Source organism: Terrihabitans rhizophilus, assembly GCF_033898525.1.
In the GTDB taxonomy this organism is placed as follows: Bacteria; Pseudomonadota; Alphaproteobacteria; order Rhizobiales; family Methylopilaceae; genus Flaviflagellibacter; species Flaviflagellibacter rhizophilus.
On sequence record NZ_JAXAFJ010000002.1, the window covers coordinates 505,347 to 616,638 of the forward strand.

Sequence of the window (111,292 nt, forward strand, 5' to 3'; positions counted from 1 at the left end):
TGCGGGGTACGAGCACGCTGATCACCGGCCCGGCCGGCACCGGCAAGACCACCATCGCGCTGCAATACGTCCAGGCCGCATGCGACCGCGGCGAGCCCGCAATCATCTACCAGTTCGATGAACGCGTCGGCACGCTCCTCATCCGTGCCAAGGCCTTTGGCCTGGACCTCAAGAAGCATCTGGACAGCGGCCTGCTGGTGATCCAGCAGGTCGATCCTGCCGATACGTCCCCCGGACAGTTCGCCTCGTGGGTTCGGCATCAGGTGGAGGAGCGCGGCGTGCGCATGCTCGTCGTGGACAGCCTGAACGGCTACCTCGCCTCCATGCCACAGGAAAAACAGCTCATCCTGCAGATGCACGAACTGCTGTCCTACCTCAGCCAGAAGGGCGTGGTGACGCTGCTCATCAACCCCCAGCAGGGTCTGGTGGGCACCATGAACACCAATATCAACATCTCCTACGTCGCGGACGCAGTGGTGCTGCTCCGCTTCTTCGAGGCCGACGGTCGCATCCGCAAAGCCATTTCGGTGCTCAAGAACCGGGGCGGCCATCACGAGGATACGATCCGCGAGTTCCGGGTGGACAGCCACGGCGTGCGCGTCGGCGAGCCGCTGACGCGGTTCCGAGGTGTCCTGACCGGCACGCCGGAATATATGGGCGAACACACGCCCCTGATGGAAGTGCGCGATGGGGCATAGGACCGCTGCCGAAGGGTCGCGTGTCCTGCTTCTGGCGCCCTTCGGGCGTGACGCGGACAGTGTGCATGGCCTGCTGACCAAGCAGGGCTATGACGCGCATATCTGTCCTGACATCGCCTCGGTGGCGGAAACCTTGGGCGACAAGACAGGCGTCGTCATCATCGCGGAGGAAGCTCTCCGGTCCGACCTTGCGCCGTTGAGGACGGCTTTGGCGGAGCAGGATGAATGGTCCGACATCCCGTTCGTTGTCCTGGCAACCAACCGCCATGGCCGTTCCGGATCCGCCGAACTCGCGCGCAACCGGCTGCCGGACGTGGTCACCAACGCCATCGTTCTCGAACGCCCGCTCGGGCTTGCCTCCCTTGTCAGCGCCATCGCCTCGGCCATGCGGTCCCGTCAGAAGCAGTTCGAGCTTCGCGACAGGTTGGCGGAACTCGACGCCGGGCGGCAGGCGCTGGCCGCAAGCGAAGCGGAACTCCGCCTGATCGCGGACAGCCTTCCGGTGCTGATCGCCTTCGTCGACAGGGACATGCGCTACCGCTTCGCCAACCGCGCCTACCACGACTGGTTCGGCCGGATGCCGGAAGACGTAATCGGCCGCCACGTCTCCGAACTGGCAGGCGTGGAAGGCATGAAGGCGCGCGCCGATGCTTTCCGGCGGGTGCTCGAGGGCGAGACCGTGCATCTGGAGATGGCTTGGCCGAAGCTGGACGGCAGCCCTCGAGAGGCCGAGATCCGCTACCTGCCCCGGCGGGATGCACGGGGCGAGGTCGACGGCTTCCACGTCTTCGTGCTGGACATCACCGACCGCAAGCGCATGCAGCAGGATCTTGAGCGGCTGGTGGAGGAGCGCACCGCCGCACTGACGCGGGAAATGGAAAATCGCAGCCAGACCGAAGCTGCCCTGCGCCAGAGCCAAAAGATGGAGGCCGTGGGCCATCTCACCGGCGGCATCGCGCATGACTTCAACAACATGCTGACCGGCATCATCGGATCGCTGGACATCATGAAGCGCCGCATCGCGCAGAACAGGTTCGACGGCCTCGACCGCTTCATGGACGCGGCCGCGACCTCGGCGCAGCGCGCCGCAAGCCTCACCGCCCGCCTCCTCGCTTTCTCGCGCCGCCAGTCGCTCGATCCCAAGCCGCTCGACGTCAACGAGTTGGTGATCTCGCTGGAAGAACTGCTGCGGCGGACGATCCAGGAGAACATCTCCCTGAGGATCACGCCGAGCAGTTCCGGTGCGTTCACCGTGGCCGATGCCAACCAGCTCGAGAACGCCATCCTCAACCTGGCCATCAATGCCCGCGATGCCATGCCCGAGGGCGGCCAGCTCACCGTCGAAACCAGAACGATGGACGTCGACGAGGCCTATGTCGCGAACCGCCCGGGCATCGAGCCCGGCCAATACGTGGTGATCTCGGTGTCGGACACGGGCGTCGGCATCCCGCCCGAACTGCTGGACAAGGTCTTCGACCCGTTCTTCACCACCAAGCCACTTGGCCAGGGCACGGGCCTCGGCCTGTCCATGGTCTACGGCTTCGCCCGCCAGTCGGGCGGTCAGGTGCGCATCCACAGCCAGCCCGGACTGGGCACCACCGTATCGATCTTCCTCAAGGCCAGCCCCTCGCTGGAAACCCATGGTGAAGAGCAGGCAAGCGAGAGCACGCCCGAGGGCGACGGCCAGACCGTGCTTCTCGTGGAAGACGATCCTTCCGTGCGCCTGCTGGTGCGTGAAGTGCTGGAGGAGCTTGGCTACAAGCCGATAGAGGCGGAAGAGGCGAACGCCGCCATCGGCATCCTGCAGTCCGACCGCTCATTGCAGCTGATGATCTCGGATGTGGGGCTACCCGGCATGAACGGCCGCCAGTTGGCCGACATCGCGCGGCAGCACCGGCCTGACCTGCCGATCCTCTTCATCACCGGCTATGCCGAGAACGCCGCCATTCGCTCCGGCTTCCTCGGCACCAATATGCAGATGATCACGAAGCCGTTCGCGCTGGACACCCTGGCGGAGAAGGTCTCGACCATGCTGGCTGGCGTCAGGCAGCCCTGAGGGGCGGCCTGACTGGTCCGGTCAGCCCCGCGCGGCATCCATCAGGTCGGCGAACCGCTTGAACAGGTACTGGCTGTCCTGGGGACCGGGGCTCGCCTCCGGGTGATACTGCACCGAAAACGCCGGACGATCCGTCAGGCGGATGCCGCAGTTCGAGCCGTCGAACAGCGAGACATGCGTCTCCTCGGCATTGGCCGGAAGCGTGTCGCGGTCCACCGCGAAGCCATGGTTCATGCTGGTGATCTCGACCTTGCCGGTCGTGAAGTCCTTCACCGGATGATTCGCGCCATGATGGCCCTGATGCATCTTCTTGGTGGACGCGCCGATGGCGAGGCTCAGCAGTTGGTGGCCAAGGCAGATGCCGAAGGTCGGCACCTTGCGCTCCAGCACTTCGCGGATCACCGGCACGGCGTATTCGCCGGTCGCAGCCGGATCCCCGGGACCGTTCGAGAGGAACACGCCGTCGGGCTGCAGCGACATGATGGTCTCGGCGCTGGTGTTCGAAGGCACCACGATGACGTGGCAGTCCTGCTCGGCCAGCATGCGCAGGATGTTGCGCTTCAGGCCGTAGTCGATGGCGACGACGCGGCGCTTGCCGGTGCCCAGCTTGCGGTAGCCGCCCTCGAAGCTCCAGCCGGCCTCGTCCCATTCGAAGCGCTGAGCCGAGGTGACGCCGGGCACGAGGTCGACGCCCTCCATGTCCGGAATGGCCGCCGCATCGGCCTTCAGGCGCGCGACATCGAAATTGCCGGCGGGATCATGTGCGATCACCGCGTTGGGCATGCCCTTGTCGCGGATGAGCGCCGTCAGCGCACGGGTGTCCACGCCCGCAATGCCGATGAGCCCGCGCGCCGAAAGCCATGCGTCCAGTCCGCGGCTGGCGCGCCAGTTGGACGGATCGGTGATCGGTGCCGCCAGAACGGCGCCGCGCACTCCGGAGGACGCCGCGAGGTTGACCGTCTCGGTGTCGTCCTCGTTGGTGCCGACATTGCCGATATGCGGGAAGGTGAAGGTGACGATCTGCCCGGCATAGGACGGATCGGTCAGGATCTCCTGATAGCCTGTCATCGAGGTGTTGAAGCACACCTCGCCGGGCGATTGCCCGATGGCGCCGATCCCCTGCCCCTCGAGAACGGTTCCGTCCGCCAGCACCAGCAGGGCCGTGGCTTTGGGTTCGGTCCAGGCGTCCGCGCCTGGTGTCGGGGCTTGTTCGGTCGTCATGGCTGCCTTAGTGCTTCCCGGCCCTGGGTCCGGCGGGGGAACTTTCACGTTAGCTAGGCCGACCCCGCCTGCCGGTCAACACCGGCCATCCCAACGGAGCACACAGACATGCGCGACGCCATCAACACGGCCCTCAAGGAGGCCATGAAGGCTGGCGACAAGAGCCGCCTATCAACCCTGCGCCTCATGAACGCGGCCATCAAGGATCGGGACATCGCGGCGCGTGGCGACGGCAAGGAGCCGCTGAACGAAGAGGAACTGCTCCAGCTGTTCCAGAAGATGGTCAAGCAGCGGCAGGAATCGGCCAAGATCTACGACGACAACGCCCGCCCCGAAATGGCGGCGCAGGAGCGCGAGGAGATCGCCGTCATCCAGGGCTTCATGCCCACCCAGATGGACGAGGCCGAGATGACCTCTGCCGTGGACGCCGTCGTTACGGAGCTCGGCGCAGCCGGCATGAAGGACATGGGCCGCGTCATGGCTGCCCTGAAGGAGCGCTATGCCGGCACCATGGATTTCGGCAAAGCGAACGGAATCGTGAAATCCCGCCTCAGCTAGGATCATCGTCAACGCGATCTTAAGGAGATTGCGCTGAATTTAGGTTGATGAGATCTGGTTTTGCGTACTCATCCCTTCTCATCACCGCGCTGCTGCTCGCCGCCTGCGGTCGCTTCGGCGGCCCCGAGCGGGAGCCGTGGCGCGATGCCGCCGAAGCCCGCTGCCTGAAGGCGGGCGGGCTGCAGCCTTCCGCCTACGCCGAGCCGCTGAAGCCCATCCGCGACAAGCTCACCTGCGGTCTCGAACATCCCTTCCGAATCTCTGGCACCGCCGACGGATCGGTCGCGATGGTGCCGCCGGCCCGTATGGGATGCCCGGTGACGGCCGCGCTGAACTACTGGATGAAGGAGGTCGTGCAGCCCTCCGCGTTCGCAAATTTCGGCCAGCCCGTGGTCGCCATCAAGAACGCCGCCTCCTATGGCTGCCGCACACGCAACCACAAGGTGGGCGCGAAGCTCTCCGAGCACGGCTTCGGCAATGCGCTGGATATCTCGGCCTTTATTCTGGCCGACGGGCGCACCGTCACCATAAAGCGCGGCTGGCGCGGCGCACCGGATGAGCGGGCGTTCCTGCGGCAGGTGCAGGGCGGCGCCTGCGGTCCGTTCAAGACGGTGCTCGCCCCCGGCAGCGACCGCTACCATGAGGACCACCTGCACCTCGATCTTGCCCGCCATGACGCCGCCGGCAAGCGTGCCTATTGCCGGCCGCACCCGCAGGTCGTCGCGAGCGCACCCCAGTTCCAGCGTCCGGCTCCCGGCTATTCCGCACAGCCGGACGGCTATGGACAGCCGGGACCCTACGCCACTGCGCCCATGTCCTACGCCGCCGAGCCGGTTTGGCCTGTGGTGCTGGACGGCCCGGCAAGCGCCGGGTCACCGGACGCGGAAGAGGACGACTAGCCCGCCTTGGCGAGTTCCCGCAGCAGCGCCTCGTGGAACTTCTCGGGTGCCTCGACCTGCGGTGAATGTCCCAGCTCCGGGAAGTCGACCAAGGTCGCGCCGGGAATGGCCTCGGCGGCCTTGCGGCCAAGAGCCGGATAGTCGCCCAGCTGCTTCTGCAATTCCGCCGGCGCACGGTTGGCGCCCGGCGCGGTGCGGTCCTTGCCGCCGATCATCAGCACCGTCGGAACCTTGATCGCGGGGAACTCGTGCACCACCGGCTGGGTGAAGACCATTTCGGAGGTCTGTGCCTGGTTCCACGTCACCGCTTCGCGGCCCTGCCCGGCATACAGCCCGGCCTGCATGTCGATCCAGCGGTCGTATTCCGGCTTCCACTTGCCGTCGTAGTAGAACTTCAGCTGGTACGCCTTCATGCTCTCGGCGTTGGTCTTCAGCTCGCCCTTGTGCATGTCGTCCACGGTCGCATAGGGGACGCCCTTGGCCTGCCAGTCCTCAAGGCCGAGCGGGCTCACCAGAACCAGCTTTTCGACGGCGTCGGCGTATTGCAGCGCGTAGCGGGTGGCCAGCATCCCGCCCATGGAATGGCCGATGACGATGGGCTTCTCCACGCCCAGCGAACCCAACAGCGCATGGGTGTTCGCCGCAAGCTGCGCGAAACTGAACTGATAGCCGACCGGCTTCGAAGATGCGCAGAACCCGATCTGGTCCGGTGCGATCACACGATAGCCGGCTGCGGTCAGCGTCTTGATCGTGCCTTCCCAGGTCGCGCCGCAGAAATTCTTGCCGTGCAGCAGCAGCACCGTCTTGCCGTTTGCCTGGGCCGTGGGCTCGACGTCCATAAAGGACATGGACAGGTCCTGCCGCTGCGAAGTCAGTGCGAAGCGCTGGATCTGGTGGGGGTACTCGAAACCCTGCAGTTCCGGGCCGTAGCCCGTCGCTTGGGCCTGTGCGAGGCCGGTGAAGGCAAGCAGAGCGGGAACGGCAAAAGCGGCAGCGGTCTTCATCGGACTCCTCGGTCATGGATCAGGCGCTTCCATTGAAGGAAGCGCCTGTTGTTCGTCAGAAAAGGTGGCAGGCGATCAGGGCCGGGACACATCCACCGCACCACGGCTTCCGCCGGAGCCGGAGATAATCGAAGGCGTGCCGAGCGCGTCACCCGAGGCGCAGCCGGTGCTGGTGGCGCCGCTGGTGCTCGTTCCGCCGCCGCCGCACGCGGTGTTGGCCGAATTGCGGTTCGACTGCTCGATCTGTCCGCTGAGGCCGGAATCCTGCTGCGTGCCGTGGATCGGCACCTGCTGCCCGGCGGTGGACCCAGGCCCGGCCGGGGTATTGCTGCCGGCACCCGGCGTTGCCGACGTGCCGGAAACGGCCGAACCGCCGACGCCGCTGCTGCCGGAACTCAAGGCGCCCGGCGCGTTCTGCGAGGACGGGTTCACGTTCGACGGCTGCGAGGTCGTCGCCGCGCGCGGCACCACGGTGCCGCCGCCAGAGCCTGCCCCGCCTGTCCCGGCGCCGCCGCTCAGGCCACTCGCCCCGCCGCCACTGCCGCCGGAAGCTCCACCTCCCGATGAACCGCCGCCGCTGCTCTGTGCAACCCCGAGGCTTGTGCCCGCGAGCAGCAGAGCCGCCGCCATCAGGCCCGTCATTTTCCTGCTGGTGATCATCGCGTGATCCTCCTGTCAGGGGGTCAACGTCGGGTTTCCCGGGGTGTTCCCGCATTGCCCTGGCGGGTACGCTGTGCCACGCCTTCGTGAATGACCGACATCTTCCCCGCCGACAGCACCCTCGTGGCGCAAGTCGTCCCCTCGCCCAGCCACGACACGCGTGCCGACGAGGCCGAACCGGACATCCTTCTCCTGCACTACACGGGCATGGTCTCAGCCGACGAAGCCCTCGCCCGGCTGTGCGATCCCGCCAGCAAGGTGTCCTGCCACTATCTTGTCCACGAGGACGGGCGCGTGGTGCAGATGGTGCCGGAAACGCGCCGCGCCTGGCATGCGGGGCTTTCCTCCTGGGAGGGCGACCCGGACGTGAACTCCATGTCGATCGGCATCGAGATCGCCAATCCCGGCCATGAGCACGGCTACCGGCCGTTTCCCGATGCCCAGATCGAGGCGGTCATCGCGCTCGGCCTCGACATCTGCGCCCGCCGGTCCATCCCGCGACAGCGCGTTCTAGCCCATTCCGATGTGGCCCCGCGCCGCAAGGAGGATCCCGGCGAGCTGTTCCCGTGGGACCGCCTTCACGCCGCAGGCCTCGGGCACTGGCAGAAGCCCGCACCGCTGACCACCGAGGGCGACACGCTGGTGGAGGGGGACGACGGCGAGATCGTCGAGCAGGTCCAGTCGCTGTTCTCCATCTACGGCTATGGACTGGAGATCTCGGGCGTATTCGACGGCGGCACGAAAGCCGTGGCCACTGCGTTCCAGCGCCATTTCCGGCAGGAGAAGGTGGACGGCATCATCGACCCGTCCACCATCGCCACCCTGCGGCGCCTGCTGAAGGCGCTGCCCAAAACGTGACGAAAACGCGACCCTGCCTCACTATGGCCACAGCTTTCCAGCACCCCTGCCCGACGGGATTCGAGGGAACGCGATGAAGCGTCTGGTTCTTGGCTGCCTTGCAGGCGCCGGCATGTGGACGGCAGCAGCTGCGGCGGAAAAGCCGCAAGTGCCGCCCCAGCCCGTCACGGCAGAGCCCGTGGCTGCACAGCAGACGACGCCTCCGCCGAAGACGGTGAAAACCCGGAAGGCGGCGGAAGCCGCACTGGCCGCACCTCTCGTGCTTGTGCCCGCCAAGCCTGCCGCAGGCGCCGCCACGCCTTCCAGGAGCCCCGCCCGAAGCAAGGAAGCAAAAGCCGCACCGGACCCGAAGGCTGTCCTCTCCGCGCCCGTCGCGAAGACCGCCGCATCCCCCACGCCGCCGGCCCAACCTGTGGCAGCGGCGGCTTCCGCGCCAAAGCAGGTGGCAAACGCGGCAAAGCCAACCGTCAAGACGATGGCTGCGCCTTCGAAGGCCAGCTCCGGCGACCAACCCACGACCCCGGCTAACAGCGCCAAGCCCGCTGTGGCGCAGGCGGCGACCACCCCGGGCAGCGTACCGGCCACGGTCACGTCGCAGGCCGCCGCCAAGCCGGCCAAGCCCACCCTCAAGATCGGCGCTCCTTTGCAGGCATCCCTCGGCTCTTCGCCGTTCGGCCGCGTGCCTTCGCCGCCGTCTCCTGCCGAGGCCGTGATCGCTCCGCCGGCCGCCGCGACGCTTTCCGGCCCCGCTTCGGCACCGCCGGCAAAGCCCACGGCAACAGCTGCGAACCCGGCCACGGCCGCCGCCACACCCGCTGCCGTTCCGATGCCGGCTCCATTTCCGTTTACCCGCGCAGCAGCCGCGTCCGGCCCCACCCTCGCCTTCGCCGGTCCCGGCCAGCCGCTGTCCGGCACCCTGAAACCCGCCGCAAAGGCTGAGCCGGTCGTTACGGGCGCGCTGACGCCTCCTGCGGTCGCGCCTGAAACCATCCCTCCCTTCGCAGCTCCCTCGCTTCCGGCGGGCAAGGAAGAGATCGCCGGCCTCGTGGCCAAGCACGCAGCCGCGAACGGCGTGCCGTTTGAGTTGGCCCACGGCGTCGTCATGGTGGAAAGCCGCTACAATGCCCGGGCAACCGGCCCCGGCGGCCATGTCGGCCTGATGCAGATCAGCTATCCCACGGCGGTTTCGCTGGGCTATTCCGGTGGCCGCGCAGGACTTTACGAGCCGAACGTCAACCTGACCTACGGCATGAAATATCTCGGCGGAGCCTACAAGGCGAGCGGCGGCGACATGTGCGGCGCCCTTTCCAAATATCAGGGCGGCCATCGCACGGTTGGCGTCACGCGGGCCGGGGCTGCCTATTGCGGCAAGATCCGCAAGATCATGGCCGGAAAGGCCTCCGGACAGCGAGTAGCCCGCTCAGCCCGGGCCGAGACGAAGAAGACCGCCTCGGCCGACTGACGCATCTCAGCCGGCAGGCGGGTCCAGCAGCACCCAGAGCCGCGCGATCCGGCCGTCCACGAATTCCGCAGCATCGCTTCCGGTGACGGCCACCGTATGCTCGTCCGGCCCTGCCCTCCACCGCAGCACACCGAAACCGTGATGCCCGACGGCGGGTGCGTTCGGCGTGAAGCGGAATGTCGGGCCGAACTGCTCCAGCAGTGCGCCCGCGATCTCCGAGATCGCTTCGCGACCGTTCACCACCTTCGAGGGCTCGTACATCACCGGGTCGTCGACAAAGATCTCGTCTATTGCGGCCAATCGCCTGACGGCGTCCCGCTCGTTGAAGACGCGCTCCAGATTGGCGCGCAGAAGATGATCGTAGTCGGGCTCTCCGCTGCCCTGCGTCGGCATTCCAGCATCTGACATGGGACCGCATCTCCGGATCGGACCGCGAACATTCGCCGCCCCGGGAGCATAGCATCCTCCACGGTAATGATGGCGCGGCGGCAGTTAAGCCGCGCGCGGCTGGCGCGTAGCCAGCGCCACACCGGCCGCAGCCAGCACCATGCCGCCCATCTGCACGGCGTTGAACGTCTCTCCGAACAACAGCCACGCCATCACGGCCGTGACCGGCGGCACCAGGTAGAGCAGCGCCGCCGTCTTCACCACCGCGCCACGCCGGATCATCACCAGCAGCAGCATTACGCTGCCGATCGATCCCACCACGACGGACCAGAACAGGCCGATCAGCAGTTCGGGCGCGAAGTCGAACCGCCCCTCCTCCACGAACCAAGCCACGATGGCGGTCGGGATCAGGGCTGCGGTGAACTGCACGACATTGCCGGTGCGAAGGTCCATCTTCAGGCCCGTCCGCTTCTGCCAGATCGTACCGGCCGTAAAGGCGAGCACCGCCATGCCGCCCGAGATCAGGGCCAGCGGCGGAATGTCGCCGACGCCGCCTCCCATCTTCGGTCCGAGCACCAGCGCCGCACCCAGAAAACCGAGCAGCACGCCTACCCAGCGGCCTAGCCCCACGCGCTCGCCCAGCAAGGGGCCGGCCACGGCAGCCGTCAGCAGCGGCTGCAGCCCCGCCAGCAATCCCGCAATGCCCGCAGGCAGGCCGTGCTTCACGGCCCAGAACACACCGCCGAGATAGATGCCGTGCAGCAGCACGCCGGCGACGGCGAGCACGGCGATTTCCCGGCCATTGCGGGGCCAGGGCGCACCCTGCAGCACGGCGAATCCGGCGAGAAGAGCGATCGCACAGATGTAGCGGGCGCAGAGAAAGGTCAGCGGGTCGCTGTGCGGGGCGACCAGACGCGCAACGATGAACCCCGTCGACCAGAACAGGACGAAGAGAAGGGGCGCGGCGGCAAGGAACAGGCCCTCGCGCTCGGCATGTGGATGGGGCGCACGCATGTCCGCTCGCTAGACCCGCCGGCGCGCGGCGGCAAGCCATACCAACCGACAAAGCTTGCTTTCCGCCGCGCTGGTCCTCTATTGGACCTGCCAGTCGGCCGGATGGCTGCTCCGCGAAAGCGGGGAGGAAAGTCCGGGCTCCATGGAGGCACGGTGCCGGATAACGTCCGGCGAGGGTGACCTCAGGGAAAGTGCCACAGAAAGCAAACCGCCCGTGGTTCGCCACGGGTAAGGGTGAAAGGGTGCGGTAAGAGCGCACCGCGCGCCTGGCAACAGGGGCGGCACGGCAAACCCCACCGGGAGCAAAACCGAATAGGAGCGGCGCGGGCTCTGCCCAGGTCCCGCCTCCAGACCGCTGCTCGGGTTGGTTGCTCGAGGCGTCCCGGCAACGGGCGTCCCAGAGGAATGGCCGTCGCGTCGGACACGGGCAACCGCGTCCGGCCCTACAAAACCCGGCTTACAGGCCGGCTGGCACCTTTCATTTCCGGACTCCCGCCCCGTGGCGCGGGCGGCGGGCGGCGCGGACCCTATGGCCCCCTCGCCTTTTGCAGCCGGCCCGCGACGCGGCGCGACAGCAGGCGTGGCGCGAACTTGCCGAGCGTGCTGCCGATGCGGTTCAGCGCACCGGGAATCTCGATGGCGACGTTCGCGCGATAACCCTCATAGCCGGCCCGCGCCACGCTCTTCGCATCGGCGCCGCTCGAGAACAGCTTCGATCCTTGAAGGTCCGCGACCTTCGCGAACTCCGTCGCCACGGGGCCGGGACACAGGGCCGAAACCTTGACGCCAAAAGGCTTCGCCTCCTCGTGCAACGCCTCTGACAGCGAGAGAACATAGGCCTTGGTGGCGTAGTACACCGCCATGTAAGGCCCGGCCTGGAAGGCGGCCATGGATGCAAGGTTGAGGATTCCGCCGCGCCGCCGTTCGATCATTCCCGGCAGGAAGAGGCGCGACAGCTCGGTCAAGGCCACCATGTTCAGCTGCATCATCTCCGACTGCCGGTCCGCCGACAGCGCGTGGAACGGCCCGCGCAGCCCGAAGCCCGCATTGTTAACGAGCGTGTGCAGGACGATGCCCTTCGCGGCCATGGCGTCGTGGAGCGCGTGCGAAGCACCGGCCTCGGCCAGGTCCATCGGCAGCACCTCGACACGGATGCCGTGGGCCGTGGAAAGTTCATCGGCCAGCGCCTGCAGCCGGTCCGCCCGCCGTGCCACCAGAACAAGGCTGTAGCCATCCGCCGCGAACAGCCGCGCCAGTTCGACACCGATGCCTGCAGAGGCCCCGGTGATAAGCGCCCATTCGTTATCAGCCATGCTTTGCCTGTTCATTATGCACGCGGGACTTTCGCAAAGCCGCGACGGTGTGTAAACGACGCCTCTAGCCTATCATCGCCGCAACAGCCGCCACGGCCGCGCCTCCGCGCGGGCGCAACGTCACGGAACGCCCCAACGTGCCCAAACGCCAAGACATCAAGTCGATCCTCATCATCGGCGCCGGTCCCATCGTCATCGGGCAGGCAGCGGAATTCGATTATTCCGGCACGCAGGCCTGCAAGGTCCTGCGGGAAGAGGGCTACCGAATTGTCCTGGTGAACTCGAACCCGGCGACGATCATGACGGATCCGGAGCTGGCGGATGCCACCTATATCGAGCCGATCACGCCGGAGATCGTCGCCAAGATCATCGAGAAGGAGCGCCCCGATGCCCTCCTGCCGACGATGGGCGGACAGACCGCGCTGAACTGCGCGCTCTCGCTGCGCAAGATGGGCGTTCTCGAGAAGTTCGGCGTGGAGATGATCGGCGCGACCGCCGAGGCCATCGACAAGGCCGAGGACCGCGAGCTCTTCAAGCAGGCCATGACCAAGATCGGCCTCGACACGCCGAACTCGCGGCTGGCCCACAACATGACGGAAGCCCTGCAGGCGCTGGACGAGATCGGTCTGCCCGCCATCATCCGCCCCAGCTTCACCATGGGCGGCACGGGCGGCGGCATCGCCTACAACAAGGCCGAGTTCGTCGACATCATCGAGAGCGGCATCGACGCCTCCCCCACCGACGAGGTCCTGATCGAGGAAAGCGTCATCGGCTGGAAGGAGTTCGAGATGGAGGTGGTCCGCGACAAGGCGGACAATTGCATCATCATCTGCTCCATCGAGAACATCGATCCGATGGGCATCCACACCGGTGATTCCATCACCGTGGCCCCGGCCCTGACGCTGACCGACAAGGAATATCAGCGCATGCGCGATGCATCCCTGGCGGTGCTGCGCGAGATCGGCGTCGAGACCGGCGGCTCCAACGTCCAGTTCGCGATCAATCCGGCCGACGGCCGCATGATCGTCATCGAGATGAATCCGCGCGTCTCGCGCTCCTCCGCGCTGGCCTCGAAGGCCACCGGCTTCCCCATCGCCAAGGTCGCCGCCAAGCTGGCGGTCGGCTACACGCTGGACGAGATCGCCAACGACATCACCGGCGGCGCGACGCCCGCGAGCTTTGAGCCCACCATCGACTACATCGTGGTCAAGGTGCCGCGCTTCGCCTTCGAGAAGTTCCCGGGCGCGGAGGACAACCTCACCACCTCCATGAAGTCCGTCGGCGAAGCCATGGCCATCGGCCGCACCTTCAACGAGGCCATGCAGAAGGCGCTGCGCTCGCTCGAAACGGGCCTCAACGGCTTCGACGAGATGGAGATCCCCGGCATCGGCCAGGGCGACGACCGCAACGCCATCCGCGCCGCGCTCGCCGCTCCCAAGCCGAACCGCATCGTCACCTGCGCGCAAGCCATGCGCCACGGCTTCACCGTGGAAGAGGTCCACGACGCCTGCAAGATCGACCCCTGGTTCCTCAACCAGATTAAGGCAATCGTGGAAACGGAAGACAAGGTGGCCCGCCTCGGTCTGCCGAAGACGCCCGCCGCGCTGCGCGGGCTGAAGGGCATGGGCTTCTCGGACATCCGCCTCGCGCAACTGTCCGGCACGACCGCAAAGGAGGTGGCGACGCTGCGCCACGCGCTCGAAGTGCGCCCGGTGTTCAAGCGCATCGATACCTGCGCCGCCGAGTTCGCCTCTCCGACGCCCTACATGTACTCGACCTATGCGCCCCTTTTCGCCGGTCAACCGGCGGACGAGGCCGGTATCAGCGACCGCAAGAAGGTCGTCATCCTCGGCGGCGGTCCCAACCGCATCGGCCAGGGCATCGAGTTCGACTATTGCTGCTGCCATGCCTGCTTTGCGCTGCGCGACGCCGGCTTCGAGACCATCATGGTCAACTGCAACCCCGAAACCGTCTCCACGGACTACGACACGTCGGACCGGCTCTATTTCGAGCCGCTGACTGTCGAGGACGTGCTGGAGATCCTGCACAGCGAACAGCGCAAGGGAACGCTTCATGGCGTCATCGTTCAGTTCGGCGGCCAGACGCCGCTGAAGCTGGCGCAGGCCCTTGAGAATGCCGGCATCCCCATCCTTGGCACCTCGCCCGACGCGATCGACCTTGCGGAAGACCGCGACCGCTTCAGCCGGCTCCTGCAGAAGCTGGGGATCCGCCAGCCGGAGAACGGCATCGCCACGTCCACGGAAGAGGCACGCGACATCGTGGACCGCATCGGCTACCCGGTCGTCATCCGCCCGTCCTATGTGCTCGGTGGCCGCGCCATGGAGATCGTGCGCGACCACACCCAGCTCGACCGCTATATGCGCGAGGCGGTGGTGGTCTCCGGCGACACACCGGTGTTGATCGACCGCTACCTCTCGGACGCCATCGAAGTCGACGTCGACTGCCTGGCGGACGGCAAGGATGTCTTCATCGCGGGCATCATGGAGCACATCGAGGAAGCCGGCGTGCATTCCGGTGATTCGGCCTGCTCGCTGCCGCCCTATTCGCTGAAGCCGGAGATGATCGCCGAGATCGAGGAGCAGACGCGCCGCATGGCGCTGGCGCTTAATGTCGGCGGCCTCATGAACGTGCAATACGCCATCAAGGACGGCGACCTATACGTGCTGGAGGTCAATCCGCGCGCATCCCGCACCGTGCCGTTCGTCGCCAAGACCGTGGGCAAGCCCTTCGCGAAGATCGCGTCCCGCATCATGGCCGGCGAGAGCCTCGCCAGCTTCAACCTGCAGCCCACAGTGCTGGACCACATCGCGGTCAAGGAAGCCGTCTTCCCCTTCGCCCGTTTCCCCGGCGTCGACACCATTCTCGGCCCGGAGATGCGCTCGACCGGCGAAGTCATGGGTCTCGACCGCGACTTCGCCGTGGCCTTCGCCAAGAGCCAGCTCGGCGGCGGCACGCGCGTGCCGAAATCGGGCACCGTCTTCGTCTCGATGAAGGACGCCGACAAGTCGCGCATCGTGGCCACGGTGCAGCTGTTGTCGAATCTCGGCTTCAACATCATCGCCACGTCCGGCACGCAGCGGTTCCTGGAGGACCAGGGCATCGCAGCCGTTCGCGTGAACAAGGTGCTGGAAGGCCGTCCCCATATCGTGGACGCCATCACCAATGGCGAGATCCAGCTGGTGTTCAACACCACGGAAGGCGCGGGCGCGCTCAGCGACAGCCGGTCGCTCCGGCGGGCCGCCCTCTTGCACAAAGTGCCCTACTATACCACCCTAGCCGGAGCGATTGCGGCGGCGCAGGGCATCCGGGCATATATCGAAGGCGATCTGGAAGTGCGTCCGCTGCAGTCCTACTTCGCCGGGGCAGACCAAGCCCTGCACTGATGGGGATTGAAACCCGCAACCTGTGACTGGCACCGCGCTGGCCGAAACGGCCTCGTGTGCCGGTCATTTTTGCGCTTAAGAGAAGAGCATCATGGAAAAAGTTCCGATGACCGCTTCCGGCCACGAATCGCTGGAGGTTGATCTGAAAAGGCGCACCAACGAGGAGCGCCCGCGGATCATTGCGGCCATCGCAGAGGCTCGCAGCCATGGCGACCTGTCCGAGAACGCGGAATATCACGCCGCCAAGGAACAGCAGAGCCTCAACGAAGGCCGCATCGCCGAGATCGAGAGCATCCTCGCCCGCGCCGAGATCATCGACCCCACCAAGCTGAAGGGCGAATTGATCACATTCGGCGCCACGGTGAAGCTGGTGGACGAGGACACCGAAGAAGAGCGCACCTACCAGATCGTCGGCGAGTTCGAGGCCGATGTGAAAAAGGGCCGCATCTCCATCACCTCCCCCATCGCGCGCGCCCTCGTCGGCAAGCGCAAGGGTGATGTGGTCGAGGTGACCGCTCCCGGTGGCGCCAAGAGCTACGAGATCCTGGACATCCGTTTCGAGTAACGGGTTCAGTTTCCGGCAAGGACTGGAGCGGTAAGGTGCCAATGGCCCGGTGGGGGAGCGACTACCCGCAGGCGGTGCAACGCCTGACCAGCTCCGGTTCAAGTCCGGAGCCGGGCCTCCATATCCTTCGTGCGCCGTGAGCCGCGGACCTAGACCAGGAGAGGTCGGCACACGTGCCGACCTCCGCAACATCGACATCGTGGCGCCAAATCTGAACCGGCGCTTCTCCGGCGTCACCGCCACGGTGCAGGTGCTGCTTCCTCTCCAGGCGCGCTCGCTCGCGATTGCCTGTCTGGGCCACCATCTGCCGACGGGCGTGCCGAGCTTGCGCTGGCGCGACATCCTCATCCACGGCTGGAGCCGCCCGAAATCGGCACCCGTTCGCATATGGCACGCCCGCCGCAACATCGAGATGCTGGCCGGCGTCCTCCTCCGCGACCTCCTGCGCCAGCCATGGCGGCTGGTCTTCACCTCTGCGGCACAGCGCCGCCACAGCCGCTACACCCGTTGGCTGATCCGGCGCATGGACGCGGTAATCGCGACGTCTCCGCAGGCCGCCCGCTTCCTCGAAGTTCCGGCCACCATCATCATGCACGGCGTCGACCTGGAACGCTTTCGCCCAGCCGCGGACCGCACCTCGGAATGGGCTGCCACCGGCCTGCCCGGCCGCTACGGCATCGGCGCCTTCGGGCGCGTCCGGCACCAGAAAGGCACCGACCTTTTCGTGGAGGCCATGTGCCGCCTCCTGCCCCGTTATCCGGACTTCACGGCCGTCATCATCGGCTTGGTGACGCCGGACAATGCCGGCTTTGCCGAAGGTCTGCGCCAGCGCGTAGCACAGGCCGGGCTCGCTGACCGCGTGCTCTTCCTCGGCGAACTGCCGGCCGCCGAGATACCCGGCTGGTTCCGCCGCCTCCTCATCCACGTCGCCCCTCAAAGATGGGAAGGCTTCGGGCTCACACCTCTGGAAGCCATGGCCAGCGGAACGGCGGTCGTTGCCACCCGCGCCGGGGTATTCGAGAGCCTGGTCGAGGATGGAGCGACAGGCTTCATCACCGACATCGAGGATCTGGAAGGGCTGGTTGCGCGGCTGGAGACGCTGATGAAGGATCCGGAACGGGCTGCGGCCATGGGCCGAGAGGGGCGCCGGCATGCGGAGGTACGCTTTGCTCTCGCGGTTGAAGCAGAAAAAATCGCCGCCGTTTACCTGCGAGTATCGCAAGCATGAATGCGACATCCATGGTTGAGGCGAGTACCGGCTTGAGCGACGCGCCCATGATCTCTCCTGAGAACACTCTGTTGTGCATCTTTTCATACAATATGGGCCGATCGCTTCAGATCTGCCTTGGATCGATCGAGGAGATGTGCCCGAATTTCCCGGTCATCATCTGCGATGATAGCAGTGAAGATCCTGCCACACGCAACGTGCTCGCCACATGGATGGATGGTGGCGGCTCCGTTTGGACCAACAACGCGCCAAAGCTCGGGAAGAGGCATGGCAACCTCTACGAGAACATTGGCCACATGTTGAACACCGCCGAAGCGCGCGGGTTCACCTATATTCTGATGATCCAAGATGACATGCAGTTTGTGCGGCCCCTGACTTCGGAGATCTGCCGACAATATTCTGATTTGTTCGAGTCCTCTCGGAACGTCGTACAAGTGGACATCAGGTTCCTCCGGCGAGGATCATACAGGGTGCTACCGGACCTCCGCGCATACGACAACGGTCCGGGAACCGCCTACGCCGACGTCGGCCTTACACATATCGGGCGGCTGAAAGCGTCTGGCTGGAGGCTGGATGAGGGGGAGCGCGCGAACCGAGACGGTCTTGCGGCTCTCGGCTACCGGCGCCTCTTCCCATTTTCTGCAGTTGCAATGCACGTTCCTTTTCCGCGCACTTATCGAAAGGGGAAGCCCAAGCTGTCGCTGCTTCCATTCCGTCGTGGGCGATACTCGTTCCGCAGCATGACGGCGCAGGAGATTCTTGACATGGACGCGCGTCCGCTCGATCAGCCGCCACTCTTCCGTACCTTTCTACACCCGAAGGACATGACCCTTAGCCGTCTTGTCTACTGGTGTAGAAAGGACACCAAGATTTTCAATTGAGAACAAAGCCGACCTGCATGTTTCAACCGATCAGCGCATCAGGACGACCATGGAGGCGCCGCATCATCAAGCTGGCGCTTGCGGGCGCTGTTGGCTGGTCGCACTCGCACAATTGGCTCCCCAGTCTACGCCTGACGCGGAATGAAAACGGCGACTACGAAGATATTCTCTATCGTGGCAAAATGATCGCCCAGCTTCAGAAACCGGACCTTCTGCGTGGGATGTTCGCAGGAGGCGAACTGTACATCATTGGCAGCGGTCCCTCTGTCGCAACGGCGAAGCTCGACACGGTCAGGCCGCATTCGAGCATCCTTCTCAACGGCGCGTGTTCACTCATCGGCGAGTCGATCAAACAGCCCTTGGCCATAGCCATCGAGGATGAAAGGTTTGTCTGGCGTCATTTCGACCTGCTGGAGCGGAAGGTCGCGCCGGGGACGATCGTTCTTCTGTCGCCGGGCGTCATCCGGGCATTATGCGAGATCAGGCCTGGGTGGATTACCAAGATGCAGATCATTCTCGTCGATGACGTTCGCAAGCCCTATGGTCGCCGTCGGCGCTCCGCGGCAGAACTTCGCGTCATGCCAAACGTCATCCTCAACAAATCCGCCGGAGCAGGCTTCTCGCAGGATCCGGCCATCGGCGTTTTCCAAGGCGGCTCCGTGGTAGTCTCAGCTCTTCAATTCGGCTCATACTGCCAGCCGTCCATGATTGGCTTGATCGGAATAGACATTTCTAACGCCAGTCAGCCACGCTTCTATGAAGAGCAGGGGCAGGTTGCATTCTCCGGAATCCAACGCTCCCAAGCACGCATCATACAGCATGTTGAGGTGGCCAAGCAGGCTTGCCTGAAGCAGGGTACCGGCCTTCGAAGTTACTCGCCTACCTCGCCGCTCAACGAAATCCTCTAGCTGCAGCAAAGAACAGATGCGATTTTTTAGTAAGAAAGAGCCCTACACGAAGCAGTTGTCGATACTTCCGCCCGCGGCCTCTCGATACAGGCGAGGCGTAGCCGTGGCTGCGGTAGTGAAGAACGAGGCGAGCTATATAGGAGAGTGGCTTCATTATCATCGCGCTGTTGGTATCAACCAGTTCATTATCTATGACGATGGATCGACTGACGGAACATCGGAGGTCATACGCCAAACCGCTCCTCCGGAATCGTTTCAGATCATCCCGTGGGCGGGGCGATTGATCGATGCACCGACAGGCAACATTTTAAATAGTCAGGCCATTGCTTTCGCACATGCGATCTTGAACTTCGGAAGCGCATACCGGTGGATGGCTTTCATAGACGTCGATGAATTCCTTCTCCCGAAGAGTGCCCGCACAGTCGAAGATGCGCTTGGTGCAGCGGGCGGCTTTCCCGTGGTTTCGCTGCCATGGCACATGTTCGGTCCGGGCACGCACGTCGAAAGGCCGTCTGGCCCTGTGCTGAGGAATTATACGACTCGAGCGGCCGATCCCCTTAGCTCCAAAAAGAACGTGAGTAATTTCAAGTGCATCGTGGACCCATGCGCGGTTTCGAAGGTGAGCATCCACCATTTCGAATCGACGCAGCACGGCGAGTGCACCGCAAATGATGCCGGCATCAAGGCACCGACAAGGAAAGCTAGAAAAGATAAATCATTCTACTCTTCAGCCAATTTGCAGTTGAACCACTACTATACCAAGTCACGAGAGGAACTAGAAGCCAAGCTGGCCCGTGGTCCAGCATCGCCAGCGTCGCGACCACGTTATGAGGCGCGGGTTCGCTCGGCGGTAGCAAGCATCGAGTCAGATCTGGTTGAGGACCGAGCCATGATCGACTTTCTGGATCGCACCGGGATCGAGCTCGAAGGCGGCGGCGGAGGGGCATAGCCCCGTCGCATGCCTCCTCGGCTGAGGGGCAGGACGCCTACCGGCCCCCCACCCGCTCCAGCGCAAGGCTCGCCCATCGCCGTGCCTTCTGAACCGCCCGCCCCGCGTTGGAGAGCAGCGGCCGGTCGGCCCACGGCGTCAGCTGCCTTTGCCGCAGGTACAGGTCCCGCGCCGGATGGGGGCAACTCGCCATGTGCGGCTTGCGTCCGATGAAGTGCAGAATCCTTGCCTGCTCGAAATAGGCGGACTGCTCATTCATGCCGCCGGTGAAGTTCCAGCACCGATCGATCGGCAGCCACTCCCGTTCCAGCACCGTGTTCAGCGCGTCCTGGTCGGGATAGAGCTTGGGCGCCGGTCCCTGCAGGAAGCGCATGCAGGCCCCTCCCGCACCCAGATTCTTCCACGCCGCGATGTCGATCAGCAAGGCGCCGGAATTGAAGTAAGGCGTGTCCGCCGGCCGCCCGAGATTGGCGTTCATGCGCGCGATGTGCTCCGGCCCGGCCGCATCCGGCACGGCGCCCAGCACCTTGCCGTCGAGCGGCGTCCCGAACAGCGGGCCGAGATCACCCAGCACCAGCATGTCGCTGTCGAGATAGAGCACCCGCCCCTCCTCGCCGGGCAGCAGGTCCGGTAGCAGCAGACGGCTGTACATCGCCCGTGACCAATGCGTGGTCTGTGGCAGGTCCGCCATCTGCCTCCGCAAATCCCCGTCGAGGCGGATGAAGCTGACCCGGTGCCCCGGAGCGCAGGCCTCGAGGTCTCGCCTGTCGCCGTCACGCAGATCGTAGTCGCAGACGACGATGCGGGCGTCCGGTACATTTCCGTTGCAGGCGATCGAGCTGATCAGCACGCCGGCCAGTTCGACGTAATTGCGATCCGTCGCACAGGCTATGATCATGATGTTCCCGTTTCCCGGGCGGCATACAATATCGGCTAGGGGACCCCCGCAAGCCCCAATACAGTGGACGGGTAGATCCCCTGCTTGAAATAGCGCCCCCCCACCACTTAGATGAAGGCCTGTCCTTCCCCTGGCGCATCCGGCTCATGACCACCCACGAACACGCCCGCCTGATCATCCTCGGCTCCGGGCCGGCGGGCTACACCGCCGCCGTCTACGCGGCGCGGGCGATGCTGACGCCCATCATGATCTCCGGCATCCAGCCCGGCGGCCAGCTCACCATCACGTCGGACGTCGAAAACTATCCCGGCTTCGCGGACCCGATCAGCGGGCCGTTCCTCATGGAACAGATGCGCGCTCAGGCGGAGCGCTTCGGCACGCGCATCGAAAACGACCACATCGCCTCCGTTGACCTTTCGAAGCGGCCATTCACGTTGGTGGGCGAGTCCGGCAAGGTCTGGACCTGCGACGCGCTGGTCATCGCCACGGGCGCCCAGGCGCGCTGGCTCGGCCTGCCCAGCGAGGACCGCTACAAGGGTGCGGGCGTTTCCGCCTGTGCCACCTGTGACGGGTTCTTCTTCCGTGGCCGGGAGATTGCGGTCGTCGGCGGTGGCAATACGGCCGTCGAGGAAGCGCTTTTCCTCACCAACTTCGCCTCGAAGGTCTACCTGATCCACAGGCGCGACAGCCTGCGCGCCGAGCGCATCATGCAGGACCGCCTGTTCGCCCATCCGAAGGTCGAGCTTGTGTGGGATTCCGTCGTGGACGAAATCGTCGGCATGGGAACACCTCCGGTCGTCAGCGCCGTGCGCGTCAAGAACATCAAGACGGGTGCTGAGTCGCAGCTGCCGGTGGAGGGCGTGTTCGTCGCCATCGGCCATGCTCCCGCGACAGAGCTGTTCAAGGGCCAGTTGCCACTGGATGAGAATGGCTACCTGCTGGTGGAGCCCGGCACCTCGCACACCTCCATTCCCGGGGTGTTCGCGGCGGGCGATGTCAGCGATCACGTCTACCGCCAGGCCGTCACGGCGGCGGGCATGGGCTGCATGGCCGCTCTCGATGCCGAGCGCTACCTCCACGGAATTCCCGCTCTTCAGATGGCCGCGGAGTAAGACATGTCGCTCGACTGGGACAAGCTGCGCGTCTTCCACGCCGCAGCGGAAGCGAAGAGCTTCACGCATGGCGGCGACAAGCTCGGTCTCTCCCAGTCGGCGGTCAGTCGGCAGGTCTCCGCGCTGGAGACCGAACTCAAGGTTCCGCTGTTCCACCGCCATGCGCGCGGCCTGCTGCTGACGGAGCCCGGCGAACTGCTGTTCCGCACCACGCAGGAGCTGTTCGCCAAGCTCGAATCCACCAAGTTGCTGCTCACGGACAGCCGCGAGCGTCCCCACGGAATGCTCAAGGTCACGACCTCGGTGGGCCTGGGCGGCGGCTGGCTGTCCCCCCTGCTCGGCGAGTTCCTGGACCTCTACCCGGAGATTTCCGTCACACTCATGCTGACGGACGACGAGCTGGACCTTGCGATGCGGGAGGCCGATGTCGGCATCCGCCTGCGCCAACCCACGCAGTCGGAGCTTATCCAGCGCAAGCTGTTCCCGGTGCACTACCACGTCTATGCCTCGCCCGATTACATCGAGCGCTTCGGCGAGCCGCGCGAGGCGGCGGATCTTGATCGCCATCGCATCGTCGGCTTCGGCGGCCTGGTGCCCACGTTCCTCCAGCCCCTGAACTGGCTGGCCTATGCGGGCCGCGAGGATTCCGATCCCCGCCAGGCCAATATGTCCGTCAACAACATGCTGGGCCTGAAGCGCGCGGTCGAAGGTGGCGTCGGGCTCGGCGTGCTTCCGCAATACCTCATCGAGGGTACGTCCTCATTGGTGCGGGTGATGCAGAATTTCGAGACGCCGACCCTCGAGGCCTATCTGGCTTATCCCGAAGAGCTGCGCAGCGTCCGCCGAATCCAGGTGTTCCGCGACTTCCTGCTGTCCAAGGTGGCCGGCTGGTCCTGACCGACAAAGGGCGCCGCTAGGCGCCCTTTCCGTGTCAGCTCTGGCCGGGTGTTCAGCGAACGGGCGAGCGCAGCGTGATGGAGCCGATGCCGGCCGCCACGTTGAGGCCCGTCTGCGCACCGACGGAGAGCGGTTGCAGCGAAATCGTCTGGTCCGAGCCGCCGACCAGCAGATTGGCCGATGCACCCACACCAACAGTCGCCTGCCCCGAGACGCCGCTATAGGTGCCATCCAGCGCGCCAGGACGAAGGCTGTTCGTCGGGGCCAGCACGGTCCACACCATCACGGATTCGCCGGTGATGCCGATATCGACGCCCACCTTGGTGATGGTGCCGTCATAGGGTTCGCTGATCTTGCCGTCGCTGGATGTGTAGCGGCAGCTCATCGCCTTCTGGGAGCCGACGATGAGGCCCACGCCGCCGGCCACGTCGCATTCCAGCACGCCGGCCTCGGTGGCCGCATGTGCCCCGAAGGCCGGGAAGGCAAAGGCCGCAGCAAAGGCAGCGGCCGCAACAAGATGTTTCATGGGTTCATCCTCGAACGGGTCGCGCGAAGAACGCGGCGCGTTCGAGGATGTTCCTGTTTCGCTCAGCGCAGCGAGGCGCAGAACTTCTGGATGCGCTGGCAGGCCTCTTCCAGCGCCTCGGTCGAGGTGGCGTAGGAGATGCGGAAATTGGGGCCCAGGCCAAAGGCCGAGCCCTGCACCACGGCCACGCCCTCGGTCTCGAGGAGCTCCGTCACGAAGTCCACGTCAGTCTCGATGACCTTGCCCGATGGCGCGGTCTTGCCGATCGTGCCGGCGCAGGACGGGTAGACATAGAACGCGCCTTCCGGCACCGGGCAGTCGATGCCGGGAGCCTGGTTCAGCATGGAGACGACGAGGTCGCGGCGCTCCTCGAAGATCTTGGCGCGCTCGGTGATGAAGTCCTGAGGACCTTCCAGCGCCTCGACCGCCGCCCACTGGGCGATGGAGCATGCGCCGGAGGTCTGCTGGCCCTGGATCATGTCCATCGCCTTGATCAGCTGCAGCGGGCCGGCCGCGTAGCCGATGCGCCAGCCGGTCATGGCATAGGCCTTGGACACGCCGTTCATGGTCAGCGTGCGGTCGTACAGCTCGGGCTCGACCTCGACGGGCGTCGCGAACTTGAAGTCGCCGTAGCAGAGGTGCTCGTACATGTCGTCGGTCAGCACCCACACATGCGGGTGCTTCATCAGCACGTCGGTCAGCGCCTTCAGCTCGTCATGGCTGTAGGCCGCGCCCGAAGGATTGGACGGCGAGTTGAAGATCAGCCACTTGGTCTTGGGCGTGATGGCGGCCTCGAGATCGGCCGGCTGCAGCTTGAAATTGTTTTCCTGCGTCGTGCCCACGGTCACGGGCGTGCCGCCGTTCAGGGCCACCATCTCCGGGTAGCTGACCCAGTACGGAGCCGGGATGATGACCTCGTCGCCGGGGTTCATCGTCGCCACGAAGGCGTTGTAGAGGATCTGCTTGCCGCCGGTGCCGACGATGACCTGCGACGGCAGGTAATCGAGGTTGTTCTCGCGCTTGAACTTCTTGACGATGGCCTCGCGCAGCTGCGGAATGCCGGGCACCGGAGTGTACTTGGTCTCGCCGCGCTCGATGGCCGCGATGGCGGCGGCCTTGATGTTGTCCGGGGTGTCGAAGTCTGGCTCACCCGCGCCGAGCGAGATGACGCTGCGCCCCTGTGCGATGAGGTCGCGCGCCTTCTGCGATACAGCAAGGGTGGCGGACGGCTTAACGCGGCTGAGGCTATCGGCGAGGAAGCCCATGACACTTCTCCGGAAACACTGGGGCTGAAGGGAACGGCGCGGAACCTAGTCGGCTGCCGCCACGCGTGCAACCCGAAAACGAAACAGTTTTGCAACATGCCGAAACGGGTCTTGACGCCTCTCGACAAAACCGCGAATGAACTTGTATGTACCTCCTATACTCCATGCAGCAGTCGGCAAATAGCTACAAGGCGCGGCTTGCCCTGTCGCTGCTGGAGCAGCCCTTCAGCCTCGTGGATGTCGACATCCTCTCCGGCGGCAACCGCACGCCGGCCTATCTGGCGCTGAACCCGGCGGGCCAGGTACCCATGCTCGTCCTGCCGGACGGGAGGACACTGCCGGAGTCGGGAGCCATCCTGCACTACCTCGCCGAAGACACAGCGCTCCTGCCGCAGGAGCGATTCGCCCGCGCCGAAATGCTGCGCTGGATGTTCTTCGAACAGCACTCGCACGATCCCTTCATCGGCCAGGCTCGCTTCTGGCTGGCCCTCCAGAAAGGCGGGCGCGCTTTGAAGCAGAACCTGCTCGAGGAATGGGAGGATCGCGGCTACGAGGCGCTCAGCATCATGAACACCCATCTCGGCACGCACCCGTTCTTCGCGGGCGATGTGCCGACGCTCGCAGACATTGCCCTTTATGCGAACACGCATCTGGCGGCGGAAGGCGGGTTCGATCTTGGGCCGTTCCAGGCCGTGCGCGTCTGGCTTCAGCGCTTCGCGAAGGTGCCGGGCTTCGTTTCCATGGACTGGCGCCCGGCAGCTGCGGAAACGTCCGCAGCCTGAACGCGCCTCTGGTCCGTGCGGGGCGGATCACCTACATTGCGGCGGCCATGACCTATATCGACGCAAGCCACGCCACCAGCCGCAAGCCCGGGCAGATCCGCCTCCATGGACCGGAGGGGTTCGAGGGCATGCGCCGCGCCGGCGCGCTCGTCTCTGAGGTGCTCGACATGCTCGCGCCCATGGTCGTGCCGGGCGTCAGCACCAACACGCTGGACCGCGCCGTCTGCGAATATGTGCTGGATCGCGGCGCCTTGCCCGCCACGCTCATGTATCGCGGCTACACCAAGTCCACCTGCATCTCGATCAACCACGTCGTCTGCCACGGCATCCCCAACGACAAGCCCCTGCGCGAGGGCGACATCCTGAATGTGGACGTCACCGTCGTGGTCGATGGCTGGCACGGTGATTCCAGCCGCATGTACGCCGCCGGCGAGATCGCACGCCGCGCGGAACGGCTGATCGAGGTGACGCACGAGGCCATGATGCGCGGCATCGCCGCCGTGAAGCCCGGCAACACCACGGGCGATATCGGCGCCGCGATCCAGAGCTTCGCCGAGGGCGAGGAGCGCATGGGCGTGGTGCGCGACTTCTGCGGCCACGGGCTGGGCCAGTTGTTCCACGACGAGCCGAACATCCTGCACTATGGCCGCTCCGGCGAAGGCGCGGTGCTGAAGCCCGGCATGATCTTCACCGTCGAGCCCATGATCAATCTCGGGCGCCCGCATGTGAAGGTGCTGGCGGATGGCTGGACTGCTGTCACGCGCGACCGCTCGCTCTCTGCGCAGTTCGAGCATTCCGTGGGCGTGACGGAGGATGGCGTGGAAATCTTCACCCTGTCCCGCGCCGGCCTCGACAATCCGGTCGCCGCCCGCGCATGAGCCGGTCGGCCGACGAACGCGGCGGCCTGAGCGAGGCCCCGCATTATTTCGGCCACCGCGACCGCCTGCGCAGCCGCTTCCGCGACGGCGGCGCCGATGCCCTGCCCGATTATGAGTTGCTTGAGCTGCTTCTGTTCCGCGCCATTCCCCGGCAGGACGTGAAGGGCATCGCCAAGGAGCTGATCCGCCGCTTCGGCTCCTTTGCCGAGGTGGTCGCCGCCCCGCCCGCGCTCCTGATGGAGACGAAGGGCATCAAGGATTCGGCGGTCACCGAGATCAAGCTGGTCGAGGCGGCTGCCCGCCGCTTCGCGAAGGGCGAGATCGGCAAGAAGCCGGTGCTGGGCTCATGGGACAAGGTGCTGGACTATGTTCGCACCGCCATGGCCTTCGAGAACCGGGAGGAGTTCCGCATCCTCTTCCTCGACAACCGCAACGCTCTGATCGCGGACGAGGTGCAGCAACGCGGTACCGTCGATCACACCCCGGTCTATCCCCGCGAGGTGGTCCGGCGAGCCCTCGAACTCTCCGCGACAGCGATCGTGCTGGTGCACAATCACCCGTCGGGCGATCCCGAGCCCAGCCGGGCGGACATCGCGATGACCCACACGATCAACGAGATCGCCAAGCCGCTCGGCATCAAGCTGCACGACCACATCATTGTCGGTCGTTCAGGCCATGCCAGCCTCAAGGGTCTTGGGCTGTTCTAGGCCGAGCTCACGCCGCGGTAGACCGCCGCGGCTCGCCATGCGACTTGCCGTTATGTCCCTTGGCCTTCTCCTCCGGGCGCTCCTCCCCCGCCAGATCGTCGAGGATGGGGCAATCCGGACGCTCATCGCCGCTGCAAAGGCTGGCAAGGCGGGCCAAGGCCGTGCGGATGGAGGAGAGGTCGGCCAGCCGGCGATCGATCTCCGCGACCCGGCTCTCCGCCAAGGCTTTCACCTCGGCGTTGGAACGCTCGCTTTCGTGGTACAGCGCCAACAGTGCGCGGCATTCCTCGACCGAGAAACCCAGGTCCCGCGCCCTCTTCAAGAAGCGCAGCGTGTGCACGTCCGGATCGCCGAAGGCCCGGTATCCGTTGGATGCGCGGATGGGTCGGAGAAGGCCCTGGGCTTCATAAAACCGTATCGCCTTGGGCGTGAGCCCGGCGCGGCGTGCCGCTTCAGCGATGTTCATCGCGCGCTTCCTCTCCCACCGTCGCTGGAACAGGCAGCCCTTGGGCGTGCCCGCGATTATCGTCGGGACGGACGTCGTCCATCTCGTGGTCCATGCAACCGTTTGGTCGGTTACGGAGCAGGTGGCCGTTCATCCGTCCTTCATATTCATCTGGACAGAGAACACAGCGGCCAGACGATGGTTCCAACGCGCGGGAGGGACTGGCGCCTCAGAGCGGGTTTGCGGCCTCCAGTTGCAGGAACAGGGCCGCGTGATCCAGGTCCCCGGCATCCTGCCTGTCGCGCAACTCTATGTAGCGGCGCAACACGTTGCGGCTGAGCGGGAGATCGAGGCCGATCTCGTCCGCCGTTCGAACAATCGTCTCCAAGTCCTTGATCTGGGTCACTACTTTTCCGCCCGGCACGAAGTCGCGCTCGATCATGCGCCGCCCGTGAACCTCAAGGATGCGGCTTTCCGCGAACCCTCCACGGATCGCTTCCCGCACCGCTGCGGGGTCTGCGCCGCCGCGCTCAACCAGGAGGAGAGCTTCTGCCACTGCCCCGATTGTGATCCCGACAATGGCCTGGTTCGCCAGCTTGGCGAGTTGGCCCGAGCCTGAAGGGCCGACCCGGACTGCCCGCCCCATCGGTGCGAAGACCGGCACCGCGCGCGCGAACACATCCGCCTCGCCCCCGGCCATGATGGCGAGCGTGCCGGCTTCAGCACCAAGCGTGCCGCCGGAAACCGGAGCGTCCAGATAGTCAACGCCCCTCGCCGCGAGCCGCGCCGCATGGTCACGCGCGGTTGACGGAGGAATGGAGCTCATATCGATCAGGGTCGCGCCGGCTGGCATGGCCTCGGCGACCCCGCCGGCAAACAGCACCTCGGTCACCACGGAGCCGCTGTCGAGCATGGTGATGACGACATCCGCACCGCGAACGGCATCCGCAGCCGTTTCGGCCACCGTAGCGCCATGCACGGCCAAGGCCTCGGCTTTTGCCCGGCTACGATTCCAGGCGGTGAGCGGAAAGCCGGCGGCGAGAAGTCGCCGGGCCATGGGTGCGCCCATCAGGCCTGTGCCGAGAAGAGCGATGCGGGGTGTGGTGCTGGACATGCCGATTGGCTAATGCCCTCCCGCCCGGCCTGCAAGCGCCGTCAGAAGAACCAGGTCACTCCGGCATAGATCATGTAGCTTGCGAATGCCGTGATCAGCAGGGCGATCACGGATGCCCCATAGCCCAGCATAACGATGAGGCCGTCGCGCTCCACGAGGCCGAGGCCGAACACGCAGCACGCCATTCCGGGCGGAATGTTGCCGAGCAGCGGAAACGGCATCAGCAGCACAAGGCCCAGGACGAAGATCATGACGCCGACGCCGCGTCTCGCGAACGGCGTGGTGAACTGCTCCATGCGCGGCTTGCTGAACCGCTCGAACCGGCGGATCCACGGCACCGAGCGCTCGGCGATCCGGGTCAGCGTATCTCGGCCGATGGAACGACGCTCGAGCCGCTCCGGCAGCCACAGGCTCTCGCGGCCGAGCGCAAGCTGCATGCCGAACAGCATCAGGATGCCGCCGCTGATGGCGGGGATGCCGGGAGGCATGGGAAAGATGTTCGGAATGGCGAACAGGAGGATGCTCATCCCGAACGCCCGGTTGCTCAGCGCGGCGATCAGCTCGCCGAGCGTCAGCTTCTCTCCGGGAAAACTGTTGGGCAGTTCGCTGATGAGTTCGGAGGTTCGCGGGGCGCGCTGTTCCAAGGTCTTCCTCGTCTGTGCGCGCCTCTATAGCAGGCATGCCGCCGTACGCCATCTTTCCTGCACGCGCTTCATGGCGCCGCTCGGATGGGCCCAGAGCACTGCCTGTCACCTGTGGTTGCTTTCGCGCGGCCAGACCGCAACCTCAAGATGAAAGCGCGGGCGGTGAAGAGATGACGCTGGTTGTTCCGCCGGTTGTTAAGTAAACATGCCACTCCTCCTTGACGAAGGACAGGCACCGGCGTGCGGCTGGCCCTCTGTGCTCTTTTCCTGATGGCCAGCTTTGGCGCGGCTGCCGCCGACGCGGAGCAGCAGACCCGCGCGCGCAATCTCCTCTTCTTCAGCGGCGCCGATTTCTCGACGCGCTCGGAATTCACCTGGGGCGGCATCGACACCCCGCTTTTCGGCCCGCGTGATCGTTCCGGTCCCATCCTCCGCATCGTCGGCGGCACCGGCCGCTACAACTATGTCGCGGACGGCGTCGAGGACGGCCAGGTCAATGGCATGGTTACGGCCGGCGAGTTCCTCGCCGGTTGGCGCGTATTGAGGCAGAAGGTCTACGGCGCGGTTCTTCTTGGCGTCGAGGCCGAGGAGCACCTCATCGATCGCATCGATCCGGACAACCACGTCCAGGGGCTCGGCGTCGGGGTGCGCATCGCCGGCGAGGTCTCGTGGAAGCCCACCGAGCGCTGGCGGCTCGACCTTTCCGGCGCCTATGGCTCGGCCTTCGACCTTTACCGGGCGCGCGCCGCCGTGGGCTACAACGCCTTCTCCACCGTACTTGCAGGCGCCGAGGCCGAGGCCACGCAGAACACGGGCTCCGAGCAGGCCCGGCTCGGGCTCTTCGTGGAGGGCGTGCGTCTTGGCCGCCTGTTCCTAAAGGCCTCCGCTGGCGGCGTGTATGACACGGACGGCTTCGGCGGCTATGGCCGCGTCGGCGCGGACATCTACTGGTAGGCCGGTGCCGCTTCCGCGTGCATCGGGTGCCCACCTAAACCTCTTGCAATGACTCACCGCCTTGCGGAAGGTTGCCGTGGTCCTGTACACGGCCCGCGCACGCGGCGCCGGGGATCCCAATGACGGCGGCGATCAGTGCCCGCCAACGGAGAACAGGTCCCGGATGGAGTATTTTCTCCAGCAATTGATCAATGGCATTTCGCTCGGTTCGATCTACGGCCTCATCGCCATCGGCTACACGATGGTCTACGGCATCATCGGCATGATCAATTTCGCCCATGGCGACATCTTCATGATCTCGACCATGGTCTCGCTCGTCATCCTGGTGGCGCTCGCCACCTTCGGCATCGCCAGCATTCCGGTCATCATCCTCACCATCCTCGTAGTCTCGGTGCTGCTGACGGCGCTCTACGGCTGGACGGTGGAGCGCATGGCGTACCGCCCCTTGCGCGGATCGTTCCGGCTGGCGCCGCTGATTTCCGCCATCGGCATGTCCATCGTGCTGCAGAACTACGCGCAGAACGCACAGGGTGCCGACAAGAAGGCCTTCACCGCGCTCATTCCCGGCGGCATCGAGTTCTTCAAGGACGCCGAGTTCTCCGTCTGGCTGCAATATTCCCAGATCGCCGTGATGGTGATGACCGTCGTGGTGCTCCTGATCTTCACCTACGTCGTGACCAGGACGCCGTTCGGCCGCGCCCAGCGCGCCTGCGAGCAGGACATCAAGATGGCCTCTCTGCTCGGCATCAATGTCGATCGCACCATTTCGCTGACCTTCGTCCTGGGTGCGGCGCTCGCCGCCGTCGCCGGGCTGATGCACCTGCTCTATTACGGCGTAACGGACTTCTATGCGGGCTTCGTCGTCGGCATCAAAGCCTTCACGGCGGCGGTGCTGGGCGGCATCGGCTCCCTTCCCGGCGCGGTTCTCGGCGGCATCACCATCGGCCTGATCGAGACCTTCTTCGCCGGCTATGTGTCCGTGGACTACAAGGACGTGGCCGCTTTCTCGATCCTGTCCATCGTCCTGATCTTCATGCCCACCGGTCTCCTCGGCCGTCCCGAAGTCGAGAAGGTGTGATCCCATGTCCGTCGAGACAGTCCAGACCGCGCCCGAGGAAGCCCCGGTCGCGCCCTCCCCTGTAAAGCAGCCCCACCCGGCCTTCGCGCTCATCAAGGACGCCGCGATCTGGGGCGCCATCACGGTGCTGCTGACCGGGCCCATTATCGGCCTCAAGACGGTGGCGGTCGGCGGCCGCTATGTGTTCGAGCCCCATTGGGGTGTGGTGTTCTCGCTCGCCGCCATCGTCTTCTTCGGCCGCATCTTCCTGAACCTCACCATCTGGCGCAATCCGACCAACGCCAGCACCCGCGCGGCCAAGGGCACCGCCCTCGACACCCCCGCCGCGCGCGCTGGACGCAAGGCGCTGGTGCCGCTGATGATCCTTGTCGCCATCGGCTTCCCGTTCCTGTCCATCTGGCTTTCCGGCGGCCTGCAAACCGGGCGGTACTGGATCGACCTCGGCATCCTGGTGATGACCTATGTCCTGCTCGGCTGGGGGCTCAACATCGTGGTCGGCCTCGCCGGCCTGCTCGATCTCGGCTACGTCGCGTTCTACGCGGTGGGCGCCTATTCCTTCGCGATCCTGTCGATGAATTTCGGCATGTCGTTCTGGGTGTGCCTGCCCCTTGCAGGGTTGTTCGCGGCCATGTTCGGCATCATGCTGGGCTTCCCCGTGCTCAGGCTCAGGGGCGACTACCTGGCCATCGTGACGCTCGCCTTCGGCGAGATCATCCGCCTCGTCCTCATCAACTGGCGTGAATTCTCGGGCGGCGCGTCGGGCATCAACCAGATCCCCCGCCCCAGCTTCTTCGGGCTGGAATTCACCGCCACGGGCGAGAACAGCTTCGCTGCCTTCTTCGGCATCCCGTTCTCGCCGGTGCATCGCCTCATCTTCTTCTACTACGTCATCCTGGCGCTCGCCTTTGTCACCCTGCTGGTCACGATCCGCCTGCGCCGCCTCCCCATAGGGCGCGCCTGGGAAGCCTTGCGCGAGGACGAGATCGCCTGCCGCTCGCTCGGGATCTCGGTGGTCAACACCAAGCTCACGGCGTTCGCGCTGGGCGCCATGTTCGGCGGCTTCGCCGGAACCGTGTTCGCGGCGCGGCAGGGCTATATCAGCCCCAACGACTTCTCGTTCCTGCAGTCCGCGCTCATCGTCGCCATCGTGGTGCTGGGAGGCCTCGGCTCGAACATCGGCGTGGTCTTCTCGGCGCTGGTGATGATCGGCGGCATCGAGATGCTGCGAAATCTCGGCTTCGTCCGTGAGATCTTCGGGCCCGGCTTCGATCCCACGCAGTACCGCATGCTCATCTTCGGCCTCGTCATGGTGGTCATCATGGTGTGGAAGCCGCGCGGGCTCATATCCTCGCGCTCGCCCACGGTGTTCCTGAAGGAGAAGAAGATCGTCGGTGCGGACATGGTCAGCGAGGGTCACGGCTGATGAGCGGCACCGGCATCATCCTGCGCGTGGAACATCTCACCATGCGCTTCGGCGGCCTCGTGGCCATCGACAACCTGTCCTTCGACGCGCGTCGCGGCGAGATCACGGCGCTGATCGGGCCTAACGGCGCCGGCAAGACCACGGTCTTCAACTGCATCACCGGCTTCTACAAGCCGACCGAGGGACGCATCGCGCTGGTGCGCGGCAGCGATGCCGTGCTGGCTCGCGCCGACGAGATCACCGCCTCGGGCGCGCAGAGCATCGAGACGGCGGACGGGGAGCTCTATCTTCTGGAGCGCCTGCAGAACCACAAAGTTTCCCAGAAGGCGCATGTCGCCCGCACCTTCCAGAACATCCGCCTGTTCGGCGGCATGACGCTTCTGGAGAACCTGCTCGTCGCCCAGCACAACACGCTGATGAAGGCGTCCGGCTACAGCTTCCTCGGGCTGTTCGGCCTCGGCGGCTACGGACAGGCCGAAAAAGCGGCCATCGACCGCGCGCGCTACTGGCTCGAGCGCACGAACCTCATCGATCGCGCGGACGACCCCGCCGCCAGCCTGCCATATGGCGACCAGCGCCGGCTCGAGATCGCGCGCGCCATGTGCTCCGAGCCCGTGTTGCTCTGCCTCGACGAGCCGGCCGCCGGCCTCAACGCCCGCGAAAGCGCGGAGCTCAACACCCTGCTCCGCTTCATCCGCGACGAACACCGCACCTCACTGCTCCTCATCGAGCACGATATGAGCGTCGTCATGCAGATCTCCGACCATGTGGTCGTGCTGGACTACGGCAAGAAGATCGCCGACGGCGCGCCGGCCGATGTGCGGCAGGACCCCAAGGTCATCGCCGCCTATCTGGGCGTCGAGGAGGATGAGACGGAAGCCGTGGCGCAGGAGATCCAGTCGTGAGCGCCCCCATGCTCGCCGTGCGCGGCGTCCACACCTATTACGGCAATATCCGTGCGCTTGGCGGTGTGGACCTCGACGTCCATCCCGGAGAGATCGTGGCCCTGATCGGGGCGAACGGCGCCGGCAAGTCCACCCTCATGATGACGATCTGCGGCAGCCCACGCGCACGCCAGGGCCAGATCATCTTCGACGGCCGCGACATCACCGGCATGACGACCCACGAGATCGCGCGCCTTCGCATCGCACAGTCGCCGGAAGGCCGCCGCATCTTCGCGCGCATGAGCGTTCTGGAAAATCTCCAGATGGGCTCCGTCGTCGCGGGCGTGCAGCATTTCGACGAGGATCTGGAGCGCGTCTTCAAGCTGTTCCCGCGCCTGAAGGAGCGGCTCAACCAGCGCGGCGGCACGCTCTCAGGCGGCGAGCAGCAGATGCTGGCCATCGCCCGCGCGCTTATGGCCCGCCCGCGCCTTCTCCTGCTGGACGAGCCCTCGCTGGGGCTGGCCCCTCTCATCGTGAAGCAGATCTTCGACGCTATCCGCGAGCTGAACCGCAGCGAAGGCCTCACCGTCTTCATCGTGGAGCAGAACGCCTATCACGCGCTCAAGCTCGCCCATCGCGGCTATGTCATGGTCAATGGCCAGATCACGCTGAGCGGGCCGAGCAAGGAGCTCATCTCGCGCGAGGAGGTCCGCGCGGCCTATCTCGAAGGCGCGCACTAGGGAGCGGAGAACATGCAGGGCTTGCTCTGGGAAGTCGGCATTGCCGATTTCATCATCGTCACGCTCGTCCTCGGCGGCGGTGCGGCGTTCATGACAGGCCGCGCCGTGGCCCGCGGCTGGGAGCCGTTGACGCGCGCGGTCGTCTGGATGGTGCCCCTCACGGCCGCCGTCCGCTTCATCCACTTCGCGCTGTTCCACGGAACGCTGCTCTCGCCGCAGTTCTATGTGGTCGATCTCATCTTCCTCACGGCCTTCGCGGTGCTTGGTTTCCGGCTCACCCGGCGGCGCCAGATGATGCGTGGCTACGGCTGGGCCATGGAGGCGGCAGGCCCGTTCTCGTGGCGGCTGAAAAGCGGGCAGAAGGCCTGATTCACGGGCTTTCCATGCGCGCGGCGCCGTGCACAATGCAATGTCCGGTTTAGAAGCCCGGCCCTGAACAAGAGGCCTTCATGAAGGAGATGGCGATGACCAACAAGCGTATCGCGGGGCTGCTGCTCGGCAGCGCGCTGGCCCTGATGCCCGTATTCGCTCAGGCGCAGGAGGCGATCAAGATCGCCCTTCAGGGTCCGATCACAGGTGCGGAAGCAACCTTCGGCGCGCAGATGAAGGCCGGCGCGGAAGCAGCCGTGCGTGACATCAACGCCGCGGGTGGCGTGCTGGGCAAGCAGATCCAGTTGTCCCTCGAGGACGACAAGTGCGACGGCACGGAAGCCACCTCGGTCGCAAACCGCATCGCCGGTTCGGGCGTCGTGTTCGTGGCTGGGTCGTTCTGCTCGGGCGCCTCGATCCCCGCATCCAGCGTCTATGCCGAATCGGGCATCGTGCAGATCTCGCCGGCCTCGACGAACCCGAAGTTCACCGACCAGCGCCCCGGCCCCGGCATCTACCGCGTCTGCGGTCGTGACGACCAGCAGGGACCGACCGCCGCCAAGTACCTCGAAGAGAACTTCAAGGGCAAGAAAGTCGCCTTCCTGAACGACAAGTCGCCCTATGGCGAGGGCCTCGCGATGGAAGCCGAGAAGGCCTACAAGGCCGCCGGCGGCAAGCCGGTCATGTCCGACGCCTTCAACAAGGGCGACACGGACTTCAGCGCCCTCGTTTCCAAGCTGAAGCAGGCCCGCGCCGACGTCATCTACACCGGCACCTACCACACCGAAGCCGGCAACCTGCTCAAGCAGCTTCGCCAGCAGGGCGTGCAGGCCACGCTGATGGCCGGCGACGCGCTGGTGTCCGACCAGTTCTGGACGGTCGCGGGCGATGCCGGCGAAGGTACGCTGATGACCTTCTCGCCCGACCCGGCGAAGGATCCGAAGAACGCCGACATCGTGAAGAAGTTCACGGATGCGGGCGTGAAGCCGGAAGGCTACGTGCTCTACACCTACGCCGCCATCCAGGCCTGGAAGGACGCGGTAGAGACCGCCAAGACGACGGACGCTCCGGCTGTCATCAAGGCCCTGGATGCCGGCACGTTCCAGACCGTGATCGGCAATATCGACTTCGACGACAAGGGCGACGTCACCCTGCCGGGCTACGTCATGTACAAGTGGTCCAAGGGCTCCTACGACTACGCGTCCAAGTGATCGCGTAGCCGCAAGGCTGCAAAAACGGCCCGCTCCTCACGGAGCGGGCTTTTTCATGGGCTGCCCTCAGGCATCGCCTTCGGATGTAAGGTCCGCGTCGCCCACTTCAGGTGACGCAAGGCTCAGTTCGGCGGCGCTGTTGGAGCGTACCGCCTCGGCAACATTCTCCACGCTTTGATCGCATTCCGGATGGCGCGCGACGATGTCTTCGGCCCGGGCCAGAGTCTCGCTTGGCTCCACTACGGGATTGGCAGCGCTGGTGTCCGCGATGTCGATCGCCAGTTCCAGGTTGTTCGGCATGAGCGTTCCTCCGTGCTGTGAACCCAACACATACCCGTGAAGAGGGTTCCGGAACGATCAGCCAAGATTTCCCAATGCGGGGAAAGTTTCGAGCAGCCAGAACGAAAGCCGCGTCGTCCATCCGGCAAGAAAAGCGATGCCAACAAGCACCAGAAGCACCCCGACAACTTGCTCCACGCGATGGATGTGGCGACGAAATCTGGCAAGAAATCGGGTGAACGGCCCCGTTGCGAGCGCGGCCATGATGAAGGGCAGGCCCAGCCCGGCAGCATAGACCGCCAGCAGCCCTGCCCCCCGCGTCACCGTTGCTTCAGCCGCCGCCACCGTCAGCACCGCGGCAAGCACGGGTCCGATGCAGGGCGTCCAGCCAAAGCCGAAGGCCAGCCCCATCACATACCCGCCCCATGGCCCCACCGGCCGTTGAGGGTTGAACCGCGCCTCGCGGTAGAGGAAACCGAGCCTGAACAGGCCCATGAAGTGCAATCCCATCACGATGATGGCGACCCCTGCCGCAACGGTCAGCCAGTCGAGATGCTGGCGGATCACGCCGCCCAGCACGGACGCCGTTGCGCCAAGCGCCACGAAGACCGTCCCGAACCCCAGCACAAACAGCACGGCCGTGAACAGCGCACGCCGGAGCACGGCGCTTTCACGCTCGCGCGCCGACATCTCGTCCAGCGTCACGCCCGCCAGATAGCTGAGATAGGCCGGCACCAGCGGCAGCACGCAGGGCGTGAGGAAGCTCAGCATGCCGGCGAGGAAGACGGCGGGAAGCGTGACATCGGCCATGCGCGCCTTCTAGGCCGCCCCGCCCGTCTTGGCCATTGCGCAGGTTGTCCACGTGGATCAACCCGTCGTGACGCGCAGCCCCGCTTGCCCGCGCCGGGTGCCCCCTCTAGAAGAGCGGCAAGCATCCCGTCCGGCACATCTTTTCACGAGGCGCATCCTCATGGCCCGTCAATTCATCTACCACATGAACGGTCTCACCAAGACCTATCCCGGTGGCAAGAAGGTGCTCGATAACGTGCACCTCCAGTTCTACCCCGACGCCAAGATCGGCGTGCTCGGCGTTAACGGCGCAGGCAAGTCCACGTTGCTGCGCATCATGGCCGGCACCGACAAGGAATGGAGCGGCGAGGCCTGGGTCGCTCCCGGCGCACGCGTCGGCTACCTCTCGCAGGAGCCCCATCTCGACCCTGCCAAGACCGTCCGCGAGAACGTGCTGGAAGGCGTCGCCGCCAAGCAGGCGATCCTGGATCGCTACAACGAGCTGGCGATGAACTATTCGGACGAAACCGCCGACGAGATGACGCGGCTTCAGGACGAGATCGAGGCGCAGGGCCTGTGGGACCTCGACAGCCAGGTCGACCAGGCCATGGAAGCGCTGCGCTGCCCGCCGGACGATGCCGATGTCACGGCGCTGTCAGGCGGCGAGCGCCGCCGCGTCGCGCTGTGCAAGCTGCTGCTGGAGAAGCCGGAACTGCTGCTCCTCGACGAGCCGACGAACCATCTCGATGCCGAGACCACGGGCTGGCTGGAAAACCACCTGCGCAATTATCCGGGCGCGATCCTGATCGTGACCCATGACCGGTACTTCCTGGACAATGTGACGGGCTGGATACTGGAGCTCGACCGCGGCCGGGGCATTCCCTACGAGGGCAATTACTCGTCGTGGCTGCAGCAGAAGCAGAAGCGCATGATGCAGGAAGCCAGCGAGGACACCGCTCGCCAGCGCGCGCTGCAGGCCGAGTCGGAGTGGATTTCCGCTTCGCCGAAGGCGCGGCAGGCCAAAAGCAAGGCCCGCATCCAGCGTTATGAGGATCTGGTCAAGAAGGCCGCCGACAAGGCGCCGGGCACCGCCCAGATCATCATCCCGGTGGCCGAGCGGCTCGGGAACAACGTCGTCGACTTCACCAACCTCAACAAGTCGTTCGGCGAGCGCATGCTGATCGACGACCTGTCATTCAAGCTGCCGCCCGGCGGCATTGTCGGCGTCATCGGCCCGAACGGCGCCGGCAAGACCACATTGTTCCGCATGATCACGGGGCAGGAAAAGCCGGACGCCGGCACCATCGAGGTCGGCGAGAGCGTCCAGCTCGGCTACGTCGACCAGTCGCGCGACGCGCTCGACCCCAACAAGAATGTCTGGGAAGAGGTCTCCGGCGGCAACGACATCATCTACCTTGGCAAGAAGGAGGTGAATTCGCGCGCCTACACCTCCGCCTTCAACTTCAAGGGCTCCGACCAGCAGAAGAAGGTAGGGCAGCTGTCGGGCGGTGAGCGCAACCGCGTCCATCTGGCCAAGATGCTGAAGTCCGGCGCCAACCTCCTCCTGCTCGACGAGCCGACCAACGATCTCGACATCGAGACGCTGCGCGCGCTGGAAGAGGCGCTCGAGGACTTCGCGGGCTGCGCCGTGGTCATCAGCCATGACCGCATGTTCCTCGATCGCATCGCGACTCACATGCTCGCCTTCGAGGGCGACAGCCATGTGGAATGGTTCGAAGGCAACTTCCAGGACTACGAGGAAGACAAAAAACGCCGCCTCGGCCCGGATGCCGTCGAGCCCAAGCGCTTGAAGTACAAGAAGTTCTCGCGCTGAGACATATTTGAGCGGCAGGCGGGCGGAAAAGCCCGCCTGTTCGTCTTGGAAGCCTCGCCACATCGCGTTAGCCTTGCGCTTGCGTGCGGAGATCAGGCTTCAATGGCGGGTTCGGAAAAAGGGTTCTTCAGCAGGTTCTTCGAGCGCATCCTGTCATGGGGCGACGACGACCGGGTCAATGGCGTCATGCGCAAGACCCACAAATCGCTGGAGCAGTTGACCGAGCGCGTCGAGGCTGCGACTCCGGACGTGCAGGAGCCCGTTGCCGTGGAGCCGGATCAGGTCTCCGCTGCAGAGGTCGCGGCCGAGGACACCGATGCTCCGGTGAAGACGCGCTCCCTCCCGCCGCCTCCCCGCAAGCCAGCGGCCGCCACCCGAAGTGCTGCACGCGGACGCGCCGGCAGCGCACCGGCCAAGGCGTCCGGCCGCGCCTCCACCACCCGCAGCCCCGCTGCGCGCAAGCCCCGTGGAGCGGCATCCGAGCCGACCGTCGAGGACGCTGCTGCGCCCAAGCCGGAGCCCGCGAAGGCCCCTCGCAAAAAGCCGGCCCTGAAGGCGGTCCCTGCGACGGAAGACACCACGACAACGGCCGAGCCGAAGAAGCCCAGGGCACGCAAGCCGGCTGCGGATAAGTCGAAGCCCGCCGAGGCTGCGGTCACCACGGGCACGGCGCCAGAGGCACCTGCGCCAGACAGCGCCTCCGGCGAGATCGACAAGACCTGATCCCGGATCATCGGGCGGCTTGCGCGGCGATGCGGATGCGCATAAGCATATCTTTATGTCCGACGCGCATCCTTATGGCGATCCCACGGCTCCGCTCAGCGCGGTGCTCGCAGGCCTGCGCGCGGCCGGCGAGCCGACGCGCCTTCGCTTGCTGGCGCTCCTCGCCACCGGCGAACTGAACGTCACCGACCTCACGGAAATCCTTGGCCAGTCCCAGCCGCGCATCTCACGGCACCTGAAGCTTTTGGTGGATGCCGGCCTCGTGGAGCGCCAGCGCGAAGGCAGTTGGGCGTTCTTCCGCCTCGCGAGCGAGGGTCCCGGGGCGGGCCTCGCGCGCGACATCGTTGCCCGCATCGCCGAGCGTGAGCCGGTGCTTGCGGCAGACAGGGAGCGCGTGGCCGAGGTGCGGGCGCAGCGCGATGCCCGAGCCTCAGAATACTTCAAGACGCACGCCGAGACCTGGGACCAGATCCGCACCCTGCATGTCGAGGAAGCCGCCGTCGAGGCCGCGATCCGCGAAGCCGCCGGCCCGGGCCCCTTCCGTGCACTGCTGGACATCGGCACGGGCACCGGCCGGATGATCGAGGTCCTGGGCCCGTCGGCCGACCGCATGGTCGGTGTCGACATGTCGCCGGACATGCTGTCGGTGGCACGCTCCCGGCTCGCCGCCTGCGGCCTGAACCGTGCCCAGCTCCGCCAGGGCGACATCTACGCATTGCCCGTCAGTCCCGGCGGGTTCGATCTCGTGGTCATCCATCAGGTGCTGCACTTCCTGGACGATCCCGCCCGCGCCATCCGTCAGGCCGCCCGCGCGCTTGCCCCCTCCGGCCGGCTGCTCGTCGTGGATTTCGCACCGCACGAGCTCGAATTTCTGCGCGAGACCCGCGCCCACCGCCGCCTCGGCTTCGCGACCGACACCGTGGAGGCATGGATGCGGCAGGCCGGCCTCCATCCCGAGGCGCAGCGCGACCTCACGCCGCCGGATGGTGCCGGCGACAAGCTCACCGTTTCACTTTGGCTGGCACGCGATCCCCGCGTGATCACCGACCTCCCGCAATCCGATCCAAACCGGTCCGTGGCATGACGCTCTCTTCCTCCGCCGAACGCCCCAGCCGCTGCGCAGATGCCGGCAAGCTCGAGGTCTCCTTCGAGTTCTTCCCGCCGAAATCTCCGGAATCGGAGGTGGCGCTGTGGACCTCGATCAGCCGGCTCCTGCCGCTTTGTCCAAGCTTCGTCTCGGTCACATACGGCGCGGGCGGTACCACGCGCGAGCGCACCCACCAGACGGTGGCCCGCCTCGTCCGCGAAACGGACGTGCCGCCGGCCGCTCACCTCACCTGCGTCTCCGCCACGCGCGAGGAGATCGATGACGTCGCCCGGGCTTACTGGGCAGAGGGCGTCCGCCACATCGTGGCCCTGCGCGGCGATCCGCCGGCCGGCATCGGCACACATTACGAGCCCCATCCCGGCGGATATGCCTATGCTGCGGATCTCGTGGCCGGGCTCAAAAAGGTCGCGGACTTCGAAATTTCCGTCGCGGCCTATCCCGAGGGTCATCCCGAGAACGGCAGCGTCGATACCGACATCGAGGTGCTGAAGCGCAAGGTGGACGCCGGCGCCACGCGCGCCATCACCCAGTTCTTCTTCGACAACGACATCTACGAGCGCTACGTGGAACGCGTGCGCCGCGCCGGCATAAACGTGCCCGTGGTGCCCGGCATCGCCCCGGTGCATTCCTTCAAGGCCATCGCCGGGTTTGCGGAAAAGGCCGGTGCGAGCGTACCCTCTTGGTTAGCCCAGCGCTTCGAAGGCTTGGAAAATGACGCAGCCACCCGCCAGCTGGTTGCCGCCGCCGTGGCCGCCGAGCAGGTGCTGGACCTTGTCGACCGTGGTGTCACGGACTTCCACTTCTACACGATGAACCGGGCCGATCTCGTCTACGCCGCCTGCCACATGCTCGGCCTCCGTCCGAAAACAGACGAGGCGGCCTAGATCTGCGTCCCGGAAGCGAAGCTGTCCGGGACCTATACGCCGTGAGATCACCGGTCAGACGGAGCTTCAGCGTCGAGCAAACGGCGTATGGGTTCCGGACAGCGCAAGCGATTCCGGAACGCAATCCTTGCGACACCTCATCCTGAGCCTGTCGAAGGATGCTCGCAGGCACCCAACCCAACATCCTTCGACAAGCTCAGGATGAGGCCGAGATAGGATCCAGCCTAATCCGCCCCCAGCCGGTACAGCACATGCGGCTGGTCGTTGCGCACGATCGCCCGGTCGAAACTAAAGCCGCAGCGCACCAGCACCGCCTCCGACGGCGCATTGGCCGTCTGCGTCACGGCCACGATCTCGGACAGGCCCAGATTTTCGAAGCCGAGCCGCGTCGCCAGCTTCCCGATCTCGGTGGCCGCGCCCCGGCCGCGATGCGGCGCCGTCAGCGCATAGGTCAGTTCCACCACGTCCCGGCCATCCAGTTCCGAGCGGCGGATGCCGCCCCAGCCGGCGAAACGGCCGGTGTCGAGATCACGGAAGAACCACATGCCATAATGGTGCTCGCGCCAGTGCGCCCGCTCGCGCCGGATGAAAGCCTTGGCGGCCACGGGATCGCGAACGCCGCCCAGCTTGGCCATCATGTCCGCATCGCCCAGCGCGGTCTCGACGCCGGACAGATGGCCTTCATGAGGCACGTCGCCGAACAGGCCGGAGATTTCCACGACGGTCGGGAACAGCATGCTCAGCATCGGGTCAGGCCGCCTGGCCTTGTGGCGCCACCTGAAGAGCGCCGAAGCCGCGCGCTGTCATCGCCGCCCGCAGCGCCGGCGAGACGGGAGCGGCACCGGTGAACATGGCACGCGCCGGCACAGCGGCGTCCACGAGCACGGCCGCGCCACCCGCAAGCTGCGCAACGCGTCGTGCGATGGCTGGAGCCGGATCGATAAACGTCACCGGCCAGGGTGCCAGCGCCTTCAGGCGGTCGAGCAGGAGCGGATAATGCGTGCAGGCCAGCACCACGGCATCGGTGCGCCGCCCGTTGTCTTCCACGAAGCAGGGCACGATCTCGGCCGAGATGGCGTGATCGGGCACGCTTTCGCCGCGCAGCTCAGCCTCGGCAAGGCGGGCCAGGCCCACGCTGCCGACCAGCGTCACCGAGCAATCGCGCGCATGCGTGTCGATCAGTTCGCGCGTGTAGTCACGCGCCACGGTGCCGGGTGTCGCCAATACGCTGAAGAGGCGGCTCTGGGAAAGCGCCGCCGCCGGCTTGATGGCCGGCACGGTTCCGACGAATGGGATGCTGAACCGCGCCCGCAGGACCGGCAAGGCAAGCGTGGATGCGGTGTTGCAGGCGATGACGACGAGGTCCGGTTGCTCGCGCAGGATCATGTCGCCGACCACGGCGGCGACACGCTCGACCAGCACGTCCTCCGGCAATTGCCCGTAGGGGAACACAGCCGTGTCGGCCAGGTAGGAGATCTCCGCGCCGGGCAGCATGCGCGCGATCTCGGCGTGCACGGTCAGCCCGCCCAAGCCGGAGTCGAACACCGCGATGCGCGGCCTGCGGCCATGAAGCCGGCTCGGCGCGCCGCTCGCTACCCCCGCCAGTAGATCGACCCTCAAAGCCCGGCTCCGGTCATCAGCTGTTCTTCTTAGTATGGCTGAAGGCATAGTTAAATCCGTTAACGACGGAAACCTTTCCGGGATCACGTGGTTCTACGGTCTGGTTCTTCGCCCGCCACACGGCCGGGCGTCCGCATGCTTTGGAGATTCCGATGACCTTCGTCACTCGTTCTGCGCTGGCCGCCGGCTTCGTGCTTCTCGCAGCCCCCGCCTTCGCTCAATCCTCCGAGGCGGATTACGCCAAGCGTTTCGACGGCAGCTTCAACGGCGGTGGCAAGGTGCGGACGGAAGCGAATGCCAGCCCGTGGAATGTGAAGTGCAAGGTCACCGGCAATTCGTCGGCCACCTCGCTCAAGCTGGCCGGCTCCTGCACGGCGGCCGCCATCGTCACCCGGCAGATCGGCGCCGACCTGACGATCAGCCCGAACGGCACCTATACCGGCACCTACACAGGCTCGAAGATCGGCCCGGCACGCATCTCCGGCAAGCGCTCCGGCGACACCGTCACCCTCGCCGTCACCTGGCCGAAGGAGGTCAACGGTGACACCAAGGCCACGATGACCATCACCAACAAGGGCAACGGCTTTACCTTCGCGGTGGACGATCTGGACAAGCCGGGCGGCAAGACCGTCCGCATGACCGACATCAACTTGTCGAAGTAACCACCAGCGCACTGCCAAGACCGCCGGCCGCCGCGATTGCAGCCAGGCCGGCGGTTCCGTTTTCGGCGCCCGCCAGTTCGTGAACCAGGCGCACGGCCAGGATGGCGCCCGACGCCCCGATGGGGTGCCCGCGCGAAAGCGCTCCGCCTCCGCGATTCACCGCCTCCTCCCTGAGGCCTGTTCCCCTGACGCAGGCCATGGCCTGGACTGCGAAAGCCTCCATGATCTCGGCAGACACTATGTGCCCAGCCCCTAGATCAAGCCGGTGGAGCAGCCGCCGTGCAGCCTCCACCGGCGCAACGCCCGGACTCTCCGGATCGCCGCCCACCCGCAGGCTGCCTATTATGCGGAGGCCGCTCGTCGCAAACCTCTCCGACACCACGAGCACCGCAGCCGCAGCATCGGCTTCGACGGCAACGGTCGCCGGCGTCAGGCCGTGTTCCTTTGTTCCTGCGATGAGCGGAAGACGCCGGCACATCGCGGCACCCAGCCGCCGCTTGAACGCGTCTGCCGGGAGGCCCTCCAACGAAACGATCTCGCCGGTCGGAAGAGCCTCCATCGCCTTGCGATGGCTTTCGACCGCAAAGGCCTCCTGCTCATCGCGGGTGATGCCGAGCTCTCGCGCCAGCATGGCGGCAGCCTCGATCATGTCCGGGTCACGGTCGTCCCAGGGCGTGAAGGGCGGCCGGTCATAAAGGCGCGGCTCCTCATCCGGCCCGCCCGGTCTCACCGCGCGCAGCGGCGAGCGGCTGAAACTCTCCACGCCGCCCGCGATGATCGCATCCGCCTCGCCGGCGCGGATGCGCGATGCCGCCAGCATGATGGCATCGAGGCCGGAGCAGCATTGCGTGTCGACCGTCAGCGCCGGAACACGCTCCGGAAGCCCCGCCGCCAGTGCGGCCATCCGCGCCGGATTGCCGCCGCCATACAGCGCATTGCCGAGGATGACCTCGTCGATTTCCCCGGCCTCAATACCCGAATCCGCCAGCAGTGCGCAGATCACAGGCGCGGCCAGTTGATGCGCCTCGAGATGCCGGAACGCGCCGTTGCGCGGCACGACAGCCGTGCGTTGCGCGGCGATGATCGTGGCGTGGCTCATGGCAGCACCCGGCATTCGCCTGATGCCCAGAGGGCTTCGAGGCTGAGGATATCCGCCTTGCCGGAGGGGCTGCGCGGCCAGTGGGGTGGCACGGCGAACTGCCGGGGCAGCATGAACGCGGGCAAATGCGCGCGCAGTTCAGCGAAGAGTTGCGAGCTGCGGAGATCGGCACCGTCAGTCACTGAAACGAGCGCGATCAGGCGGATATTGCCACCCTGCCCCGGACTTCCGAGGACAACGGCCTCCGCCACGCCGACGCAGGCCGATAGCACCTGCTCCACCTCCTCCGGATGCACGTTGCGCCCCGCGATCACGAGCATCCTGTCGGCCCGTCCTGCGAGATGCAGGAAGCCGGCATCGTCCAGCCATCCAACATCGCCGACCGACAACGCCGCCCCCGCCCGCAGCAGCCGCCCTTGCCCAAGTGCGTAGCCGGAGAAGGCCTGCCCGCTTTGTGCGAAGACGAAGCCGCGCTCACCGTCCGGCACCGGACGCCCCGCTCCGTCGCGGATGGTGATCTCGACACCCGGAAAGGCTCTCCCGACCGAGCCATGCGGCACCGGCTCGTCCGAGCGCGCCAGTGCCACGAAGCTCAGTTCGGCGGCCCCGTAGAAGCCGCACATCGAGGCGTTGGGGAAAGCCCGCGCGAGCGCGCCGCTTTCCTTGTCCAAAGAGGGCGCGCCGCCGAACAGGATGAGGCGCACTCCGGGCATCGGCTGTGCCGCACCGCTCTCCACGGCCTGTGCCATCAGGTGCAGGTGCGACGGCGTGCCGTAGATTACGGTCGCCTCCAGTGCCCCCGCGCGCCGCGCCGCGGCACCCGGCCGGAAGCCATCGGGGATGATAGAGCCGGCACCGCAATGAACAGCGTGCGCGAGCGCGAAGACGGCGGTCGACTGGCTAAACGGACCCAGCGCCATGACGCGATCTGCAGGCCCGATGGCGAACTCGGCATGCAGTCCAGCAAAGCTCGCCAGCCATGAGCCGTGACTGCGGCGGAATCCCTTGGGCATCCCAGTCGTGCCGGAGGTGAACCCGATGTAGAAATCCGCGTCGTCCGAAAGGTTGGCGATGCGCACGCTGTCGCGGCAGCCGAAGGCGTCCAGCACATCTGCCGCGTCCGGCTCAGGCGGCAAACCCGCGACATCGATAACCGGCGGACCGCGTTGCGACAGCTTCACCGCGGGCTGCAGGGCCGCCAGTACGTCTCCGGTGCGCGCCTCCGGCCAAGCGGGGTCCATCACCACCGCCTCACGCCCGGCCGCCACGCTGGCAAGGAACAGCAGCGCGCAGCCCACCCCGCCGAGATCAAGCGCCACGGCTCCGTCACCCGGCGCTTCGCGCGCCAGTGCCGCGCCGAGCCTGCCCACCAGATCGTGCAGGGCGGACCAGTTCATTGGCTCCAGGCCCTCGGCAAAAAATGCCGGCGCATCCGGCCGCTCCGCCGCGTGGCGTGCCAGCGGCGCCAGCAGGTTCATCGGCCGCGTGCGAGGGCCTGCGGAGCGGCGCGGCTGGCCAGTTCCGCGATGAAGCCGACCGCCACCGCCTTCAGCAGATCGCCCGGCAGGAACACGGTGCTGGCGTAGAACGCCTTCAGCAGGGTCAGGTTCGCCTTCCACGCCAGCCACGGAATGCCGAACGCGTACATCACGAGGATGCCGCCGATGACCGAGGCGAAGATCGCCGCGATCAGCAGCGGCGTACGGCCCAGCTTGTCCATCATCACGCCGGTGGCGTAGGCCGCCGGCACGAAGCCGATCAGGAAGCCACCGCCCGGCCCGAAGAACACGCCGAGCCCGCCGCGCCCGCCGGCCAGAAGCGGTGCGCCAAGCGCCACCACGAACAGGAACAGCATCACCGCCAGCGCACCCTGCCGCGCGCCAAGGATGACGCCCGCCAGCATCACGCCCATGCTCTGCGCCGTGATGGGCACGCCGCCGGCCACCGGCAGGTCGAATTTCGGCAGCAGCCCAAGCGCCGCGATGATGGCCGCGAACAATGCGATGCGCACGAGATCGCGCGTCTCCATATCGCCGCCGCCACCCTCCTGAACTTCCGTGGCAAGCGACTCCCGGAACAGGAACGCGGCAAGTCCCGTGACCAGCGCCTTCACCACGCCACCCGCCAGCAGGCCAAGCGCAAGGTCCACCCCCGACCCCAGCCCACGCCCGGTCAGCCAGAGGTTCACGGGGATGCCGATCAGGTTCAGCACCACATAGCCGCCGAGGAAGCCTGCTAGCGTCCCGCCCATGAACGGCCCCAGCCGCCCGCCCCAGCGTTCCATCGCCCAGCCGGCCACGAATGCGCCCGGCACGAAGCCCAGCACATAGCCCACCGTCGGCCCGGTGAAGACGTCGAAGCCGCCGCGCCCGCCGGCCAGGATCGGAAAGCCGAAGCCCACGCCGATCAGGAACAGCAGGGCCGAGAGCGCGCCGTTGCGCGGGCCGAGAAACACGCCGGCGAGCGTCACGCCAAGGCTCTGCGCGGTGATCGGCACGCCTCCCAGCATCGGCAGGTCGAAGCGCGGTACGAGGCCGAGAGCCGCAATGAGCGCTGCGAAGAACACCACCCGGCCCAGTGTCCTGAGATCCATCACCTGCCCTCTCGGCGAAAGCCACGCGCGTCCAGCGACTCGGCAACCTGCTCGCCGAGTCGTAGCGTTTCCACGATGAAGGGCGCAATCAGCCGGAAGCCCGGTTTGCGGCCCGTGCGCGCCCGCCATGCCTCCTGGCGTGCCTCCCAATTGGCGCCGAGCACCGGCACGAAGCGGATGACCAGCGCCACCGCCAGCGCGAGCTTGCGCGGGTTGATGCCAAGCGGCCGGAACAGCCTCAGCACGGGCATCATGGCGTTCATCATGCCCTGCATGGTCGTGGTCATGCTGACGAGATCCGCCAGCAGCACCATCAGGACGAGGCGGATCACCGCCACGAACCCGGCCAGCGGATCCCCGGAAATGAGGTGGAGTCCGAACAGGATGGCGAGCAGCGGCAGGAAGGCGCGCAGTCCAGCGATGCGGCGCAGCGCCTGCTGCCCGAGCGACGCATAGGCCGCAAGGCACAGGCACAGGCAGGCCAGCAGCAACCGCCAGTCCTGCACGGGCAGCAGGGCCACGCTGACGGCCGCCAGCGCCAGCAGCTTCACGCCCGGCCAGATCCGGTGCAGCCAGGAGCGGCCCTCGAAATAGCCGGCGATCACGTGCCCGGCCCCGCATAGCCGACGCTGTCGAAATAGGCCGGCAGCACCCCGTCAGGGGCGCCGTCCATCCTCACCCTTCCGGCTTCCAGCCAGATCAGCCGGTCGAAATCGCGCAGGAGATCGAAATCGTGGGTGACCATCACCACCCGCTGCGGCAGCGCGCGCAAGCGGCGGCGAAGGTCCAGCCGGGTTGGCAGATCGAGGCTGGAAAACGGCTCGTCCAGCAGAAGGATCGACGGCCCGCCGGACAGCACCGCCAGAAGGCACACCAGTTGTTTCTGCCCCTCGGAAAGCGCGTGCGTGGCGCGGCCTTCCCAGCCGGCGCAGCCATGCTCGGCCAGCAGCGCCGCTGCCTGCCGCTTCGCCTCCTTGGTGGGGAGGCCGTTCTCGGTCATGCCGAAGCTGATTTCCTCCTCAACCGTCGGGAAGAGGATCTGGTGATCGGGATTCTGGAACAGGAAGCCGATGTGGCGCGGCAGGTCGCGGCGATGCTCGCGCGTATCCAGCCCATGCACCTGGACCGTGCCTGCATCCGGCATCAGCAGACCGCCCGCGAGCCGCAGCAGCGTGCTCTTGCCCGAGCCGTTATTGCCGATGAGCCCGATGCGCGGCTCTGTCAGCGTCAGCGAAAACCCGTCGAACACCCGCCGTTCGCCACGCGTCAGCGCCACGCCGTCAAACCGCAGATGCGGCTTCGGCTCGGTCGTGGCTGGTGTGGTCGGCTCGTGCTCGGCTCGCATGGAGCCGCCTTATCCCGCTCCCCTGCCGCCGTCCAGCTTGCAGAGAACATCCGGCAGTTCCGCGAGCGCCTCCGCGGCCCGCTCCGCCACCTCGGCAGGCTCGCCTTCCACGCTGACGCGCACGGAGCGTTCGTCGCGTCCGGGCACTTCCAGAGCGACGAACTGGCTGCGCAGCAGGCTTGCCGGCATGAAGTGCCCGCTCCGCTGTTGGAGCCGCTGCTCCAGCACCGAGCGCGGAACGTCGAGGTAGACGAACACGGCACCGGCATCTCCCCGGCGCAGTTCGTCGCGATAGCTCCGCTTCAGCGCCGAGCAGGCCAGCACGATCTGCTCGTTCTCGTGCCGCGCCTGGCGCATGCGGTCCGCCACTGCCTTCAGCCACGGCCCGCGGTCATCGTCGTCGAGGGCCATGCCGGCGCGCATCTTCGTCACATTTGCCGACGGGTGCAGGTCGTCGGCGTCGACGAAGACAAGACCCAGCCGCTCGGCCAGCAGCCAGCCGACCGTGCTCTTGCCCGAGCCCGACACGCCCATCACGACAAGGGTTCCCCCCGTCCTGCCGCTCAGCGCTGTTCTCCTGCCGCCGCCCGGTCGATGAACCAGGTCAGCCGGCCCACGGGCTTCAGCCGCGCGGCGGGCACATGCTCGCCTTTGCGCACGCGATCCAGCGCGACGGCCTTGCTGGCGCCGCTCACGAGGAAACCGGAGGCCCGGCAGCTTTCGAGAACGGGAAAGGTCAGGGTCACGCGCGGCACATGCGGCTCCATGCCGGCGTCCGCGGCGACAGCCCACCGCTCCGCTTCAACAAGGGCCGGAGAGCCGGGGAACAGCGAGGCCGTGTGCCCGTCATCGCCCATGCCGTTCAGCACCAGGTCGAACAGCGGACGCTCCGGGTCCAGCCGATCCGCGCCGTAGAACGCCTTCAGCTCGGCTTCGTAGAGCCGCGCGCTCTCCTCCGGTGAGGAGGTCTCGGTAGAGATGGCGTGCACATTGTTCGTCGGGATGGCGACATGGTCCAGCAGGGCGCGCCGCGCCATGCTCATATTGTTGCGCGGATCATCCGGCGGCACGAAGCGCTCGTCGCTGAGGAAGACGTGGATCCGCTCCCAGGGCAGGTCCACCGCCTGCAGCAGCCGGTAGAGCCGCTCCGGCGTCGAACCTCCGGTCAGGCACACCGCAATGCGATCGCTGCCCGCGCGCACGGTGTCGATGAACCATTGCTCGGCCGCGCGCGCCAGGGCGTCGGCATCCGTCTGCTGGTTGATGTGGTGGTCGTCGAGCATGGCTAGATGAGCTCCCGCCATTTGCGGCCGTCACGGGCCAGCAGGTCATGGGCCGCCTTGGGGCCATCGCTGCCGGCGGCATAGGTCTCGAGCCCGTTGGTGCCGGCATTCTTCCAGGCCTGCAGGAACGGCTCCACTGCCCGCCAGCCGGCTTCCACGCCATCGGCGCGCTGGTAGAGGATCGAGTCGCCCGTCATGCAGTCGTAGATCAGGGTCTCGTAGCCGGTGGCCGGCACCGCCTCGAAATAGTCCTTGTAGCGGAAGGTCATGCCCACGGGCGCGATCTCCACCTCCGGGCCGGGGATCTTCGCGTTGAAGTGCAGCTTCATGCCCTCCTCCGGCGCGATGCGGATAACCAGCAGGTTCTCAGCCAGTTCCTCCATCGGCAGGTTTCGGAACATGGAGACGGGAGCCTGCTTGAACTTCACCACGATCTCGGTGCGGCGAATCCCCATGGCCTTGCCGGTGCGGAGATAGAAAGGCACGCCGGCCCAGCGCCAGTTGTCGATGTCCAGCCGCATGGCGGCAAAGGTCTCTGTCGTGCTTTCGGCACCGACATGCTGCGCATCGCGGTAGGCGCCGACCTGGCGGTCCCCGATCTCGCCGGCCACGTATTGGCCACGCACGGAATGCGCGAGAGCCTCCTCGGGCGTGTTGATGCGGATCGAGTCGAGCGCCTCGGCCTTCTCCGAGCGAACGCCATTGGCCTCGAAGCGAGACGGCGGCTCCATGGCGACCAGCGACAGCAGCTGGAACAGATGGTTCGGCACCATGTCCCGCAGCGCGCCCGTCGCGTCGTAGAACTGGCCGCGAAGCCCCACATCCACGGTCTCGGCGACCGTGATCTGCACATGGTCGATGTGGTTGCGGTTCCACACCGGCTCAAACAGGCCGTTGGCGAAGCGCAGGATCAGGATGTTCTGGACCGTTTCCTTGCCGAGGTAATGGTCCATGCGGAAGATCTGGTCTTCCTTCAGCACCGCCAGCAGCTTCCGGTTCAGGGCCTGCGCGGATGCGAGATCGGTGCCGAACGGCTTCTCGACGATCACGCGCCGCCAGGCACCGTTCTCTTCCTGCGTCAGACCGGCTGCCGCCAGATGCTCGGCAATGGGCGCAAACATCGTCGGCGGCGTGGCGCAGTAGAACAGGCGATTGCCGCCTGTCCCGCGAACCCCCTCGATTGCCTCGAGCGCGCGCTTCAGGTCTCCATAGGTCTTGTCATCGTTCAGGTCGCCATAGACGAACTGGATGCAGGCCAGCAGCCGGTCCGCCACCTGGCGGTCCACCTTTTGGGTGCCGAACTGCGCCAGCGCCGCCCGCATGTCGTTGCGGAAGGCGTCGGGGCTCATCTGCTCGCGGCCGACGGCCACGATGCTGAACTGCTCCGACAGAAGGCCCTGCGCCGCAAGATTGTACAGCGCCGGCATCAGCAGCCGCCGGGTCAGATCACCCAGCGCGCCGAAAATGACGAAGGAACAAGGGTCTGCGGGCGGAGTCTGGACTTTCTTCTCAATTGACATCTGGCGGTGGCACCTTTGGCTCGAGATGACCGCCGAAGCCCTTCCGCATGGCGGAAAGCACCTTTTCCGCGAATGTGTGCTCCTGGCGGGAGCGGAAGCGTGCGAACAAGGCGGAGGACAGCACTTCAGCCGGCACCGCCTCGTCGATGGCGGCCTGGATCGTCCAGCGTCCTTCGCCGGAATCCTCCACATAGCCGGAATAGTTCTTCAGCGTGCCATCCTCGACCAGCGCGGCGGCGGTCAGGTCCAGCAGCCAGGACGTCACCACGCTTCCGCGCCGCCACACCTCGGCGACCTCGGTGATGTTGATGTCGAGGCGCAACTCTTCGGGAAGACGCTCCGACGCCGCGTTCTTCATGATGTCGAAGCCCTCGGCATAGGCCTGCATCATTCCGTATTCGATGCCGTTGTGGACCATCTTGACGAAATGGCCCGCGCCGCTCGGTCCGGCATGGATATAGCCTTCCTCGGAACGGGAATGCCCGCCCTCGCGCCCGGAGGTGCGGGGGATGGTGCCGTGCCCGGGCGCCAGCGCCTGGAAGATGGGGTCCAGTCGCTCCACCTCGGAGGCCTCGCCACCGATCATCAGGCAATAGCCCCGATCCACGCCCCAGATGCCGCCGCTGGTTCCGACATCCAGATAGAAGATGCCGAGTTCGGCCGCCTGCCGGGAGCGGCGGATATCGTCCTTCCAGAACGAATTGCCGCCATCGATGATGGTGTCGCCGGGCTCCATCATCTGCATCAGATCCTGCACCACGGCTTCGGTGATGTGCCCCGAAGGCACCATCACCCACGCGGTGCGCGGCTTCTCCAGCTTCTGGACGAACTCTTCCAGGCTGGCTGATCCGGTGGCGCCCTCCTCCACGAGGGCCTGAACGGCGGCGGTGTCGCGGTCGTAGACAACCGCTGTGTGGCCCTTCACGTGCAGGCGGCGCACGATGTTGCCACCCATGCGGCCGAGGCCGATCATTCCAAGCTGCATCGAAAATCCTCCGTGCCCGACATAGTGCGCGATCACGACATGCCAAAGACCTGCGCCGATTTGCCAATCGGCCTAAGCCGAAAGACGGTGATCAGATTCGCCCACGCTGGGCCATCGCGGGCCGCACCATATAGGCGATCCAGTTTCGTATTTCGGAGAGGCGCCGGTCCTCATCCAGCACGTCCCTGTCATAGCCAAGGCGCCAGGAGAGATCGGTGCGCGAAGGGTCGGCCTCCAGCGCCCGCAGATCGGTCACATGGGCGTGGAGGTCCTCCTCGGCGCGAAACGGGCCCTCCTCCACCAGCACCCTGCCATAGCGCTCAAGCACCGCGATCATGTCCTTTAACGTGAACTCGGGATGATACTGCACGCCCCAGAACGTGCCGTTCCCGTGCCGGATTTCCGCGGCCTGAACCTCGGAGAAGCTGTTGGTCGCCGTCACCGTCATGCCGGAGGGCCGCTCCGAAACCTCGTCCGTGTGAACCGCAGGCGCATCGAACGCCCAACCCTTGCCGTCATGCATGGGGTGTGCCCGCCCGGCCTCCGTCAGGGCGATCTTGCGGGCAAGGCCGATCTCGCGCCCCTTGGGCGAGCGCCGGACGCTGCCACCGGCCGCCACGGTCGCCACCTGAAGCCCCCAGCACGAGCCGAAGAACGGAACGCCCGAATCGAACACCGCACGCGCGAAGTCCACCTGCCGCAGGCATTCCGGCTTCTCGTCATAGATGTTGAGCGACGAGCCGGTCATCGCCACGCCGTCATAGCCGCCGAGCCCGCCGCTGTCGGGCAGGTTCGCACCGGGATCGGCGGGGAAGCAGATGTCCACCACCGCGTCCGGAACGATGTGGCGCAGCACGTCGGAATAGCCTTCGCTGTAGGTCTTGCCGCGTATAGCCGCCTGCCGCTCCCGCGCCCGTTGGGTGTTGCCCTCGACGACCAGCAGCCTTGGTGCCCGCGTCACCTGACGCCCTCCAGATCTCCCCGGATCGCGGCGCGAATCAGCGTCTCGAAATCGGCAGCCGTCAGCGGCACGGGATTGCCGCCCGTCGAAGGGTCGCGCTCCGCATGCTCCGCCAGTTCGGCCGCGCGGCTTTCCTCGACGCCGAGTTCCGCCAATGTGTGCGGCACCCCAAGCGCCTTGCGGAATTCGAGCAGCCATTTCAGCACGGCATCGAAGCCACGCTCCGGCAGGTCCAGCACGCGCGCCACCACAGCCATCTTCTCCTCGATGGCGGGACGGTTCAGCACCAGCACGTAGGGCAGCATCACGCCGTTCGTCAGGCCGTGATGGGTGTCGTAGAACGCGCCGACCGGGTGCGAGACGGAGTGCACCGCGCCCAGCCCCTTCTGGAACGCCGCCGCGCCCATGGAGCCCGCCGCGAGCATGCGCGAGCGCGCCTCGATGTCGTCGCCCTCGGCGTAGGCGCGCGGCAGGTATTCCGCGATGAGGCGGATGCCCTCGATGGCTATGCCGTCGGCCATGGGGTGGAAGCCCGGCGCGCTCAGGGCCTCGATGCAGTGCGCCAGCGCGTCGAAACCGGTGGCGGCGGTCAGGAACGGAGGCAGTCCGATTGTGAGTTCCGGGTCCGCGATCACCACCTTCGGCAGCATCAGCGGATGGAAGATGATCTTCTTCTCATGCGTCGCGGAATTGGTGACGACCGCCGCGCGGCCCACTTCAGAGCCTGTACCGGCGGTCGTCGGCACCGCCACGATGGGCGCGATCACGTCGGCATTGGCGCGGGTGTACCAATCGTCCACGTCCTCGAAGTCCCAGATCGGCCGGGTCTGGCCGGCCATGAAGGCGACCATCTTGCCGACATCGAGCGCCGAGCCGCCGCCAAGCGCCACGACGCCGTCATGACCGCCGTCGCGATAGGCCGCGAGGCCCGCCTCGACGTTGCCCTCGGTGGGATTGCCCTTCACGTCGGAGAATACGTCGGAGGTCAGGCCTGCCGCCTGCAGCACGCCCTTTGCCGCCGCGACGACGGGGCCGTCGGCCAGGCCCTTGTCGGTCACGATCAGCGGGCGGCCGATGCCCGCCGTCTTGCAGGCATTCGCCAGTTCGGCGATGCGGCCCGGGCCCACCAGCACGCGCGTGGGATAGTTCCAGGCGCCCTTCAGTTCAGCGGTCATGTCTCGGTCTCGTTGTGATCGGTAGGGTGGGCAAAGGCGCAAAGCGCCGTGCCCACCGATTTTCTCGGTCAGCCATGGTGGGCACGCTTCGCTTTGCCCACCCTACGGCCTCACTCAAATCTGCTCGCGGAGATGGAAGCTCTTGGGCCGCGTCAGCATGCCGTAGCCAAGCTCGGACAATGACGCGCCGCGCCCGGTATCCTTCACGCCCGTCCACGCCAGAGCCGGATCGAGGTAATCGCAGCGGTTCATGAACACCGTGCCGGTCTCGACCCGGTCACCCAGGCGCTCGGCGGCGTCCACATCCGTGGTCCAGATCGAGGCGGTCAGGCCATAGGGGCTGTCGTTCATCAGGCGCACCGCTTCGTCGTCGGAGGACACCTTCATGATGCCGACCACCGGGCCGAAGCTCTCCTCCGTCATCACCCGCATGGAATGATCGACACCGGTCAGCACCTGCGGCGCCAGATAGGCCGTGCCGGGCTTGTCCGCCGGATAGTTGCGGGCATCGAGATGCGCCGTCGCACCGGCGACCACAGCCTCGGCGGTCTGCGCGCGCACCAGATCGGCAAAGCGCGTGTGCGCCATCGGGCCGAGCGTGGTGGCTTCATCGAGCGGGTTGCCCAGCACATAGGCTCCGGCCTGCGCCACATAGCTCTCCACGAAGCGATCGTAGAGGCTCTCATGCACATAGACGCGCTCGATGCCGCAGCAGCACTGGCCGGAATTGTAGAACGCGCCGTCGACAAGGTTCTCGACCGCATGGTCGAACTTCGCATCGGCCCGCACATAGGCGGGGTCCTTGCCGCCGAGTTCGAGGCCAACGCTGGTGAAGCTGCCCGCAGCCGCGCGCTCGATTGCCCGTCCACCGCCGACCGAGCCGGTGAAGTTCACATGATCCACAGAGCCGGTGGACAGGATCTTCGTCGTGTCGTCGTGCGAGAGAACGAGATTGCGGAACAGCCCCTTGGGGCCACCCGCCGCATCGAAGGCCTGCTGGAATCGCTCGCCGACGAGGATGGTCTGCGCCGCGTGCTTCAGGATCACGGCATTGCCGGCGATCAGGGCGGGAACGATGGAGTTCACGGCGGTCAGGAACGGGTAGTTCCAGGGCGCGATGACCATCACCACGCCCAGCGGGTCACGCTTGATGTAGCGGCGGATGCCCTCCTTGCCGGCCGGAACGATGGGGGCAAGCGCCTCCTCCGCGATATCCACCATGTAGCGGACGCGCTCCTCCACCGGGCGGAACTCGCCGCCGTAACGTACGGGGCGGCCCATCTGCAGCGCGAGTTCGGGCACGATCTCCTGGTTCATGGCGGTCAGCGCGTCCATGAACCGCATCACGAAGGCCGAGCGCTCGGCAATCGGCACCTGCCGCCAGCGCGCCTGAGCGGCCCGCGCCTCGGCCAGCGCCGTGTCGATCTCCGCTCCGCTCGCCGTTGCCCGCCGCGCCACTTCGCGGCCGTCGATCGGCGATACGCAAACTATGTCACTCATGCTCATGCACATCCTGTCGCTGAAGCTGTGCGTCCAACCCTCTCCCCGGGAGAGCGAAGAACTCAGATGATCTCGAAGTAGCGCTGCAATTCCCAATCGGTGATCGCGCGGCGGAACTCGCGTTCTTCCCACTCCCGTGTGGCAGCGAAATGATCGACGAAGGCATCCCCGAACAGATCGCGCGCCGGAGCCGACGCCTTCAGCCGTCCGGCGGCCTCCATGAGCGAGCGCGGCAGCGCCCGTTCCGGCGCGTGCTGCACGGCGTAGGAATTGCCGTCGATCGCAGCGTCCGGCTCCACCCGGTTCTCGATGCCCCATAGGCCGGATCCGATGGCCGCCGCGAGCGCGATGTACGGGTTGATGTCGGCCGCCGCCACCCGGTATTCGACGCGCTGGCTGGCCGGCGAACCGCCGATCACGCGCAACGCGGTGGTGCGGTTCTCGACGCCCCAGGTGGCGTCGGTCGGCGCCCAGAAGCCGGGGATCAGCCGCGTATAGGAATTCACCGTCGAGGCCACCATTGCCAGCAGTTCGGGCATCAGCCGCTGCTGTCCGCCCACGAACCAGCGCATGATGTCGGACATGCCGTGCGGCTTCCCCTCCTCATGGAAGACGGGCTTCCGGTCGCGCGTCAGCGAAACGTGGAGGTGGCCGGACTGCCCCGGCCAGTCGGCCGACCATTTGGCCATGAAGCTAGCCATCCAGCCGCGCTGCTGGGCCAGCACCTTGGTGAAGGTCTTGAACAGCACCGCCCGGTCTGCCGCCTCCAGCGCGCCGGAATATTCGATGGCGGCTTCCAGCACGCCCGGGCCCGTCTCGGTGTGCAGCCCCTCGATGGGGAAATCCATGGTGCGGCCAAGCGCCAGCAGGTCGCGGTAGAAGTCCGAGTGCACGGACGAGCGCAGCATGGAATAGCCGAAATAGCCCGGCGTGATGTTCTTCAGTCCGCGATAGTTCTTCTCGCGCACGGAATGCGGCGTCTCCTCGAACAGGAAGAACTCGAACTCCGCCGATGAGACCACCCCGAAGCCGGCGTCCTCGGCCCGCTTCAGCACGCGGCGCAAGGTGCCGCGCGGGCACACCTCTTCGGCGGCACCCGTGAACTCGGCCAGGAAGAACAGCATGCCGTCTTCCATCGGCACTTCGCGGCAGGTGTCCGGCAGCACGCGCACCGGCGCGTCGGGATAAGCGGTGTGCCAGCCGGTATAGGTGAGGTTGTCCACCAGCTGGTCGTTCGAGTCCCAGCCCAGCACCACGTCGCAGAAGCCGAAGCCCTTCTCCAGTGCACTGAGGAACTTGGACTTGGCCATGTACTTGCCGCGCATGACGCCATCGACATCGGTGACGCCGACCTTCACATGCTCGAGCCCGCGCTCCTCCACGATGCGCCGGGCGTCATCGGCACTCTTCACATCACGTGGGTCCATCGCTTCTCACCTGCTCCGACGAGTAACGGCCGGGCGCGAACGCCCGGCCGCATTGATCCTGATCCAGACCTAATGGCTGCGGTATTCTGCGGCACCCTTGGACAGGGCGAATTCTTCTTCCGGCGAGAGCACCAGCTTGTGGCGCCCGACCAGGGCAAAATAGACGATGGCGATGGCGAACCACACCAGCACCCACATCACGCCCTTGGTGAAGTTCGGGTCCTGCACCTGATAGAACAGCGTGACCACCGCGATGATGATGGTCAGCACCGCACCCGGCACTCCCAGAGGGCTGCGGAAAGGCCGCTCGATGTGCGGGGCATTCCGGCGCAGCAGGATGAACGAAGCCGCCTGCGCGATGTAGGAGAACATTGCGCCGGACACCGCCATGTTCAGCAGCACGCTGCCGATGGAGGCCCCCGCCTGCTCGGCGCCAAGTGCGAACCAGATCACCAGCATCACGGCCAGGCCGGTCAGCGCTCCCACCAGCAATGCGAGGTGCGGCGTGCGGTACTTGCTGTGGGTGATGGACAAGCCGCGCGGGAAGTAGCCGGCCCGGGATAGCGAATAGATCTGCCGGCCCTGCGCGTAGAGGATGGTGTGGAAGCTGGCGATGAGGCCCGTCAGCGCCACGATGCCGAGCAGCACCACGCCCGAATCGCCATAGACGGCACGGAAGCCATCGAGAAGCGGTTCAAGGGAAGATGACAGCTTGAACGAGCCCACGCCGATGACCGATGGGTTCAGCAGCACGATCATGAAGGCCGAAATGATCAGCGTGATCATGCCGAGGATGATGCCCTTGGGCATGTCGCGCTTGGGATCGACACTTTCCTCGGCCGCCAGCGGAAGCTGCTCGATGGCCAGGAACAGCCACACGGCGAAGGGAAGGGTCGCCAGCACGCCGGAGAAGCCGAACGGGAACAGCGACCCGCCGCCCTCCGGCAGTTCCACCGCCGCTCCATCCGGCCCGACGCCGATGTTCAGCGCCCAGCGGCTGAAATCCATGTTCGGGATGGCGCTGACCCAGAAGAACACCAGCACGGCCAGCGAGATCAGGGTCACCACCATGGTCACCTTGAACGACAGTTCGAGGCCGAACACGTTCAGCGACACGAAGATGGCGTAGAAGATGATCCAGACGACCGGCGACCAGGCGGGATCGAACCCCACGATGGAGTTCACATAGGCCGTAATGAACGTCACCACGACCGCCGGCGTGATCACATATTCCACGTTCTCGCAAAGGCCGGTCAGGAACCCGCCCCACGGGCCCATGGCCGTGCGGGAGAAGGAATATGCCGCGCCGGTGTGCGGCAGCGCCGCCGACATCTCGGCGATGGAGAAGGTCAGGCCCAGATACATGATGGCGATGATGATGGCCGCGACCACCATGCCGCCCCAGCCGCCCGTGCTGAACCCGAAGTTCCACCCGGAGAAATGGCCGGAAATGACCGCACCGACGCCGAGCGCCCAGAGCGAGGCCACGCCCGCATAACGCGTCAGGCCTCTCTTGGCGAAGTAGGCATCATCGACTGTCTGGTACTTCACGCCACCGGCGCCCGCGTCCTGATGCGACATGCTAGACCCCCGTCTGCCGTGGCTGGGCCAGCGGCACGCTTCCCGAACGACCGGGCGGCTGACGTCGCTGGCCGGGCGTGGAATGATCGTTCCAGACAGCGCGATTGCATGTCAACATGGAATGATCTGACCACACGGCTTTGACGCAAGATTCAGCAGGATGCCGCCCCCGATGGATGCGGAAAGAGCAACAACCCTCCTCCACCTGATCGAGGACGCCCTGCCCGGCCTCACCGCGCAGGAGCGCCGCGCCGCGCTCTATCTGCGAGACCATTATCCGGTGGCCGGCCTGGATCCGCTGGCCCGTCTGGCCCGGGTCAGCGGCGTCAGTTCCCAGACCGTGCTGCGGCTGGCGGCAAAGCTCGGCTTCGGCAGCTATCGCGAGCTTCAGGACAGCCTGCGCGGCGAGGTGGCCGCCGAACGCGCATCCCCTCTCGGCCGCTGGATGGGCCGAAGCACCACCGCCAGCGAAGAGGACTGGCTTGCCGGCTTCGGGGCACAGATCGCGGGCAACATCGCGGCGGCGTTCTCGATGGTGGTGCGCGAGGACTTCGAGCGCGCGGCGCAGGCACTGGCCGACCGCCGCCGCCCTGCGCTGGCCATCGGCGGCCGCTTCACGCAGGCGCTGGCCCGCACCATCACGCGCCATCTGGAGGTCGTGCGCGGCGGCATCGAGGAAGTCGGCTCCATCTCCTCCACCTGGCCGGACCGGCTGATCGACGTGGACCGCCGCTCCATCGTCATCGCCTACGACATCCGCCGTTATGCGCCCGACGTGGTGCGATTCACCGAGATCGCAGCCGAACAGGGCGCTTTCGTCATCCTGTTCACCGACAGCCGCGCCGCGCCGGCCTGCCGCCACGCCTCCGTCGTCTTCGCCGCACCCACCGACAGCGCCGGCGCCTGGGATTCGCTCGCCGCCCTCTTCGCCGTCACGGAGGCGCTGATCGCGAGGGTGACGGAACTGGAAGGCAGCGGCACGACGGAGAGGCTGGGCCGCCTCGAGAACATTCGCGCACGCCTTCTCGGCCCCGGCGACGGCGTCTAAAGGCGGCTTTGACTTCATCGCCCAAAAGTCGGACCGTCGCGCCGCTTCGACGGGACGCCCATGTACGCAACGCTTCACGGGGATAGCCTTCTCGCCGCGCCGCCTGCGCCGCAGCGGCAGCGTGCGCTGGGCCGTCTCGTACTGGAAGCGACGGCGAGCGGAGGGGCCACCCGCGTGCTGAATCTGTCCGAGAGCGGCCCGTCGCGCATCCGCCTCCCACGCACCCATGGCGGCGCGCTGGAAGCGGTGATGATGAACACGGGCGGCGGCATTGCCTGCGGCGACATCATGCATGTGCAGGTCGCCGCAAAAAGCGGCAGCGATGTCGTGATGACCACGCCCGCGGCCGAGCGCATCTACCGCTCCGACGGGGCGGTATCCGAGGTCCATGTGAGGCTGGACGTGGAGAGCGGCGCGCGCCTGGAATGGCTGCCGCAGGAAACCATCCTCTACGAACATGCCCGGCTGCGCCGAAGCTTCGAGGCTGAAGTGGCGGAGGACGCCACCCTTTCCATCTTCGAAGCCGTCATGCTGGGCCGGCACGCGCGCGGCGAGCGCATCACCCACGGCCTGCTGGACGATCGCTGGCGCATCCGGTGCGCGGGGCGGCTGGTCCATGCCGATAATCTGGTGCTCGACGGCGCGCTGGACGCCCTGCTGCGACAGCCGGCGGTGATGCGCGGCCACACGGCCTTCGCCACTTTCCTGCACGTCGCGCCGGACGCGGAAAGCCGGCTGGAGGAGGCGCGCGAGGCGCTTGCTGGCGCGGAATGTGCATGCGCCGCAAGCGCCTGGAACGGCCGTCTCGCCGTCCGTTTGCTGGCACCCGAAATCGCTCCCCTGCGGCGCAGCGCGACCGCATTCCTCACCCGTTTCCTGGGGCGCCCCCTGCCTCGCGTCTGGCACAGCTGACAAGGACCATCCCGTGAATCTCACGCCCCGTGAAAAGGACAAGCTCTTGGTGGCGCTCGCCGCCATGGTGGCCCGCAACCGCCTGGAACGAGGCGTCAGGCTCAACCATCCGGAGGCCGTCGCCCTCATCACCGATTTCGTGGTGGAAGGCGCGCGCGACGGCCGCTCGGTGGCGGACCTGATGCAGGCCGGCGCGAACGTGCTGACCAGCGATCAGGTTATGGAGGGCATCGCCGAGATGATCCACGACATCCAGGTCGAGGCCACATTCCCGGACGGCACCAAGCTCGTCACGGTGCACCACCCCATTCGTGGCGCGGCATCCGAGAACGTGCCCGGCCGCGTGACGGCGCTGCCTGGCGAGATCACCTTCAACGAGGGCGCGGAACGCATCACGGTGGAGGTCGCCAATGTCGGCGACCGCCCCATCCAGATCGGCAGCCACTACCACTTCTTCGAAGCCAATGCCGGCCTCCGCTTCGACCGCGACAAGACACGCGGCATGCGCCTCGACATCGCGCCCGGCACCGCAGTGCGCTTCGAGCCGGGCGCCAGCCGGCAGGTCACGCTCGTGCCGCTCGGCGGCAAGCGCGAGGTCTACGGGTTCCGTGGCGACGTGATGGGAGCACTTTGATCATGGCCACTCTCTCCCGCGCCGCCTATGCGGACATGTTCGGCCCCACCACCGGCGACAAGGTCCGCCTCGCCGACACCACACTGGAAATCGAGATCGAGCGCGATTTCACCACCTATGGCGAGGAGGTGAAGTTCGGCGGCGGCAAGGTCATCCGCGACGGCATGGGCCAGAGCCAGGTCACCAATGCCGCCGGCGCCATGGACACCGTCATCACCAACGCCGTGATCCTTGATCACTGGGGTGTGGTGAAGGCCGATGTCGGCCTTCGAAACGGCCGCATCGCCGCCATCGGCAAGGCCGGCAATCCGGACGTGCAGCCGGGCGTGGACATCATCATCGGACCGGGCACGGAGATCATCGCCGGCGAGGGCAAGATCCTCACCGCCGGCGGGTTCGACACCCACATCCACTTCATCTGCCCGCAGCAGATCGAGGAGGCGCTGATGTCCGGCGTCACCTCCATGCTGGGCGGCGGCACCGGCCCGGCCACCGGCACCTTCGCCACCACCTGCACGCCCGGCCCGTGGCACCTCGCCCGCATGATCGAGGCCGCCGACAGCTTCCCCATGAATCTCGGCTTCGCCGGCAAGGGCAATGCCTCGCTGCCCGGCGCGCTGGAGGAGATGGTTCTGGCCGGCGCCTGCGCGCTGAAGCTGCACGAGGACTGGGGCACCACCCCCGCCGCCATCGACTGCTGCCTCTCGGTGGCGGACGAGCACGACGTGCAGGTGATGATCCATTCCGACACGCTGAACGAATCGGGCTTCGTCGAGGACACCATCGCCGCCTTCAAGGGCCGCACAATCCACGCCTTCCACACCGAGGGTGCGGGCGGCGGCCATGCGCCGGACATCATGAAGGTGGCGGGGCTCCCGAACGTCCTGCCCTCCTCCACCAACCCTACGCGTCCCTTCACGGTGAACACGCTGGACGAGCACCTCGACATGCTGATGGTCTGCCATCACCTGTCGCCGTCCATCCCCGAGGATCTGGCCTTCGCGGAAAGCCGCATCCGCAAGGAAACGATTGCGGCGGAGGACATCCTCCACGACATCGGCGCGCTTTCCATGATGTCGTCCGACAGCCAGGCCATGGGCCGCGTCGGAGAGGTCATCATCCGCACCTGGCAGACCGCCGACAAGATGAAGCAGCAGCGCGGCCGCCTGCCCGGCGAGACGGGCAGCAACGACAATCTGCGCGCCCGCCGCTACATCGCGAAATACACCATCAACCCCGCCATCGCGCACGGCGTCTCCGCGCATATCGGCTCCATCGAGCCGGGCAAGCTGGCCGATCTCGTCCTTTGGACGCCGGCCTTCTTCGGCGTGAAGCCGGACCTCATCATCAAGGGCGGCGCCATCGCGGCGGCTCCGATGGGCGATCCCAATGCCTCCATTCCGACGCCGCAGCCCGTGCATTACCGGCCGATGTTCGGCAGCTATGGGCGGGCGGCGCAGTCGACCTCCCTCACCTTCGTCTCGAAATCGGCACTGCAGAACGGCCTGCGCGAGCGGCTTGGATCGGTGAAGCAGTTCGTGGCCGTGGACAACACACGCTCGGGCATCGGCAAGAAGAGCATGATCCTGAATGACGCCACGCCCGACATCGAAATCGATCCCGAGACCTACGACGTCCGTGCCGATGGCGAACTGCTGGTCTGCGAACCGGCGGAGCGGCTGCCCATGGCGCAGCGCTACTTCATGTTCTGAAAAAATCCATCCTTCGGGACATTCCCCGAAACACACACTTAGTCCGGAGCATCATCATGGCTCGTAATCCATCATCCGGGGCCGGCAAGGCAAAGGCCCCGCCTCTCGCAACCCCCACCGACATGTCCGACGATGCCGTTGCCGCCATCTCGGGCGCCATCAACCCGGTGATAGCCGACACCTTCGTGCTGTACCTGAAGACGAAGAACTTCCACTGGCACATGAGCGGCAAGCACTTCCGCGACTACCACCTCATGCTCGACGAGCAGGCCGAGGCGATCTACGCCACCATCGACCCGCTGGCCGAGCGCGTCCGCAAGCTGGGAGCGCCGACGGTTCACTCCTATGGAGAGATCCTGAAGCTCGCCACGCTCACCGAGAGCGAGGAGCCGTTCCTGGCACCGCAGCAGATGTTCGAGCAGCTGATGGCTGACAACAAATCCGTCATCCAGTCCATGCGCGAGGCGCACGAGGTCTGCGACGAGAAGGGGGACGTCGCCACCGCGAGCCTGCTGGAAAACTTCATCGACGATGCCGAGCGGCGGCTGTGGTTCCTCTTCGAGACCAACCAGATCCGTGGCGACAACGCCTCCTGACGATGACGGAAGGGCGCGCGGCTGAGATGGTTCCCGCAGGGGATGGTGCATCCGTCCCCACCCCTGCGGCCTTGCTCGCGCGCCTCATCGGCACCTGGACCATCGAGCGAAGCATCTCGCCCGATGGGAGCTTTCGCGGCGCGGCCACCTTCGTCCAGCGGGCAGACGGCGATCTCGGCTATTCGGAACAGGGAGAACTGGTGCTGCCCACGGGCCGCTTCGCAGCGGAGCGGCGCTACCGGTTCGAGCCCCACGAGACCGGCTTCACGGTCCACTTCGTGGACACCGCGCCGCGCCTTTTCCACCGCGTCGAACTGCGTCGAATGCCGGATGGCGCATGGACGGGCGAAGCTCCACACCCCTGCGGTAACGACCTCTACGTCACGGCCTACTGCTTCGCGCCGGACGGCACGTTCACCATCATCAACCGCGTCAGCGGGCCGAATAAGGACTACGTTGTGACCAGCGCCTACACCCGCACCGGATCACAAAGGATCGCCGCATGAACCGCGCCACCCAGATCGTCCGCAAGCTGGCCGTGAAGCCCGACCGCGTTGCCGACACCATCACGCTCGACCATCAGGCCCGCCACCGCCGCCGCATGTCCATGACGGCGGATCGCGGCACCGAGTTCCTGCTCGATCTCGGGCAGGCCACGGTGCTGGAGGACGGCGACGCCCTGAAGCTGGACGACGAGCGCCTCGTTCAGGTCGTCGCGGCGGAAGAAGATCTCATCGAGATCACCACCTCGAACCCGCTGCGGCTGATGAAGCTGGCCTGGCATCTCGGCAACCGCCACGTACCGGCCGAGATCACCGCCGACGCGCTCTACATCGCGCCCGACCACGTGCTGGTGGAGATGGTGCGCGGCCTGGGCGGCAAGGCCGAGCCGGTCCGCCGTGCCTTCCGGCCCGAGCGCGGCGCCTATCACGAGCACCCGGAGCCCCCGCGCGACGTGCTGCACGTCCACGGGCATGGTCATGACCACGCCGAGGTGCACGAGCATCACGAGCATGAGCACGGCGCGGGATGCGGCTGCGGCCACACGCATGGCTGACGCGGACAGCGCATGAGGCACCTCCCCCTCCTTGCCTGGCTCTCCCCCTCCTTCCCGGTGGGAGCCTATGCCTATTCCCACGGCCTGGAATGGGCGGTGGAGGATGGCGACATCCGCGACGAGGCGTCCCTGCTCATCTGGCTTGAGGACACTCTGGCCCATGGGGCCGGGCGCAACGACACCATCCTGCTCGCCTGCGCCCATCGTGCGGCAACCACCGGAGACGCGGAGGCACTCGCCGGAATCAACGAACTGGCGCTCGCGCTCGCCCCATCGGCCGAACTCTTTCTGGAGACCGCGCAGCAGGGCCGCAGCTTCCTCGACGCCGTCCTCGCCGCATGGCCGCAGCCGGACCTCGCAGCGTTGGCGGAGCCGGTGGACCGGGTCGCCTACCCGGTAGCCCTCGGAATGGCCGCCGCCGCGCACCGCATCAGCCTGGCCGACGCCGCACCGGCATTTTTGCTGGCCTTCGCGCAGAACCTCGTCTCCGCCGCCATCCGCTCCGCGCCCATTGGCCAGACGGCGGGCATGCGCACCATCACGGCGCTGATGCCGCTCATCCGGCGCATTGCGGACGAAGCTCAAACCGCCAATCTCGACGATCTCGGCTCCTGCCTTCTGCGCGCCGATCTCGGCTCCTTCCAGCACGAAACCCAATATACGAGGCTGTTCCGCTCATGAGTTCCCCCAACGGTCCCCTGCGCGTCGGCATCGGCGGCCCTGTCGGCTCCGGCAAGACGGCGCTGATGGAAGCGCTCTGCAAAGCCTTCCGCGACCGCTACGACATCTGCGCCATCACCAACGACATCTACACCAAGGAAGACGCCCGCCTGCTGACGGTGGCCGGCGCGCTGCCGGTGGAGCGAATCATGGGCGTGGAGACCGGCGGCTGTCCGCACACGGCCATCCGCGAGGATGCCAGCATCAATCTCGCAGCAGTGGCCGACATGCGCCGCAAGTTCCCGGCGCTGGACGTGGTGCTGATCGAGAGCGGCGGCGACAACCTCGCAGCCACCTTCTCCCCGGAACTGGCCGACATCACGATCTATGTCATCGATGTGGCCGGCGGAGAGAAGATCCCGCGCAAGGGTGGGCCCGGCATCACCCGCTCGGACCTTCTGGTCGTCAACAAGATCGACCTCGCACCCTATGTCGGTGCCGATCTCGGCATCATGGAAGAGGACACGAAACGGATGCGCGGCCAGCGCCCATATGTGTTCGCCAATATTCGCGGCGGTGTCGGAGTGGAAGAGGTCGCCGCCTTCATCATCCGCGCCGGCGGCCTCGCCGCCGCAGCCTGACACATCCGGGGGGTACCATCATGCAGATCACGACATCACGAAGCTTCGCGCTGGCCGCCGCCGCCTCGCTCGCCGCAACGCCTGCCTTCGCGCACACCGGCGCGGGTGACGCGCACGGCTTCATCCACGGTCTGGCTCATCCCATCGGAGGGATGGATCACGTTCTGGCCATGGTTGCGGTCGGCCTGTTCGCCTGCCTCCTCGGTGGACGCGCCCTGTGGGCGGTGCCGCTGGCGTTCGTTGGCATGATGCTGGTCGGCGGCGCGCTCGGCATGGCCGGCGTGGAACTGCCGGCTGTGGAACTCGGCATCACCGCGTCCATCATCGTCATCGGCGGGGTGACCGCGTTCGGCGGATCGCTGCCGCTTGCGGCTGCCATGGCTTTGGTCGGCTTCTTGGCCATCTTCCACGGCCATGCGCATGGCGCGGAAATGCCGCTCGGCGCGGGTGCGTTCGACTATAGCGCCGGCTTCGCGTTTGGTACGGCCCTGCTCCACGCCCTCGGTCTGGGCATTGGCCTCGCGGTTCGCAGCGCAAGGGTCGTGCGGATGGCCGGCGCAGCCACTGCGGTTATTGGCGCGGTTCTTCTCGTCGCCTGAGACAATTGGGGGCTGGCGGCCCAGGCCGCCGCCCCCTAAGTCAGCGCCGATGCACTACAAGAACCTCAACACCGCACAGCGCCGGGCGCTGGATCGCTTCGTGCGCTCGCACGACTTCGAGTCCCCGGCCAGTCACTGGCCGGAGATCAACAGCGAAGCCATCAAAGCGCTGGTGGTTGCCAAACTTCTGGAAGAGCGCGGACGTGACGATGCCGGCGAGCGGCTTTACCGCGTCACCGACAAGGGCACTGCCGTTCATGACGAGATGTGGAAGGATGGCAAGGTACCCAGCCATCCCAACAGCGATCCGTTCGATCCGAACACTCTGGATTAGCGCTTACAGCGCGACGGACTTCGACCGAACCGGCTTCGGGGCCTTCGGCTTCGCAGCCTTTGTGGGTGCCGGCGGCGCAGCAGCCTTGGCAGCCTCCTCCTCGGCCTCGCGAGCCAGCCGCTGCTCGCGCAGCTTCGCCGTGCGGTCCGAGACGGCCTTGGTCTCGGCCTGGTACTCGGCCATGGCCTTCGCGCCTTCGCGCTCGCGGTCCTGCGCCTTCTGCACGCGCACTGCCGCGCGCTCCGCGGTTGCCTTCTTCTCTTCGTCCAACACGTAAACTCCTAACCTGCCCGGCTGCGCGCCCGGCATAGAGGCGGTTCAAGCCGCCTTGGCGTCTCGGGCCCCGAAATGAGGTAGAACCTCACGCCCGAAGACTTCGATAAATTCCGTCTGATTGCGCCCCACATTGTGGAGGTAGATCTCCGAGAATCCTAGCCGCGCATATTCCTTAATCTGCGCGACGTGCCGTTCCGGGTCTGCCGAGATGAAGACGGCCTCGTCCATGTCCTCGGGCCTCACGTCCTCGGCGGCTCGATCGAACTCCTCTGGCATGCTGAAATTGGCAGCCATTTCCGGGGTCATGATGTTGCTGCGCCATTGATCGAAGGCATTGGCGCGCGCCTCGGCTTCGGTGGCGGCATAGGACAGGTGCATCTGCAGATGCAGCGGCTTGCCCTCGCCGCCCCCCTGCCGGAATGCCTCGATCAACGCCGTCAGCTTGTCCAGCGGCTGGTTTATGACGACAAGTCCGTCCGCCCACGCGCCGCCGATCCTTGCCGTCTCCTCGCTCAAGGCCGGACAGATCAGCTTGGGCGCCTCCTCGGGCAGCGTGTACAGGCGCGCCCGGTTCGTCGGAACGGGTCCGTCCGACGTTACCGTCTCGCCGCGCCACAACGCCCTGATGATCTCGACCGCAGCCTTCAGGCGCTCGCGCTGCTCGGGCTTCGCGGGCCACGGCTCGCCGGTGATGTGTTCGTTCAAAGCCTCGCCGGTGCCGAGCGCCATCCAGCGAAACCGGCCGGGAAACATCTGCGCCAGGGTTGCGCCGGCCTGTGCCACGATGGCGGGATGGAACCGGTGGTTCATGGGAATGGCGAGCATCCCCATCGGCAGCGAGGTCGCCTGCAAGGCGGCTCCGACCCACGAATAGGCAAAGCCCGATTCGCCCTGCCGCAGGCTCCAGGGCGCGAAGTGCTCGGACGACATGGCGCAGTCGAAGCCCGCAGCTTCCGCCTCCTGCACATGGCGCAGCAGGTCGCGCGGCGTGAACTGCTCGTGAGAGGCGTGATAGCCGAGGCGCAGCATCGACATCAGCCCTTGCGCAGCTCTTCGGGCTTGTGCGCGGCTTTCGCCCCGGTCTTCTCGCTTTCCACGAGGATCTTGGGATCGTCCTTCGACGCCTTGGCCGTGTAGCTCTTGATCTTCATGGGCTTGGTGATCGTCTTGACGACATGGCCGTGGGTCTCACCCTGCGAGGTGTCCCACTTCACCTTGTCGCCGGACTTGAAGCTCTTTCCGGCCATGGTTTTTCCTTCGGGTTCGAAGGGAAACGCCCGGCAAGGTGCACACGTTCCGCGTCATCCGTTCTGTGCGATGTCCACCACGAGTCGTCCGCGCACGCGCCCGTCGAGGAGATCGCCCGCCGCGCCGATCACGTCCTCCAGACCGATGCGCCGGGTCATGGCCGCAAGCTTCGCGATATCGACATGCCGCTCGAGCATCGCCCATGCCGCCATCCGGTCCGCAATCGGGCGGTAGACGCTGTTGATGCCGGCCAGGGTCACGCCGCGAAGGATGAAGGGGGCCACGCTGGCGGGGAAGCCCATGCTTCCGGCGAGGCCGCAGGCGGCCACCACGCCATCCTGCCCCGCGCCGGCGCAGGCGTTCGCAAGCGTTTGCCCACCCACGCTGTCAATAGCGCCCGCCCAGCGCTCCCTGGCCAGCGACCGTGCCGGCACGTCCAGCTCTGCCCGGTCCATGATCTCGTCGGCACCGAGCCCACGCAGGTAATCCGCCTCCTGCACGCGGCCGGTCGAAGCGATGACGCGATAGCCGCGCGCGTGGAGCAGCATCAAAGCCACGCCCCCGACGCCGCCGCCCGCCCCCGTCACCAGCACCGGCCCCTTGGCGGGCGTCACGCCGTGGCGCTCCAGCGCCATCACTGCCAGGGCCGCGGTGTAGCCCGCGGTTCCCATCGCCATGGCGCGCATGGGCGTGAAAGCGACCGGCAGCGGGATCAGCCAGTCTCCGGAGACGCGGGAGAGCTCCGCCAGCCCGCCCCAGCGCGACTCGCCGAGGCCCCAGCCGTTCAGCACCACCTGATCGCCGGGCGAGAACCCCTTATGGCCGCTGGCCTCCACCACACCGGCGAAGTCGATCCCGGGCACCATCGGGAACTCGCGCACGACCGCCCCACGCCCGGTGATCGCCAGTGCATCCTTGTAGTTCAGCGTGGAGGCCGAGACGCGAACCAGCACATCGCCCTCCGGCAGACGCTCGTCCGGCAGGTCCCGGAGCGACACGCTTTGTTCGTCGCCACTCTTCTCGATCAGGATTGCGCGAAACATATCGACCTCTCTCGACCGGGAACCTAGCACCCGCACCCATTTGGCCAAGCCCCTGCGACCGATCCATCAGCGTGTTGCAGAAGCACGTGGGATCCAGCAGCAGCCTCGCCACCGTCCAGGGCTATGAGGGCGGATCGCCGGCCTGGCGTGAACTACGCCGATGCCCCGATCTGCTGGTTGAACATAGCCCAGCGCTCCTCTAGGTCGGCACGCGCATCGCGGTCCTGCAGCGAGCGCAATCCTTCCTCGAGAGCCAGTTCGGCGTGTTCCCGTATGCACTGCCGACGGGCGGGTTCGTCCTCGACCTCGCAGACCATCGTCAGCACCTCCAGCAGGCGGATCAGGACGAAGGCCGAGCCGCTGGCATTCTGCCTTATGATGTCGAACATCGCGTCGCAGATGCCTTGGTAGTCGCTCACGCGCTGGAGCAGGCTGACGGTGTCGCCGCGCCGGACCATGCCGGTCGGCAGATGGCGCCCGGCGATTTGGCAGAGTGTGTCCCCCAGTCGTTCCACCACGCTCGCCGCCGTGAAAGGATCGTTGGTGCCGGGCGACAATGCGCGCACGGCGATTTCCGTTAGCTGCCGGATGTAGAATTCGATGTCTTGCAGAGCGACGGGCCGAGCCCCGAAGGTCAACGCGTTCTGCAACGCCTGCTCGGCATCATCCTGCGGCGGGTGCACACGCGCCACCGAGATGCCCTTGGGCACATAGTCTCCCGGCCGCACCGTCAGGCTCACCACCACGCCGTGTTTTTCCGCCCAGTTCGCCAGGCCGTCCGCATCCACGGCAAGCAGATAGCGGTTGCCGCCGATCCGCACCGGCACGCCGCCCGGCATCTCGTCAGCCTCAGGCTCGGCCTCGTCGAGCGTCCTGGCCGTAACGGCATGGTTGAGGTCGTCATGCACGGACGAGATGACGTTCTCGACATTGATGCTGGCTGCGATGTGGTGGACGAACCAGACAAGAGTGGCGGTGCACAGAATGGCCAGGAGAATCGCGCCGGACACTGCGAGGTGGGGAACGAATGGCTGCTCCTCCACCGTGCGGACGGTGCGCAGCACGACGAGCGAATAGGCGAACGTGCCGATAAAGATGCCGAGCGCAAGCTGGTTGCGCGCATCGCGCACGAAGTTGCGCAGAAGGCGCGGGCCCATCTGCCCGGATGCCAGCGACAGCGCCGCGATGGTGATGGAGAACACCGTGCCGGCCACGCCGATGGACGAGGACGCGATGGCCCCCAGCAGCGCCCGCGCGCCCTCCGCTCCCCCGGAATAGCCCCAAGCCTGGGCGATCTCCTCGTCGAGCCCCGGGACGCTCGTCACCTGCACGGCCACCACCGCCAGCAGGATGCAGAGGGTCACCACAAGCGCCGGCCGCAGCCAGAACTGGTCGCCAAGTTCCTCGAGCCAAGCTCTTGAGCGCGCATACATGAGGGAGCTTTCCTAAGCACCGGGCGGGACTACCGGTCCGGTTGCCACGCGCGGCTGGCGTGGAACTGGTGGGCCCGGAGGGACTCGAACCCCCAACCAGACCGTTATGAGCGGTCGGCTCTAACCATTGAGCTACAGGCCCTGTCGCAAGGGACGACTCTTCTTATCCTGCGCGAACGCAGTCGTCATCTGTGTTTGCGAGCCGGCTCATGGGATGTTCCACCGCCCCGTTTCGCGTTCTCCAAGGCCGCCCGCTGCGGCATGGTTAAACTCTCGAGCAGCCACCGGAATAAGCGCGGCTGCGCCACGTTCTTCTTACATCGGCATCCTGCACATCCTTGTCGGGCTGGAGCCGCATTCTTGCTCGACCTGCGCGGGCCGCCACTCCCTCTCCCCGCTCGGAAGATGGATGGCGGCCCAAGCGTTGCCGCCGCGATGCGCTCAAGCATCCGCCTAATGGATCGGGGTCCGGTCCGCTCCGGAAATTCCCTTTTCCGGCTGCATGCCGCCTTCAAGCCGCCCGGATTGGCCGCTCTTGTGCAGCCTCCCCAAAGCTGGAGACTTCCATGCGCCACGTGCTTCTGTGCCTTGCCCTCTTCTCTGCCACGCCGGCGCTGGCCCAGCCGGCGCCTCCGCCGCCCGCGCACGGCCCGCATGGTCGTCAGCCCGCGCTGTTCTCAATCTCCGGACAGGGCACCGCATACGCGGCTCCGGATATCGCCGTCCTCACCAGCGGCGTGGTGACCGAAGCCAACACCGCCCGCGAGGCGCTGGATGCGAACACCGCCGCCATGGAGAAGCTGCTCGCCAGCCTCAAATCCTCCGGGCTGGAGGAGCGCGACATCGCCACCTCCGGCTTCTCCGTCCAGCCGCGCTACGTCTACGCCCAGAAGCCGGACGGCACGCAGGAAGCGCCGCGCATCACCGGCTACGAGGTCCGCAACACCGTGACGGTCAAGGTACGCGATCTCGCGAAGCTCGGCGGCATCCTCGACCGGGTGGTCACCGAGGGCTCCAACCAGATCGACGGGCTGGCCTTCGACATCGCGGACAAGAAGAGCGTGCTGGACGAGGCACGCCGTAAGGCCTTCGAGGACGCCAGGGCCAAGGCCGAGCTGTTCGCGCAGGCAGCCGGCGTGAAGCTCGGCCGGGTGCGCGAGCTCACCGACAATGTGGTCGCGCCCCCCATGCCGCCGCGCCCGCAGATGATGCGTGCCGAAATGGCAAAGTCGGCCGATGTGCCGGTCGCGCGCGGCGAGCAGGAGATCGAAGCGGGCGTCAACGTCATCTGGGAGATCGCTCCCTGATCCACGGCATCGCGCCGCGCGTCCGGAAGGTCTAGGATCGCGGGCGAATCCCATGCCCGCATTCACCCCCCATCAGGACGCCGCCCTCAAGGCCGCCTCGGACTGGCTCGCAGCCAAGCCCGGCCGGGGCGGCACGCCACAGGTGTTCCGCCTGTTCGGCTATGCCGGCACGGGCAAGACCACCCTCGCCCGCCATCTGGCGGAGGACATCGACGGCACGGTCAAGTACGCGGCCTTCACCGGCAAGGCCGCGCTGGTCATGCGCTCGCGCGGTTGCGAGGGCGCGTCCACGCTCCACAGCCTGATCTACAAGGCCAAGGAAAGCGACCAGGAAACCCCCAGCTTCGAGCTGTGGGACGAGGCGCCCGCCTCCCGGGCCAAGCTCATCATCGTGGACGAATGCTCCATGGTGGACGCCGATCTCGGACGCGATCTCCTCTCCTTCGACGTGCCGGTGCTGGTGCTGGGAGATCCCGCGCAGCTGCCCCCGGTGCAGGGCGGCGGCTTCTTCACCAATCAGGAGCCCGACGTGATGCTGACGGAGGTCCACCGCCAGGCCGAGGACGATCCCATCGTCCGCCTGTCCATGGACGTGCGTGCCGGCAAGTCACTGGTCCCCGGCATCTATGGCGAGACGGAAGTCGTCACCAGGCAGAACCTCGATCCTGCCCGCGTGCTGGCCGCCGAGCAGGTGCTGGTGGGCCGCAACAACACGCGCCGCGCCTACAACAAGCGCATGCGGGAGCGGCGGGGCTTCACCGAAGAGTTGCCGCAGGTCGGCGACAAGCTGGTCTGCCTCAGGAACAACCGCCGCAAGGGCCTGTTCAACGGCGGCCTGTGGAGCGTCACCGAGCGCCGCGCCTCGAAATCCAAGCTCGTCACCATGCGCATCAAGCCGGAGGACGATGCAGGTGCGCGCGAAAACAAGGTGACGGTGCGGCCCGAAAACTTCCTCGGCGGCATCGAGGACATGGCGTGGGAAGAGCGCCGCGCCTATGACGAGTTCGACTACGGCTATGTGCTGACGGTGCACAAATCCCAAGGATCCCAATGGGATGACGTGGTTCTTTTCGACGAGAGCTTCGCCTTTCAGGACAGCCGCGCCCGGTGGCTTTACACCGGCATCACGCGGGCGGCGAAGCGGCTCAGCATCGTCCTTTAGGTGCGTCGTGCATTCGCGGGCCAAAAGGCCGCTCGTTTGTGACAAAGCGATGAACTATGACTGCATCATGAACGTTGGCCCGCACCTGCGCGGGTCCACGCCCGACGATGCCAGGAGTAGATAGATTGGCCAAGAACAAGATCCCGAAGAAGATTGCCGGCTTCAAGGTCCCGAAGACTGTCCGCAAGTCGCCGGTTTTGAAAGCCTTGCTTGCAAGCGACACCGGCCGGCAGATTCTCGGCAATGCACTTCTGGCCGGCGCCAGCGCCGCTGCCGCCATCCTCGCCAACAACAACCAGGACGTGATCGGCGATGCGGGTGATACCGCCGCACGCAAGACCGTGAAGGCCGGTGCGCTGACAAAGGATGTCGTGAAGGGCGTTACCGGCGCCATGGCCGAAGTCATCGGAGACGCGGCACGTGCCGTCGTTCCGGCGCTCGGCAATGACGACAAGGATGAGAAAGAGGAGCCGAAGGCCGCAGCGGCCCCGACGCCAGTCGCCCAGAAGAGCACCACCCGGACGCCACGCGCGGGAAAGTCCCGTCCCGCACATCACTGAGCACGGTTGCGGGACCCGACGCTGACGCTCAAGCCGGAACTCCGGCGCGCAAGGCCCGACGCCCGCTGACGCAGCGCGTCGCGCTTCACGCGGCGAAGACCCTTGTGACGGATCATCCCGGCGCGGCCCTGCATGTGGCCGGCGCCGGGGCTTCCTACGCCGTCAAGTCTCTGGCGCAGGATGGTGCCGAGATCGTGCACCATGGACTTGAGGCCGTCGTCGAGAAGGTCGAGCGCCTGACGAGCTCGCTGAAGGGCGGAACTGCCGGAGAGCCCTCGGGCAAGACCGCACCTGTCGAGGACGACGAGACGAAATGAGGCGCGGGCCATGGGCCCGCGCCTCCTCTTCAAGCCCGAATGCAGCTCGTTCGGCGTGCCGGTGCGGATCGGCCAGCCGGGGCGGCATCTGGCTCGACAGATCAGGCCGCCTTGTCCTTCTTGTACTTAGCCGCCTCCTCCGAGCCGCCGGTCGCGTTCCCCTTGGAGTAGGAATGCGCCCCGACGCCGGCCAACGCGCCGTCCTGCACGATCAGGTATTCGTCCCGGATCGGACGCCCCTCGAAATAGCATTCCAGGATCTCACGCGTGCCGGCGGCATAGCGCGCCTGCGCCGAGAGCGAGGTGCCGGACATATGCGGCGTCATGCCCTCATTGGGCATGGTGCGCCACGGATGGTCGTTCGGCGCGGGCTGCGGGAACCACACATCGCCCGCATATCCCGCAAGCTGTCCGGATTCGGTGGCCCGCACGATGGCGTCGCGGTCGCACAGCTTTCCGCGTGCCGTGTTGACGATGTAGGCGCCGCGCCTGAACAGCTTCAGCGTCTCGTCATTGATCATGTGCTCCGTCTCGGGATTCAGCGGGCAGTTCAGGGTCACCACATCGCAATGCGGGTACATGTCCTCGCGCGTCGCATGCCAGGTCAGATTGAGTTCCTTCTCCACGGCCTCCGGCAGGCGGTGCCGGTCGGTGTAGTGCAGCTTCACGTCGAACGGCGCGAGACGGCGCAGGACAGCCAGGCCGATGCGGCCGGCGGCCACGGTGCCGACATGCATGCCCTCCAGGTCGTAGGACTGCTTCACGGCGTCGGCGATGTTCCAGCCGCCGGCGCGGACGATGTCGTGCGCGGGGATGTAATTGCGCACGAGGCCGAGGATCATCATCACCACATGCTCGGCCACCGAGATGGAGTTGCAGAAGGTGACCTCCGCGACGGTGACGTTACGCTCCATCGCAGCCTGAAGGTCGACATGGTCGGAGCCGATGCCGGCGGTCAGCGCCAGTTTCAGCTTCGGCGCCTTGGCAATGCGCTCGGCCGTCAGATAGGCCGGCCAGAACGGCTGCGAGATCACGATCTCCGCATCCGCAAGGTGCTTCTCAAGCTCGGACTCCGGGCCGTCCTTGGAGGACGTCACCACCAGTTGGTGGCCGAGGCCCTCGAGATATTTGCGCAGGCCCAACTCGCCGGATACCGAGCCCAGCATCTCACCGGGCGTGAAGTCGATGGCCTTCGGAGTGGGCGCGGTCTGCCCGTCCGAATAGACCTTTATCTCCGGGATGCTGTCGCGAGCATATTTGGGCGGAAAACCGGTTTCCGGATCGTCGTAAAGAACAGCAACTACTTTGGCCATGGCTCAGGCCTCCCAGTTGTACGGTCCAGTTTGGAACAAGAACATCTTCAATGTGCCCTTGGACTTTCTGGTCGCATGCTTCCGCGTTGTGCGTCGGCTTCTGGAAGTCAGCCTGTTCTTATTATTTTGGTCCTTCAAACTGATAGTTTTTGTCGTTTGATAGAAGGGGCCAATCAAGCCGCGAACAGGCTCTGCAGGCTTTTCGTCACCTCCGCCGAGGCCGCAGTTGCAAGCAGCGCCCGCGCAAGAGGCTGAAGCGGCTCTCGTTCGGCAACGACGAGGCCGATCTTGTGGGCCGCAGCCGGCGCCGTCATCGGCCGGCAAACAAGCCCGCTCGCTCCGTCCAGCATGCCCAGATAGGTGTGCGGCACCACCGTGGACCATCGCCCACGGCGCAGATGCGCCATCAGGGTCAGCGTCGAATTGGTCTCGAACACGGGCCGCACCACGGCGCCGGCCTCGCGGAAGTGCATGTCGAGAATGCGCCGGTTCTGCATATCCGAGGTCAGCAGCCCCAGCGGCAGGCCGGCGGCCTCTTCCCAGCTTGCCTCATCAGCGCCGTCGAATGCGCCACCGGCCGGCGTCACCAGCACGTAGCGCTCCTCGTACAAGGGCACCGTGCGCACCCGCGCCAGCGGCTCATTGTCCAGATAGGTGACCCCGGCATCCAGTTCGAAGGCGTCGAGGCCGCGCTGGATATCGGCTGAACTCATCGACAGCACAGCCGTCGCGGTTCGCGGGTGCCGCTCCGCAAAGGGCTCCGTCAGCAGGTGCATCAAGGGCAGCGCGGTGGGGATGACGCCGATCTGCAGCCGGCCGAAAAGCCCCTCGCGCAGGCTGCCGAGTTCCTGCGTCAGTCCCTCGTAATCGGCCAGCACGCGCTGCGCCCAGCCGAGCACGCGCTCGCCTTCCGCGGTGAAACCGATGAAGCGGTGCCCGCGCTCCACCAGCAGCACGCCCAGCACCTCCTCAATCTGCTTGATGCCGGCGGAGAGCGTTGGCTGCGTCACATGGCAAGCCGCGGCGGCGCGGGCGAAGTGCCGCTCACGATGCAGCGCGCAGAGATATTCGAGATGGCGGATAAGCATGGCGGCACCGGTGAAGCGCCGCCACTCTTTGTCATGACCGCCGGGGGCGCAACCCCGCGCGGTTTCGGCCTATTTCGCGGTGCCGGTGAAGCCGCCGATCAGGTAGCTCTCGTTACCGATCTCGGTCACGCGCCCCTTCACCTCGAAGGTTTCGGCATCCAGCACCCACACCACGCCGGTGTTTGGCTTGCTCTTCGGCGCGCCGGAGATCGCCATGTACTTGCCGTCCGAGGAGAACGCGATGCCGCGCGGCCGCGACGGTTCGCCGTTCGGCGTCTCCAGCTTCACATGCTTCACCAGCGCCTTCTCGCCTGCGACAGCCTTCCTGGCGTCGTAGATGGTCAGGTTGTTGGAGCGGAAGTTCGTGGAGACGATGTGCGTGCTGTCCGGCGTGAAGGCGGCGGCGAAGGGACGTGTCGCCTCGCCCTCATTGTCGGTGCCGGAGAGCAGGCGGTTGATCTCGCCCTTCGAAGGCTCGGCCACGGCCTTCTCCACATCGATGACGGAGATGGTGTTGCCTTCCTTGCCATCGCGTGCGTCCTCACGCGAGGCGTGGACCACGTATTTGCCGTCGGGGCTGGTGGAGATGCCGAAGCCGCCCGTCTGCATGGGGATGCGGCCGATCTCGGCGGTCTCGTCGCCGGCGAGCGCCTTGGGCAGGCTGATGACGGACACGTCGTTGGTGCCGCCGTTCGCGGTGAAGATCACGCCGCCCGCCAGCGGGCTGATGGTCACGCCATTGGTGTCGGCATAGCAGCCGAACGCCGGATCGGGCGCCTTGTGCGGGATCGTGGCCGGCGGACAGTCGGGCTTGCCGTAGGCCTGCGGGATGCGGTGCACCACCTCCATCTTGGCCAGATCCACGATGTTGATGTGGCGTCCGCCGTCCTCGTTGCCCTTGTCCTCGGCATGAGCCAGCGCACCGTGCTTGCCGTCCGGAGCCAGCGCGAAGCCGGTCGCACCGAAGCCCTTGGAATCGATGTACCCCTCGACCGCTCCAACCGTGCCGTCGTTCGCTCTCATCAGCGCCTTGTCGAGGTTCACCACCGTGACAGAGCCCGGCCAGCCATGCTGGAAGCTTCCGGCCTCCTCGGGCGTGGACTTGCCGGAATGGTTGACCACATAGGCCCGCCGCCCCTTGTCATCCACGGTGATGATGATGGGCTGGCCGCTCGCAATGGTGTCGGCCTTGCCGGTGCCCTTGGCATCGATGTCCGGCGTAACGCGAATGCGGCTGAAGACGGCGTTCGGCGTGCCGTCGTTCTTCGGGTCGATGGCCTGCTTGAGGTCGATCACGATGGCGGTGTTGTCCCAGCGGCCGGTGGCCAGGAAGTAATCGTCCGCCCATGCACTTCCCGTGCAGGCAAGCGCCGCCGTGGCTGACCATGTCAGCATCTTGATGGTCTTCATGTTTCTCTCCCCAACGCCGCCCGTTGGCCGGACTGGCTTGCAGCCGAACTGGGTTCGGCATCACCCATTTGAATTATGAATTCAGATAAAGCGCAAGCGGCAATCGGCGGGTTGCTAGGCGATTGCCTCGGCAAGATGATGCAGCACGATGCCGCTGGAGGTCGCGACGTTCAGGCTGTCGAAACCAGCCGACATCTGAATTCGCACGCCTGCGCAGCGCGCCATGATCTCAGCCGGCAGGCCGGGCCCTTCCGCTCCGAACAGCACCGCCGTGCGCGCGGGCCGCCGCACTTGGGCGAGCGCCAGCGTCCCGGAGGGCGTCAGCGCGAACGAGGTGAACCCCGCAGCCTCAAGCACGTCGAGCGCATCCTCGCCCGCCCCCAGCCGCGCGAACGGCACCTGCAGCGCCGCGCCGACGGAAACGCGTATGGCCTTGCGGTACAGCGGATCGCAACTCGTGGTATCGAGCAGCACGGCATCCACGCCGAACGCCGCCGCGTTGCGGAACAGGCCTCCCACATTGTCGTGGTTGGCGATGCCGACCAGCACCATCACCAGCGCCCGGGCGGGCAAGCCGGCCAGCAGGTCCGCCGCCGCGACCCCCGGCGCCCGCGCACCGAGCCCGAGTATCCCGCGATGCATGGGGAAGCCGGCGATGGCGTCCATCACCGCCTGCCCGGCTGCATAGACCGGCACGTCGGCGGGCACCCGTTCGAGGAGATCGGCCAGCCCGCCGATCCGCTTCTCCGCGATCAGCAGCGAAAGCGGCCTGTGCCCTGACGAATCCAGCAAGCCGCGCAGCACCACCTCGCCCTCGGCGATGAACAGCCCCTCACGTCCCACGAGATCACGCTCCCGCACATCGCGGTACGGCGCTACGCGCGGATCCTCGGCGTCGCTGATGTTGATGATCTCGGGCATGTTTTTCACGTCAGGGAGATGGGGCACGCAACCGAGGGAGGATTCGCGTGTTGTCCCCGGTCATTGGAGTGGGAAGATGAAGCAGGTTTGCATCGGCACGGCAGTTCTCCTCGTTCTGTCCACGCCGGCCTTTGCGGCATCGCTGGACGCCGAGAGCGTCAACAAGGCCGTCATAGAAAAAGCCGCCGGCAAGGAAGACCGCGCCGCCGCGATGAAGGCCCAGATCCTGCTCGACCGCCAGCGTTATTCGCCCGGCGTCATCGATGGCCATTTCGGCGACGCCACCGAGATCGCGCTCCGCGCCTTCCAGAAGGACAACGGCCTGAAAGAAACCGGCAAGCTCGACAAGGACAGTTGGGACAAGCTCTCCGAAGCCGCCGAAGGCGAGGTGCTGACGCGCTACACCATCACGGCCGACGATCTCAAGGGTCCCTTCGTCGAGAAGATCCCCGAGGACATCGAGGAGATGGGAAAGCTCGACAGCCTCGCCTATAGCGGCCCCACCGAGGCCTTGTCCGAGCGCTTCCACATGGACGAGGACGCCTTGAAGGCCCTGAACCCGAAGGCTGATTTCAGCAAGGAAGGCACCGAGATCGTCGTCGCCGCCGTCGAGCCGGAGAACGCTGAGAAGCCCGACAAGGAGAACGTCGAACGGATCGTGGTCGACAAATCCGAGCGCACGCTCCGCGTCCTCGCCAAGGACGGCGCGCTGATCGCGCTCTACCCCGCCTCCATCGGCAGCAAGGAAAACCCCGCGCCCGACGGCGAGGTGAAGGTCACGAGCGTCGCGGACAAGCCGACCTGGACCTACAGCCCCGATCTCAAGCTCGAAGGAAAGAAGGACCGACCCGACAAGAAGGTCGTGGTACCTGCCGGCCCGAACAATCCTGTAGGCGTCACCTGGATCGACCTCGACAAGGAGCATTTCGGGCTCCACGGCTCGCCCGAGCCGGAGAAGGTCGGCAAGGCGATGTCGAGCGGCTGCGTGCGGCTGACGAACTGGGACATCACGGAGCTGGCCGGCATGGTGAAGAAGGGCCTGCCGGTGGTCTTCGAGGACTGATCGTCCGTCCGTTTCGGCACCAAGTGGAGCGCGCGTGAACCGGACCCTGTCCTGCGGCTTTATCAAGCATGCAGGACATTTCGCCTCGCCCAGCCCCAGATCCCGGCGTCGATCCCGCGACGCTGAAGCCGAACATCCGCCTCTTCGGCAGCGTCGACGAGGCCATGCTCGCCAAGGTGCTCGACGGCATCTCCGCCCTTCCCACGGATGAGCCGCTGGTGATGGATCTTACGACCATGGGCGGCGATGCCGATATCGGGCGCCGCATCGCCCTGGAAGTTCGGATCGTGCAGGACAGTGGACGTCCTGCCTACTTCCTCGGGAAGTCCAGCGTGTTCTCGGCGGGCGTCACCATCATGGGTGCCTTCCCGGCAAGCAGCCGGTTCCTGGATCGGGACTGCGTGCTGCTGATCCATGAACGGCGCATCGAAAAGCAGATCGCATTCAGCGGCCCACTCAGGTCGAACCTGCAGATGGCCCACGAATTCATCGCGCAACTGGAGTCCGGCATTGCACTGCAGGAGGTCGGGTTCCGGGAGCTGATCAGGGGTACGAACCTCTCGATGGAGGAACTGCGCAGCCGGGTTTCCACGACCAACTGGTATGTGCCCGCCGCAGAGGCGCTGGAACTCGGCTTGGTAGCCGGCTTGTTCTGACGGGCTACCTGATCAGCACCTGCGAGCCCGCGAGCGGGAGACCGGCCGCATAAGACGCGATGGCCGCGGCCATCTTCTCCCCGCCCCGGCTGGATGGCTCGATCGCATTCGCAAAATCCGCGTCCTCGCTGCAGACAAGCCGCAGGTCCAGCACGTCCACCCCGTGGGCAAAGGCTTCGCGCAGGATCACGTCATTGATGAAGGACAGCGCCGTGGTGCTGAGCTGCCGTTGCAGCGGCTCCGAAAAGCGCGGATCGTAGATGGTGGCAACCAGCACGGGCAGCCCCGTGTCCTTCAGTGCCGCCAACATGGCGCGATAGTCGCGGCGGAAGCCGTCGCGAATGTCGGCGATGCGCGTCAATATCTCGGCCACCAAGCCTGCACGTGCCTGCAGCAGACTTGATTCCCGCAGCGCGTCGTTGCCTCCGGTGCTGACCACGAGGTGAGTGGCATCGTCGGGCAATCGCGTCAGTTGGTCCAGCACGCCTGCCGTCACGGCACCGTCTCGCGCGAGAAGCGTGGCCGTTCCGCTCCCGGCGAGCGTGCGCCTCAGTTGCGCCACCACGTCGGGGTCGGAGCCGACATAGGCCGCATTGTCGAAAACAGAATCTCCGAGCAGCACGACATTGGACATCCCGGGCACCGCTTTGGCAGGAAGGAACAGGCTGGCCGACATTGCTGCCCCGAGGAATATCCGCCGCGTCAGATCAGCAGAACACAGAGCTGGCTCCATGTTGTTCTAAGTCAGAATTCGGCTGCCTGTTCCCCGCTGTCCGCTATCGCTCCTCGTGGGAGATTTCGGATGCCTTGCCTAAGCGGAACGCCTGTCGGCAGCGACTTCGCCCGGCTTCTGCCTGGTCGTGAAAGCGGCAGCTTGCTGCTGCGCCTCGCGCGCCGCCTCGTTGAGCAGATTGGACAAGACGTCCATATCCGCCGCTGCGGCCATCTTCGACAGTTCCCCGGTCATGCTTGCAATGAAGTCAGCGACATCGAGCGGCTTGGGCCCCGTCCTCATTATTCAGTCCTCCATGGTCAGAGGCGGATACACGTCTGAGGTACGTATGGATGCACAGGCTGCAACTTTTTTCATCGGACCAAAGGCCAACGAAAAAGCCCGGCACATGGCCGGGCTTTGGTCTCCGCGGGGTCAGCGGGATCAGTTGTCGAGGAAGCTCCGCAGCTTCCGCGAGCGGCTCGGGTGCTTCAGCTTGCGCAGCGCCTTCGCTTCAATCTGGCGGATGCGCTCGCGGGTCACCGAGAACTGCTGTCCGACCTCTTCCAGCGTGTGATCGGTGTTCATGCCGATGCCGAACCGCATGCGCAGCACGCGCTCCTCGCGCGGCGTGAGCGTCGCCAGCACGCGGGTCGTGGTCTCGCGCAGGTTCGACTGGATCGCGGCATCGATGGGCAGGATCGCGTTCTTGTCCTCGATGAAGTCACCGAGATGCGAATCCTCCTCGTCGCCGATCGGCGTTTCGAGGGAGATCGGCTCCTTCGCGATCTTCAGGACCTTGCGCACCTTCTCCAGCGGCATGGCCAGCTTCTCGGCCAGCTCTTCCGGAGTCGGCTCGCGGCCGATCTCGTGCAGCATCTGGCGCGATGTGCGGACGATCTTGTTGATCGTCTCGATCATGTGCACCGGAATGCGGATCGTGCGCGCCTGGTCGGCGATCGAGCGGGTGATGGCCTGCCGGATCCACCATGTGGCGTAGGTCGAGAACTTGTAGCCGCGGCGGTACTCGAACTTATCGACCGCCTTCATCAGGCCGATATTGCCCTCCTGGATCAGGTCCAGGAACTGAAGGCCGCGGTTCGTGTACTTCTTGGCGATGGAGATCACGAGGCGCAGGTTCGCCTCCACCATCTCCTTCTTGGCCTGACGGGCTTCGCGCTCGCCCTTCTGGACCATGTGGACGATCTTGCGGAATTCGCCGATCTCGAGGCCCGTCTCGGCCGCGAGCGTCTGGATCTCGCCGCGCAGGTCCTTCACGCCGTCCTTGTCGTTGGCGATGAAGTCCTTCCAGCCACGGCTGCCGAGCTTGCCGACACGGCGGATCCAATTCGGATCGAGCTCGGACCCCTGATGCTCGCGCATGAAATCCAGCCGGTCGACGCCATAGCTGTCGGCCATGCGGAACAGGCGGCCCTCAAGCGAAACGAGCCTTTTGTTGATGTCGTACAGTTGCTCGACCAGCGCCTCGATGCGGTTCTGGTTGAGCGAGAGGGACTTCACGTCGACGACGATCTGGTCCTTCAGCGTCTTGTACTTGCGCTCCTGCGCCGGCGTCAGGCGCGCGTTCAGCATGCGCTGCTCGACGTTCTGGTCCTGCAGGCGGCGCAGCTTCTTGTAGTTCTCGGCGATGCTGTCGAAGGTCTCGACGACCTTCGGCTTCAGCTCGGCTTCCATCGCGGCGAGCGAGGGATTGCCCTCCTCGTCCTCGTCGTCGGCGTCCAGCGCAGGCGCCGCCGCTTCCGGCAGTGCGTCTTCGCCTTCACCCTCGGCAGGAGCCGGGATGGCCTTGCCCTCGGGCCCCACATAGGTGGCTTCGAGGTCGATGATGTCGCGCAGGAGGATCTTGGCTTCCGCCAGTTCATCGCGCCAGATGATGATGGCCTGGAAGGTCAGCGGGCTTTCGCAAAGCCCTGCGATCATCGCCTCGCGGCCGGCCTCGATGCGCTTGGCGATGGCGATCTCGCCCTCGCGGGACAAGAGCTCCACCGACCCCATCTCGCGCAGGTACATGCGCACGGGGTCGTCGGTGCGGTCGGTCGGTTCCTTGGCGGTGGTGGTCGCGACCGCACGCGACGAGGAGGAGGTCTCGGCAACTTCGGTGCCGGTGTCCTCGTCGTCTTCCTCGTCGGTCTGACGCCGGTCGGCGGCACCCTCTTCGGTCTCGGCTTCCTCGGACTCGATGACGTTGATGCCCATGTCGTTGAGCATCGCCATGATGTCCTCGATCTGCTCCGGGGACGTGGAGTCGGAAGGAAGCACCTCGTTCAGCTCGTCGAACGTCACATAGCCGCGCTTCTTCGCGGCCTTGATCATGCGGCGTACGGACTGGTCGTTCAGATCGAGAACCGCACCATCGGGGGCATCTGCCGCCGGGGTTTCTGCGGCTTCTTCCTTCGTCGCGGCCTTGTTAGCTGCCATGTCTTCTTGTCTCTCGCCCGCCGGGAGGAACACGGGCATTCATTGGTCGTTCAGGAACATATAGCGCAAATGGCCGCATCGACCATCCAGCGAATCGCTCACGCATAATGGCAAGCGACGCATTAATCGGCGATTAACCGTAACGGCCAAGGCCTTACAGGCTTCGCCCGGGACGGCCAGATGCTGCGCCGAAACCTTCGATGCTGGCCTCGGTGCCGTCAGCTGTCGCCAGCTGGGTCTGGATATCGGCCAATCGCGAAAAGTTCTCCTCGCTCAGATCCTGACCTAGGACAGCCTCTGCCGCGCGGAGCTCTTTATGTAGCGCGCGGGCCTTCTGGTGCAAGGCCAGCGAGTGCAGGAAGCCGGTTTCCGCGTCCAGATCGTCGGCCGCCGCGCGTGCCCACCAGTCCCCTGGCGTCAGCGAGGCCTCGATCCTCGCCAGGGTGGCGGCGAGCCCCGCGCGGGCAATCGCGCCCTCCATCATCTCCACGCTTTCGGCCTCGCCATGCGCGGCGGAATCGATTGCCACCATCCGCAGCTTCTGGAGGTCCGGCGCGCCCAACTCGATTTCCGAAATCGTTTCCGCATGCCGTTCGATGAGGCGTGGATGCCGAATCAGTGCGATCACAAGCGCCGCTTCCCGCACCGAGATGCGGGCGCCCGACAGGGTCATGCTGCTGCGCAAGCCTGCGCTGGCGCGCAGGGGCTCGACGCGCTGATTGTTGAAGCGCCCCCGCGGGCCGTTTCCCGGGCGGCTGGCCCCGGCGCGCTGGAAAGGCTGCTGCGGCCGGGCCGCCTGCCCCATCCGGCGGAACCGGTCCTGCATCGCCTGCCCGTAGTGCCGGCGCACAGTCTCGTCGGCGATGCTGCGCACGAGGTCGGACAGCCGGCGTTCCAGCGCGGCGCGACGCTCGGGCGTGTCGGCGGGCGCCAGATCCACCTCGCGCTCCCACAGCACCTCGTCCATCGCGCGCGCCTGCGCCAGCACGGCCTCGACGGCGCCGGGCCCCGCGGAGCGCACCAGATCGTCAGGGTCCTGCCCTTCCGGCAGGAAGGCGAAGCGCAGGGAGCGGCCGGGCTTGAGATGCGGAAGCGCGGTGTCGATGGCGCGGTGCGCCGCACGCTGGCCGGCCTTGTCGCCGTCGAAGCACAGCACCGGCTCCGGCCCCATGCGCCATAGCAGATCGAGCTGCCCCTCCGTCAGAGCGGTGCCGAGCGGCGCCACCGCGTTGCGGATGCCGGCCTGCGCCAGCGCGATCACGTCCATATACCCTTCCACCGCCACGGCATTGCCGGATGCCTGTGCGGCCGCACGCGCGCGGTGATGGTTGAACAGCACTCCACCCTTGTGGAAGAGCGGCGTCTCCGGCGAGTTCAGGTATTTCGCCGGCACGTCCGCCTGCAGCGCGCGCCCGCCGAACGCGATCACCCGTCCGCGCGCATCGTGTATGGGGAACATCACGCGGTCGCGGAAGCGATCGAACGGCTCCTTCACATCGTCGCCGTGCACCAGCAGCCCGGCCTCCACCATGTCGGCAACCGGCACGTCCAGCTTCACCAGATGGTTGCGCAAGCCCATCCGGTCGTTCGGCGCATAGCCCAGCCGGAATTCGGTGCGGGTCAGTTGCGAAAGCCCGCGCTTGTCGAGATAGGCCCGCGCGGCCGTACCGGCGCCCCCGGCCAGCTGCGCCTCGTAATAGGCGGCGGCCATGTCCATCACCTCATGCAGGGTGGCCCGGCGCTTCTGGCGCTCGATCTCCTGCGGCTCGGATTTCGGCATCTCCAGCCCGGCCTGCTGCGCCAGCCGCTCCACGGCTTCCGGAAAGCTCAGCCCCTCCGTCTCCATCACGAAGTCGAAGATCGAGCCGTGCTTTCCGCTGGAAAAGCAGTGATAGAAGCCCTTCTGGTCGTTGACGAAGAAGCTCGGCGTCTTCTCCTTGTTGAAGGGTGACAGCCCCGCCCATTCGCGGCCCTGCTTCTTCAGCTTCACCCGGCGGCCGACAACCTCCGAGACCGGAAGCCGGGCTCGGATCTCATCGATGAATTCGGGTGTGAAACGCATAGCTTGAACGGACCTCTCGGGCCATTATAGCCCACCCGCAGACCACGAAGCGGACTTATCCCCGCAATGCACGACATCCACATCCGCCGCGCCCGACGCGAGGAACTCGACACCCTGCTGGACATCTGGCAGCGGGCGGTGGAGCGCACGCACGACTTCCTCACACCGGCCGATGTGGCGTTTTACCGGCCGCTCGTCCAGTCGCGCTACCTGCCCTATGCCGAACTCTGGGTGGCGGCGGAGCCGTGGATGCCTTTGGGCTTCATGGGACTGGCCGGCAGGAAGGTCGAAAGCCTGTTCGTGGACCCAGACCATCTGCGCCGGGGTGTCGGTCGCGCCCTTCTCGCCCACGCCTTTCGGCTGCGCGGCCCATTGCTCATCGACGTCAACGAGCAGAACCACGCGGCGCGCGCCTTCTACGCCCGGATGGGGTTCGACGAGGTCGGCCGCTCCGAGCGCGACGACCTCGGCAAGCCCTTCCCGCTCATCCATCTCGCCGCATCGGGCATGGCCGAGGTGTAGGCGGCGTTCCGGATAACCCACCGCGCCTTCCGGGACGCACGCAACACGCACAGCCTCATCCTGAGCCTGTCGAAGGATGCGGGGTAATCGCCAGGCAAGCATCCTTCGACAAGCTCAGGATGATGCGGAGGGCTATCTGCGTTCCGGAAGCGCTCGCGCTGTCCGGAACCCATACCCTGTGCCCTCACGGCCAGAACTCCACCCGAAAACGACACGGCGTATGGGTCCCGGACAGCCGCTCCGCGCCTTCCGGGACGCACGCGCAACCCGCATCCCTCAGGCTCAGGCCCTCAACAGATGCCGGTTCCAGTGCCGCTCCAGCAACCGGAAGCCCTGCACCAGCACGAACGACATCGCGAGATAGATCACGCCCGCCGCAAGGAAGATGTCCACCGGCGCATAGGTCTTGGCGATGATCGTGCGCGCCAAGCCCGTGAGATCGAGCAGCGTGATGGTGCTGGCGAGCGCCGAGCCCTTCAGCATCAGGATCACCTCATTGCCATAGGCCGGCAGCGCGATGCGCACGGCGCGCGGCAGGATGATGCGCCGGTAGGCCGCCCACCGAGACATGCCGAGCGCGCGCGTCGCTTCGACCTCGCCCGCCGGCACGGCCTGGATCGAGCCGCGCAGGATCTCCGCGATATAGGCGCCGGTGTGCAGGCCCATGGTCAGCACCGCGCACCAATAGGGCTCGCGCAGGAAGGGCCACAGCACGCTCTCGCGCACGAAGGCGAATTGGCCGAGCCCATAATAGACAAGGAAAAGCTGGACCAGCAGCGGGGTGCCACGGAAGAAGAAGATATAGGCGTAAGGCCCTGAACAGATGAGCGGATTGGACGAAACCCGCGCCAGCGCCATCGGAAACGCGATGCACAGGCCGAGCAGCCCGGACAGCACCACAAGCTGGATGCTGAGCAGCGCGCCCCGCAGCAGTTGCGGGAAATATTGGACGATCAGGCCGAAGTCGATCATGCCCCGACCCTCCGGATGCCCCGGTTGGCGCGGCGCTCCATCACCAGCAGCAGGCCGGAAGTCACCACCGTGATGCCCAGATAGATCAGCGCGGCGGCCAGGTAGAAGGTGAAGGCGTCCTTGGTGAAGCCGGTGGCGATCTGCGCCTTGCGCATCAATTCCTCAAGGCCGATCACCGAGACCAGCGCGGTGTCCTTCAGCAGCACCATGAACAGATTGCCGAGGCCGGGCAGCGCGATGCGCCAGAGCTGCGGCACCACGACCCTGCGGAAGATGCGCCCGCGCGACATGCCCAGCGCCTGCCCCGCCTCCATCTGTCCGGGCGGGATGGTCAGAAGCGCCCCCCGGAACACCTCCGTCGCATAGGCGCCGAAGGTCAGCCCCAGCGCGAGGGTGCCCGCCGCGAACGGGCTGAGCTCCACATAGCCGCCGCCGAACATCTCCGAGAGCGTGGTCAGGGCGCGGCTGGAGCCGAAATACAGCAGCAGGACGACCACCAGTTCCGGCAGCCCGCGGAAGACGGTCGAGTAGAAGCCGCCGATCCACTGGAATGCGCGCACGCCAGACGACTTGGCCACCGCGCCCAGCAGCCCGAGCGCGAGCCCGAGCAGAAGCGCGGCGACGGCGAGCCGCACCGTCATCCACGTGCCGAGCGCGAGCTGCGCCCCGAAGCCTTGAAGGTCCATGGGTGGGAAAAAGGGCCGGCTCTGCGCCGGCCCCTCACATCAGAGAATGCTGAAGGGGAAGTACTTGGCGTTGATCTTCGCGTAGGTGCCGTTGGCCACGATGGCCTTCAGCGCCGCGTCGAGCTTTGCCTTCAGTTCCGTGTCGGACTTGCGCAGCGCCATGCCGATCTTGTCGTTCTCGAACACCGGCTTGCCCTTGAACTCGAAGTCCTTGGCGGCATCGCTCTTCAGCCATTCGAAGGAGACGAACATATCGGCCAGCACCGCGTCCGTGCGTCCGGAGGCGAGGTCGAGATAGGCGTTTTCCTGCGTATCGTAGAGCTTCACATTCGCGCCGGAGCCAAGGTTCTCGGTCAGCCAGTCGGCGGAAATCGTGGCGCGCTGCGCGCCGATGCTCTTCGACTTCATGGCCTCGTTGGAGGTGTCGAGCTCCGCGCCCTTCTTGGCCACGTACTGCAGCTTGTTGATGTAGTAGGGCTCGGTGAACGCCACGACCTTCTGGCGCTCCTCGGTGATCGACATCGAGGCCGCGATGAAGTCGAACTTCTTGTTCTGCAGCGCCGGGATGATGCCGTCCCAGTCCTGCGTCACGATGGTGCATTCGGCCTTCATCTCGGCGCAAAGCGCCTGCGCGATGTCGATGTCGAAGCCCACCACGTTTCCGCTGGCGTCCTTCATGTTGAACGGCGCATAGGCGCCCTCCGTGCCGATGCGCAGCTTCTCGGCGGCGCTGGCCTGGGAGAGGCCGGAGAAGGCAAGCGCCGCGCCCAGAACGGCGGCGGCAAACAAACGTGCACTCATACGTGTAGCTCCCTGGATTGAACGTTCTGGCTGGCCATGAAACTGCGGCAGCGCTGGGAATTCGGGTTGTCGAAGATCTGTTCCGGCGGTCCCTGCTCCTCGATGCGGCCGGCATCCAGAAACAAGGTGTGCGTCGAGACATTGCGGGCGAAGCGCATCTCGTGCGTCACGAGCAGCATGGTCCGCCCCTCGTCCGCGAGGGCGTGGATCACGTTCAGCACCTCGCCCACCATTTCGGGGTCGAGCGCCGAAGTCGGCTCGTCGAACAGGATGATCTTGGGCTCCATCGCGAGCGTGCGGGCGATGGCCGCGCGCTGCTGCTGCCCACCCGAAAGCATCATGGGGTAGCTGCGGGCCTTGTCGGCCATGCCCACCTTCAGCAGCAGGGCTTCGGCCCGCGCGATCGCGTCGGCCTTCTTCAGGCCCAGCACGGTCATGGGGGCCTCGATGATGTTTTCGAGCACCGTCATGTGCGGCCACAGATTGAAGTTCTGGAACACGAAGCCGAGATTGGCGCGCAGTCGTGAGATCTGGTCGGCGTCGGCGGCGCCGAGGCCACCATTGCGCTGCCGCTTCAGCCGCATCTCCTCGCCATGCAGGCGGATGGCGCCCTCATCCGGCAGTTCCAGCAGATTGAGGCAGCGCAGTAGCGTGCTCTTGCCGGAGCCAGATGTGCCGATGATGGAGATGACGTCGCCGGTCCGGGCCTCGATGTCGATGCCTTTCAGGACTTCCAGCGCGCCATATCGCTTCTTGATGCCGCGAGCCTCGAGGGCGGGTACTGCGGGCGGCTTGATGGGCAGGACACGCTCCTCCGGAACCGGCTTCACCTTTGGCGAAGCCGTGGCGTGCTGTCAAACGTGGCACGCCTGTATTTGTTGCAAGCCATGTGCCACGCGCCAGGCCCTGCATCCATAAAAAAAGCCTGGCACTTGGCCAGGCTTCCGTTCGCGATGCGATCCGTTGGGATCACTCGGCCTTGAGGTTCGCCGCCTTGGACTTGCCGCGGTCAGCAACCACTTCGAACGAGACCTTCTGGCCTTCGTTCAGCGTGTAGATGCCGGCCTGCTCGAGCGCCGTAGCATGGACGAAGATGTCCGCGCTGCCGGCATCCGGCTTGATGAAGCCGTAGCCCTTTTGCGAGTTGTAGAACTTGACGGTGCCAGTCTGAGACATATTCCAATTCCTTAGTGCGCGCTCTCCAGCGCGTTTCCGCAGTCGATATTTGGAGAGCGCCCGCCTTCTGGGTTTCCCCGGGGGCAAGAGAGCCAAAGATCGTGACCGGCGGAAAGAGTAGGCCCGCCGGCTGCTGGAACGGGTGGTCGCCCGTCCTGAGGGATGTGTCGCGACAGGCTCATGGCCGTCGCTGTCGATCTCCAGCGAACACAACATGGCGGATGGCTGCCCCGAAAACAAGCGCCCGCATCAGAAAGAGGCAAGATCGCCGCTTTGCTCGCGGACTGTTGAACCACCGATCGGTTGCCACCCGTCCCGCCCCGGCCACCTACCGCTCATGCTGAGAACACTCGTCACCCTTGCCTCCCTGGCGCCGGCCCTGCTCCTGCCCGTCGCGGCCACTGCCCAGCAGCCCCCTCCCTTGGCGGCTCTCGTCGAACGCGGCGAGGCCCTGCCGAACCTCAACGCCATCATCGTCTCGCGTGACGGGAACATCCTGTTCGAGCATGTTTTCCAGGGTCCGGCGCTGGACCGCCCGGTGAACATCAAGTCGGCTTCGAAGAGCGTGATGTCGGCTCTCGTCGGCATCGCGGTCGATCGTGGGGTGCTGGGAGGCGTGGACCAGCCCGTCGCACCCATCCTGAAGGCCAGCCTGCCCGCGGACGGCGACCCGCGCCTGCAGCGGATCACGGTGGGCGACCTGCTGACCATGCGCGCCGGCCTGGAGCGCACATCGGGCGCGAACTACGGCGCTTGGATCTCCAGCCGCAACTGGGTGCGCGACGCGCTGTCCCGCCCCTTCGTGGATGAGCCCGGCGGCCGCATGCTCTATTCGACAGGCAGCACGCACCTGCTGTCCGCCGCCCTCACCCGCGCCTCGGGCCGCTCGACGCTCGAACTGGCGCGGGACTGGCTGGGCGAACCGCTCGGCATCACCATCCCCGCCTGGGAGCGCGATCCGCAGGGCATCTATCTCGGCGGCAACAACATGGCCCTGTCACCGCGCGCGCTGGTGCGCTTTGGCGAGTTGTACCGCAATGGCGGCGTGGTGGACGGCAAGCGCGTCCTCTCGGAAGAGTGGATCCGCCGCAGCTGGACGCCGGTGACGCAGAGCATGTTCACTGGCCACGGCTATGGTCTCGGCTGGTTCTCGACCGATCTCGCCGGGCATCGCGTGAACTATGCCTGGGGCTATGGCGGGCAGATGCTCTACGTCATCCCCGATCTCGGCCTCACCATCGCCATGACCTCGTCCACCGAACGCTACGAGCGCGGCAGCGGATATGTGGAGGCCCTGCACCGGCTGGTCTCCGACATCATCATTCCGGAGGTGCAGTCCAGCCGCTCGACGCCCGCCGGTGCCAGCTAGAGGATGCGCCGGAGAGATGCGCGCCTCCTCACGACCTCATCCTGAGCCTGTCGAAGGATAGCCGCACGCACGCAGACCAGCATCCTTCGACAGGCTCAGGATGAGGCCTCGCCAAGTTCGATTAGGTTGCGTATTCCGCGGGCGTCCCGGAAGTCGCGCAGCGGCTGTCCGGGACCCATACGCCGTGTCGGTGGCGGTTGAGTTTCGGCCCGTCGGTCACAGCGTATGGGTTCCGGACAGCGCACGCGCTTCCGGAACGCAGCGGATGAACGAAGCCTGCGTCCCCCCTCGCCTCTCTCGGGGCAGAGCGTACATTCCCACCTTGCATCGCCAGCAGATGCGGGCTCTAGACAACTCTCCAGATCCCAGCCCCGAGGCAAGAACCATGCGGCTCGTCCTGCTCCTGCTCATCCTGCTGATGCCCGCCGCCGCACAGGCGCAGGACCGCACGGCCGTGGAGCGGGACTTCCAGTCCTGGCTCCAGAAGCGCGTCTGGCCGGATGCGCAGAAGGCCGGCGTCACGCGCGCCACCTTCGACGCCGCCACCACGGGCCTGACGCTCGACTGGTCGCTGCCCGACCTCCAGCCGCCCGGAGCGCCGCCACCGAAGGAGCAGCGCCAGCCGGAGTTCCAGACGCCGGGCCGCTACATCTCCGAGGACAAGTTTCCCGCGCTGGTCAGCGGCGGCCGCGCCGCGCTGAAGCAATGGGCTCGCACGCTCGACACCATCGAGAAGCGCTATGGTGTCCCGCGCGAGATCGTGGTCGCCATCTGGGGCCGCGAGACCGCCTATGGATCGGTGAAGCCGAAGAACAGCGCCATCCGAAACCTTGCCACGGTCGGCTTCATCGGCTCGCGCAAGTCCATGTTCTACCCCGAACTCATCGCCGCCCTGCAGATCCTGGAGGGCGACCACATCCCGCTGGTCGAGCTCAAGGCGTCATGGGCGGGCGCCATGGGGCAGCCGCAGTTCCTGCCGACCAAGTTCCTGCGCTACGCCGTGGATGGAGATGGTGACGGCCGCCGCGACATCTGGAACTCCACGCCGGACGCGCTGGCCTCCATCGCCAACTACCTCAAGGGCCACGGATGGGTGGCCGGGCGCTGGTGGGGAACCGAGATCACCGCTGGCACCGGCGTCGCCTGCACCCTCGAAGGTCCGGACAAGCCGCGCCCGGTGGCGGACTGGCTGAAGCTCGGAGCCAAGCCCCGCACCCCCGCCCTTTCTGGCGCACCCGCACTACCGGGACATCTGCTGATGCCCGCCGGCCGCCACGGCCCGGCCTTCCTCGTGTCCGAGAACTTCTACGTGCTGAAGAGCTACAACGAATCGGACATGTACGCCCTGTTCGTCGGCCATCTCGCGGACCGCTACCGGGGCGATGCCCGCATCGCCGGCGGCTGGGATGCGCTGTCCGGCTTCACCCGCAACGATGTGCGCGACATGCAGAAGCGGCTGGAGGCGCAGGGCCACGATGCCGGCGGCACCGACGGCCTCGTCGGCTTCCGCACCCGCGTGGCCATCGGCCTGTGGCAGCAGCGCAGCGGGCGCGAGCCGACCTGCTTTCCCGATGCCGAACTGGTGCGGCAGGCGGGGCGCTAGGAAGCGCCCACCGCCAGCTGCAGCTGCGTGAGATCCACAATGGCGGACGGGTCGCCATAGACGATGTGGCAGTCACGGCCCGCCAGCTTGGCCGCGTAGAGCGCGGCATCGGCCTTGGCGGTCGCATCGACCAGGCTGTCCGTCGGCTCGATCATGCAGGCGCCGATGCTCACGGACAGATCGACCGGCGACACCGCGTCCGGCGCCATCATGGTGCGGCTGTTGACGGCGGCCACGATCTTCGCGCCCACACGCGCAAGCGAGCTTTCGTCGCAGTCCTTCAGCAGGATGATGAACTCATCACCGCCCCAGCGCGCGCAGATATCGTCGCGGCGGATCGCGCAGGTCACGCGGTTCACCACCTCCACCAGCACCTCGTCGCCGAACTGGTGGCCGAAGGTGTCGTTCACGCTCTTGAAATGGTCCATGTCCACGAGCATCAGCCCGGACGGGCGGACGGCGCGGCGGGCCTGCACCATGTCCCGCACGAAGCTGTCCACGAAGCCGCGGCGATTGGGGATTTCTGTCAGAGGGTCCAGATAGGCGATCCGCTCGAGCTCTCCGGTACGTTCCAGCACCATCTGTTCGAGCATGGTGGTGTTGTCGCCCACCGATCGGGCCATGCGCCCGAAGGCCTGCGACAGCCGTCCGATCTCGTCACGCCCGCGGTCGAGATGCGCCGTATCGTAGACACCGCGCTGCGCGTCCTGCATCCCCTCTTCAACGCGCCCCAGCCGGTCGAGCACGGAGCGCTTGAACAGCAGCATGGTCAGCAGCGCGGCCGCCAGCAGCATGCCCGCGAGCAGAAGACCGATGGGCAGGAACATCTCCCGGTCGACGATCTCGTCCACGTCCATGAGGGTGACGTTGTACCAACCAAGCTTGTCCAGATACGCGACGCCCACGAGGTAATCGTGGCCCGACAAGGTCATGAAGCGCGACTGCACGGTCACCTCGCCGCGCGTGACCTCGCGGATCATCTCCGCCATCGCGGCGCGGTCGCCCTCGCTGTCGATCAGCCGGTAGACGGTCTTCTTGGCGTCGAGGTCCTTCGTCAGGCTGTGGAAGTCGACCAGCTTGGGGTCCCGATGCGCCTGCACCGCCCCGCTGCTGTCCACGAACATGCTCTGCACGCCCTTCTGCGGAATGTCGACGACCTCCCGGATGAAGTGGCTGAGGTCGACACCCGTACCGATCACGCCCAGCACCTTGTCGCCGCTGCGGATCACGCAATTGGTCCAGACCTTGGTGACCGCGAGCGTGTCGTCATGGTCCACGTTGAGGTGGCAGCCGGAGCCATGCGCCACGGTCGTGTAGTACCAGCCGTCACGGGGATTGTCGGGCTGCACACGGTAGCGGTTCTGCTGCCCGGCAAAGCTGTTGGCGGCATCGTTGAAGTAGTAATTGCCGGAGCTGCCCAGCACGGCGAAGTAGCTGCGGTCGGCGAAGGAGAGCCGGTAGTGCTCGAGTTCCGCGATGCCGCGCGCCGCTTTCGCGGGATCCGCCTCGTCCTGCGCCCAGTCGACGACAGCCGGCGAGCGCGCCACGGTTTCTGCGAGCGATACTTCGCGCATCAAGGATTCAAGACCGCGATAGCGGTCGAACAAGATCTGCTTCTCTGCGAACAGCGTACCGATCTTGGTGACCGTCTCGTTGACGATCCACACGAAGGCACCCGCAGCAGGGATGGCAACGATGATCAAGGTCGCGAGCATGAGCAGGAAGACACGGGCTTTCAGGCTCGTCGCGACACGAGGCCCCCGCAAAGTGTTCGGCATTAAGTCTCAGCCCCCCGGCTGCAGCCATGCTCGCGCACAACCGATTCCAAATTACTAGCATCCTAAAGTTGATGACAAGTTGATGCGCATCACCCGCTTTCGTCGCATTCCCCTTTTGGGGAACACCTTCTCCCGCCTGACGTTGAATTCCTGTCCACAGGGAGAACAGAAGCCATGCAATGGAAGATGGTCGAAGGACGCTGGAACGAGTTCAAGGGCAACGCTCGAGAGACCTGGGGGAAGCTCACCGATGACGACCTCGACATCCGCGAAGGTCACCGCGAGGCCCTGATCGGCCGCTTGCAGAGCCGTTACGGCTATGAGCGTACGCAGGCGGAGCAGGAGGCGGACTCATGGTCGCACCGGCTTCATGTCCGCTACGAGGAGCCGGGCCCGGATCCCATCACCGGCTGACGGTCAGGCGGTCTCCTCCACCACCTCGTCCGTGATGACCTTAAAGGTCGTCAGCCGGGACGGGCCGAAGATGGTGGAGATCGCCACATCCGTCGCGTCTCGTCCGCGTGCCATCACAATACGGGACATCCGCGGCTTGTTGTGGCGCGCATCGAATGTGTACCAGCGCCCGCCGAGATAGGCCTCGAACCACGCCGAGAAATCCATTGGGTTCGGATCCTTCGGCACGCCGATGTCGCCGAGATAGCCTGTGCAGTATCGCGCCGGAATGTTCATGCAGCGGCAGAGCGTTACGGCAAGATGCGCAAAGTCGCGGCACACGCCTATCTGCTCCTGGTGTCCGCTCCACGCCGTCCGTGTCGCGCAGGCGTGCTCATAGCCGAAGGTGATGCGGTCGTGGGCATAGTCCACGATGCGTTGCACCCTCGCCCAACCGGGCGGCGTGTTACCGAATTCCTTCCAGGCCAGATCCACCAGATGCTCGGTGTCGCAATAGCGGCTGCCCAGCAGGTAGACGAGAACCTCGTCGGGAAGGTCCTGCACCGCGTGCTGCACGGCATCCGGCGCGGCCTCGTCGTACTGGCCGGGATCGCGCAGGAGAAAATCGGCCCTCACCGTGAACTGGCCGGCGGGGGCGAGCACCCGTGTGCAGAGATTGCCGAAGCCGTCGAGGTAATCACGGCCCTGCGCGCCATCGGAGAACATGAATGTCTGTGGCGTGAGCAGATCGGGGAAGCGTTCCGGGCGAACGCTCAGCATCAGCACCATCGGCGTCGGTTGCGTCAGGTCGAAGCCTATGTCGAAACCGCACCTGATCTTCATCACCGATCCTCCGCCAGCACGCATCCGGCTTCCGGTGGGAAGCAAGATAGATGCCGTACAGTGCGAACGCGTTCGGAAGCGCACCGTTCCTGCTTTCCCTCTCCGGCTTGACCGTCCCGTACCGGCGAGCGCAGGATCCTGTACTGACTGGTACAGAGAGGCTGATGATGTCCGAGCAACGCCCCCCTCTTCCGCCGTTTACCGCCGGAACCGCCGCGCAGAAGGTCCGCGCCGCGGAGGATGGCTGGAACTCGCGGGATCCACAGAAGGTGTCGCTCGCCTACACGGCGGACAGCCGCTGGCGAAACCGCAGCGAGTTCCTGAACGGCCGGGAGGAAATCGTCGCCTTCCTCACCCGCAAATGGGCGACGGAGGAAGAGTATCGCCTGACCAAGGAGCTTTGGGCCTTCACCGACAACCGCATCGCCGTGCGCTTCGCCTATGAATGGCGCAACGGCTCCGGCCAGTGGTTCCGCTCCTACGGCAACGAGAACTGGGAGTTCGCGGAGAACGGGCTGATGCGCCTGCGCATCGCCAGCATCAACGATCTAGCCATCGCCGAGGCCGATCGCCTCTATCATTGGCCGCTCGGGACCCGCCGCCCGGACGATCATCCGGGCCTGAGCGCGCTGGGCCTCTGATCCATGCGTGCTCCAGGCGAGCGCGGCGAGATCATCCCGAAACTGGGCGAGGTGTTCCGCGAACACGGCTTCGAGGGTGCCAGCCTCGCCCGGATCACCGAGGCCACCGGCCTCGGCAAAGGCAGCCTTTACCACTTCTTTCCCGGTGGAAAGGATGAGATGGCGAGCGCCGTGCTGGACGAAATCAGCCATTGGTTCGCGGAAAAGGTCTTCCACCCGCTCCGCAGCGAAGCGGATCCGGCTTCTGCCGTAGCCGGCATGTTCGCCGCCGTGGAGACCTATTTCCGGTCTGGCGATCGCGTCTGCCTGGTCGGGGCTTTCGCGCTGAACGATGTCCGGGACCGTTTCGCAGGCCCCATCAGCCGCTATTTCAAGGAATGGCGGGAGGCGCTTGCCGCCGCGCTCAGGCGTGGCGGACGTTCGGACGACGAGGCGGCAGCACTTGCCGAGGAAGCGATCGCCGCCATTCAGGGCGCCCTTGTGACGGCGCGGGCGATGAACGACCCCGCTTTGTTCGTGCGGATACTGCGACGCAGCGAGCAGCGGCTCGGCCTCGCGCCCGGTGAAAATGGCTAGGCGTGCAGCAGCAGCGGCTGTTCTTCCAGTGCGCCCGGACCGACCTCCTGGACATCCACCTCGACGGTCATGCCGAGGCTGTCGGCCTCGGTACCGATCCAGGTGCCATGCAGCGGAACCGCCTGCCTCGGATCGCGCACGACGGCTACGCGGATCAGGTCTCGATTGCCGATGATGCCGTTCGTCGGGTCGAACTCCACCCATCCCGCGCCGGGCAGATAGACCTGGCACCACGCATGCGTGTTGCCGCCGCCGCGCCGTCCGCCGGACGTGGGCACATACAGATAGCCGGACACGAAACGTGCCGCGAGCCCAAGCGCCCGCACCGCCTCCATCATCAGCAGCGCGAAATCCCGGCAGGTGCCCCGCCCGCTTCGCAGCGTCGTCGCCGGGTCCTGCGTGCCGCTTTCATGGCGCGGGATATAGGTGAAGCTTTCGCGGATGGCGTGGGTGATGGTCATCAGCAACTCGCCCGTCGCCGTTTCTCCGTCGCGGTCGAGAAACTGGCGCACCCACCGGCTCACCTCGTGGTGCGGATCGAAGTAAGCACGCTCGATCGAGCGCGCGAGATCGGGCATCTCCTCCGCGCCGTAGGTGAAGGGGTAGTACCGGGCATAATCCTCCATCCGGAACTCGGGCGTGTTCTGCGGCAGGTGCTGGAGGCGCACATTGCTCTCGAACCGCAGCCGCGAGGCGTCCTTGCCGAAGCGCGCGATGGCTACGCAATTGCCGAACGCGTCATGCGTCCACCGCAGATCGACCGGCAGCGGATCGATGTCGATCGTCATGTCGATCAGCCTCTGGTCGTAGCTTTCCAGAGGACGCACCATCAGGCGGTGCTCTCCGAACCCGACGGGCCGCGCATATTCATAGGTCGTCACGTGCCGGACGGTGAGTTCAGGCATGGAGCTGGAGCATCCTCTCGCACAGCACAGGCGGTTCTCCGCCGGTCTGGGCTCATCCGGGCTGGCGGCGCGTCATTGCGCCGCGCCCGTCCGCGTCCCGCAGGTAAAGCAGGTCGCCGCGCATTGTACGCGCATCCGCCGCTGCGGCAATGATGCCCCGGCAGATCCCTGTGGAGCAGCAGCAGCGGAGCGCCTGAAGAAGCTTCGAGTCAGGGGTTCACAACGCGCGGATGAAAAAAAAGTTTCATGGTCAGGATTAAAACGACCAGCAGCCCTGTACATGGCGCATGGATCGTTCGCGAACCCAGTTTGACATCCTCGGTCATCTGCCGGCGCTGCAGCGCTATGCGTGGACGCTGACGCGCGACTGGGTGGAAGCCGAGGATCTGGTGCATGACGCGTTGGTGCAGGCCTATGAGGGCCTCGGCACGTTCCGCGAGGACGGCGATCTTCGCCGTTGGCTGTTCTCGGTCCTGCACAACACGTTCATCAACAAGAAGCGCAGCCTCAAGGCGCATGCCGCCCGTGTGGAGCGTGCCGCCGAGCTTGCGGACACCAGCGCACAGGCATCGCAGGAGAGCCATCTAAGGCTCGCCCAGGTTCGCGCCGCGTTGCTCTCGCTGCCGGAAGAGCAGCGTTCCGCTCTTCACCTCGTTGCCATCGAGGGCATGCCCTACCAGGAGGCCGCAAGCACGCTCGGCATTCCGGTCGGCACCCTTATGTCGCGCCTTGGCCGCGCCCGCGCAGCGCTTCGCGCGCTGGAGGGCGAGGCTCCGTCCAATGTCGTGCCGTTCCGCCGTTTGGGGGGTATTGACGATGCCGGTTGACCGCGTATCCGAAGCCGAACTTAACGCCTTCGTCGACGGGCAGCTCGATCCTGTCGGTTGCGTCGAGGTGCAGGATTTCCTGGCCCGCCATCCGGATCTGGCGGCTCGCGTGATGGCAGATCTCAGCATGCGCGAAAGCCTGCGGCTGGCGATCCCGTCTCCCGTAGCGCCTCCACGTCCTGAAACGCTCGCCGCCGCGCGTCGCCTGTCCTCGGGCCTTCGCATGCGTCGTGCACTTGCTCCGCTTCAGCGGATCGCAGCCGGCATCGCGATCTTTGCGCTTGGCTGGACGGCAAGCCATGGCTGGGACCGGGTCCGTGAATTCAATCGCCAGGAGGTCGCGGCCGTGCAGCCTGCGGCTCCTGCGGCCACCGCCGCCCCGTCCATGCTTCATGTCGTGGAGGCTGCCCGCGGGCTGGATGGCCAGCCGGCAAAGCATGCCGGCATCATCGACGCCTCCCATCTCGACCCGGCCAAGCTTGGCGCCGCCGTGCAGGTTCGCCTGCCCCGCATCCCGGATGGCTGGACCGTCGTCGGCACGCGCCTCGTCGATGCCGAGGAAGGCACCGCGCTCGAGGTCGTCCTCGACACCCCCGAATTTGGCCGCCTCCTGCTGCTTGCCCGTCACACGCAGGATGTCGCCATCGTTCTCCCCACCATTGCCAAGGCAGAGGGAGAACCAACCGCATACTGGCAGCTCGTATCGGACAGTTACGCGCTGACAGGGAACTTGGCCCGGAAGCCGCTGGAATTTGCGGCCCTGGAGCTTTTTCAGACGCTGTACTAGCGCCCAACAAGATGAGCCGGGCACATGAAGAAGCCGGGCCGCAAGAAATCCTCCCAGGAGAGAACGTTCAATGAGTGAAAAAGCAAATCCCGCACTGCGGCCAGCAGTCTCGGAATCCACACGCTGGCTTCAGCTGATCGTCGGCGTCGTCTGCATGATCGCGACGGCCAACATTCAGTACGCCTGGACGCTGTTCGTCCCGGAAATTCAGGAAACCTTCGGCTGGGAACGCGCCAGCATCCAGATCGCCTTCACGATCTTCGTGCTGGTCCAGACCTGGCTCGCGCCGATTGAAGGCTACTTCATCGACAAGTTCGGCCCCCGCCTGATGGTTGCCTTCGGCGCCGTCTTCATCGGCGTCGCATGGGTCATCAACTCGCAGGCCACCAGCCTGACGGGCTTCTACATCGGTGCGGCCGTCGGCGGTATCGGCGTGGGCTCCATCTACGCAACCTGCATCAACAACGCTCTGAAGTGGTTCCCGGATCGTCGCGGCCTCGCCGTTGGCCTCACCGCGGGCGGCTACGGCGCGGGTTCGGCTGCCACCATCCTGCCCATCGCAGCGATGATCGAGTCGTCGGGCTTCCAGGAGACGTTCTTCTTCTTCGGCCTTCTGCAGGGCGGCCTCGCCTTCGTGGCGGCGTGGTTCCTGAAGTCTCCCCCGAAGGGCGCCCTCAACGCGTCCGCGAAGCTGGTGCAGAGCCGTCGCGACTACACCCTCAAGGAAGCGCTCAACACCAAGCTCTTCTGGCTCATGTTCCTGATGTTCATCTGCGTCGTCACCGGCGGCATGATGGCTGTCGCCCAGCTCGGCGTTATCGCGCAGGATCTCGGCGTCAAGGAGTTCGAGGTCAACCTCTACTTCTTCACCATGGCCGCCCTGCCGCTCGCCCTGATGCTCGACCGCGTCATGAACGGCATCTCGCGTCCGCTGTTCGGCTGGATCTCCGACAATATCGGCCGTGAAAAGACGATGGTCATCGCCTTCACGCTCGAAGGCTTGGGCATCATCGCTCTCGGCTATTTCGGCTCCAACCCCTGGGCGTTCCTGTTCCTCTCCGGCCTCGTCTTCCTGGCCTGGGGTGAAGTGTACTCCCTGTTCTCGGCTCTGGCCGGCGACGCCTTCGGCACCAAGCACATCGGCAAGATCTACGGCGTGCTCTACACCGCCAAGGGCATCGGCGCGCTCTTCGTGCCGGTCGGCAACCTGATGATGGAAGCAACGGGCACGTGGTCGACGGTTCTCTACACCGTCGCCGCCATGGACCTGTTCGCGGCCTTCCTCGCCATCGCGGTGCTCCGTCCGGTGCTCGCAGCCCACGTGCTGAAGTCCGGGATCGCAAATCCGGATCTCGCTCCGGTGGCCGCGGCTGCTGCGGGTCGTCCGGCGACCGTCTGATAAGAACGGCGGAGGCCCAACGGCCTCTGCCCCCCCCTACGCTGCCCAGGCAGCGGATCAAGGCAGGCCTTCGGGCCTGCCTTTTTTTTATGGTCCGCCCCGCCGCGCATGCATCCGCGCCATCAGCCTCGCCAGGCTTGGGCCCAGGAGCAGGACCACCAGGAACCGCGCGGTCTGCATGGCCATGACGAACGGCAGGTCGATGGTGCTCGATGCCGCGATGATGGCCACCGAGTCTGCGCCGCCGGGGCTCATCGCCAGATAAGCGGTCAGCGGATCCAGTCCGGCGAGGCGCGCAAGGACAACGGACATCAGCCCGCAGACGGCGATCAGAAGAGCGATGGAGGCAAGGATGCGCGGCAGTGCACGTGCCGCGTGACGCAGGATCAGCCGCGTGAACCTGAGGCCGATGCTCCATCCCACTCCGGCATAGGCCGCCGCAAGCAGGAGCGGAGGAAGCTCCACGTCCACCCATCCGATGTCCTGGAGCACGACGGTCAGGACCAGCGGCGCCAGCAACGGCCCCGCAGGAACTCGCAGCAGGCGCGCCGCGAGGGCCCCGCCCCAGCAGATGGCAAGTGTCGCCGCCAAGGCGGGCCAGTCCACCGGCGGCAGCCAGACCATCGCCGCCGCCTGCCCCGGCTGCCCTCCAAAGACGCCGATCACGGCGGAGGCCACCAGCACCACCAGCACGACGCGCAGATACTGCATCACCGCCACCAGCCGCACATCCGCGCCGTAGACCTCGGCCATCAGGGTCATGGCGCTGGCGGCTCCGGGAAAGGAACCCCAAAGCCCGGTCGTGCCCGGCAGCACCCTGCTCCCCGCCAGAATCCAGCCGAGCACCATGCTTGCTGCCACCACCGACACGACCGCGCCAAGGAACACCGGCCATTTGGCCAGCACGTCCACCAAGATCTCGTGCGTGATGCTCTCCCCGATCATGCAGCCGATGAGGCCTTGCGCCGCGAAGAAGATCGGCGTCGGCACGCGCATCGCAGGACCGGTCACCGCGATGATGATGCCGGCCAGCATGGGCCCGATCAGCAGCGCGGCGGACAGCCCGGCAAGCTCAAGCACGACCACAAGGCCAAAGGACAGGACGAACAGCAGCAGCCAGCGCAGGGGGCGGCCATCACGGGATGGAATGTGTGACGGGTCTCGGGGATCGGCGGTTTCGCTCATGGCGCGGCTCCAGTGCGACGCCTTCCTGCGCTGCCGGCGACCAGCCAGGCAATGCGCCCTTCGACTGGCGGATGCCGCTCAGTTGGCGCGGGCGATGGCGCTGAGAATACGTGAGGGAATCAGATGGCTGGCTGCCGCCTTCACCTTGGCCGTCAACGGCGCAACCACATGGTCGTCGCCGCGCATCATTGCGCGATATCCGGCCTGCGCCACCTCATCCACATCCGCTTTCGGCGCCTTTCCTATGACGCTGTCGGCCATGCCGTTGCGGGCGAAAAAGGCCGTGTCCGTCAGGTCGGGCATCAGCGCCGTGACGGTCACGCCGCGCTCGCGCAGTTCGCCGCCAAGCGCCGTCGAGAGGGCGAAATTGTAGGCCTTGGTCGCGGAATAAACGGCCAGGTTTTGAGCCGGAGCAAAGGCCACCAGGGAGGACGTGATCATGATCCGTCCCCTTCCCCGTTGCACCATGTCCCGGGCGAACAGCTTGGTCAGTGTCGTGGTCGCCATCACGTTCAGGCGGATCGAGTTCAGCTCTGCATCGAGATCGTTGTCCACGAACCGGCCGAGCACGCCCCTGCCGGCGTTGCTCACGAAGAAGTCCGCCCGGACGCCCAGAGCTTTCACGTCATTATAGAGGTGCTGCGGTCCCCCCGTCGTCGAAAGGTCGGCAATCACCGTCTCGACGCGGGGCGAGCCTTCGAGACGCAAGCCGCGGGCGGCGACCGCCAGTTCGTCCGGTTCGTCCGATGTGATGACAAGGCTGTGCCCATCACGCGCGAAGCACCGGGCGAGTGACCGCCCGATGCCTGTAGACGCGCCCGTGATGACGGCTGTGCCGGGCCTCACGAAGGATGCGCTTCGGACTCGTCCACGGTGCGAGCGGCCAGCCTCGGCCGCCCGTTCGGGAAGCCGGATCGGTCGCTGTAGTCACGGAATGGTATGGCGTCCTTCGCTCGATTGCTGAGCGCCGTGGCGCACGCGATGTCGAGGAGGGTCACCCCCGCGACGGCGGCGATGGCCAGCATCACATTGCCCTGCTGCGGGTTCTCGTCGTCCATGTGCGGCGCAAGCGTCGCAAGATCGAGCGCGTCGCCCGCGACGCGTCCCCAGACATAGGGCGTGGGATCGGTGGAGCCGAGGATCGCCACGCCGGTCGCGATCTCGCGCACGCCATAGGCCTGGATCAATGCCGCCTTGTCCTCCATGCCCAGCGCCCGGCTCAGCATGCGCGGGGCGAACAGTTCAGCCGCGCCGAGCGCGATGGAAAACCAACCGAGGCCGCGCGCCATCGGATCGGCGGTCGTGTGTCGTTGCTTGCGATACATGTCAGACCCTCACGGCTTGATGACGACCTTGATGCACCCGTCCTCCTTGTCCCGGAACGTCTTGTACATTCCCGGGCCTTCTTCCATGGAGACGGTGTGCGTGATGACGAAGCTGGGATCGATCTGGCCTTCCTGGATGCGGCGCAGCAGGTCCTGGCTGTAGCGATTCACATGGGTCTGGCCGGTGCGGATGGTCAGGCCCTTGTTCATCATCGCGCCAAGCGGGATCTTGTCGGCCAGCCCGCCATAAACACCGGGGATCGAGACGATGCCCGCCGGACGGCAGACATAGAGGATCTCGCGCAGCACGTGCGGACGGTCGCTTTCCAACATCACGGCCTGCTTCACGCGGTCGTAGACGGAATCGAGCGACCGCGTCGCATGGGCCTCAAGGCCAACGGCGTCGATGCACTTCTCCGGGCCCTTGCCGCCCGTCAGTTCGCCGATGCGCTCAAGGACGCTTTCCTCGTCGAAATTGATGGTGATCGCACCCGCCGCCTTCGCCATGGCGAGACGCTCCGGCACGTTGTCGACGACGAAGACCTTCTCGGCGCCCAGCAGGAAGGCACTGCGGATACAGAACTGCCCGACCGGACCCGCGCCCCAGATGCCCACCCAGTCGGTCGGCTCGATGTCGCAATGCACGGCGGCCATCCAGCCGGTGGTGAAGATGTCGCCGAGGAACAGAACCTGCTCGTCGGTCATGCCGTCCGGGATCACGATGGGCGACACATCGGCGTAAGGCACGCGCACATACTCAGCCTGCCCACCGGCATAGCCGCCTGTAAGGTGCGAATAGCCGAACAGGCCGGCCGTGCTGTGGCCGAAGGCTGTGTCGCCCAGCTCCTTCTTGCGGTTGGAGCGCTCGCAAACGGACCAGTTGCCGCGCTTGCACTGCCAGCACTCGCCGCAGCAGATGGTGAAGGGCACCACCACGCGGTCGCCGACCTTCAGCTTCTTGTTGTCCTTGCCGACCTCCATCACCTCGCCCATGAACTCATGGCCCATGATGTCGCCGGTCTGCATGCCCGGCACGAACCCGTCATAGAGGTGGAGGTCCGATCCGCAGATCGCGCAGGAACTGACCTTGATGATGGCGTCGCGGCCATCCTCGATCGTCGGATCAGGCACGTTCTCGCAGCGGATATCCTGTTTCCCGTGATAGGTCAGTGCGCGCATGGCGGTCTCCCGGCGTGGATTGCGGCGTACGTGGGGACGTGAGACACCGCTTATCGGTTCACCTCCATCTACGCGGCAGATGCGGGACTTGTTCCCCCCTGCCGCCCCCACCCGGCGCCAAGTGTGCGCCATCGCACAGGGACCAGAAATGACGGATCTAAACCTTGCCGCCGCCCGCACCATCGTGGATGCCGCCGCCGCCTATGCGCAGGACAAAGGCCTGAAGCCGCTCGGGATCGTGGTGCTGGACGCGCGCGGTTCCGTGCGCGCCGCCATCACGCAGGACGGCGGCAGCCTCAAGCGCTACGAGATGGCGTATGGCAAGGCCAATGGTGCCATCGCACTGGGGCTCGGCACCCGCACCGTGTTCAACTACCCGGAAGCGCGCCGCTTCTTCCTGTCCGCCGCACACACCGTCACCGGCCCGGCCATCTTCTTCCCAGGCGGCGTGCTCGTTCGTGATGGAGACGGAGCGCTGGTTGGTGCCGTGGGCATCTCGGGCGACGTCTCCGACAATGACGAGGCAGCCGCCATGGCCGGCATCGAAGCCGCCGGCTTCGTCGGCGATCCGGGCGCCTGAAGCTTTCCAGAAACAAAGATGCCCGGCTCTATGGCCGGGCATCTGATCCTTGCTGAAGTCGCGATCAGTTGAAGTTGTAGCGAACCGCCATCTTCACATCGTGCGAGGTCAGGTCGTTGAAGGAATAAGGGTTGAAGCTCGGGTTCGCACCCTCGGGAGTCACTAGGTCCTCGGTCTCCGCATCGCCCAGGTTCAGGTAGCGATACGCCACCTCGAAGGTCCACTGAGGAGTGACTTCGAAGGCAAGGCCGGCATACAGCGCCCAGGCAAAGTTCCAGGTGTCCGTGTCGCCACTCAGGCCAAGGGCCGTTCCGGGGACTGCCGGGTTGAAGTCCGTGAAATCGTTGATCTCGACGCGGGCAGCGCCGACACCCGCGCCGATGAACGGCGTCATGATGCCGTAGGTCGGCAGGTCGAAATAGCCGTTCACGAGGGCAACCCACTCGGTCTTGTTGCCGTCGTAGTCGTTGATGCCCAGACCGCCCGGCAGATCCTCGTCGGCATAATTGTCGAGCCCGTTGAACTCGCTCTCGAAGCGGTACTCGCCCGTCACGTCCACGCGGAACTGCTTGTTGATGCGGTAACCGACGCCGAAGCCCAGGAATGCCGAAGCATCGAAGTCGGATTCCGTAACCGCGAAATCGCCCGTCTCGAAGAGCGGAGACGTGAACTCGTCCACGCGCTGGTTGGTGATGCCGACGTCACCGCGCAGATACCATCCGCCGAACTGCTTGACCTCGACGACCGCCGGCTCGACGAAGTCGGGCATGTCGGCTGCGAAGGAAGCGCCCGGCAGCAACGCCGTGGAGCCAAGCAGAAGCAGTGCAAAGGTCTTGTGGTTCAGCATGTGCCCGTCCCCTCATCTCGTTGAACCGGGCTCAAGCCGGCCGCGAATGAGGAGAAGATGGGGCACATTGCTTAATGGCTGCTTAACCTTAACGGCCTGTGCAACCATCGGATGCTTTTTTTACCATGTTCGGCGGCAGGCGCTCAGGCCGCCGCCTCGGTCACCGCACCCACCACGTCGTTGACCACCTTCGCCACGAGCTCGGGATCGTCACCCTCGGCCATTACGCGGATCACCGGCTCGGTGCCGGATGGACGGATCACCAGCCGCCCGCCCGCGCCCAGCTGCTCGCGCGCCGACGCGATGGCGCTCATCACGCCCTGCTGCTCGAGCGGCTTGCCCGAGCGGTAGCGGACATTCTTCAGGATCTGCGGCAGCGGCTCGAAGCGGCGGCACACCTCGGAGATCGGCCGGTCCTTCTTCTTGACCACGGCAAGGATCTGGAGAGCGGCCAGCAGGCCGTCGCCCGTGGTCGTGTAGTCCGACATGATGATGTGGCCGGACTGCTCGCCGCCGACATTGTAGCCGCCCTCGCGCATGGCCTCGGCCACGTAGCGGTCGCCAACGGCCGTGCGCTTCAGTTCCAGCCCGATGCCGTTGAGGAACCGCTCCAGTCCCAGATTGGACATCACGCTGGCCACGATGCCGGGGCGCGAAAGGCGCCCCTCCTCCGCCCAGCTTTCCGCCACCACGGCCATCAGCTGGTCGCCGTCGACCAGGCGGCCCTTCTCGTCCACCATGATGAGGCGGTCGGCGTCACCGTCCAACGCGATGCCGACATCGGCACGCACCTCGTGCACCTTCTGGATCAGGGCCGTCGGAGCGGTGGAGCCCACATCCTTGTTGATGTTGAAGCCGTTCGGCTCGACGCCGATGCTGATGACCTCTGCACCCAGTTCCCACAGGGCCTCGGGGGCCACCTTGTAGCCGGCGCCGTTCGCGCAATCGAGCACGACGCGAACACCGTCGAGCGACATGTCCCGGGAAAGGGTGCGCTTGGCGAACTCGATGTAGCGGTCGTGCACGCCCTCGATTCGGCGGGCGCGGCCAAGATCGCCGGACGCGGCAAGCTTCGGCGAGAGATCGGCGTCCATGAGCGCCTCGATCTCGGCCTCGACATCGTCGGACAGCTTCACGCCGTCCGGGCCGAACAGCTTGATGCCGTTGTCGTCATAGGGATTGTGCGAGGCCGAGATCATCACGCCGATGTCGCAGCGCATGGAGCGCGTCAGCATGGCGACGGCCGGCGTCGGCATCGGGCCAAGCAGCAGCACGTCCATGCCGACCGAGGTGAAGCCCGCCACCATGGCGTTCTCGATCATGTAGCCGGACAGGCGTGTGTCCTTGCCGATCACGACGCGGTGGCGGTGGTCGCCACGGCTGAAGATCAGCCCGGCTGCCATGCCGACCTTCAGGGCCAGGTCCGGAGTGATGACCTGGTTCGCGCGGCCCCGGATGCCGTCAGTGCCGAAATATTTGCGCGTCATCTCCAACCCTGCCCTTCGCGAACGGATCGCTGCTTCTATCGCAGATTGCGTCCGCCTTCGTTCAAAAATGGTGAGCGAAGATTACAGCGCGGCGAGGCTGAGCCTGTTCCAGGCTTGCAGTGGAGGCGAGCCCGGAGCCGCCACGTCAAGGCGTATGGGTCCCCGCCTCTGCCGGAACACTCCCCGGGCGTTCCGGCGAAGGCCGGAACCCATACCCTCGGACGTGCAGCCAAGCTCTCTCACGCGGCACCACGCATGAAAAAGCCCGGCACGATGGCCGGGCTCTTCCTGTTCTTTGTGCGCGGACGATCAAGCCTGCGGCTGCGGCTCCAGGCCCGGATCGTTGCGGGGGCGGGTGCGGCCGGTCGTCGGCACGGCTGACCCACGCGGGGTCGGCGGAGTGTCGGCATCCTCGCGCACCGGCGGCTTGCCGGCGAGCAGGCCGATGATCTCGTCGCCGCTGAGCGTCTCGTATTCGAGCAGGCCCTGCGACAGCGCCTCCAGCTGGTCGTTCTTCTCCGTCAGGATGGTGCGCGCCGTGGCGTAGCCCTCCTCCACAAGACGGCGCACTTCGGCGTCGATCTTGCGGGCGGTCTCCTCGGAAACCGTGGGCTGCTTGCCCATGGAATACCCGAGGAACACCTCTTCCTGCTGGTCGCCGTACATCACGGTGCCGAGCTGGTCGGAGAAGCCCCACTGCGTCACCATCGCGCGGGCGAGCTTGGTCGCCTGCTGGATGTCGGAGGATGCACCCGAGGTCACCTTGTCGGGGCCGAAGGTGATCTCCTCCGCCACGCGGCCGCCCATGAGGATGGCGAGGCGCGAGGTCATCTGCTCGTAGGACATGGACAGCTTGTCCCGCTCCGGCAGCTGCATGACCATGCCGAGCGCACGTCCGCGCGGAATGATCGTGGCCTTGTGGACAGGATCGGTCGCGGGGACGTTCAGGGCCACGATGGCGTGACCGCCCTCGTGATACGCGGTCAGGATCTTCTCCTGCTCGGTCATGACGAGCGTCTTGCGCTCGGCACCCATCATGATCTTGTCCTTGGCGTCCTCGAACTCGGCATGCGTGACCATGCGCTTGGAGCGGCGGGCCGCCATCAGCGCTGCCTCGTTGACGAGGTTCATCAGGTCAGCACCCGAGAAGCCGGGCGTGCCGCGGGCCACCGTCTTCAGGTTCACGTCCGGCGCCAGCGGCACCTTGCGGGCGTGGACCTTCAGGATCTTCTCGCGGCCGAGAACGTCCGGATTCGGCACCACGACCTGGCGGTCGAAGCGGCCAGGACGCAGCAGCGCGGGGTCCAGCACATCGGGACGGTTCGTCGCGGCGATGATGATGATGCCTTCGTTCGCCTCGAAGCCGTCCATCTCCACAAGGAGCTGGTTCAGGGTCTGCTCACGCTCATCATTGCCACCGCCGAGGCCGGCGCCGCGGTGGCGGCCGACTGCGTCGATTTCGTCGATGAAGATGATGCAGGGCGCGTTCTTCTTGGCCTGCTCGAACATGTCGCGCACGCGGCTGGCGCCGACGCCCACGAACATCTCGACGAAGTCGGAGCCCGAAATAGTGAAGAACGGAACGCTTGCCTCGCCCGCGACCGCACGTGCGGTCAGGGTCTTACCCGTGCCGGGAGGGCCGACGAGCAGAACGCCGCGCGGGATGCGGCCGCCGAGACGCTGGAACTTCTGCGGATCGCGCAGGAATTCCACGATCTCCGACAGGTCTTCCTTGGCCTCGTCGATGCCGGCCACGTCCTCGAACGTCACGCGGCCATGGGCCTCGGTCAGCAGCTTGGCCTTTGACTTGCCGAAGCCCATGGCCTTGCCGGCCCCGCCCTGCATCTGCCGGGACAGGAACACCCACACGCCGATCAGCGCCACGAAGGGCAGCCAGTTCAGCAGCAGCGCCAGGAACCAGGGCATCGAGTCCTGCGGCGCACGCGCCGTCACGGTCACACCCTTGGTATAAAGCCGCTCGACCAGCGAGGGATCGTTCGGAGAGTAGGTCTTGAACGTGCGTCCATCGACATAGGTGCCGGAGATGTTCGGCCCCTCGATCAGCACGTCGCGCACCCGCTGGTTATCCACCTCCGTCAGCAGCTGGCTGAACGAAATCTCGTTCGCAGCGGTGCGGTCGCTCGGCCCCTGGAACAGGGTGAACAACGCAAGCAGCAGCATGACGATGATGACCCAAAGGGCAAAATTCCGGTAATTCGGGTTCATCCTGAGCCTTTCAGGCCGGCGCATCGCAAGTCGCAAGAAGAGCGCAGACCCCGGATGCAATGTAAGGGGCCCGTTTTGCATTGCCAAGGTGCGAAGAGACGCTGCGGCGCGCTCTTCTTCAACCCTGCGGCACCCGGCGGGAACGCGGTGGCGCGCGCTCGATACGCACCGGCCCCGATCCCACCCTCACCGCGCAGCCGGCAAGCGTCCTTGCGAGCGAGCGGCGCGCGCGCAGCGCGCCCAGCACGGCCTCGAACAGCGCTTCGGCTCGCGCCAGCCTGATCGCCGCGCCGCCGCCGGCTTCATCGAGGGCCCGCACGAGCAGCCTGAGCGCGATCTCTTCCGGCAATTCGAGCAGGGCCGCGCGATCCAGCTCGATCCGCCCTTGCCCCAGCGCGGCGCATCGAGCCCAGGCTTCCTCGGCAGCCCATGCCAGCGCGTTCTCGGCTCGCGCCACGCGGCGCGCCAGCACGGCCAGCCTCCCGGCGCTCAGCCCCTCGCGCTCCAGCACGGCGCGCGACTGCCGCAGCCGTGCCCTCGCAAAGCGGACGTCGCAATTGCTGGGATCCTCGTGCCAGTCGAATCCCCCCGCCTCCAGCGTGGCGACAAGGCGGTTCTTCGG

The 111,292-nt window shown here is 66.0% G+C and carries 115 protein-coding genes, 1 tRNA gene and 1 other RNA gene (2 of these 117 only partly in view); 57 read left to right on the forward strand and 60 right to left on the reverse strand.

Features of this window, described 5'->3' with window-relative positions; genetic code table 11:
- Positions 1-698, forward strand: partial view of an ATPase domain-containing protein gene (locus tag SCD90_RS05970; protein WP_319843846.1) — the end only. It extends 799 nt beyond the left edge of the window; the window shows 698 of its 1,497 coding nt (coding positions 800-1,497); its start codon lies beyond the left edge, outside the window; its stop codon occupies positions 696-698.
- A complete protein-coding gene (locus SCD90_RS05975; RefSeq protein WP_319843715.1) occupies positions 688-2,754 on the forward strand; it encodes a PAS domain-containing protein in 2,067 nt (688 codons plus the stop codon). Before SCD90_RS05970 ends, SCD90_RS05975 begins: the two co-directional genes overlap by 11 nt.
- Before the next feature lie 21 nt (positions 2,755-2,775).
- Here SCD90_RS05975 and carA read toward each other — a convergent pair whose 3' ends face one another.
- Complete coding sequence (carA, locus tag SCD90_RS05980; protein ID WP_319843716.1) at positions 2,776-3,975, reverse strand: glutamine-hydrolyzing carbamoyl-phosphate synthase small subunit; 1,200 nt, start codon at positions 3,973-3,975, stop codon at positions 2,776-2,778.
- A 108-nt stretch (positions 3,976-4,083) separates the two neighbouring features.
- On the opposite strand from carA, the gene SCD90_RS05985 reads away from it, so the two are divergent.
- Together SCD90_RS05985 and SCD90_RS05990 are read left to right on the forward strand one after the other, a co-directional pair.
- Positions 4,084-4,533, forward strand: coding sequence for a GatB/YqeY domain-containing protein (locus tag SCD90_RS05985; RefSeq protein ID WP_319843717.1), 450 nt, complete (start codon positions 4,084-4,086; stop codon positions 4,531-4,533).
- A 47-nt stretch (positions 4,534-4,580) separates the two neighbouring features.
- Positions 4,581-5,432: an extensin-like domain-containing protein gene (locus SCD90_RS05990; RefSeq protein ID WP_319843718.1), complete on the forward strand. Its 852-nt coding sequence runs from the start codon at positions 4,581-4,583 to the stop codon at positions 5,430-5,432.
- On the opposite strand, the gene SCD90_RS05995 is transcribed toward SCD90_RS05990, so the two are convergent.
- Entirely contained in the window at positions 5,429-6,436 is a 1,008-nt protein-coding gene (locus SCD90_RS05995; RefSeq protein WP_319843719.1) for an alpha/beta fold hydrolase, read from the reverse strand. The two genes, SCD90_RS05990 and SCD90_RS05995, sit on opposite strands and share 4 nt — an antisense overlap.
- 75 nt (positions 6,437-6,511) lie before the next feature.
- Positions 6,512-7,096, reverse strand: a complete 585-nt coding sequence (locus SCD90_RS06000) for a hypothetical protein (RefSeq protein WP_319843720.1) — start codon at positions 7,094-7,096, stop codon at positions 6,512-6,514.
- Positions 7,097-7,186: 90 nt separating this feature from the next.
- On the opposite strand from SCD90_RS06000, the gene SCD90_RS06005 reads away from it, so the two are divergent.
- Together SCD90_RS06005 and SCD90_RS06010 are read left to right on the forward strand one after the other, a co-directional pair.
- Positions 7,187-7,954, forward strand: a complete 768-nt coding sequence (locus SCD90_RS06005; RefSeq protein WP_319843721.1) for a peptidoglycan recognition protein family protein — start codon at positions 7,187-7,189, stop codon at positions 7,952-7,954.
- Positions 7,955-8,027: 73 nt separating this feature from the next.
- Positions 8,028-9,416, forward strand: coding sequence for a lytic transglycosylase domain-containing protein (locus SCD90_RS06010; protein ID WP_319843722.1), 1,389 nt, complete (start codon positions 8,028-8,030; stop codon positions 9,414-9,416).
- Positions 9,417-9,422: 6 nt separating this feature from the next.
- Here the strand turns inward: SCD90_RS06010 and SCD90_RS06015 are convergent, their stop codons facing one another.
- Both SCD90_RS06015 and SCD90_RS06020 read right to left on the reverse strand, forming a co-directional pair.
- Complete coding sequence (locus SCD90_RS06015) at positions 9,423-9,824, reverse strand: nuclear transport factor 2 family protein (RefSeq protein WP_319843723.1); 402 nt, start codon at positions 9,822-9,824, stop codon at positions 9,423-9,425.
- 84 nt (positions 9,825-9,908) lie between these two features.
- A complete protein-coding gene (locus SCD90_RS06020; protein ID WP_319843724.1) occupies positions 9,909-10,817 on the reverse strand; it encodes a DMT family transporter in 909 nt (302 codons plus the stop codon).
- Positions 10,818-10,907: 90 nt separating this feature from the next.
- Between SCD90_RS06020 and rnpB the strand changes: the two genes are divergently transcribed.
- An RNA gene (gene rnpB, locus SCD90_RS06025) (RNase P RNA component class A) lies at positions 10,908-11,293 on the forward strand.
- Between the two features lie 51 nt (positions 11,294-11,344).
- On the opposite strand, the gene SCD90_RS06030 is transcribed toward rnpB, so the two are convergent.
- Positions 11,345-12,130 (reverse strand): SDR family NAD(P)-dependent oxidoreductase, encoded by a 786-nt coding sequence (locus SCD90_RS06030; protein WP_319843725.1) that lies wholly within the window; start codon positions 12,128-12,130, stop codon positions 11,345-11,347.
- A 137-nt stretch (positions 12,131-12,267) separates the two neighbouring features.
- Here SCD90_RS06030 and carB point away from each other — a divergent pair, with 137 nt between their 5' ends.
- The 6 genes from carB (at position 12,268) to SCD90_RS06060 (ending at position 20,065) form a co-directional block, all read left to right on the forward strand.
- Positions 12,268-15,534: a carbamoyl-phosphate synthase large subunit gene (gene carB, locus SCD90_RS06035; protein ID WP_319843726.1), complete on the forward strand. Its 3,267-nt coding sequence runs from the start codon at positions 12,268-12,270 to the stop codon at positions 15,532-15,534.
- Positions 15,535-15,625: 91 nt separating this feature from the next.
- Positions 15,626-16,099: a transcription elongation factor GreA gene (gene greA / locus SCD90_RS06040; protein ID WP_319843727.1), complete on the forward strand. Its 474-nt coding sequence runs from the start codon at positions 15,626-15,628 to the stop codon at positions 16,097-16,099.
- 136 nt (positions 16,100-16,235) lie between these two features.
- Positions 16,236-17,327 (forward strand): glycosyltransferase family 4 protein, encoded by a 1,092-nt coding sequence (locus SCD90_RS06045; RefSeq protein ID WP_319843728.1) that lies wholly within the window; start codon positions 16,236-16,238, stop codon positions 17,325-17,327.
- A gap of 32 nt (positions 17,328-17,359) precedes the next feature.
- Complete coding sequence (locus tag SCD90_RS06050; RefSeq protein ID WP_319843729.1) at positions 17,360-18,208, forward strand: hypothetical protein; 849 nt, start codon at positions 17,360-17,362, stop codon at positions 18,206-18,208.
- A gap of 17 nt (positions 18,209-18,225) precedes the next feature.
- Positions 18,226-19,116 carry a glycosyl transferase gene (locus SCD90_RS06055; protein WP_319843730.1) on the forward strand — a complete coding sequence of 297 codons (891 nt, stop codon included), beginning with the start codon at positions 18,226-18,228 and terminating at the stop codon, positions 19,114-19,116.
- Positions 19,117-19,132: 16 nt separating this feature from the next.
- Positions 19,133-20,065, forward strand: a complete 933-nt coding sequence (locus SCD90_RS06060) for a glycosyltransferase family 92 protein (RefSeq protein ID WP_319843731.1) — start codon at positions 19,133-19,135, stop codon at positions 20,063-20,065.
- Positions 20,066-20,102: 37 nt separating this feature from the next.
- On the opposite strand, the gene SCD90_RS06065 is transcribed toward SCD90_RS06060, so the two are convergent.
- A complete protein-coding gene (locus SCD90_RS06065; protein WP_319843732.1) occupies positions 20,103-20,963 on the reverse strand; it encodes a glycosyltransferase family 8 protein in 861 nt (286 codons plus the stop codon).
- Positions 20,964-21,109: 146 nt separating this feature from the next.
- On the opposite strand from SCD90_RS06065, the gene trxB reads away from it, so the two are divergent.
- Positions 21,110-22,075, forward strand: coding sequence for a thioredoxin-disulfide reductase (trxB, locus tag SCD90_RS06070; protein WP_319843733.1), 966 nt, complete (start codon positions 21,110-21,112; stop codon positions 22,073-22,075).
- Positions 22,076-22,078: 3 nt separating this feature from the next.
- Positions 22,079-22,972, forward strand: coding sequence for a LysR family transcriptional regulator (locus SCD90_RS06075; protein WP_319843734.1), 894 nt, complete (start codon positions 22,079-22,081; stop codon positions 22,970-22,972).
- A 52-nt stretch (positions 22,973-23,024) separates the two neighbouring features.
- Here SCD90_RS06075 and SCD90_RS06080 read toward each other — a convergent pair whose 3' ends face one another.
- Entirely contained in the window at positions 23,025-23,498 is a 474-nt protein-coding gene (locus tag SCD90_RS06080; protein ID WP_319843735.1) for a DUF992 domain-containing protein, read from the reverse strand.
- Between the two features lie 62 nt (positions 23,499-23,560).
- Positions 23,561-24,763 carry a pyridoxal phosphate-dependent aminotransferase gene (locus tag SCD90_RS06085; protein WP_319843736.1) on the reverse strand — a complete coding sequence of 401 codons (1,203 nt, stop codon included), beginning with the start codon at positions 24,761-24,763 and terminating at the stop codon, positions 23,561-23,563.
- A 146-nt stretch (positions 24,764-24,909) separates the two neighbouring features.
- Here SCD90_RS06085 and SCD90_RS06090 point away from each other — a divergent pair, with 146 nt between their 5' ends.
- From SCD90_RS06090 to radC, 3 genes are read left to right on the forward strand one after another with little or no spacing between them, the layout of a single operon-like run.
- Entirely contained in the window at positions 24,910-25,545 is a 636-nt protein-coding gene (locus SCD90_RS06090; RefSeq protein WP_319843737.1) for a glutathione S-transferase family protein, read from the forward strand.
- Between the two features lie 47 nt (positions 25,546-25,592).
- Complete coding sequence (map, locus tag SCD90_RS06095) at positions 25,593-26,423, forward strand: type I methionyl aminopeptidase (RefSeq protein WP_319843738.1); 831 nt, start codon at positions 25,593-25,595, stop codon at positions 26,421-26,423.
- The gene (gene radC / locus SCD90_RS06100; RefSeq protein WP_319843739.1) at positions 26,420-27,130 is read left to right on the forward strand and encodes a RadC family protein; all 711 of its coding nucleotides are present in this window, start codon (positions 26,420-26,422) and stop codon (positions 27,128-27,130) included. The genes map and radC overlap by 4 nt, the downstream gene beginning before the upstream one ends.
- A 7-nt stretch (positions 27,131-27,137) precedes the next feature.
- On the opposite strand, the gene cueR is transcribed toward radC, so the two are convergent.
- From cueR to SCD90_RS06115, 3 genes are all read right to left on the reverse strand, one after another.
- Positions 27,138-27,596 carry a Cu(I)-responsive transcriptional regulator gene (gene cueR, locus SCD90_RS06105; protein WP_319843740.1) on the reverse strand — a complete coding sequence of 153 codons (459 nt, stop codon included), beginning with the start codon at positions 27,594-27,596 and terminating at the stop codon, positions 27,138-27,140.
- 208 nt (positions 27,597-27,804) lie between these two features.
- Positions 27,805-28,689, reverse strand: coding sequence for an NAD(P)-dependent oxidoreductase (locus SCD90_RS06110; protein ID WP_319843741.1), 885 nt, complete (start codon positions 28,687-28,689; stop codon positions 27,805-27,807).
- Between the two features lie 41 nt (positions 28,690-28,730).
- Positions 28,731-29,333, reverse strand: coding sequence for an exopolysaccharide biosynthesis protein (locus SCD90_RS06115; RefSeq protein WP_319843742.1), 603 nt, complete (start codon positions 29,331-29,333; stop codon positions 28,731-28,733).
- A gap of 270 nt (positions 29,334-29,603) precedes the next feature.
- Between SCD90_RS06115 and bcsS the strand changes: the two genes are divergently transcribed.
- From bcsS to SCD90_RS06150, 7 genes are all read left to right on the forward strand, one after another.
- The gene (gene bcsS, locus SCD90_RS06120; RefSeq protein WP_319843743.1) at positions 29,604-30,287 is read left to right on the forward strand and encodes a cellulose biosynthesis protein BcsS; all 684 of its coding nucleotides are present in this window, start codon (positions 29,604-29,606) and stop codon (positions 30,285-30,287) included.
- A gap of 163 nt (positions 30,288-30,450) precedes the next feature.
- On the forward strand, positions 30,451-31,365 hold the full coding sequence (locus SCD90_RS06125) for an ABC transporter permease subunit (RefSeq protein WP_319843847.1): 915 nt from the start codon (positions 30,451-30,453) through the stop codon (positions 31,363-31,365).
- 4 nt (positions 31,366-31,369) lie between these two features.
- Entirely contained in the window at positions 31,370-32,788 is a 1,419-nt protein-coding gene (livM, locus tag SCD90_RS06130) for a high-affinity branched-chain amino acid ABC transporter permease LivM (RefSeq protein WP_319843744.1), read from the forward strand.
- Complete coding sequence (locus tag SCD90_RS06135) at positions 32,788-33,693, forward strand: ABC transporter ATP-binding protein (RefSeq protein ID WP_319843745.1); 906 nt, start codon at positions 32,788-32,790, stop codon at positions 33,691-33,693. The genes livM and SCD90_RS06135 overlap by 1 nt, the downstream gene beginning before the upstream one ends.
- 8 nt (positions 33,694-33,701) lie before the next feature.
- Positions 33,702-34,412: an ABC transporter ATP-binding protein gene (locus SCD90_RS06140; protein ID WP_319843848.1), complete on the forward strand. Its 711-nt coding sequence runs from the start codon at positions 33,702-33,704 to the stop codon at positions 34,410-34,412.
- Positions 34,413-34,424: 12 nt separating this feature from the next.
- Positions 34,425-34,781 (forward strand): DUF6867 family protein, encoded by a 357-nt coding sequence (locus tag SCD90_RS06145; RefSeq protein ID WP_319843746.1) that lies wholly within the window; start codon positions 34,425-34,427, stop codon positions 34,779-34,781.
- Positions 34,782-34,876: 95 nt separating this feature from the next.
- On the forward strand, positions 34,877-35,992 hold the full coding sequence (locus tag SCD90_RS06150) for a branched-chain amino acid ABC transporter substrate-binding protein (RefSeq protein ID WP_319843747.1): 1,116 nt from the start codon (positions 34,877-34,879) through the stop codon (positions 35,990-35,992).
- Positions 35,993-36,058: 66 nt separating this feature from the next.
- Here SCD90_RS06150 and SCD90_RS06155 read toward each other — a convergent pair whose 3' ends face one another.
- Both SCD90_RS06155 and SCD90_RS06160 read right to left on the reverse strand, forming a co-directional pair.
- Positions 36,059-36,292, reverse strand: coding sequence for a hypothetical protein (locus SCD90_RS06155; RefSeq protein WP_319843748.1), 234 nt, complete (start codon positions 36,290-36,292; stop codon positions 36,059-36,061).
- 57 nt (positions 36,293-36,349) lie between these two features.
- Entirely contained in the window at positions 36,350-37,081 is a 732-nt protein-coding gene (locus tag SCD90_RS06160; RefSeq protein WP_319843749.1) for a cytochrome c biogenesis CcdA family protein, read from the reverse strand.
- A 160-nt stretch (positions 37,082-37,241) separates the two neighbouring features.
- Between SCD90_RS06160 and ettA the strand changes: the two genes are divergently transcribed.
- The 4 genes from ettA (at position 37,242) to metF (ending at position 41,609) form a co-directional block, all read left to right on the forward strand.
- On the forward strand, positions 37,242-38,894 hold the full coding sequence (ettA, locus tag SCD90_RS06165; protein WP_319843750.1) for an energy-dependent translational throttle protein EttA: 1,653 nt from the start codon (positions 37,242-37,244) through the stop codon (positions 38,892-38,894).
- Positions 38,895-38,996: 102 nt separating this feature from the next.
- Complete coding sequence (locus tag SCD90_RS06170; RefSeq protein WP_319843751.1) at positions 38,997-39,617, forward strand: hypothetical protein; 621 nt, start codon at positions 38,997-38,999, stop codon at positions 39,615-39,617.
- 55 nt (positions 39,618-39,672) lie between these two features.
- Positions 39,673-40,701 carry an ArsR/SmtB family transcription factor gene (locus SCD90_RS06175; protein ID WP_319843752.1) on the forward strand — a complete coding sequence of 343 codons (1,029 nt, stop codon included), beginning with the start codon at positions 39,673-39,675 and terminating at the stop codon, positions 40,699-40,701.
- Positions 40,698-41,609 carry a methylenetetrahydrofolate reductase [NAD(P)H] gene (metF, locus tag SCD90_RS06180; RefSeq protein ID WP_319843753.1) on the forward strand — a complete coding sequence of 304 codons (912 nt, stop codon included), beginning with the start codon at positions 40,698-40,700 and terminating at the stop codon, positions 41,607-41,609. The genes SCD90_RS06175 and metF overlap by 4 nt, the downstream gene beginning before the upstream one ends.
- Before the next feature lie 224 nt (positions 41,610-41,833).
- Here the strand turns inward: metF and SCD90_RS06185 are convergent, their stop codons facing one another.
- Positions 41,834-42,355 (reverse strand): GNAT family N-acetyltransferase, encoded by a 522-nt coding sequence (locus tag SCD90_RS06185; protein ID WP_319843754.1) that lies wholly within the window; start codon positions 42,353-42,355, stop codon positions 41,834-41,836.
- A 4-nt stretch (positions 42,356-42,359) separates the two neighbouring features.
- Complete coding sequence (gene murI / locus SCD90_RS06190) at positions 42,360-43,229, reverse strand: glutamate racemase (RefSeq protein WP_319843755.1); 870 nt, start codon at positions 43,227-43,229, stop codon at positions 42,360-42,362.
- 152 nt (positions 43,230-43,381) lie between these two features.
- On the opposite strand from murI, the gene SCD90_RS06195 reads away from it, so the two are divergent.
- A complete protein-coding gene (locus SCD90_RS06195) occupies positions 43,382-43,891 on the forward strand; it encodes a hypothetical protein (protein WP_319843756.1) in 510 nt (169 codons plus the stop codon).
- On the opposite strand, the gene SCD90_RS06200 is transcribed toward SCD90_RS06195, so the two are convergent.
- The 14 genes from SCD90_RS06200 to SCD90_RS06265 form a co-directional block, all read right to left on the reverse strand.
- Entirely contained in the window at positions 43,875-44,990 is a 1,116-nt protein-coding gene (locus SCD90_RS06200) for a thiolase family protein (RefSeq protein ID WP_319843757.1), read from the reverse strand. The genes SCD90_RS06195 and SCD90_RS06200 overlap by 17 nt on opposite strands.
- Positions 44,987-46,468, reverse strand: a complete 1,482-nt coding sequence (locus SCD90_RS06205) for a class I adenylate-forming enzyme family protein (protein ID WP_319843758.1) — start codon at positions 46,466-46,468, stop codon at positions 44,987-44,989. Before SCD90_RS06205 ends, SCD90_RS06200 begins: the two co-directional genes overlap by 4 nt.
- Positions 46,465-47,583, reverse strand: a complete 1,119-nt coding sequence (locus SCD90_RS06210) for a biotin transporter BioY (RefSeq protein ID WP_319843759.1) — start codon at positions 47,581-47,583, stop codon at positions 46,465-46,467. Before SCD90_RS06210 ends, SCD90_RS06205 begins: the two co-directional genes overlap by 4 nt.
- Positions 47,583-48,188, reverse strand: a complete 606-nt coding sequence (locus tag SCD90_RS06215; protein WP_319843760.1) for an energy-coupling factor transporter transmembrane component T family protein — start codon at positions 48,186-48,188, stop codon at positions 47,583-47,585. Before SCD90_RS06215 ends, SCD90_RS06210 begins: the two co-directional genes overlap by 1 nt.
- Positions 48,185-48,928, reverse strand: coding sequence for an energy-coupling factor ABC transporter ATP-binding protein (locus tag SCD90_RS06220; protein WP_319843761.1), 744 nt, complete (start codon positions 48,926-48,928; stop codon positions 48,185-48,187). Before SCD90_RS06220 ends, SCD90_RS06215 begins: the two co-directional genes overlap by 4 nt.
- Before the next feature lie 9 nt (positions 48,929-48,937).
- Entirely contained in the window at positions 48,938-49,462 is a 525-nt protein-coding gene (locus SCD90_RS06225; protein ID WP_319843849.1) for a gluconokinase, read from the reverse strand.
- Positions 49,463-49,491: 29 nt separating this feature from the next.
- The gene (pgl, locus tag SCD90_RS06230) at positions 49,492-50,211 is read right to left on the reverse strand and encodes a 6-phosphogluconolactonase (protein ID WP_319843762.1); all 720 of its coding nucleotides are present in this window, start codon (positions 50,209-50,211) and stop codon (positions 49,492-49,494) included.
- A 2-nt stretch (positions 50,212-50,213) separates the two neighbouring features.
- Entirely contained in the window at positions 50,214-51,731 is a 1,518-nt protein-coding gene (gene zwf, locus SCD90_RS06235) for a glucose-6-phosphate dehydrogenase (protein WP_319843763.1), read from the reverse strand.
- Positions 51,721-52,716: a phosphogluconate dehydrogenase (NAD(+)-dependent, decarboxylating) gene (gene gnd / locus SCD90_RS06240; protein ID WP_319843764.1), complete on the reverse strand. Its 996-nt coding sequence runs from the start codon at positions 52,714-52,716 to the stop codon at positions 51,721-51,723. Before gnd ends, zwf begins: the two co-directional genes overlap by 11 nt.
- 91 nt (positions 52,717-52,807) lie before the next feature.
- Positions 52,808-53,677, reverse strand: a complete 870-nt coding sequence (locus SCD90_RS06245; protein WP_319843765.1) for a type 1 glutamine amidotransferase — start codon at positions 53,675-53,677, stop codon at positions 52,808-52,810.
- Positions 53,674-54,852 (reverse strand): iron-containing alcohol dehydrogenase, encoded by a 1,179-nt coding sequence (locus SCD90_RS06250; protein WP_319843766.1) that lies wholly within the window; start codon positions 54,850-54,852, stop codon positions 53,674-53,676. The genes SCD90_RS06245 and SCD90_RS06250 overlap by 4 nt, the downstream gene beginning before the upstream one ends.
- A 114-nt stretch (positions 54,853-54,966) precedes the next feature.
- The gene (locus SCD90_RS06255) at positions 54,967-56,352 is read right to left on the reverse strand and encodes an aldehyde dehydrogenase family protein (RefSeq protein WP_319843767.1); all 1,386 of its coding nucleotides are present in this window, start codon (positions 56,350-56,352) and stop codon (positions 54,967-54,969) included.
- Between the two features lie 62 nt (positions 56,353-56,414).
- Positions 56,415-57,779 (reverse strand): glutamine synthetase family protein, encoded by a 1,365-nt coding sequence (locus SCD90_RS06260; RefSeq protein ID WP_319843768.1) that lies wholly within the window; start codon positions 57,777-57,779, stop codon positions 56,415-56,417.
- Positions 57,780-57,848: 69 nt separating this feature from the next.
- Positions 57,849-59,360, reverse strand: a complete 1,512-nt coding sequence (locus SCD90_RS06265) for an amino acid permease (protein WP_319843769.1) — start codon at positions 59,358-59,360, stop codon at positions 57,849-57,851.
- A 172-nt stretch (positions 59,361-59,532) separates the two neighbouring features.
- Between SCD90_RS06265 and SCD90_RS06270 the strand changes: the two genes are divergently transcribed.
- From SCD90_RS06270 to SCD90_RS06320, 11 genes are read left to right on the forward strand one after another with little or no spacing between them, the layout of a single operon-like run.
- On the forward strand, positions 59,533-60,408 hold the full coding sequence (locus tag SCD90_RS06270) for a MurR/RpiR family transcriptional regulator (protein WP_319843770.1): 876 nt from the start codon (positions 59,533-59,535) through the stop codon (positions 60,406-60,408).
- A gap of 60 nt (positions 60,409-60,468) precedes the next feature.
- Entirely contained in the window at positions 60,469-61,320 is an 852-nt protein-coding gene (locus tag SCD90_RS06275) for an urease accessory protein UreD (RefSeq protein WP_319843771.1), read from the forward strand.
- 13 nt (positions 61,321-61,333) lie between these two features.
- A complete protein-coding gene (locus SCD90_RS06280) occupies positions 61,334-61,954 on the forward strand; it encodes an urease subunit gamma (RefSeq protein ID WP_319843772.1) in 621 nt (206 codons plus the stop codon).
- Positions 61,955-61,956: 2 nt separating this feature from the next.
- Complete coding sequence (ureC, locus tag SCD90_RS06285; RefSeq protein WP_425265645.1) at positions 61,957-63,666, forward strand: urease subunit alpha; 1,710 nt, start codon at positions 61,957-61,959, stop codon at positions 63,664-63,666.
- A gap of 56 nt (positions 63,667-63,722) precedes the next feature.
- A complete protein-coding gene (locus SCD90_RS06290) occupies positions 63,723-64,262 on the forward strand; it encodes a Dps family protein (RefSeq protein WP_319843773.1) in 540 nt (179 codons plus the stop codon).
- Between the two features lie 2 nt (positions 64,263-64,264).
- Positions 64,265-64,768, forward strand: a complete 504-nt coding sequence (locus tag SCD90_RS06295; protein ID WP_319843774.1) for a DUF6314 family protein — start codon at positions 64,265-64,267, stop codon at positions 64,766-64,768.
- Positions 64,765-65,319, forward strand: a complete 555-nt coding sequence (locus SCD90_RS06300; protein WP_319843775.1) for an urease accessory protein UreE — start codon at positions 64,765-64,767, stop codon at positions 65,317-65,319. Before SCD90_RS06295 ends, SCD90_RS06300 begins: the two co-directional genes overlap by 4 nt.
- A 12-nt stretch (positions 65,320-65,331) precedes the next feature.
- Positions 65,332-66,000, forward strand: a complete 669-nt coding sequence (locus tag SCD90_RS06305) for an urease accessory protein UreF (protein WP_319843776.1) — start codon at positions 65,332-65,334, stop codon at positions 65,998-66,000.
- On the forward strand, positions 65,997-66,620 hold the full coding sequence (ureG, locus tag SCD90_RS06310; RefSeq protein ID WP_319843777.1) for an urease accessory protein UreG: 624 nt from the start codon (positions 65,997-65,999) through the stop codon (positions 66,618-66,620). Before SCD90_RS06305 ends, ureG begins: the two co-directional genes overlap by 4 nt.
- A 20-nt stretch (positions 66,621-66,640) precedes the next feature.
- Positions 66,641-67,219, forward strand: coding sequence for a HupE/UreJ family protein (locus tag SCD90_RS06315; RefSeq protein WP_319843778.1), 579 nt, complete (start codon positions 66,641-66,643; stop codon positions 67,217-67,219).
- A gap of 49 nt (positions 67,220-67,268) precedes the next feature.
- Positions 67,269-67,553 (forward strand): hypothetical protein, encoded by a 285-nt coding sequence (locus SCD90_RS06320; protein ID WP_319843779.1) that lies wholly within the window; start codon positions 67,269-67,271, stop codon positions 67,551-67,553.
- 3 nt (positions 67,554-67,556) lie between these two features.
- On the opposite strand, the gene SCD90_RS06325 is transcribed toward SCD90_RS06320, so the two are convergent.
- From SCD90_RS06325 to SCD90_RS06350, 6 genes are all read right to left on the reverse strand, one after another.
- Entirely contained in the window at positions 67,557-67,823 is a 267-nt protein-coding gene (locus SCD90_RS06325) for a hypothetical protein (RefSeq protein ID WP_319843780.1), read from the reverse strand.
- A gap of 48 nt (positions 67,824-67,871) precedes the next feature.
- Positions 67,872-68,858, reverse strand: coding sequence for a TIGR03885 family FMN-dependent LLM class oxidoreductase (locus SCD90_RS06330; RefSeq protein WP_319843851.1), 987 nt, complete (start codon positions 68,856-68,858; stop codon positions 67,872-67,874).
- A gap of 5 nt (positions 68,859-68,863) precedes the next feature.
- The gene (locus SCD90_RS06335; protein ID WP_319843781.1) at positions 68,864-69,076 is read right to left on the reverse strand and encodes a hypervirulence associated TUDOR domain-containing protein; all 213 of its coding nucleotides are present in this window, start codon (positions 69,074-69,076) and stop codon (positions 68,864-68,866) included.
- Between the two features lie 54 nt (positions 69,077-69,130).
- Positions 69,131-70,120, reverse strand: a complete 990-nt coding sequence (acuI, locus tag SCD90_RS06340; RefSeq protein ID WP_319843782.1) for an acrylyl-CoA reductase (NADPH) — start codon at positions 70,118-70,120, stop codon at positions 69,131-69,133.
- 152 nt (positions 70,121-70,272) lie between these two features.
- Positions 70,273-71,553, reverse strand: coding sequence for a DUF2254 domain-containing protein (locus SCD90_RS06345; RefSeq protein ID WP_319843783.1), 1,281 nt, complete (start codon positions 71,551-71,553; stop codon positions 70,273-70,275).
- A gap of 66 nt (positions 71,554-71,619) precedes the next feature.
- A tRNA-Ile gene (locus tag SCD90_RS06350) sits at positions 71,620-71,695 on the reverse strand.
- Between the two features lie 424 nt (positions 71,696-72,119).
- Between SCD90_RS06350 and SCD90_RS06355 the strand changes: the two genes are divergently transcribed.
- The 4 genes from SCD90_RS06355 (at position 72,120) to SCD90_RS06370 (ending at position 74,899) form a co-directional block, all read left to right on the forward strand.
- Complete coding sequence (locus SCD90_RS06355) at positions 72,120-72,860, forward strand: SIMPL domain-containing protein (RefSeq protein WP_319843784.1); 741 nt, start codon at positions 72,120-72,122, stop codon at positions 72,858-72,860.
- A gap of 52 nt (positions 72,861-72,912) precedes the next feature.
- Positions 72,913-74,022, forward strand: coding sequence for an ATP-dependent DNA helicase (locus SCD90_RS06360; protein ID WP_319843785.1), 1,110 nt, complete (start codon positions 72,913-72,915; stop codon positions 74,020-74,022).
- Positions 74,023-74,147: 125 nt separating this feature from the next.
- Entirely contained in the window at positions 74,148-74,582 is a 435-nt protein-coding gene (locus SCD90_RS06365; RefSeq protein ID WP_319843786.1) for a hypothetical protein, read from the forward strand.
- 104 nt (positions 74,583-74,686) lie between these two features.
- The gene (locus tag SCD90_RS06370; RefSeq protein ID WP_319843787.1) at positions 74,687-74,899 is read left to right on the forward strand and encodes a hypothetical protein; all 213 of its coding nucleotides are present in this window, start codon (positions 74,687-74,689) and stop codon (positions 74,897-74,899) included.
- Between the two features lie 101 nt (positions 74,900-75,000).
- Here SCD90_RS06370 and SCD90_RS06375 read toward each other — a convergent pair whose 3' ends face one another.
- The 4 genes from SCD90_RS06375 to SCD90_RS06390 form a co-directional block, all read right to left on the reverse strand.
- Positions 75,001-76,212 (reverse strand): NAD-dependent formate dehydrogenase, encoded by a 1,212-nt coding sequence (locus tag SCD90_RS06375; RefSeq protein ID WP_319843788.1) that lies wholly within the window; start codon positions 76,210-76,212, stop codon positions 75,001-75,003.
- Positions 76,213-76,385: 173 nt separating this feature from the next.
- A complete protein-coding gene (locus tag SCD90_RS06380) occupies positions 76,386-77,300 on the reverse strand; it encodes a LysR family transcriptional regulator (protein ID WP_319843789.1) in 915 nt (304 codons plus the stop codon).
- Between the two features lie 69 nt (positions 77,301-77,369).
- Entirely contained in the window at positions 77,370-78,710 is a 1,341-nt protein-coding gene (locus SCD90_RS06385) for a YncE family protein (protein WP_319843790.1), read from the reverse strand.
- Between the two features lie 114 nt (positions 78,711-78,824).
- Positions 78,825-79,631, reverse strand: a complete 807-nt coding sequence (locus SCD90_RS06390) for a TrmH family RNA methyltransferase (RefSeq protein WP_319843791.1) — start codon at positions 79,629-79,631, stop codon at positions 78,825-78,827.
- A 76-nt stretch (positions 79,632-79,707) separates the two neighbouring features.
- Here SCD90_RS06390 and SCD90_RS06395 point away from each other — a divergent pair, with 76 nt between their 5' ends.
- Together SCD90_RS06395 and SCD90_RS06400 are read left to right on the forward strand one after the other, a co-directional pair.
- Positions 79,708-80,694: a L,D-transpeptidase family protein gene (locus SCD90_RS06395; protein WP_319843792.1), complete on the forward strand. Its 987-nt coding sequence runs from the start codon at positions 79,708-79,710 to the stop codon at positions 80,692-80,694.
- 68 nt (positions 80,695-80,762) lie between these two features.
- Positions 80,763-81,350 carry a Clp protease/crotonase-like domain-containing protein gene (locus SCD90_RS06400; protein WP_319843793.1) on the forward strand — a complete coding sequence of 196 codons (588 nt, stop codon included), beginning with the start codon at positions 80,763-80,765 and terminating at the stop codon, positions 81,348-81,350.
- 4 nt (positions 81,351-81,354) lie between these two features.
- Here SCD90_RS06400 and SCD90_RS06405 read toward each other — a convergent pair whose 3' ends face one another.
- From SCD90_RS06405 to dnaG, 4 genes are all read right to left on the reverse strand, one after another.
- Complete coding sequence (locus SCD90_RS06405) at positions 81,355-81,984, reverse strand: SGNH/GDSL hydrolase family protein (RefSeq protein ID WP_319843794.1); 630 nt, start codon at positions 81,982-81,984, stop codon at positions 81,355-81,357.
- A 177-nt stretch (positions 81,985-82,161) separates the two neighbouring features.
- Positions 82,162-82,365, reverse strand: a complete 204-nt coding sequence (locus tag SCD90_RS06410; protein ID WP_319843795.1) for a hypothetical protein — start codon at positions 82,363-82,365, stop codon at positions 82,162-82,164.
- 141 nt (positions 82,366-82,506) lie between these two features.
- Complete coding sequence (gene rpoD, locus SCD90_RS06415; protein ID WP_319843796.1) at positions 82,507-84,501, reverse strand: RNA polymerase sigma factor RpoD; 1,995 nt, start codon at positions 84,499-84,501, stop codon at positions 82,507-82,509.
- 154 nt (positions 84,502-84,655) lie between these two features.
- The gene (gene dnaG / locus SCD90_RS06420; protein WP_319843797.1) at positions 84,656-86,563 is read right to left on the reverse strand and encodes a DNA primase; all 1,908 of its coding nucleotides are present in this window, start codon (positions 86,561-86,563) and stop codon (positions 84,656-84,658) included.
- Between the two features lie 66 nt (positions 86,564-86,629).
- On the opposite strand from dnaG, the gene SCD90_RS06425 reads away from it, so the two are divergent.
- On the forward strand, positions 86,630-87,085 hold the full coding sequence (locus SCD90_RS06425; RefSeq protein WP_319843798.1) for an acetyltransferase: 456 nt from the start codon (positions 86,630-86,632) through the stop codon (positions 87,083-87,085).
- A gap of 282 nt (positions 87,086-87,367) precedes the next feature.
- On the opposite strand, the gene SCD90_RS06430 is transcribed toward SCD90_RS06425, so the two are convergent.
- The 5 genes from SCD90_RS06430 to SCD90_RS06450 all read right to left on the reverse strand — a co-directional run bounded on the left by SCD90_RS06430 (position 87,368) and on the right by SCD90_RS06450 (position 90,720).
- Entirely contained in the window at positions 87,368-88,057 is a 690-nt protein-coding gene (locus SCD90_RS06430; protein ID WP_319843799.1) for an ABC transporter permease, read from the reverse strand.
- A complete protein-coding gene (locus SCD90_RS06435; RefSeq protein ID WP_319843800.1) occupies positions 88,054-88,743 on the reverse strand; it encodes an ABC transporter permease in 690 nt (229 codons plus the stop codon). Before SCD90_RS06435 ends, SCD90_RS06430 begins: the two co-directional genes overlap by 4 nt.
- A gap of 39 nt (positions 88,744-88,782) precedes the next feature.
- Positions 88,783-89,544 carry an ABC transporter substrate-binding protein gene (locus SCD90_RS06440; RefSeq protein ID WP_319843801.1) on the reverse strand — a complete coding sequence of 254 codons (762 nt, stop codon included), beginning with the start codon at positions 89,542-89,544 and terminating at the stop codon, positions 88,783-88,785.
- Positions 89,541-90,374 carry an ABC transporter ATP-binding protein gene (locus tag SCD90_RS06445; protein ID WP_482258152.1) on the reverse strand — a complete coding sequence of 278 codons (834 nt, stop codon included), beginning with the start codon at positions 90,372-90,374 and terminating at the stop codon, positions 89,541-89,543. Before SCD90_RS06445 ends, SCD90_RS06440 begins: the two co-directional genes overlap by 4 nt.
- Positions 90,375-90,513: 139 nt before the next feature.
- The gene (locus tag SCD90_RS06450) at positions 90,514-90,720 is read right to left on the reverse strand and encodes a cold-shock protein (RefSeq protein ID WP_319843802.1); all 207 of its coding nucleotides are present in this window, start codon (positions 90,718-90,720) and stop codon (positions 90,514-90,516) included.
- A gap of 337 nt (positions 90,721-91,057) precedes the next feature.
- On the opposite strand from SCD90_RS06450, the gene SCD90_RS06455 reads away from it, so the two are divergent.
- Complete coding sequence (locus SCD90_RS06455; protein ID WP_319843803.1) at positions 91,058-92,089, forward strand: serine hydrolase domain-containing protein; 1,032 nt, start codon at positions 91,058-91,060, stop codon at positions 92,087-92,089.
- A gap of 385 nt (positions 92,090-92,474) precedes the next feature.
- Positions 92,475-93,692, forward strand: a complete 1,218-nt coding sequence (locus tag SCD90_RS06460; protein WP_319843804.1) for a lytic murein transglycosylase — start codon at positions 92,475-92,477, stop codon at positions 93,690-93,692.
- Here SCD90_RS06460 and SCD90_RS06465 read toward each other — a convergent pair.
- Positions 93,689-95,470 (reverse strand): sensor domain-containing diguanylate cyclase, encoded by a 1,782-nt coding sequence (locus SCD90_RS06465; protein WP_319843805.1) that lies wholly within the window; start codon positions 95,468-95,470, stop codon positions 93,689-93,691. The genes SCD90_RS06460 and SCD90_RS06465 overlap by 4 nt on opposite strands.
- 174 nt (positions 95,471-95,644) lie before the next feature.
- Between SCD90_RS06465 and SCD90_RS06470 the strand changes: the two genes are divergently transcribed.
- Positions 95,645-95,884 carry a CsbD family protein gene (locus SCD90_RS06470; RefSeq protein WP_319843806.1) on the forward strand — a complete coding sequence of 80 codons (240 nt, stop codon included), beginning with the start codon at positions 95,645-95,647 and terminating at the stop codon, positions 95,882-95,884.
- Between the two features lie 3 nt (positions 95,885-95,887).
- Here SCD90_RS06470 and SCD90_RS06475 read toward each other — a convergent pair whose 3' ends face one another.
- Positions 95,888-96,706: a transglutaminase-like domain-containing protein gene (locus SCD90_RS06475; RefSeq protein WP_319843807.1), complete on the reverse strand. Its 819-nt coding sequence runs from the start codon at positions 96,704-96,706 to the stop codon at positions 95,888-95,890.
- A gap of 167 nt (positions 96,707-96,873) precedes the next feature.
- Here SCD90_RS06475 and SCD90_RS06480 point away from each other — a divergent pair, with 167 nt between their 5' ends.
- Positions 96,874-97,347 carry a nuclear transport factor 2 family protein gene (locus SCD90_RS06480; RefSeq protein WP_319843853.1) on the forward strand — a complete coding sequence of 158 codons (474 nt, stop codon included), beginning with the start codon at positions 96,874-96,876 and terminating at the stop codon, positions 97,345-97,347.
- Between the two features lie 3 nt (positions 97,348-97,350).
- Entirely contained in the window at positions 97,351-97,923 is a 573-nt protein-coding gene (locus tag SCD90_RS06485) for a TetR/AcrR family transcriptional regulator (protein ID WP_319843808.1), read from the forward strand.
- Here the strand turns inward: SCD90_RS06485 and SCD90_RS06490 are convergent.
- Positions 97,920-98,828, reverse strand: coding sequence for a transglutaminase family protein (locus SCD90_RS06490; RefSeq protein ID WP_319843809.1), 909 nt, complete (start codon positions 98,826-98,828; stop codon positions 97,920-97,922). The genes SCD90_RS06485 and SCD90_RS06490 overlap by 4 nt on opposite strands.
- Before the next feature lie 287 nt (positions 98,829-99,115).
- Here SCD90_RS06490 and SCD90_RS06495 point away from each other — a divergent pair, with 287 nt between their 5' ends.
- The 3 genes from SCD90_RS06495 to oxlT all read left to right on the forward strand — a co-directional run bounded on the left by SCD90_RS06495 (position 99,116) and on the right by oxlT (position 101,841).
- The gene (locus SCD90_RS06495) at positions 99,116-99,655 is read left to right on the forward strand and encodes a sigma-70 family RNA polymerase sigma factor (protein WP_319843810.1); all 540 of its coding nucleotides are present in this window, start codon (positions 99,116-99,118) and stop codon (positions 99,653-99,655) included.
- The gene (locus SCD90_RS06500; RefSeq protein ID WP_319843811.1) at positions 99,645-100,442 is read left to right on the forward strand and encodes an anti-sigma factor family protein; all 798 of its coding nucleotides are present in this window, start codon (positions 99,645-99,647) and stop codon (positions 100,440-100,442) included. The genes SCD90_RS06495 and SCD90_RS06500 overlap by 11 nt, the downstream gene beginning before the upstream one ends.
- Positions 100,443-100,512: 70 nt before the next feature.
- Positions 100,513-101,841 (forward strand): oxalate/formate MFS antiporter, encoded by a 1,329-nt coding sequence (gene oxlT, locus SCD90_RS06505; RefSeq protein WP_319843812.1) that lies wholly within the window; start codon positions 100,513-100,515, stop codon positions 101,839-101,841.
- Between the two features lie 87 nt (positions 101,842-101,928).
- Here oxlT and SCD90_RS06510 read toward each other — a convergent pair whose 3' ends face one another.
- From SCD90_RS06510 to SCD90_RS06525, 4 genes are all read right to left on the reverse strand, one after another.
- A complete protein-coding gene (locus SCD90_RS06510; protein WP_319843813.1) occupies positions 101,929-103,026 on the reverse strand; it encodes an AbrB family transcriptional regulator in 1,098 nt (365 codons plus the stop codon).
- A 78-nt stretch (positions 103,027-103,104) separates the two neighbouring features.
- Positions 103,105-103,872: an SDR family NAD(P)-dependent oxidoreductase gene (locus SCD90_RS06515; protein ID WP_319843814.1), complete on the reverse strand. Its 768-nt coding sequence runs from the start codon at positions 103,870-103,872 to the stop codon at positions 103,105-103,107.
- The gene (locus tag SCD90_RS06520; RefSeq protein WP_319843815.1) at positions 103,869-104,351 is read right to left on the reverse strand and encodes a cyclase dehydrase; all 483 of its coding nucleotides are present in this window, start codon (positions 104,349-104,351) and stop codon (positions 103,869-103,871) included. Before SCD90_RS06520 ends, SCD90_RS06515 begins: the two co-directional genes overlap by 4 nt.
- 9 nt (positions 104,352-104,360) lie before the next feature.
- Positions 104,361-105,530: a zinc-dependent alcohol dehydrogenase gene (locus SCD90_RS06525; protein ID WP_319843816.1), complete on the reverse strand. Its 1,170-nt coding sequence runs from the start codon at positions 105,528-105,530 to the stop codon at positions 104,361-104,363.
- A gap of 148 nt (positions 105,531-105,678) precedes the next feature.
- On the opposite strand from SCD90_RS06525, the gene SCD90_RS06530 reads away from it, so the two are divergent.
- On the forward strand, positions 105,679-106,110 hold the full coding sequence (locus tag SCD90_RS06530; protein WP_319843817.1) for a GlcG/HbpS family heme-binding protein: 432 nt from the start codon (positions 105,679-105,681) through the stop codon (positions 106,108-106,110).
- Between the two features lie 64 nt (positions 106,111-106,174).
- Here SCD90_RS06530 and SCD90_RS06535 read toward each other — a convergent pair whose 3' ends face one another.
- The 4 genes from SCD90_RS06535 to tilS form a co-directional block, all read right to left on the reverse strand.
- Entirely contained in the window at positions 106,175-106,957 is a 783-nt protein-coding gene (locus SCD90_RS06535) for an outer membrane protein (RefSeq protein WP_319843818.1), read from the reverse strand.
- Positions 106,958-107,100: 143 nt separating this feature from the next.
- On the reverse strand, positions 107,101-108,444 hold the full coding sequence (glmM, locus tag SCD90_RS06540) for a phosphoglucosamine mutase (protein WP_319843819.1): 1,344 nt from the start codon (positions 108,442-108,444) through the stop codon (positions 107,101-107,103).
- A 309-nt stretch (positions 108,445-108,753) separates the two neighbouring features.
- Positions 108,754-110,670 carry an ATP-dependent zinc metalloprotease FtsH gene (gene ftsH / locus SCD90_RS06545; protein WP_319843820.1) on the reverse strand — a complete coding sequence of 639 codons (1,917 nt, stop codon included), beginning with the start codon at positions 110,668-110,670 and terminating at the stop codon, positions 108,754-108,756.
- A 118-nt stretch (positions 110,671-110,788) separates the two neighbouring features.
- Positions 110,789-111,292, reverse strand: partial view of a tRNA lysidine(34) synthetase TilS gene (tilS, locus tag SCD90_RS06550; RefSeq protein WP_319843821.1) — the end only. The gene runs 519 nt beyond the window's last position; only the last 504 of its 1,023 coding nucleotides appear in the window; the start codon falls outside the window, past its right edge; the stop codon is at positions 110,789-110,791.

Bases quoted from the DNA above. Each gene is read 5' to 3' on its own strand.
- SCD90_RS05975 (WP_319843715.1), top strand. From the start codon at position 688: ATGGGGCATAGGACCGCTGCCGAAGGGTCGCGTGTCCTGCTTCTGGCG.
- carA (WP_319843716.1), bottom strand. From the start codon at position 3,975: ATGACGACCGAACAAGCCCCGACACCAGGCGCGGACGCCTGGACCGAA.
- SCD90_RS05985 (WP_319843717.1), top strand. From the start codon at position 4,084: ATGCGCGACGCCATCAACACGGCCCTCAAGGAGGCCATGAAGGCTGGC.
- SCD90_RS05990 (WP_319843718.1), top strand. From the start codon at position 4,581: ATGAGATCTGGTTTTGCGTACTCATCCCTTCTCATCACCGCGCTGCTG.
- SCD90_RS05995 (WP_319843719.1), bottom strand. From the start codon at position 6,436: ATGAAGACCGCTGCCGCTTTTGCCGTTCCCGCTCTGCTTGCCTTCACC.
- SCD90_RS06000 (WP_319843720.1), bottom strand. From the start codon at position 7,096: ATGATCACCAGCAGGAAAATGACGGGCCTGATGGCGGCGGCTCTGCTG.
- SCD90_RS06005 (WP_319843721.1), top strand. From the start codon at position 7,187: ATGACCGACATCTTCCCCGCCGACAGCACCCTCGTGGCGCAAGTCGTC.
- SCD90_RS06010 (WP_319843722.1), top strand. From the start codon at position 8,028: ATGAAGCGTCTGGTTCTTGGCTGCCTTGCAGGCGCCGGCATGTGGACG.
- SCD90_RS06015 (WP_319843723.1), bottom strand. From the start codon at position 9,824: ATGTCAGATGCTGGAATGCCGACGCAGGGCAGCGGAGAGCCCGACTAC.
- SCD90_RS06020 (WP_319843724.1), bottom strand. From the start codon at position 10,817: ATGCGTGCGCCCCATCCACATGCCGAGCGCGAGGGCCTGTTCCTTGCC.
- SCD90_RS06030 (WP_319843725.1), bottom strand. From the start codon at position 12,130: ATGGCTGATAACGAATGGGCGCTTATCACCGGGGCCTCTGCAGGCATC.
- greA (WP_319843727.1), top strand. From the start codon at position 15,626: ATGGAAAAAGTTCCGATGACCGCTTCCGGCCACGAATCGCTGGAGGTT.
- SCD90_RS06055 (WP_319843730.1), top strand. From the start codon at position 18,226: ATGTTTCAACCGATCAGCGCATCAGGACGACCATGGAGGCGCCGCATC.
- SCD90_RS06060 (WP_319843731.1), top strand. From the start codon at position 19,133: ATGCGATTTTTTAGTAAGAAAGAGCCCTACACGAAGCAGTTGTCGATA.
- SCD90_RS06065 (WP_319843732.1), bottom strand. From the start codon at position 20,963: ATGATCATAGCCTGTGCGACGGATCGCAATTACGTCGAACTGGCCGGC.
- trxB (WP_319843733.1), top strand. From the start codon at position 21,110: ATGACCACCCACGAACACGCCCGCCTGATCATCCTCGGCTCCGGGCCG.
- SCD90_RS06075 (WP_319843734.1), top strand. From the start codon at position 22,079: ATGTCGCTCGACTGGGACAAGCTGCGCGTCTTCCACGCCGCAGCGGAA.
- SCD90_RS06080 (WP_319843735.1), bottom strand. From the start codon at position 23,498: ATGAAACATCTTGTTGCGGCCGCTGCCTTTGCTGCGGCCTTTGCCTTC.
- SCD90_RS06085 (WP_319843736.1), bottom strand. From the start codon at position 24,763: ATGGGCTTCCTCGCCGATAGCCTCAGCCGCGTTAAGCCGTCCGCCACC.
- SCD90_RS06090 (WP_319843737.1), top strand. From the start codon at position 24,910: ATGTACCTCCTATACTCCATGCAGCAGTCGGCAAATAGCTACAAGGCG.
- map (WP_319843738.1), top strand. From the start codon at position 25,593: ATGACCTATATCGACGCAAGCCACGCCACCAGCCGCAAGCCCGGGCAG.
- radC (WP_319843739.1), top strand. From the start codon at position 26,420: ATGAGCCGGTCGGCCGACGAACGCGGCGGCCTGAGCGAGGCCCCGCAT.
- cueR (WP_319843740.1), bottom strand. From the start codon at position 27,596: ATGAACATCGCTGAAGCGGCACGCCGCGCCGGGCTCACGCCCAAGGCG.
- SCD90_RS06110 (WP_319843741.1), bottom strand. From the start codon at position 28,689: ATGTCCAGCACCACACCCCGCATCGCTCTTCTCGGCACAGGCCTGATG.
- bcsS (WP_319843743.1), top strand. From the start codon at position 29,604: ATGGCCAGCTTTGGCGCGGCTGCCGCCGACGCGGAGCAGCAGACCCGC.
- SCD90_RS06125 (WP_319843847.1), top strand. From the start codon at position 30,451: ATGGAGTATTTTCTCCAGCAATTGATCAATGGCATTTCGCTCGGTTCG.
- livM (WP_319843744.1), top strand. From the start codon at position 31,370: ATGTCCGTCGAGACAGTCCAGACCGCGCCCGAGGAAGCCCCGGTCGCG.
- SCD90_RS06135 (WP_319843745.1), top strand. From the start codon at position 32,788: ATGAGCGGCACCGGCATCATCCTGCGCGTGGAACATCTCACCATGCGC.
- SCD90_RS06140 (WP_319843848.1), top strand. From the start codon at position 33,702: ATGCTCGCCGTGCGCGGCGTCCACACCTATTACGGCAATATCCGTGCG.
- SCD90_RS06145 (WP_319843746.1), top strand. From the start codon at position 34,425: ATGCAGGGCTTGCTCTGGGAAGTCGGCATTGCCGATTTCATCATCGTC.
- SCD90_RS06150 (WP_319843747.1), top strand. From the start codon at position 34,877: ATGACCAACAAGCGTATCGCGGGGCTGCTGCTCGGCAGCGCGCTGGCC.
- SCD90_RS06155 (WP_319843748.1), bottom strand. From the start codon at position 36,292: ATGCCGAACAACCTGGAACTGGCGATCGACATCGCGGACACCAGCGCT.
- SCD90_RS06160 (WP_319843749.1), bottom strand. From the start codon at position 37,081: ATGGCCGATGTCACGCTTCCCGCCGTCTTCCTCGCCGGCATGCTGAGC.
- ettA (WP_319843750.1), top strand. From the start codon at position 37,242: ATGGCCCGTCAATTCATCTACCACATGAACGGTCTCACCAAGACCTAT.
- SCD90_RS06170 (WP_319843751.1), top strand. From the start codon at position 38,997: ATGGCGGGTTCGGAAAAAGGGTTCTTCAGCAGGTTCTTCGAGCGCATC.
- SCD90_RS06175 (WP_319843752.1), top strand. From the start codon at position 39,673: ATGTCCGACGCGCATCCTTATGGCGATCCCACGGCTCCGCTCAGCGCG.
- metF (WP_319843753.1), top strand. From the start codon at position 40,698: ATGACGCTCTCTTCCTCCGCCGAACGCCCCAGCCGCTGCGCAGATGCC.
- SCD90_RS06185 (WP_319843754.1), bottom strand. From the start codon at position 42,355: ATGCTGAGCATGCTGTTCCCGACCGTCGTGGAAATCTCCGGCCTGTTC.
- SCD90_RS06195 (WP_319843756.1), top strand. From the start codon at position 43,382: ATGACCTTCGTCACTCGTTCTGCGCTGGCCGCCGGCTTCGTGCTTCTC.
- SCD90_RS06200 (WP_319843757.1), bottom strand. From the start codon at position 44,990: ATGAGCCACGCCACGATCATCGCCGCGCAACGCACGGCTGTCGTGCCG.
- SCD90_RS06205 (WP_319843758.1), bottom strand. From the start codon at position 46,468: ATGAACCTGCTGGCGCCGCTGGCACGCCACGCGGCGGAGCGGCCGGAT.
- SCD90_RS06210 (WP_319843759.1), bottom strand. From the start codon at position 47,583: ATGGATCTCAGGACACTGGGCCGGGTGGTGTTCTTCGCAGCGCTCATT.
- SCD90_RS06220 (WP_319843761.1), bottom strand. From the start codon at position 48,928: ATGCGAGCCGAGCACGAGCCGACCACACCAGCCACGACCGAGCCGAAG.
- SCD90_RS06225 (WP_319843849.1), bottom strand. From the start codon at position 49,462: ATGGGCGTGTCGGGCTCGGGCAAGAGCACGGTCGGCTGGCTGCTGGCC.
- pgl (WP_319843762.1), bottom strand. From the start codon at position 50,211: ATGCTCGACGACCACCACATCAACCAGCAGACGGATGCCGACGCCCTG.
- zwf (WP_319843763.1), bottom strand. From the start codon at position 51,731: ATGTCAATTGAGAAGAAAGTCCAGACTCCGCCCGCAGACCCTTGTTCC.
- gnd (WP_319843764.1), bottom strand. From the start codon at position 52,716: ATGCAGCTTGGAATGATCGGCCTCGGCCGCATGGGTGGCAACATCGTG.
- SCD90_RS06250 (WP_319843766.1), bottom strand. From the start codon at position 54,852: ATGACCGCTGAACTGAAGGGCGCCTGGAACTATCCCACGCGCGTGCTG.
- SCD90_RS06255 (WP_319843767.1), bottom strand. From the start codon at position 56,352: ATGAGTGACATAGTTTGCGTATCGCCGATCGACGGCCGCGAAGTGGCG.
- SCD90_RS06260 (WP_319843768.1), bottom strand. From the start codon at position 57,779: ATGGACCCACGTGATGTGAAGAGTGCCGATGACGCCCGGCGCATCGTG.
- SCD90_RS06265 (WP_319843769.1), bottom strand. From the start codon at position 59,360: ATGTCGCATCAGGACGCGGGCGCCGGTGGCGTGAAGTACCAGACAGTC.
- SCD90_RS06270 (WP_319843770.1), top strand. From the start codon at position 59,533: ATGGATGCGGAAAGAGCAACAACCCTCCTCCACCTGATCGAGGACGCC.
- SCD90_RS06275 (WP_319843771.1), top strand. From the start codon at position 60,469: ATGTACGCAACGCTTCACGGGGATAGCCTTCTCGCCGCGCCGCCTGCG.
- ureC (WP_425265645.1), top strand. From the start codon at position 61,957: ATGGCCACTCTCTCCCGCGCCGCCTATGCGGACATGTTCGGCCCCACC.
- SCD90_RS06290 (WP_319843773.1), top strand. From the start codon at position 63,723: ATGGCTCGTAATCCATCATCCGGGGCCGGCAAGGCAAAGGCCCCGCCT.
- SCD90_RS06295 (WP_319843774.1), top strand. From the start codon at position 64,265: ATGACGGAAGGGCGCGCGGCTGAGATGGTTCCCGCAGGGGATGGTGCA.
- SCD90_RS06300 (WP_319843775.1), top strand. From the start codon at position 64,765: ATGAACCGCGCCACCCAGATCGTCCGCAAGCTGGCCGTGAAGCCCGAC.
- SCD90_RS06305 (WP_319843776.1), top strand. From the start codon at position 65,332: ATGAGGCACCTCCCCCTCCTTGCCTGGCTCTCCCCCTCCTTCCCGGTG.
- ureG (WP_319843777.1), top strand. From the start codon at position 65,997: ATGAGTTCCCCCAACGGTCCCCTGCGCGTCGGCATCGGCGGCCCTGTC.
- SCD90_RS06315 (WP_319843778.1), top strand. From the start codon at position 66,641: ATGCAGATCACGACATCACGAAGCTTCGCGCTGGCCGCCGCCGCCTCG.
- SCD90_RS06320 (WP_319843779.1), top strand. From the start codon at position 67,269: ATGCACTACAAGAACCTCAACACCGCACAGCGCCGGGCGCTGGATCGC.
- SCD90_RS06330 (WP_319843851.1), bottom strand. From the start codon at position 68,858: ATGCTGCGCCTCGGCTATCACGCCTCTCACGAGCAGTTCACGCCGCGC.
- SCD90_RS06335 (WP_319843781.1), bottom strand. From the start codon at position 69,076: ATGGCCGGAAAGAGCTTCAAGTCCGGCGACAAGGTGAAGTGGGACACC.
- acuI (WP_319843782.1), bottom strand. From the start codon at position 70,120: ATGTTTCGCGCAATCCTGATCGAGAAGAGTGGCGACGAACAAAGCGTG.
- SCD90_RS06345 (WP_319843783.1), bottom strand. From the start codon at position 71,553: ATGTATGCGCGCTCAAGAGCTTGGCTCGAGGAACTTGGCGACCAGTTC.
- SCD90_RS06355 (WP_319843784.1), top strand. From the start codon at position 72,120: ATGCGCCACGTGCTTCTGTGCCTTGCCCTCTTCTCTGCCACGCCGGCG.
- SCD90_RS06360 (WP_319843785.1), top strand. From the start codon at position 72,913: ATGCCCGCATTCACCCCCCATCAGGACGCCGCCCTCAAGGCCGCCTCG.
- SCD90_RS06375 (WP_319843788.1), bottom strand. From the start codon at position 76,212: ATGGCCAAAGTAGTTGCTGTTCTTTACGACGATCCGGAAACCGGTTTT.
- SCD90_RS06380 (WP_319843789.1), bottom strand. From the start codon at position 77,300: ATGCTTATCCGCCATCTCGAATATCTCTGCGCGCTGCATCGTGAGCGG.
- SCD90_RS06385 (WP_319843790.1), bottom strand. From the start codon at position 78,710: ATGAAGACCATCAAGATGCTGACATGGTCAGCCACGGCGGCGCTTGCC.
- SCD90_RS06390 (WP_319843791.1), bottom strand. From the start codon at position 79,631: ATGCCCGAGATCATCAACATCAGCGACGCCGAGGATCCGCGCGTAGCG.
- SCD90_RS06395 (WP_319843792.1), top strand. From the start codon at position 79,708: ATGAAGCAGGTTTGCATCGGCACGGCAGTTCTCCTCGTTCTGTCCACG.
- SCD90_RS06400 (WP_319843793.1), top strand. From the start codon at position 80,763: ATGCAGGACATTTCGCCTCGCCCAGCCCCAGATCCCGGCGTCGATCCC.
- SCD90_RS06405 (WP_319843794.1), bottom strand. From the start codon at position 81,984: ATGTCCAATGTCGTGCTGCTCGGAGATTCTGTTTTCGACAATGCGGCC.
- SCD90_RS06410 (WP_319843795.1), bottom strand. From the start codon at position 82,365: ATGAGGACGGGGCCCAAGCCGCTCGATGTCGCTGACTTCATTGCAAGC.
- rpoD (WP_319843796.1), bottom strand. From the start codon at position 84,501: ATGGCAGCTAACAAGGCCGCGACGAAGGAAGAAGCCGCAGAAACCCCG.
- dnaG (WP_319843797.1), bottom strand. From the start codon at position 86,563: ATGCGTTTCACACCCGAATTCATCGATGAGATCCGAGCCCGGCTTCCG.
- SCD90_RS06425 (WP_319843798.1), top strand. From the start codon at position 86,630: ATGCACGACATCCACATCCGCCGCGCCCGACGCGAGGAACTCGACACC.
- SCD90_RS06430 (WP_319843799.1), bottom strand. From the start codon at position 88,057: ATGATCGACTTCGGCCTGATCGTCCAATATTTCCCGCAACTGCTGCGG.
- SCD90_RS06435 (WP_319843800.1), bottom strand. From the start codon at position 88,743: ATGGACCTTCAAGGCTTCGGGGCGCAGCTCGCGCTCGGCACGTGGATG.
- SCD90_RS06440 (WP_319843801.1), bottom strand. From the start codon at position 89,544: ATGAGTGCACGTTTGTTTGCCGCCGCCGTTCTGGGCGCGGCGCTTGCC.
- SCD90_RS06450 (WP_319843802.1), bottom strand. From the start codon at position 90,720: ATGTCTCAGACTGGCACCGTCAAGTTCTACAACTCGCAAAAGGGCTAC.
- SCD90_RS06455 (WP_319843803.1), top strand. From the start codon at position 91,058: ATGCTGAGAACACTCGTCACCCTTGCCTCCCTGGCGCCGGCCCTGCTC.
- SCD90_RS06460 (WP_319843804.1), top strand. From the start codon at position 92,475: ATGCGGCTCGTCCTGCTCCTGCTCATCCTGCTGATGCCCGCCGCCGCA.
- SCD90_RS06465 (WP_319843805.1), bottom strand. From the start codon at position 95,470: ATGCCGAACACTTTGCGGGGGCCTCGTGTCGCGACGAGCCTGAAAGCC.
- SCD90_RS06470 (WP_319843806.1), top strand. From the start codon at position 95,645: ATGCAATGGAAGATGGTCGAAGGACGCTGGAACGAGTTCAAGGGCAAC.
- SCD90_RS06475 (WP_319843807.1), bottom strand. From the start codon at position 96,706: ATGAAGATCAGGTGCGGTTTCGACATAGGCTTCGACCTGACGCAACCG.
- SCD90_RS06480 (WP_319843853.1), top strand. From the start codon at position 96,874: ATGTCCGAGCAACGCCCCCCTCTTCCGCCGTTTACCGCCGGAACCGCC.
- SCD90_RS06485 (WP_319843808.1), top strand. From the start codon at position 97,351: ATGCGTGCTCCAGGCGAGCGCGGCGAGATCATCCCGAAACTGGGCGAG.
- SCD90_RS06490 (WP_319843809.1), bottom strand. From the start codon at position 98,828: ATGCCTGAACTCACCGTCCGGCACGTGACGACCTATGAATATGCGCGG.
- SCD90_RS06495 (WP_319843810.1), top strand. From the start codon at position 99,116: ATGGATCGTTCGCGAACCCAGTTTGACATCCTCGGTCATCTGCCGGCG.
- SCD90_RS06500 (WP_319843811.1), top strand. From the start codon at position 99,645: ATGCCGGTTGACCGCGTATCCGAAGCCGAACTTAACGCCTTCGTCGAC.
- oxlT (WP_319843812.1), top strand. From the start codon at position 100,513: ATGAGTGAAAAAGCAAATCCCGCACTGCGGCCAGCAGTCTCGGAATCC.
- SCD90_RS06510 (WP_319843813.1), bottom strand. From the start codon at position 103,026: ATGAGCGAAACCGCCGATCCCCGAGACCCGTCACACATTCCATCCCGT.
- SCD90_RS06520 (WP_319843815.1), bottom strand. From the start codon at position 104,351: ATGTATCGCAAGCAACGACACACGACCGCCGATCCGATGGCGCGCGGC.
- SCD90_RS06525 (WP_319843816.1), bottom strand. From the start codon at position 105,530: ATGCGCGCACTGACCTATCACGGGAAACAGGATATCCGCTGCGAGAAC.
- SCD90_RS06530 (WP_319843817.1), top strand. From the start codon at position 105,679: ATGACGGATCTAAACCTTGCCGCCGCCCGCACCATCGTGGATGCCGCC.
- SCD90_RS06535 (WP_319843818.1), bottom strand. From the start codon at position 106,957: ATGCTGAACCACAAGACCTTTGCACTGCTTCTGCTTGGCTCCACGGCG.
- glmM (WP_319843819.1), bottom strand. From the start codon at position 108,444: ATGACGCGCAAATATTTCGGCACTGACGGCATCCGGGGCCGCGCGAAC.
- ftsH (WP_319843820.1), bottom strand. From the start codon at position 110,670: ATGAACCCGAATTACCGGAATTTTGCCCTTTGGGTCATCATCGTCATG.